Genomic DNA, 112,415 nt, shown 5'->3' with positions numbered 1-112,415 from the left:
CCGGATGAAATCGCAGAGGTCCAAGCTGCTCCACGAGGTGGCCGGCCGGCCCATGCTGTCCTGGGCGGTGGCTGCGGCCAGAGGGCTGCACCCCGACCATCTCGTCGTCGTGGTGGGTCACCTGCGCGATCAGGTCGAGGCCCATCTGGCCGAGGACGCCCCCGATGTGGCGACCGCCGTGCAGGCCGAGCAGAAGGGCACGGGCCATGCGGTGGCCCGGGGCCTGGAGGGCCTCGGCGATCTGGGCGGCGAGGTCGTGGTGACCTACGGCGATGTCCCGATGCTCACCTCCCAGACGCTGGCCGATCTGGTCCGGGCCCACCGCGACGGCGGATATCTGGCCACCGTGCTCACCGCGGACGTGCCCGATCCCACCGGCTACGGGAGGATCCTGCGGCAGGGGGAGAGGGTCACCGGGATCATCGAGCACAAGGACGCCAGCCCCACCCAGCGACTCATCTCCGAGATCAACTCGGGGATCTACGTATTCGACGCCGAGGCACTCCAGCAGGGCGTCGCCGCCCTGTCCAATGACAATGCCCAGGGCGAGTACTACCTCACCGATGTGGTGACGATGGCCGCCTCGGGGCGGCTGTCGGGAGCCGACAGGTCCCGGGGCGGAGTGGGTGCCCATCGCACCGACGACCTGTGGCAGACCGAAGGGGTCAACGACCGGGTGCAGCTGGCCCGGATCAACGCTGAGGTCAATCGGCGGATTCTCGAGGGCTGGATGCGAGCCGGCGTCACCGTCGCCGACCCGGACACCACCTGGATCCAGCCCGATGTCGATCTGGGCACCGACGTGACGATCCTTCCCGGCACTCTGCTCAACGGCGCCACCAGCGTCGGCGAAGGGGCCACGATCGGGCCTGACACCACCCTGACCGACTGCGAGGTCGGGGCCGGGGCCGTCGTCAGCCGCACCGAGGCCACCCTGGCCGTGGTGGGCGAGGGAGTGCGGGTGGGCCCGTGGGCCAACCTGAGGCCGGGAACGGTGCTCGACGCCGGGGTGCGGATCGGCGCCTTCGTCGAGACCAAGAATGCGCACCTGGGCTCGGGCACCGCGGTGCCCCGGCTCGTCTACGCCGGCGACGTCACCGTGGGACGAGACGTCACCATCGGCGCGGGGGCCATGTTCGCCAACACCGACGGGAGCACCACCAGCACCACGACGGTGGGTGACGGGGCCTTCGTCGGGTCGAATGTCGTGATCGTGGCGCCCGTCGACATCGCCGAGGGGTCCTTCCTGGCGGCCGGATCGACCATCACGCAGGACGTCCCCGCAGGAGCACTGGCCATCGCGAGGGAGCGCGGCCACATCAGCCCGGGCTGGGTGGCCCGGCATCAGGAGCATGAGGCTCCCTCACAGAGCTCGGGCCACAGGTCCGGAACACCAGGAACCACATCCAGCCCGGAGGAACATCTGTGAGCGGTGCCACGCGACCCAACTACAAACACCTGATGCTGTGTTCGGGGCGGGCATACCCCGAACTGGCCGAGGAGATCGGCCAGGAACTGGGGGTCGAGCTGGTGCCGTCGCGCCAGGTGACCTACGCCAATTCCGAGATCTACGTGCAGTTCGAGGAGTCGGTGCGCGGCTGCGACGCCTTCGTCGTCCAGTCCCACTGCGCCCCCGTCAACGAGGCCATGATGGAGCAGCTCATCATGATCGACGCCCTGAAGCGGGCCTCCGCCAAGCGGATCACCGTCGTGGCCCCCTTCTACCCCTACGCCCGCCAGGACAAGAAGCACCTGGGTCGCGAGCCCATCTCCGCCCGCCTGATGGCCGATCTGTTCACCGCCGCCGGGGCCGATCGGATCATGGCCGTGGACCTGCACGCCGCCCAGATCCAGGGCTTCTTCGACGGCCCTGTGGATCACCTGTGGGCACTGCCGGTGCTGTCGGACTACGTCAAGGACAAGTACGGCCAGGAGGACATCGTGGTCGTCTCCCCGGACGCCGGACGCGTGCGGCTGGCCGATCAGTGGACCGACAAGCTGGGCTGTCAGCTGGCCATCATCCACAAGCGCCGCGACCCCAACAAGGCCAACGAGGCCACCACCCACGAGGTGGTCGGCAAGGTCGGGGGCAAGACCTGCATCCTGGTCGACGACATGATCGACACCGCCGGCACCATCTGCCAGGCTGCCAAGGCCCTGGAGGATCACGGCGCCACGAAGGTGATCGCCGCGGCGACCCACCCGGTGCTCTCGGGCCCGGCGGCCGACCGGATCAACGCCTCCCCGATCCAGGAGCTCATCGTCACCAACACCCTTCAGGTGCCCGACGGGGTCGAGATCCCGAAGATGACGGTGCTGTCCATCGCCCCGCTCATCGCCAAGGCCATCCAGCAGGTCTTCGAGGACGGCTCGGTGGCGCAGCTGTTCCGCTGAGCTGTATACTCCGGAACGCTTGGCGAGGGACCTGCGGGTCCGTGATCGACTGGCTGCCCGGAGCCCCGGGCGTCCCCACTCGTCGAGCCTGTCCGGTTCCGAGTTGGAGGAAAGACCATGGCTGACATCATCAGCATCAAGGCCGAGAGGCGCACCGAGTTCGGCAAGGGCGCGGCCCGCCGCATCCGTCGCGAGGACAAGGTTCCCGCCGTCATGTACGGCCACGGCATTGATCCCATCCACGTGACCCTGCCGGGCCACGCGACCCTGCTGGCGCTGCGGTCGGAGAACCCGCTGCTGTCGATCGAGATCGAGGGCGAGGACGCCCAGCTCGCGCTGCCCCGCGAGGTCCAGCGCGACGTCATCCGCGGCTTCGTGCGGCACGTCGACCTGGTCACCGTGCGCCGCGGCGAGAAGGTCACCGTCTCCGTCGCCCTGCATCTGGAGGGCGAGCCCGAGCCCGGCACCGTCGCCACCGTCGACTCCAACGAGATCGAGGTCCTGGCCGATCCGCTGAACATCCCCGAGCAGCTGGTCGTCGACGTCACCGACCTGCCTGCCGGCCACAGCATCGCCCTGGGCGAGATCTCGCTGCCCGAGGGCGTTGAGCTCACCGGCGATCCCGAGGACATCGCGGTGTCCATCGTGGTGCCCGCCGCCGAGCCCGAGCCCTCCGAGGAGACCGAGGCGGATGCCGACGAGGCCGACGCCGAGGACGAGGCTGAGTGAATCGGCCCTGGCTGGTGGTCGGGCTGGGCAATCCCGGCCCGACCTATGCCGCCACACGCCACAATGTGGGCGCGATGGTGGTCGCGGAGCTGTGCCGCCGGGCCGGCGAGACACTCTCGTCGGCCCGCGGCCTGCGCGCCGAGACGGCGCGCACCCGCATCTCGGGTGCCGGCCTGGGACTCCCCTCGGCCGATGCCCTTCCCGTGGTGCTGATGCGCTCGCGCACCTATATGAACGACTCCGGCGTGGCGGTCCGCAAGGTCGCGGACTTCGACCGGATCCCGGTCGGACGCATCATCGTCATCCACGACGAGATCGATCTGGACCTGGGGCGGATCCGGATCAAGGCCGGCGGTGGCGACAACGGCCACAACGGGCTGCGATCGATGCGCTCCCATCTGCGCTCCGGCGACTTCACCCGCGTCCGCGTGGGGGTGGGACGTCCGCCGGGCCATCAGGACCCCGCCGACTACGTGCTCAAGCGGTTCACCGCCGGTGAGCGGGCCGAGGCCGATCTTCAGGTGAGCCTGGCCGCCGACGCCGTGGAATGCCTCATGACACAGGGTCTCGGCGCTGCGCAGAACCGGTTCAACAGTTGAGGGTTTTATCCATGGGTGGTTGCCAACCGGTTCTGTAGAGTTGACGAGTGCGGGGAGGATGCGGCGCCAGAGTACCTGGGCGAATTCGGCCTGGCGGTCCAGCCCCAGCCAGTAGCCGGCCGGGTCGATGCCCCGGTTCGCGACGAGGTCGGGGGTTCTGGCGACGAGTTCGGCTCAGTCATGCCATCGGGGTCGAGACAGTCCTAGTTTAGGTAATGGATCGATCGCCTTCAAATATGGTGTTTCGGCTTGGTAGCCTCACTATATTTGAAGGAGCCGAGGTTTTTTCGATCAACACGACCATGGCGCCAAAACAATCTACTGCGAATAACGCCCTTAGGTGAATATTCGCTTTGCTGGGGTCCGTAGGTAGAGGGTTTGGGGGCCGGTAGGGTTCGGGCTGAATGACGTGGTTGGGGGCCACGGGTGGCGTGGTTGGGGGCCACGGGTTCGTAGGCTCCTTCCGCTGACGTGTATAGGGCACGTTGGCGGAAGGAGTGACCAGAATGGTACGCAAGATCAAGGCGAAGCTGGTGCTTCGCTTGCACAGGGAGGGGTTGTCCGGTCGGGCGATTGCTTCCTCGCAGGGCATGTCACGCAAGAGCGTGACCGCGGTGTTGGATGCCGCCAACGGACTCGGGCTCGGGTTCGAGGACGTCGCCGAGCTCGGCGACGCGGTGGTGTATGCCCGGTTGTTCCCAGGCCGGGGCGAACACGAGTCTGTGTTCGCCCAACCCGACTGGACTTGGGTGCACAAGGAGTTGACCCGCGTCGGGGTGACGTTGAAGCTCCTGCATCAGGAGTACCTCGACGCGTGTGCCACGGCTGGGGACCCGGCGATGGGCTATGACCGGTTCTGCAAGACGTATCAGCGCCACGTCCTTGTCACTGGAGCCGCCTCGAGGGTGGGCCACAAGGCCGGGCAGAGCGTGGAAGTCGACTGGTCGGGCCCGACGATGGAGCTGATCGACCCGGTGACCGGGGCGGTGTCCACGGTGTACCTGTTCGTCGGGTGCCTGCCGTTTTCAAGGTATGCGTTCTGCTACCCGAGCCTGGACATGGCTCAGGTGTCCTGGCTGGGCGCGCACGTGGCCATGTTTGAGTTCTTCGGCGGCTCGGTACCCAGGATCGTGCCGGATAACCTCAAGACCGGCGTGATCAAACACCCCCGCGAAGGAGAGATCGTCCTCAATGACGCCTACCGGGAGATGGCAGCCCACTACTCGGCAGCAGTACTGCCAGGCAGAGTGCGGAAACCGAAGGACAAGGCCAGTGTCGAGAACACGGTCGGGCACGTGGCCACGTGGGTGATCGCCTCGCTGCGGGAGAGCGTGTTCACGTCCCTACCCGAGCTCAAGGACGCCATCGCCGAGCAGATGGACGCCTACAACGCCCAGCCCTTCCAGAAACGCGACGGCTCCAGGGCCAGCGTGTTCGCCGCCGAGGAGAAGGCGCTACTGACGCCGTTGCCAGCCGTGGCCTATGAGATCGCATCCTGGGTGTATGCCCGCAGTGTGGCCCGCAACGGGCACGTCACCTTCGAAGGGAACTTCTACTCCGTGCCATACGCCCTGATCGGGTCCAAGCTCGACCTGAGGATCACGGCAACGATGTTGGAGGCCTACCAGGGCAGCCAGCGGGTCAGCAGCCACCTACTGGCCCCGGTCGGTACGAAGAACACCTACGTCACCCGGGCCTCGGATCAGCCCCACGGCGGCTACCAGCCCTGGGACGCCGAACGGGTGCTGGCCTGGGCTGAGCGGATCGGGCCGGCCGCGGTGATCGTCATGCAACGGATCTTCGAATCCGTGCCCGTCGCGGAGCAGGGTTTGGATCCAGCCTTGGCCGTGCTACGCCTGTCCCGCCGCTACTCCGGGGACCGGGTGGAAGCAGCCTGCGCGCTGGCGTTGAAGGGCAGGATTCGTTCACCCCGCTACGCCCACGTTCATCCGATCCTGGCCACCGGGCAGGACAAGATCCCTGCTAGCCCGCCGCCAACACCGCCGACTGAGTCCGGTGGGTTCGTCCGCGGCGGGGACTACTACACCGGGGGTACACGATGAGCACCCTCAACATCGAAACGAAACGGAAGCTACGGGAGATGGGAGCAGCAGCGCTCCTGGAGGCCATCGAAGCACAAGACGACGCCCTGGCCATGCACCTACCCTTCGAAGACCGCCTCCAGATCCTCGTGGATGAGGCCCATTCCTCCTTCGCCAATTCCAAGGTCGAGGGCCTGATCCGGCGTGCCGGGCTGCGCTACCCGAATGCGGACCTACGTCGGCTCGACCTCGTCACCGAGCGGGGACTGGACCAGACGGTCATCAACCAGTTCGCCACGTGCTCCTTCATCACCCGGAACCAGAACGTCGTGTTCCAAGGCTTCACCGGGTCCGGGAAGTCCTACCTCGGGTGCGCGCTGGCGAAGCAGGCCTGCCAACATCGGCTCAGAGCCCACTACATCCGCATGCCCGACCTCGCCGAGGCCTGGGTCCTGGCGCAGGACAAGCCCCAAGGGGTCGCGAAGTTCCTGCGCAAGTACACCTCCTACAGCCTCCTCGTCCTGGACGAATGGCTGCTGGACGAACCTGATGAGGCCATGCGCTCGATGCTGCTGGAACTGCTCGAACGACGCTACGACGCGGGATCCACGGTCTTCTGCACCCAGTACGCGAAAAAGGACTGGCACCACCGGCTCGGATCAGGAGTCCACGCCGACGCGATCATGGACCGCATCGTGCACAACACCATCTGGTTCGACACCGGCAATCACAATATGCGCGAGCACACCGCACCCACGCCCACGCCCGTGAGCTGAGCCGCCGGGCTGACCCCAGGTAGCTGAGCCTGCCGTTGAGGGCCAGTGGCCCCCACCCCTGGAGGTCACTGGCCCCCAACGGCAATACCCCTGGCCCCCAAACCCAATAACACCCGGCCCCCAAACCTCCGAATACTCACTTAGGCTCTACTGTTTAAGACCATCTCCATTTGACATAATCAGGAAATCCCTCTCCCTCGCCGCGTCGACCAGTGGTTTGGCGACGGTATCTCCAACTGCTCCTCGTATCGTCTCGACTAGTTCCCGCACACGGGAACTCACCATGTAGTCCGAGCCGGCCGTATTCCGGACCCGCTCGGCAAAGAAAGCAACTAGCTCATGACTATAGGCGGCGAGGATTCCATCCGGAAATTCCCGATTGAAGAACCGCTCGCCGAGACCGATGCTGTGCCCGCCAAAAAGCGTCGCTGCGGCAGGGGCGAATTCACCGACGACAGGAACGACGTCTGCCCATTGTTCAAGCTCTTCGGTAGATGCGACCCGGGGCTGACCGTCGAGGCGGCGTTCTAGATGCTTGCCGAGCCAGCGGCGCCACACTTCAGCCCCGTCGACGCCGTCTTCAAGAAGGAGTCGGACGACCGCCGCAGCGAAATCGGCGGCATGCAAACCGTCTGACGCGAGCACTGTCTGATCAAGCAGGCGCCTACGGTCGGTACTCGTGATGCCCGCGAATGACACCACCGAGGCCATGAACTCTAGGAAGATGTGATGCAGGGTTTGGCCTGGCAATGTGTCGAGACGGCTGAGCTCGGCGACCATGCTGTCGAACAGGCCAGCTGCGAGGATCCGGTCATTCCACCTGGGGTGGTGCAGGAATGGGTCCCAGGCAAAATCGTGGCGCAGCGGGTCGTTGAAGAGCGGAAGCAGGTGTGTCGCTGCAAAGTCAGCGTCTGCGGCGAAGTAGAAGAACAGCTCTCCGGCAAGCGCGGGCTGAGTAGCGTCCAGTACATCCTTGTTGCCGTTCAGCAGCGCGATGAGCGCTTCCGACTCCTCGCTGCAGAGTCCAGTCCAGTCCTCACGCGAGTGTCGCCAGTGACGATCGACCTCACTGCCCCAATACTGCGCCAGGAACCCCGGCCACGAGTTCAGGTATAGCGGCGCGAACGACAGGGAGGCCGAATCTTCTCGGTGCGTGAATCCTGTGCCTTGCTCGCGCCAGAGTGATCCCGCCAGCGCGCGCATGGATGCGAACACTGGCGATTCATCTGCGTCGATCTGCTGTCGAATCTGATCGAGCAGGAAACGCCCGACCGCGTAGGCGGAGTCCTTGTCCGGCAACAGTGCGTTGAGGCGCTGGATGGCTCCGAGACCCGAAGCTCCCAGGACGGCTTTTCCCCATCCTTCAGCGATCGCGCGCCATAGGTCGACCTGCTTGCCGCCAAGGTGGTCGCGACCAAGGATGGTGTCCCAAAGCTGCACACCAAGGTCCGGGCGTCGCTCAGCGGCCTGCTGCACGAGCCCGAGTGCATCTCGCCAGTCGGGCTGGTCGAAGTGACGGTCGGAGTAGTCGTGGGACAGCAGGTCATCGAGTGCAGCGCTCACGTTCCGGGCCAGTGCCTGAATGAACTCCTCGATGTCCATCGGCGGCTTCCCACCCCAAGTTCCGCTTGTCATCCAGCTGTCGAAGTCAGGGTGCTTCCGCACCGCGAAGCCGGGATTCTCGGCTTGGGCCGCATCGAACGTGGTTTGCACCTCCGCCCAGCCAGGGTCGGCCTGCGTTAGCCACGCGAGCAAGTTGTACTTCGCGTACGCGAAGTGGCGGTCACGATCGGGAATCTCTTCGGGATAGTCGGGTCCGACAGTGACAGCGTCCAGGACCCGCTTTTTGAGCGACGGTGATGCAGGCACGACTGCGGCGGCGAGCACCCGGTAGGTCTCGTGCTTCAGGTTGTCTGTATAGAGTCCAGTGCGATCGAGGAGCCACGATAGCTTGTCGTCCGCGCTTCGTGCCGGGTCGCTGGATACCAGATGCAGAGCAAGCCGTCGCATGAGTGCTCGGCCGAGGTTCCACCACCGGTCCGGTAGGTCCGGCCAGACGGGCAGCGCCTTTATCCCGTAGTCCCGGATCCCGTCTATGACGGCATCAAGTGGCTCCCGGAATTCGTCCTGAGTGTGCGGCTCAATCGCGGATCGGTGATACGCGAGCGGGTCCCAGCCTCGCTCGTCGTGATACGCGTCGAGCAGGTCGTACGCCGAGACGATGGCGTCCTCTAGGACACCGCCGAGGGAGCGATCGCCGGGATCGGATGCCTGCACCACGCGCAGGACGTACTGAGTCAGGACGCACTCCTTTGAGTTCCAGGTGACCTTCGCATCGGGATGGATCGTGCGTTCCGTGGACTTGTCGACAAACAAGCGCCGTTTCAGCTCGAGGAAGGGCCGCAGCGCAGCCCGCAGTACCGCCATGCTGGGCGCCGTTGAATCGAGTAGGAACGGCATGAGGAAGTCGTCTCCGAGTGGCGCCGACTGTCCATAGATCGAGGTGGCGAGGAGTGCCTGATATCGCTTTCCAGCAACTGTATCCTGCTTGCTCAGGAGGTTAGTGATCAAGGTGGCAGTTCGATACAATGAGCTGGTCATCGACTGCCCAAGGCGTTGTACGGTCTGGAGTCCTGCACCGTTCAGTGTCGTCGACTCAATGAAGGTTCTTGCGAACCAGTTGCCCAGGATCGCCGTCGTATCCGACACATCCGAAGGTGAGAACAGGGTCTTGAACTCAGGGAAGTCCTCCAGCCACGTCAGCCACTCGAGTTTGAGTTCGTCGGGCAGTGAGTCGGTCGCAATCGCAAAGTCGCGGGCGCCGTTTGTAGTCCGGAGACGAGCAAGGAGGTAGTCGCGGTCCGGCAGTGGTAGCGCGGTACCGCCGGCGACGATCGCCTGCACGCGTGACTGGTGGTCGGTCTGCCCCATCTTGGCGCGGTCAGCCCATGCGGTGAGAGCCGCCAAGAGCGCTTGATGATCGCGTTCGAATACCGGGTAGGCGATCGGCTGGATCCCTAGGTAGCCCCACTTGCTGTTCGACGGATCGTCCGTGAACGCGAATCGTTTAGAGGCCGTGGCGTTGCCGCTCGACGGTAGCCCAAGCGCGAGGTAGCGCATGATCACGTCGTCGTGGCTATAGCCGATGAACACCACGGTGAATCGCTCGAACATGGAGAGGAGGAACCGTGCTGCCCACGCATCAGTGATGTACGCGTGGCCGAAGTCACGGTCAGTGAGGATCATCTCCTCCTTCGGGCGCCGTACCGATCCGTGCAGGTGGACGAGCCCTGTGAAGTCACGCCCGAGTGGCAACGCCGGGGCGTACCAGCTGTCTGGGACGTTTATCGAGCCGCTGCGGGCAGCAGAAGCAAGGTGGTCGTCGTAGTTGGTCGTCACTACGCGGAACGCTCCTCCAATTCCCGCGAGGTCAACAATCGCCTTGTGAAGCGGATTGAATCTCGACTTCGGATTGGAAATCAGCGTGTGGACATGGTGATGCGCATCGAATCCCTGTGGCAATGACTCCAGTTGCCCAATGAAGAAGTCCAGTCCGCCGCTCGTTGAGAACGGGGGCGACGCTAGTAACGCCAGCTTCTTGGCGAGGTCGTCAAATAGGGGAAGGTTCGAAGGCTCACCCACCGAAGCCCCTGCACCGACGAAGAATACGAGTTCGCCGCGCTCGTGGGCGTCGAGAATCTCGTCGGGTAGCTCAACGTCGCCGGTAATCCACATCAGGCCACGACCTCAGTGTCACCCGTCCGTATGCCTACCGATGCGCCTCGAGGGTGCCGCGGAGGGTCTCGAAATAACTCGCCGAGGAAAGCATGGCCTATGCGCCCTGCAGCAGTCCGCAACTCCGCCACTTCGTCTCCTCGCCCCACGGTCTGAGCGCCCTCATGTCGTTCACTCATGATGAGTATCTCTCAGTCGGCGACGGCACGCGAGCTCATGAGTGGGGCAACTGGGCAGTCAGTCGTCGCGCGTCGCGGCCTGATTCGAACGTAGGTGAGCCTGCACTGGAAGGGATGGTCGACAGGCGTTCACAATGCGTGTGGACGGAGGGGATCGGAGGAAAGTCCGGCTCGGTCGTACTGTCGTCCCCGGTCCGTGTGCCAGAACTCAGACTCGATCAAGATCCTGCAATCGGTCAAGTGTCGGTGCTGGCGCTGTCTATGTGTGTCCATGTGGATGTTGGAGAGTAACCGAAGACCATTCGATCGCCACTGTTTCGGGTTGAATGGCTGGGGTAAGGCCGGTCACGGATCAGGATTACGCGTTCGCGCTGGGTGAGGCCCGTGGTGAGCGGGGCAGGGGCAACGTAGGCTGTCCCGGTGAGTCTTGGCGGTCTGGTGTCCCTTCTGTCCCGTGAGCCCGTTCTCACCCGAGTGATCCGTGACGGTCTGACCGGCCGTACACCCACCCTCGACCTGGGTGCCGCCCAGCCCTCCCGGCCGGCCGTCGCCGCCGCGATCGTTCGCGGACTGGAGGGTTCCGGGCGCGGACTGCCGATGCTGCTGATCACCTCGACCTTCCGGGAGGCCGAGGAGGTCACCGCCCATCTGGAGTCCTGGCTGGGAACCGATGAGGTCTGCTACTACCCCTCCTGGGAGACCCTTCCGCACGAGCGCCTGAGCCCCCGCTCCGACACGGTCGGGCGACGCCTCTCCGTGCTGCGCCGGCTGATGGGCACCGACGGGCTCACCCCGCCGGCCGTCGTCGTCGCCCCCATTCGCGCCGCCCTTCAGCCCCAGGTCGCCGATCTCGGGGCGATCTCCCCGGTGCGCATCGCGGTCGGTCAGGAGTACGACCTCACAGAACTGGCCTCCGAGCTCGTCCGCGCCGCCTACGTGCGCGTCGACATGGTGACCCGACGCGGCGAGTTCGCGGTGCGCGGCGGCATCCTCGACGTCTTCCCCCCGGTGCTCGATCACCCGGTGCGCATCGATTTCTTCGGCGACGAGGTGGAGGAGATCCGATCCTTCGCGGTGGCCGACCAGCGCTCCACCGAAGACACCCATGACGACGTCGTCGCCGCCCCCTGCCGCGAACTCATCCTCACCCCCGAGGTGCGCGCCCGCGCCCGTGCCCTGCTGCCCGACCACCCCGAGCTGGCCGACATGCTGGAGAAGATCGGCCAGGGGCAGGCCGTCGAGGGCATGGAGGCCCTCATCCCGGCTCTGGTCGACCGGATCGAACTGCTCTCGGACGTGCTTCCCCCCAACTCCCTGGTGATGCTCTCGGATCCCGAGCTGATCCGCTCGCGCGCCGCGGAACTCGTGCAGACCTCCGAGGAGTTCCTCCATGCCGGCTGGGCAGCCGCAGCCGGAGGAGGGCAGGCCCCGATCGATCTGGCGGCCTCGGGCTACCGCACCCTCGCCGAGGTGCGTTCGCGCTGCCTGGACCGCGGCATGTCGTGGTGGTCCATGTCCTCGTTCTCCCTGGACGCCCCCATCGGCGCCTCCCAGGCCACCGACGAGGATCTCGGCAGCGCACCGGAGACCCTCAACCTGCACCTCGATGCCGTCGAGCCCTGGCACGGCGACGTGGAGTCCGCGGTCGCCTCCATGAGGACGCGTCTGGAGGAGGGCTGGACAGTCATCCTCACCGTCGAGGGTGAGGGCCTTGGTCGCCGGATGGTCGAGGTATTGAGCGAGCACGGCGTCGCGGCCCGCCTGGAGCCCGACATCGACGCCGGGGCCACCGATCCGGTGGTCCATATCGTGCGGGCCCACCAGCGTCAGGGCTTCTCCAGCGAACGCCTCAAACTCGTGGTGCACGGCTCGGCCGATCTCACCGGCGAGGCCCCCGGCGCCGACCGCGCCGCCAAGAAGATGCCCGCCCGGCGCCGCAACCAGATCCAGCCCATGGACCTCAAGGCCGGGGACCTGGTGGTTCACGAGCAGCACGGCGTCGGCCGTTATGTCGAGATGATCCAGCGCACCGTCGCCGGGGCCACCCGTGAATATCTCGTCATCGAGTACGCGCCCGCCAGGAAGGGCCAGCCCGGTGACCGGCTCTTCGTCCCGATGGACTCCCTGGACGAGGTGACCCGCTACGTCGGTGGAGACGCCCCCGCCCTGGACAAGATGGGCGGGGCCGACTGGAAGAAGCGCAAGGCACGGGCGCGGAAGGCCGTCAAGCAGATCGCCGCCGGCCTCATCAAGCTCTACGCCGCCCGGCAGGCCACCAAGGGTCACGCCTTCGGCCCCGACACCACCTGGCAGCACGAACTCGAGGACGCCTTCGCCTACGTCGAGACCCCCGACCAGCTCACCACCATCGCCGACGTCAAGCGAGACATGGAACAGGTGGTGCCGATGGACCGCCTGGTGTGCGGCGACGTCGGCTACGGCAAGACCGAGATCGCGGTGCGCGCCGCCTTCAAGGCCGTCCAGGACGGCAAACAGGTCGCCGTGCTGGTGCCCACCACGCTGCTGGTGCAGCAGCACACCCAGACCTTCGCCGAGCGCTACGCCGGATTCCCCGTCAACGTCGCATCCCTGTCGCGCTTCCAGACCGACGCCGAGGCGCGGAAGGTCAAGGAGGGCATCGAGCGCGGCACCATCGACGTCGTCGTCGGCACCCATCGGCTGCTCTCCGACCAGATCCACTTCAAGGATCTCGGCCTGGTGGTCATCGACGAGGAGCAGCGCTTCGGGGTCGCGCACAAGGAGTCCCTCAAGAAACTGCGGGTCAACGTCGACGTGCTGTCGATGAGCGCCACCCCCATCCCGCGCACCCTCGAGATGGCCGTCACCGGCATCCGGGAGATGAGCACCATCGCCACCCCGCCCGAGGAGCGTCACCCCGTGCTCACCTTCGCCGGACCCTACGACCAGGGCCAGGTGGTCGCGGCGATCCGCCGCGAGCTCGCCCGCGAGGGGCAGGTCTTCTTCATCCACAACAGGGTGCAGGACATCGAGAAGACCGCCGCCCGGATCCGCGAGCTGGTGCCCGAGGCCCGCGTGGTCACCGCCCACGGCCAGATGAATGAGAAGCAGCTCGAACAGATCATGGTGGACTTCTGGGAGCGGCGCGCCGACGTGCTGGTGTGCACCACCATCGTCGAGTCCGGCCTGGACATCTCCACCGCCAACACGCTGATCGTCGACCGCGCCGACCGGATGGGCCTGTCTCAGCTGCACCAGCTGCGCGGCCGGGTGGGACGCTCCCGCGAGCGCGGCTACGCCTACTTCCTCTACCCGGCCGACAAGCCGCTGACCGAGACCGCCCACGACCGGCTGGCCACCATGGCCCAGCACACCGACCTGGGGGCCGGCATGTCGATCGCCATGAAGGATCTGGAGATCCGTGGGGCCGGCAACATGCTCGGTGGGGAGCAGTCCGGCCACATCGCCGACGTCGGCTTCGACCTGTACATCCGGCTGGTGGGCGACGCCGTCGCCAGCTTCCGCGGCGAGGACGCCGAGGAGGAGCCCGGGATGCGCATCGAGCTGCCCGTCGACGCCAGCCTGCCCACCGACTACGTCGAGTCCGAGCGGCTGCGCCTGGAGATGTACCGCAGGCTGGCGGAGGTGCGCTCCGAGGAGGATGTCGACGCCATCCGGGAGGAGCTGCTGGACCGCTACGGACCCTTGCCCGAGACCGTCGAGGCGCTGCTGGGAGTGGCGCGATTCAGGCTGCTGTGCCGCTCCCGCGGGATCCGGGACGTGGCGCCCGCCGGCAATTCCATCCGCTTCTCCCCGGCCCACCTGCCCGAGTCGCGGGTGATGCGGCTCAAGCGCCTGTATCCGGGCTCGGTGGTCAAGGACAATGCCGGACTGGTGATGGTGCCCAGGCCGAGAACCGCCCGGATCGGCGGTCGTCCGCTGGGCGGGGCCGAACTGCTGGAGTGGGCCAGCGGGGTCGTCGCCGATGTCCTCACCGTCGCTGCGCCAGCCCGCGAGGCCGACCCCCAGCCGGCCCAGGCGTAGGATCGCAGGCGTTCTGGCCGCGGCCACCCCGATGCGCACCGACAAGGAGAGACAGGCATGACGACGTCGTCACCCCAGCGAAACTCGACAGGACGCCGGCGCGGTCTGCGGCTGGCCGCAGCGGCGGCCGCCGTGGCGGCGCTGGCCACGGCGGGCTGCGCCCCGTCGGGCAGCACCGCCGTGCGGGCGGGCGAGCAGACGGTGTCGATGACGACGTTCGAGAAGGACGTGTCGAACTGCTCGGACCTGGCCAGCTCGCAGACCATGACGCCGCGCCAGGTGATCGCCAGCACGGAGGTCCAGGCCGCCATCGGCGAGGAGCTGCTGGCCCGCTCCGGGAAGACGCTGACCGATGCCCAGCGCGACGTGATCATGGCTCAGAACCAGCTGAGTGCCCTGGCCACCCACCCGGTGTGCCGTGACATGGGACGCCGGCTCGCCTCCCTCTACGCGGTCGCCGGCAACACCCCCGACGCCCGGACGCTGGTCGCAGACGTCAAGAAACTCGGCGTCCAGGTGAACCCGAGGCTGGGTCACTGGTACCCCGATCAGCTCGCGGTGGCCGGCTCCGGCTCCTTGTCGAGCCTCTGGGCGGGCACCAGGTCGTGACCCTCCAGCGGCCCTCTGCTGATCGGCCTCGTGCCGAGCTCGACGATCTGGTCGAGCTCATGGAGGTGCTGCGCGATCGCTGCCCCTGGGACGCCCGCCAGACTCAACTCAGCCTCCTCACCTACCTCGTCGAGGAGACCGGCGAGGTGGTCGACGCCGTGGAGGCCGGCACCGACGACGACCAGGTGGAGGAGCTGGGCGATCTGCTCCTCCAGGTGGTCTTCCACGCCCGGATCGCCGAGCAGCAGGGGCGATTCGACATCCATGACGTCGCCGGCGGGATCGTCGACAAGCTGCGACGGCGTCACCCCCATGTCTTCGCCGACGCCGCCGTCCCTGACGACATGGATCGCACCTGGGAGGCCCGCAAGGCCGCCGAGAAGGGCCGCACGTCGTCTCTGGAGGGCATCGCCGAATCCCTGTCATCGGTGGCCAGGGCCGTGAAGGTGGTGGCCCGGGCCCGAAAGCACGAGGTGCCGGTCGGACTGCCCGATGAGCCGATCGGAGCCGAGGAGGTCGGCGATCAGATCCTGGCGCTGGTGGCGCGGGCGCATGCCCACGGGATCGACGCCGACCAGGAGACCCGCCGTGCCGTCCGGAGGCTTGAGAGCCGAGTGCGGACCGCCGAGCTGGGCGGCGAGGATGTGGACGGATGCGCGGCCGAGGGCCGCGACGCCTGATCAGGGGATCTGTTGTGCCCATCGCGCGGGCGTGTCTCAGGGCCCTCGGTTAGGCTGGCAGGTGGAAAGTCCATCCATTGTGAAAGGTTGGCCCATGGCAACCATCGAATTCATCGACGCTCGCCAGATTCTCGACTCCCGCGGCAACCCGACCGTCGAGGTCGAGGTTGTGCTCGACGACGGCACCGAGGCGCGTGCCGCTGTTCCCTCCGGCGCCTCCACCGGCGCCTTCGAGGCCGTGGAGCTGCGTGACGGCGATGAGAAGCAGTATGGCGGCAAGGGCGTCCTCAAGGCAGTTGAGAACGTCAAGGAGAAGCTCGCCGAGGAGGTTCTCGGCTTCGACGCCTCCGAGCAGCGGGCCATCGACTCGGCCATGCTCGAGCTGGATGGGACCGACAACAAGGGCAAGCTGGGCGCCAACGCCATCCTCGGCGTCTCCCTGGCCGCCGCCCGCGCTGCCGCAGCATCCGCCGATCTGCCGCTCTACCAGTACCTGGGCGGCCCCAACGCCCACGTCCTGCCGGTGCCGATGATGAACATCCTCAACGGCGGAGCCCACGCCGATTCCGACGTCGACATCCAGGAGTTCATGATCGCCCCGATCGGCGCGGGCTCCTTCTCCGAGGCCTACGAGATGGGCGCCGCCGTCTACCACGCCCTCAAGAAGGTCCTCAAGGACAAGGGTCTCAACACCGGGCTGGGTGACGAGGGCGGCTTCGCCCCCGACCTGCCGAGCAATGCTGCCGCCCTCGACCTCATCGAGGACGCCATCAAGGCCGCCGGCTACGAGCCCGGGAAGGACGTCGCCCTGGCTCTGGACGTCGCCTCCTCCGAGTTCTACGAGGACGGCAAGTACAAGTTCGAGGGCGAGCTGAAGTCCTCGGCCGAGATGATCGAGTACTACGAGAAGCTCGTCGCCAACTACCCGCTGGTCTCCATCGAGGATCCCCTCGACGAGGAGGACTGGGACGGCTGGCAGGCCTTCACCGAGCGTCTGGGCGACAAGATCCAGATCGTCGGCGATGACCTCTTCGTCACCAACCCGAAGCGCCTCCAGAAGGGCATCGACCTCAAGGCCGCCAACGCCCTGCTGGTCAAGGTGAACCAGATCGGCTCCCTGTCGGAGACCATCGACGCCGTCGAGCTGGCCCACCGCAACGGCTTCCGCTGCATGATGTCGCACCGTTCCGGTGAGACCGAGGACACCACCATCGCCGATCTGGCCGTGGCACTCGGCACCGGCCAGATCAAGTCGGGGGCCCCGGCCCGTGGTGAGCGGATCGCCAAGTACAACCAGCTGCTGAGGATCGAGGAGGAGCTCGACGACGAGGCCGTGTACGCCGGCGCGTCGGCCTTCCCCCGCTTCAAGGCCTGATCACCGGTCTGATCTGAACGATTCAGATCTGCACGGCCCCGGATCCTCACGGATCCGGGGCCGTGTCATTTCTCCGGTTCCGGCGCAGCGTGAGTCATGATGGATTCCGATGCCCAGCTCACCGAGAAGCCCGTCAGAACGCACCTCGCGCAGACCTCGCGACGGCGGCCGCCGCGGTCCCACGCGCCCGAGGGCCGGCCGGACCACCCGGACCTCCTCGGTGCGGGGCAAGGAGGCGCCGAGGAAGGCGACCGCGGGTCGCAGGCCGTCGGCCCGTCGCACCGGGTGGCCGTTCTCCCGCCAGAACAGGTTCGGGCTCACCAGCCGCGCACTCATCCTCGCCGCGGCGGTGGCCGTGGTCTTCGTGATGATCACCCCGAGCCTCGGCGTCTACTTCAACCAGAAGGCCGAGCTGTCGCGGCTGACCGACCAGGAGGCCCAGCAGAAGAAATCCATTGCAGGCCTCCAGGACGAGCTGGAACGCTGGAATGATCCGAACTACGTCCGGGCCCAGGCGCGCTCCCAGCTGGGCTGGGTGGTGCCCGGGGAGACCGGCTACCGGGTGATCGGCAAGGACGGGAGAGTGCTGGGGGGCGGGGTGTCTCTGGAGTCCTCCCAGGACGCCGCGACCGCCGGCCAGCAGGACTCCTGGTGGCGCAAGATGATCGGGAGCATCAAGACCGCGGACTCGCCGCAGCGCGTGGTGCCCTCCCAGACACCCCGTTGAGCCGCCCGGTCCGTCAGCCACCCGGTCCGTCAGCCACCCGGGTTGTCAGCACCTCGGGTTGTCAGCACCTCGGGTTGTCAGCAGAGTCCCGGGGCGACATGATGACCGGGTGATCACCCTGCAACCCTTCACCGACGCCGACCGGGAGGCCGTCGCCGCCCAGCTGGAGCGCGAACCCCGCGGGGTGGTGGGCGTCGCGTGGCGCTGTCCCTGCGGCGACCCGGGAGTGATCGTGACGCTGCCGCGGCTGCCGGGAGGCTCCCCCTTCCCGACCACCTACTACCTCACCTGCCCGGTGGTGGCCTCACGCATCGGCACCCTGGAGGCATCGGGGGAGATGGCGGCGATGACGGCCAGGCTCGCCGAGGATGCGGAGCTGGCGGCGCGCTACCGGGTAGCGCACGAGTCCTATCTGGACGACCGCGCACGCTACGGCGCGCAGGCCGGCCTGGAACCGGTCACCGAGATCGACGGGGTCTCGGCCGGTGGCATGCCGACCCGGGTGAAGTGTCTTCACGCCCTGGCGGCCCATTCCCTGGCCGTGGGGCCGGGAGTCAATCCGTTCGGTGACGAGGTGGTCGAGAAGCTGGGCCTGTCGTGGTCCGGCGGGACGGGTGGGACCGGGACGAGGGGGGAGGAGAAGTGATGGCTGTACCGACGAAGGTCGCCGCGATCGACTGCGGCACCAACTCCATCCGTCTGCTGATCGCCTCCCGTGCGGCCGACGGGTCGCTCGTCGATCATGACCGCAGGCTCGAGCTGGTGAGGCTGGGGGAGGGGGTCGACGCCACCGGCCGGTTCAGCCCGGCCGCCCTGGAGCGCACCTTCGCCGCCTGCGACCAGTACGCCGCGGTGATCCGGGATCTGGGGGCCGAGCGCGTCCGGTTCGTCGCGACGTCGGCCGCCCGCGATGTCTTGAACCGCGACGAGTTCACCGCCGGGGTGCGTGCCCGCCTGGGAGCCGATCCGGAGGTGATCCCCGGCACCGAGGAGGCCTCGCTGTCCTTCTCAGGCGCGATGTCGGGCGTTCAGGTGTCCGCCGAACCGGCCATGGTGATCGACTGCGGAGGCGGATCCACTGAACTGGTGCTCGGACGCCAGGGGAGCGGCGGACCGGTCATCGAGTCCTCAGACAGCCTCGACGTGGGATCGGTACGGCTTCGGGAGCGGTTCCTGCACGACGATCCGCCCACGGCCGAGCAGATCCGGGGCGCCCGGGCGCTCGTGCGCGAGATGCTCGACGGCAGCGCCGTCGACCCGTCGCAGGCCGCCACCGTGATCGGGGTGGCGGGGACATTGACCAGCCTGTCGGCGATCCACCAGGGCCTCAAGGTCTACGACCGGGAGAAGGTGCACGCCTCGAGGCTGACCACCGATGAGATCCGCGGCGTGGCGGAGGTGCTGCTGGCCTCGACCGTCGACCAGGTCGAGGCGATGGGGCCGTTGAAGCGGCGTCGCGCCGAGGTGATCTGCGCCGGCGCGCTCATCGTCGAGGAGATCGCCGCCCGGATGGGCGCGGATGAGATCATCATCTCCGAGAGCGACATCCTGGACGGCATCGCCGCCCAGATGTTGGACGGCTGATCGGTTCTCATGGCCCTCGTAGCCCAACGGCAGAGGCAGGCGGCTTAAACCCGCCGAAGTGCGGGTTCGAATCCCGCCGGGGGCACAACCTGACGCACAAGGCTCCGTGGACCTTGACCCGATGGATCATTGGGCCGGGCCCGGGCCTTGTCCGCGTTCGCCGCTCAGGTGAGGCGGTGGGACGCGATTGATGCGAGAGTGGCGGTGGAAGGGTTCTTCGAGGATCAGGGGTGTCGTCAGATGGGCCGGGCATTCAGGGTGGTCGTCAGAACGTTGTTCGCGATCGTGTTCATCGCTGGTGGGATCGTCCATTTCGTGTTCGGACGCTCACGGCCCGATACATATGCCGCCTTCGCCAGCACGGCGGCCTTTCCCTGGCTGCAGACCCTGTGGCGTTCGTTCGTGATGCCGAACATCGGATGGCTGACCGTCGTGCTCGGCCTCTATGAACTTGCCTGCGGTCTCGGCATGCTGCACAGGCGCACGGTCCCCGTCGCAGCGTGGGGCATGACTGCATTCCTTCTTCTCATCCTCGTCCTCGGCTATGGATTTCCTGCGCAGTCCTGGATGGAGGACCTTCTCAGGAATCGTGCGGGCACGGTCGCCATGATCCTGCTGCTCCTGCCGCTCGGTGTCAGAAGGGCCGGGTGAGGACGCCTGATCCCATCACCGGCGGACACATTGTTCCTGTAGTACGAGACGCCGCCTCGAGTGTTCTCAGCGGTGAGTCCTGTGCGTGCCCTGCGATGCCGACCGGGACGAGGCCGCCGGGAAGTACCCCGGCCCGGTATGAGATCGTGAATGATGGTCTCTGCGGAACGGCTCGAGCCCGGCGACTCGAAGGCGCCCGGCGTCGCGACTCCCGATCTTGCATCGGGACTGTGCTCATCCTCGGTGAGATGGCTCCGCGAGCGGCTGGCGTCGGGCGACGCCGGCGCGGCTGCCGCTGCGGCGCACCGGATCGAACCGTCCCTCACCCCGCAGAAGCTGGCGACAGGTCCTGACCTGTCGACGGCGGCGGGTGCCGCGTTGGCACTGGCCGAGGCCCATCTGCTGGCAGGAAGCCTGCGCGACAGCATGCCGATGAGTCGGCTCGCCCTCCTCGCGGGCCAGCAGACCGGAGACCCGGTGGTCGCCGCCCAGGCGGCAGGTCTAAGGGCCGTCGCCACCGCCATCAACGGGGAGCGCGAGGATGCGCGGTGGTGGCTCCGCTACGCGCGTGAGGAGATCGATCCGGCCGAGGCCGTGAGCACCCGCGGCGGGTTGTGGAGTCTGCTCCTGGCAGAGGCGTTTCTGCGCTTCACCGACGGCGATGACGCCGGCCTCGCCGATCTGCGGCGCCGGGCGGCGGCCTCGGAGCGGCTGCGCCCCGACCTCGGGTGGATTCTGGCCTGGATCGGCGGTTTCATCGCCATCCTCCGTGCGGACCTGGCGAAGGATCCCCAGGCGCTCCTGGCATCATCCCGCACGTTCCGGACGTCGGACCGGCGGCCGCCCTGTCCCCCGCTCCTGTCGGGGATGGCACTGAACCGGGAGGCGCGGTCGCTGGTGCACCTGGGCCGTCCCGGCCGGGCCCTGGAGATCGAGAACGACCTGCCGGACCATCTGGGCGACGCGGTCTGCTTCGCGACCGACCGGGCGACGGCCCATCTGGCGAGGGGCCGACCGGAGCTGACGTTGGAGCGGACCGAGGAGTGCCCGCGTGCGGGGACGCGACACGCGCTGTACCAGCTGGGACCGATCCGGCTCCGGCGTGCGGTGGCGTTGGAACGCCTCGACCGTCCCGCGGCCGCCTCGCGCGAATTCTCCCTGGCGTGGCACCTGATCCACGAGATCGCGGTGCTTCCGATCATGGGGATCCGGGCGGAGGACATGACCGACCTGTTCCTCCGGCTTCGTCGCAGCGAGCCCGACTTCTACGGGCGGCTCGTGTCGGATCCGCGGGCGCCGACCGAGGTGGCGGCCGCCGTGGGGCCGGTCTTCGATCTGTCGGTGCTGAGCGAGCGTGAACTCGAGGTGGCGGGCCACCTGGTCACGGGGGCGACGCTCACCCAGATCGCCGATCTCATGACCGTGTCGCGCAACACCGTGAAGACCCAGGTGCGGGCCATCTACCGGAAGCTGGGCGTGAGGTCGCGGGCCCAGGCCATCGAGACACTGAGGAGGCTCGGGCACCGACCCGACTCCGGTCCCTCCGCCGTGGCCCCGGGGAATGCGAGCGGCTCTTGACCGGCCACCCCCCTCCGACGCGGCGTGCCGCGATCACCGAGGTCTGCGCCAGCCTGCGTCCCGGTGAACCACTGCCCTCCGTGGTGGCGATGGGCGTCGTCCTCGCGCGGGGCTCGGAGCACCGATCGGAGGATCCGGTGGGCTGGCCGGCCCGCGCGGTCGCCAGGATCTGGGCACTGATCAACGTCGGGGAGTGCGGTGAGGCGTCGGCCGTCGCGCAGCGCCTACGGTCGGATCTCGACGACGGCCTCGGCCCCGATCTGTCCCGCATCGCACGTCAGGCGGTCTCTCTGGTGTGCGCCGAGGCATTCCTCCGTGACGGTCGTCCAGGTGATGCGCTGCCGCACGCTCGCACAGCCGCGAGGCGGGCGTGGCAGGCGGGCGCCCGACGCGAGACGATCCATGCCCTCGGGTTGCTCGCCGCCGCTCTGGTGATCGACGGGCGGACCGCCGAGGCGGATGCCCGGTGCCGGGCTGCCCGTCATCTCCTGTCGGGTGCGGACCTTCGCACGGACTCGGGTCGTGCACTCACCCATCTGGATGTCTGGAGTCTGGTCCTGGCCGAGGCCTTCGTGGTGTTCCGCGGCAGGGATCGGGCCGGACTCGACATGCTCGCGACCGAACTGGCCAGTAGAGGTTCCGGTACCGGGTTGAGATGGATGATCCCACTGGTCGGCGTGCTTCGCAGCACCCTCGACAAGGATTTCGGCACGGCGGCAGCGCTTGCGCAGAAAGTCCGGGGCTCGGTGATCCTTCCCGGCTGCCCACCGCTGATCTCCCAGTACATGGCCGACCGTCAGGGCTCGGCCCTCATCCAGCTGGGCAGTCCCGGGGAGGCCCTGGAACTCCTTGACGGCATGACGTCCTCCAGCGGGCACGCGGTGTGCTTCCCGAAGGTCCGCGCCGGCGCGCACCTTCAGCTGGGACGGCCCCGATCGGCCCTCGCCTGCACCCAGGAGTGCGTCGACGACGCCGAGGGCCACTCGCGTCTGGCCCTGGCCGCCGTGCTGGTGCGCCGGGCCGCGGCCTTCGAGGCGGTCGGCAGGCCTCATGAGGCGGACAGGGCGTTCGTGGAGTGCCTCCGGATCCTGGAGGGTCTGGGCGGCTTCGTCCCCGAGATCGGGGTGCCGATCCCCGCGCTGACCGTGATCGCACGCCGGGTCACCAGACTCGAACCCGATCTGGTCCGGCGCGTGCTCGATGCCATCGTCCCGTCGGACGCGATGCTGGGCGTCCTCGGGGAACGGCTCCCCGACGACAGGCTGAGCGACCGTGAGCGCGAGGTGGCGCGTCTGCTGGTTCTCGGCCTGTCGAGAAGGCGGATCGCCGATGAGCTCGCAGTCTCCGCGAACACCGTGAAGACGCAGGTGAGATCGCTGTACCGGAAGCTGGGCGTGGGTTCGCGGCGCGAGGCCGTGGCGCGTCTGGACGCCGAGGGCTTCGGGGAGCCGTCCGGGCCCCCGCCCCGGTGACGCCGCCTCAGACCAGCGCCACCGCGGCGTCGGCCTGGTGCACCCGGAAGGTGAAGGACTCCTCCAGGTACAGGGTGACGGTCTGCGCGTCGTGGTCGAGGTAGCCGATCGAGACGTCGCGGCCCAGATACAGGCAGGCGTCGCCGCCCCGCTGGGAGACCACGAGGGCGCACCGGGCGGCCGGCGCCCAGAGCACTTCGCCGCCCGACAGCAGCTGGGTGAGATGGTCGATGACCGGGACGCCGTGATCGGTGGTCTCGGCGACCTGGGTGTACAGCTGCTGCGGCAGCACAAGGTCGTAGGGGCCTTCGACATCGGCCAGCCGCAGCACATTGCAGGCGCCCGCGACCGCGTCGTCGATCTGCTCCAGCTCGGCCGGCATCTGAACCGGCTGATGCACCGACGCCTCGGTGAGTCCGGTGATCCCGGCCTCGTCCCAACCGTGCAGGATCGCGGTGTCCTCGGTGTCGACGAGCTTGGTGACGGCGTCATCGACCTCGTCCCAGGTGAGGTCGAGCGCTCCCCGCTCGGCGTCGTCGATGTCGGCGCGCGAGACGGTGAAGGGCACCCTGACCCGCACGAGCGGCTGGACCCGATGGAGCCGCGACTGCACCCCGTCGGTCTCGGAGGTGGGCCCGAGATGGCCCAGGCTGATGGACCCCAGGGTCGGCCCGTCGGCATCGGGGACGTCGACGACCCGCCTCCCGGCGGCGCGCAGCGAGAAGGTGTCACGGGCCTCGGCGTCGATCTGGGTCCAGGCCTCCTGCGAGATCGGGGCCAGTTCGCGATGCAGATTGTTCATTTCAGGGTCCTTCCGGTGTTCGGGATCGCTCCGAGTTGAGGGGTTCCGCGCAGGCCGCCGACCCCCAGACTCGGGTCTGTCGGGGTGGTGGTTCGCGGCCGGTCGACCGCGGCGTCGAGCAGGTCCGGGTCGTCGAGGGCGTCCTGGCTCGGCACGAAGAACAGTGAACCGGTCCGGGCCGTCGAGAAGTCGAGGATCCGGTCGGTGTTGCCGGGCGGGTCACCGATGAACATCCTCTCCAGCATCGTCTCGGTGGTGGTCACGTCGGCGGAGTAGCCGATGAAGAAGGTGCCGTAGACACCCTCGGCGACATTGCCGAAGGGCATGTTGTCGCGCAGGATCTGGCGCTCGTTCCCCTCGGCGTCCTCGACGACGTTGAGCGTGATGTGGGCGTTGGCCGGTTTGGCGTCGTCGGGATACTCGATGTCGGACAACTTCGTGCGGCCCATGGCATTCTCCTGCTGCTCCACGCTCAGCCTGTCCCAGCCGTCCATGTCATGGGTGTACTTCTGCACGATCAGATAGCTGGAGGCGGGAAAATCGGAGTCGGGTCCGGTGATCGCCACCTCCTCGGCGAGCGGCCCGGCGGGGTTCTCGGTGCCGTCGACGAATCCCAGCAGGTCGCGGGTGTCCCAGTACCGGAAGCCGTGCACCTCGTCGATGATCCGGGCGATGCCCATGAAGGCCAGGCCCAGCCGGTGGGCCAGTTCGAAGCAGATGTCCATACTGACGGCGCGGATGTGGAAGAAGAGGTCCCCGCCGGTCGACGGCGCCCGATGGGTTCCGCCGTCCAGGGCGATGAACGGGTGGAGGCCTGACGGGCGGGCGGAGGCGAATGCCCGGTCCCAGAACTCGGCGCCGATCCCGGTGACGCAGGTCAGCCCGCCCTCCTGGGCCCGGAACCCCACGCTGCGGACGAGCCCGGACACCTCGGCCAGTCCGAGGCGGGCCTCGGCCTCGCGGCCGGGTGCGACCGTCAGGGTCAGGAAGACGGCCGCCGGCGTCAGCGGAGCGACGATGGTCTGGGGGACGGGTTGTGCCATGGGGCCAGCCTATTCCCGGGCACGATCCGGCCGGCCCCATGCGCAGGATCGGGACTGGCCGGACATGACGACGGCCGGGTCCTCAAGGACCCGGCCGTCGTGCGTCGCTGTTGCGACCCCGATGGGACTCGAACCCACGACCTCCGCCGTGACAGGGCGGCGCGCTAACCAACTGCGCTACGGGGCCTGGAGAGCATCACGACGTCTGACGACGTCATCACACTCCTGGTGGGCGATGCCAGGATCGAACTGGCGACCTCTTCCGTGTCAGGGAAGCGCGCTACCGCTGCGCCAACCGCCCCAGGCTTCGAGCGGACGACGGGACTCGAACCCGCGACCCTCACCTTGGCAAGGTGATGCTCTACCAACTGAGCCACGTCCGCCTGATCGTCCGGATCTCGCCGCCGACCAGCGGGTATGAACACTAGCGCCACCGCTGACGGGATGGCAACTCCAGAGCCGTCCCGTCGGCGGTGGGGAGGGCGGGCGTTCAGTCGGCGAGCTGGCGCAGCCGCACCGACAGGCAGGTGACGCAGCCCTCCAGCTTCTCGAACTCGGTGATCTCCACCGTCGTGACGCTGTAGCCGAGCCCCTCCAGCAGGGCGGTGGTCCGCGGCGCCGACGCCGACATCAGCAGGTGCGAGTCGGACAGGCGGACCACCGCCGTGCCGTGCTCCTCGGGAACCGGCAGGAAGCGTTCGAAGATGGCCGGGTCGTCGACGAAGTCCGGGTAGCCGATGACGGTGCCGTCGGGCAGCGCGGTGACCGCCGTCTTGAGGTGCAGCACCTTGGTGACCGGCACGGCCACCACCGTGGCGCCCAGCGGGGTGAGGATGGCGCGCAGCTGCGCGATGCCCCGGGGGTTGGTGCGTCCGCCCTGGCCGACGTAGACGGTGTCGCCCACCTTGAGGACGTCGCCGCCGTCGAGGGTGCCCGGATCCTTGATGCCGTTGAGCGAGCAGCCCAGCTCCTCGACGACCTCCCTGGTCCCGGAGACCTCGTCGCGGCGGGCGAGCGCGCCGGGGCGGGTGGAGACCGCGACATTGCGGAACATCACCACGGAGTCCTCGACGAAGACGGCGTCGGGGCAGTCATCGGCCGGGGTCACCTCGCGGGTCCGCCAGCCCGCCGCCTCCAGCGCATCGACATAGCCCCGCCACTGGCGCAGTGCGAGGGGGACGTCGACGGGCACGCGCTCAATGTGGTCGACGATGCCCTCGTCGAGGCGGGGGCCGGGCTTACGGACGAGAGCGATCCTGGACATGGAGCGTCATCCCTTTCTGACGGTGCGGTTTCGGATGCATGCCAAGGCTAGGGGAGATCGTCGATCCCGCGGTCGAGCCGGGAGAGTTCCGCCAGCTGGGAGTGCCGGCGACCCCAGGAGAAGTAGAAGGACAGCGCCACCGAGATCCAGATGACGAAGGCGATCAGGGTCACCACGTGCAGGCCGGTGATGACGTAGATGCAGGCAGCGATCGACAGCACGGGGGTCACCGGGTATCCGGGCACCTTGAACCCCCGCGGCAGGTCGGGTGCGGTCCGGCGCAGCACGATCACGCCGAGGGAGACCAGTCCGAAGGCGGTGAGGGTGCCGATGCTGGTGAGGTCGGCGAGGATGCCCAGTGGCAGCAGGCCCGCCAGCACGGCCACCGCGAGGCAGACGACCCAGGTGTTGAGGGCCGGCACGTGGGTTCTGCGATCGACCCTGGACAGCGCCGACGGCACCAGTCCGTCGCGGCTCATCGAGTAGAGGATGCGGGTCTGGCCGTAGAGGCAGATGAGGGTCACCGAGAAGATCGAGATCACCGCCCCTACCGCCAGCAGGGTGCCGGGCCAGGTGGAGCCCACGACGCTCTGGACGATGTTGGCCAGGCTGGCGGTCTGGTCGTCGAACCGGTCGGCCCGCTGCGCGCCCAGCGCGGCCACCGCGACCAGCAGGTAGATGACGGTGACGATGGCCAGCGCGGCGATGAGGGCGCGGGGGATGGCCTTGCGCGGGTTGCGGACCTCGCCGCCGGTGGTGGCGATGGCGTCCAGACCGATGTAGGAGAAGAACAGCGACCCGGTGGCCATCGAGATGCCGCGTACCCCGGCCGGGGCGAAGTCGGCGAAGTGGTCGGCGTGGAATCCGGTGAAGGCGATGGCTGCGAAGACCACCAGCACGGCGAGCTTGACCATCACCATGACGGCGTTGGCCCGGGCCGATTCGGAGGCGCCGCGCAGCAGGAGCAGCAGGCACAGGCCGACCAGGATGACGGCGGGCAGATTTATGAGGCCGCCGGCATCGGGGGCGGCCGACAGGGCGGCGGGGAAGCTGAATCCGAGGGTGTTGTGGAGCAGCAGGTTGAGGTACTCCGACCAGCCGACGGCCACCGCGGCCCCGGAGACGCCGTACTCGAGGATGAGGCATGCCCCCACGATGAAGGCCATCAGTTCGCCCATGGTGGCGTAGGTGAAGGAGTAGGAGGAGCCCGACGACGGCATCGTGGACGCCAGCTCGGCGTAGCAGACCACCGTCAGCCCGGCGACCACGGCCGCCAGCACGAAGGACACCAGGACCGCGGGGCCGGCCTCGGGCACCGCCTGGGAGAGGATGAAGAAGATTCCGGTGCCCACCGTCCCGCCCACCCCGATCATGGTGAGTTGGAGGGTCGTCATGGACCGCCTGAGCTCCGGACGGTCATCGCTCGGCGCGGCGGTCTGGGTGATCGAGTCGGGACACTGCTCGTGGACGACGCCGGCGGGCAGCCTGCGCCTGAACAGCTGCTGGGCAATGGGTGAGTCCATGGGTGACCTCCGGCGAACGAATGAGTATGCACAATACCGCACAGTTATTCATCGGTGGTCGATGTCTCTGTGCTGTCGCCGGGACGCGGGGGAACCGGAGCAACGGTCCGTGCGTCCCACCGGGAGATGATCACCCCAGTGCGACCCGAACGGTCCTCGGACGGTCTACACAGGACAGGATGCATGGGACAGTTCGTACGGTGACGGCTTGTACAGTGGGAGCACGGCGACAACCAGGAGGTTCATGATGGGTAATCCCGTCTTCGCAAGGGCTGGCGCCTTCCAGCCTCAACCCGCCCAACAGGCCTACGGCCAGCAGTACGCGACCCAGGGCGGCTACTACCAGACCGGATACGGGCAGCCGCAGCCGGCGCCCGCAGGGTTCGGCCCGCAGGGGTTCCAGCAGCCCGAGCAGGCCCGCCAGGTTCGGGTGATGACCTTCGACGACGTCGTCGGCAAGACCGGCCTGGTCCTGCTGCTCATCGCCGCCGTCGGGGCGCTGACCTTCATCGGGGTCGGGAACAATCTCGCTCTTATCGGCGGGGCCGCGATCCTGTCGAGTCTGGTCGGCTTCGTCACCGTGCTGATCGTCAGCACTCGCGCGAAGGTGCCGGCGGCCGGGGTGATCGCCTACAGCGTCATCGAGGGCGTCTTCCTCGGCGCCTTCTCCAAGCTCTTCGAGTCGATGTGGGACGGCATCGTCGTTCAGGCGGTGGTCGGTACGTTCTGCGCCGCGGGTGTGACTCTGGCGGCCTATAAATTCTTCAACATCCGGGTGACCCCGAAGTTCCGGAGGATCGTCCTGATCTCCACGATCGGGTTCGCGGCGGCGATGCTGTTCAACCTGCTCGCCTCCTTCGTCATCCCCGGCGGCCTCGGACTGGCCACGGTCGGGGCGGGTGCCGGATGGATCGCGATCGCGGCCTCGGCGTTGGGTGTCGTGCTGGCCGCCATGAACCTCGTGGTCGATTTCGACTACGCCGAGCAGGGGGTGCGCAACCAGGCACCGGCCAGCGAGTCCTGGCGGGCGGCCTTCGGTATCGCGGTGACGATGGTGTGGCTCTACACCGAGATCCTCCGGATCCTGAGCTACATCAGGATGTTCAGCGACTGAGTCTCGCGAGCCTCCTGGCTGATCACGACCCCCGGCCCCGCGGCCGGGGGTCGTGGCGTCTGCGGGGTCATTCGGCCGGGACGTCGTGGATGTGATGCTCCAGGCAGGCTCGGGTCGCGGCTCCCCATGACAGCCTGCGCCAGTGCCACAGTGGCACCCAGCGGGCGCGCTCCGTGGTGCCGCCGATGTCGAGCACCACGGGCTCGCTCGGATCCAGGGAGGTGGCGCTGTAGATGATGCGCAGCGCGTGGAAGTCCTCGAGTCCACCGGAGGGGGAGCGACCGATCCAGTGGTCGGACTGGAGATCGAGAATGCGGTTGAGCCGGACCCTCTGACCCGACTCCTCCATCACCTCGCGGGTGACCGCCTGGGCCGGTGACTCTCCGCGTTCGATGCCGCCACCGGGAAGCGCCCACAGTCCGGGCACAGCGGTGAGGGTGGAGCACTCGGTGGCCAGCAGGCCCCGCTCGGATCTGACCACCGCGTAGGCGGCGACCCGCTGATAGGGACGCACCGATTCGTCGGGCCGGGCGTCCTCGGCGAGGTTCGGGACGCCGGTACGGGTCCGCGGAGGCCTCGAGTGCGTCGTACGGGAGGAGACGTGGACGGTGACGACGACATCGTCGTCCACCAGATCGGCGGACAGGTACTCCTTGACCACCAGGCCCCGCCGCCACAGCTCCACATGGGGATTCATGCCGTGGCGCACGGGGAATGCCAGGGGCCGGCCGCTCCCTGGAGCTCCGACAGCGGTGATCAGCATGCCTTCATTGAACCACCCGGCCATCATCCCCATGGTGGGTGGCCGACGGGGCACGTCATCTCACCTGGGCGGTGATGTCCTTGCCCTCGAGGTCGGTCACCATCGTGGTGGTCCCCAGTGTGAAGTGGATGGTGGGCAGGGAGCGATTGTCTGACATGTCGATGGTGAAGGAGAGTTTGGAGGCCTCACCCGGCTTGGACATGGCTGTGGGAACTCTGGTCATGAGATCGGCGAGAACCGAGGGGGAGATGTCAGAGGGACTGAACAGTGTGGCCGAGGTGTCGCCGCGCCGCTCCACGGCCCAGGCGGGCAGATCGGTCGAACGGGTGCGACGAAGGACGATCCCGTCGGTACCGGTGCGGGTGTCGACCATCAGTCCCTTGCCCGGCTGATAGGCCATGGCCAGAACCTGCGTGTCGTCGCCGACGGCGTCCCTGAGAGCTTCGGTCATGCCGGCCGTCGAGGCGAAGTCCACGGTCGTCACCGGGCTGGCGTCGGCTCGGAAGAAGACGGGGCGTGTCTCGGGGCGGGTGGAGACCGACATGAGGACGACGCCCTGGTTGTACTCGAGGATCTGCAGTTCCTGGTTCTTGCTGGAGCCGACGGCTCTGGCGGCGATCTCGAGAATCCGGTCGAGCTCGTCGAGGGCGAAATCATCTGGGTTGAAGGGTCTGGATACGGTCTGCGCACTCTGCTGGGAGGACGTCGTGATCCGGCCGCGTTGCCAGGTCCAGACCTGAGGAGAGGATCCGGAACGCACTGTGATGCTCACCGAACGGGCGGTGATGTCGACCTTGGTCACCGGACTGTTGCCCGACGCCGTGACGAGTTCACCCACGACCGCCTTGGCCGTACGACCCTTCAGCAGCGACGCGGAAGCGGATACCGTCGACGACGGGGTCATGCTCGCCAGAGAGGGGTCGGGGGTGTCCGGGGTGGCGGAGCCGCGGCAGCCGGCGGCGAGAGTGCAGACGGCCACGATGAGGGCCAGGCGCCGCAGCCAGGAACCACCGAGGCGGATCGAGCTGGTCACCCCACGAGTCTAGGGCCAGGGGCGGGGCCCGCCACTCCGACTTGCACGCCGGGATGCAGTGGTGCATAGTTATCTCTCGGCCCGGCCCTCCGGGGTTGCGGCCAGGGAACACAACGACGACAGTTCGGTAACAGTCCGTACAGTCAAGTTGAACGAAGCTCCGGAAGGTGCTAAAGTTCCCGAGGCGCTTGTGAGAGCGGGTGCCGAGATCCAAAGGGTGATGAGCCCGGAAGATCTGACCGAACGAACGTCGCTCGCCCGGGTTTGACACCGGGAGGAACGATTACTAAGTTTGGTGGGGTTGCCTCATGATGTTGGCTGGGTTTCTGGTCGGGGTTGTGGTGTGTGTGTGATGCTTGAGAACTCAACAGTGTGTCTTTTTTGTAGTCAATAGGATTTTGTTTGATGCACGCTTGATTGTGTGTGTCGGATTTGTTTATTGATTCCTTTGATTTGATTCTGATGGATCGGATGATTTTTTTGTCAGGTTTGTTGGGGTCAGTGTTTTGGATTCTTTGATGTGTGTCACTGGTGCCGTGTCTTCTGCTTTCGGGTGGGGGGTGTGGTGGTGATATTTTTTCATTGGAGAGTTTGATCCTGGCTCAGGACGAACGCTGGCGGCGTGCTTAACACATGCAAGTCGAACGGTAAGGCCTCTTCGGGGGTACACGAGTGGCGAACGGGTGAGTAACACGTGAGTAACCTGCCCTTCACTTCGGGATAACGCTAGGAAACTGGTGCTAATACCGGATATGAGCTCTCATCGCATGGTGGGGGTTGGAAAATTGTGGTGGTGGTGGATGGACTCGCGGCCTATCAGCTTGTTGGTGAGGTAGTGGCTCACCAAGGCGGTGACGGGTAGCCGGCCTGAGAGGGTGACCGGCCACATTGGGACTGAGATACGGCCCAGACTCCTACGGGAGGCAGCAGTGGGGAATATTGCACAATGGGCGGAAGCCTGATGCAGCAACGCCGCGTGCGGGATGACGGCCTTCGGGTTGTAAACCGCTTTCACCAGGGACGAAGGTGCCTTTCGGGGTGTTGACGGTACCTGGAGAAGAAGCACCGGCTAACTACGTGCCAGCAGCCGCGGTGATACGTAGGGTGCGAGCGTTGTCCGGATTTATTGGGCGTAAAGGGCTCGTAGGCGGTTGATCACGTCGGAAGTGAAAACTTGGGGCTTAACCCTGAGCGTGCTTTCGATACGGGTTGACTTGAGGAAGGTAGGGGAGAATGGAATTCCTGGTGGAGCGGTGGAATGCGCAGATATCAGGAGGAACACCAGTGGCGAAGGCGGTTCTCTGGACCTTTCCTGACGCTGAGGAGCGAAAGCGTGGGGAGCAAACAGGCTTAGATACCCTGGTAGTCCACGCTGTAAACGGTGGGTACTAGGTGTGGGGTCCATTCCACGGATTCCGTGCCGTAGCTAACGCATTAAGTACCCCGCTTGGGGAGTACGGCCGCAAGGCTAAAACTCAAAGGAATTGACGGGGCCCCGCACAAGCGGCGGAGCATGCGGATTAATTCGATGCAACGCGAAGAACCTTACCTGGGTTTGACATGGATTGGTAACGGTCAGAGATGGCCGCCCCCCTTGTGGGCCGGTTCACAGGTGGTGCATGGCTGTCGTCAGCTCGTGTCGTGAGATGTTGGGTTAAGTCCCGCAACGAGCGCAACCCTCGTCCACTGTTGCCAGCATTTGGTTGGGGACTCAGTGGAGACCGCCGGGGTCAACTCGGAGGAAGGTGGGGATGACGTCAAGTCATCATGCCCCTTATGTCCAGGGCTTCACGCATGCTACAATGGCCGGTACAAAGAGTGGCGACATCGTGAGGTGGAGCGAATCTCAAAAAGCCGGTCTCAGTTCGGATTGGGGTCTGCAACTCGACCCCATGAAGTCGGAGTCGCTAGTAATCGCAGATCAGCAACGCTGCGGTGAATACGTTCCCGGGGCTTGTACACACCGCCCGTCAAGTCATGAAAGTCGGTAACACCCGAAGCCGGTGGCCCAACACGTGAGTGGGGGAGTCGTCGAAGGTGGGACTGGTAATTAGGACTAAGTCGTAACAAGGTAGCCGTACCGGAAGGTGCGGCTGGATCACCTCCTTTCTAAGGAGCTTTCTGGAGGCCTCCAGGTCGGCCCGTGCGGGTCGGGTGGGGGTTCAGGCTGTCGGCCCTTCGGGGTTGGTGGTGCTTCTGAGTGGAATGTTGACTGCCTGCCCGGTGTCGCCGGGTGGTCCTGCACGGTGGTGCGGGTGGGGAGGGCACGCTGTTGGGGTTCTGGGGTATCACCTGTAGGTGGTGGCCTGGTGTGGCGGACATCGCTGTTGCATTGATCCTGTCGGGGTTGGTGTGGTGGGTGTCTCGTGTGGTGGTTGAGAACTGTACAGTGGATATGAGCATCTTTGTAGATTTTTTGTAATGTGTTGTGTTGCAAGCTACTAAGTGCGGTCGGTGGATGCCTTGGCACCAAGAGCCGATGAAGGACGTTGTAACCTGCGATAAGCCCCGGGGAGTTGGTAGACGAACTGTGATCCGGGGGTCTCCGAATAGGGAAACCTTGAATTGCCGGAGTCATGTCCGGTGACCCTGCCCTGAATGTATAGGGGTGTGGGAGGGAACGTGGGGAAGTGAAACATCTCAGTACCCACAGGAAGAGAAAACAAATAGTGATTCCGTGAGTAGTGGCGAGCGAAAGCGGATGAGGCCAAACCGTGTGTGTGTTCAAGCCGGCAGGCGTTGCATGCGCGGGGTTGTGGGGTCGGTCCGGGTCAACTGCCGTTGGCTGGTCCAGTGATAAATGGTGTGTGAAGTCGAAGCGTCTGGGAAGGCGTACCGGAGTGGGTGAGAGTCCCGTAGACGTGAGCATGCCACTGGTGATCGATACCCCAAGTAGCGCGGAACTCGTGAAATTCCGCGTGAATCCGGCGGGACCACCCGTCAAGCCTGAATACTCCTTGGTGACCGATAGTGAATAGTACCGTGAGGGAATGGTGAAAAGTACCCCGGGAGGGGAGTGAAAGAGTTCCTGAAACCGGCCGCATACAATCCGTCGGAGCCTGCCCGTGTGGTGGGTGACGGCGTGCCTATTGAAGAATGAGCCTGCGAGTTAGTGGCATGTGGCGAGGTTAACCCGTGTGGGGGAGTCGTAGCGAAAGCGAGTCCGATAAGGGCGTGAGTCGCGTGTTCTAGACCCGAAGCGGTGTGATCTATCCATGGCCAGGATGAAGCGACGGTAAGACGTCGTGGAGGTCCGCACCCACTTCAGTTGAAAATGGAGGGGATGAGCTGTGGATAGGGGTGAAAGGCCAATCAAACACTGTGATAGCTGGTTCTCCCCGAAATGCATTTAGGTGCAGCGTCGCGTGGTCCTTGTTGGAGGTAGAGCACTGGATGATCTAGGGGGCCTATCAGCTTACCGAAATCAGCCAAACTCCGAATGCCGGCAAGTGTAGCGTGGCAGTGAGACGGCGGGGGATAAGCTTCGTCGTCGAGAGGGAAACAGCCCAGATCATCAGCTAAGGCCCCTAAGCGGTGGCTAAGTGGAAAAGGATGTGGAGTTGCGGTGACAACCAGGAGGTTGGCTTGGAAGCAGCCATCCTTGAAAGAGTGCGTAATAGCTCACTGGTCAAGTGATTCCGCGCCGACAATGTAGCGGGGCTCAAGCCGTCCGCCGAAGCTGTGGCAACCAGGTTTCCTGGTTGGGTAGGGGAGCGTCGTGTTCTCGGTGAAGCGGTCTGGTGACGGATCGTGGAGGGGATGCGAGTGAGAATGCAGGCATGAGTAGCGAATGACGGGTGAGAAACCCGTCCGCCGAATATCCAAGGGTTCCAGGGTCAAGCTAATCTGCCCTGGGTGAGTCGGGACCTAAGGCGAGGCCGACAGGCGTAGTCGATGGACGACCAGTTGATATTCTGGTACCGGTGTAGCACCGTCCGTGTCGAGGCGTGTGATGCTAAGCATGCGAGTCCCTGTTCTGCAGGCCTTTGGTCTGTGGGGTGGGTGGTGAGTGTGTGAACCGATCATGTAGTAGGCAAGCTGCGGAGGGACGCAGGGAGGTAGCTCAACCCCAGCGATGGTTGTCTGGGGCTAAACGTGTGGACCGTCCGGTAGGTAAATCCGCCGGGCATGATGGTTGAGGCGTGATGGCGAGCCCACTGTGTGGGTGAGTGAGTGATCCTGTACTGCCGAGAAAAGCTTCGTGAGCGAGGTGTGAGCCGCCCGTACCCTAAACCGACACTGGTGGATTGGTAGAGTATACCGAGGCGATCGAGAGAATCATGGTGAAGGAACTCGGCAAAATGACCCCGTAACTTCGGGATAAGGGGTGCCCGAGCCGTCCGGCCTGTACTGGCTGGTGGCGGTGAGGGTCGCAGAGTCCAGGGGGAAACGACTGTTTACTAAAAACACAGGTCCGTGCGAAGTCGTAAGACGATGTATACGGACTGACTCCTGCCCGGTGCTGGAAGGTTAAGGGGAACTGTCAGGGCCTTCGGGTTCGAAGCGGTGAACTTAAGCCCCAGTAAACGGCGGTGGTAACTATAACCATCCTAAGGTAGCGAAATTCCTTGTCGGGTAAGTTCCGACCTGCACGAATGGAGTAACGATTTCCCTACTGTCTCCACCATGAACTCGGTGAAATTGCATTACGAGTAAAGATGCTCGTTACGCGCAGCAGGACGGAAAGACCCCGGGACCTTTACTATAGTTTGGTATTGGTGATCGGTGCGACTTGTGTAGGATAGGTGGGAGACGGTGAAGCGGCCACGCCAGTGGTTGTGGAGTCATTGTTGAAATACCACTCTGGTCGTTCTGGTTACCTCACCTCGGACCGTGATCCGGTTCAGGGACAGTGCCTGATGGGTAGTTTGACTGGGGCGGTCGCCTCCTAAAAGGTAACGGAGGCGCCCAAAGGTTCCCTCAGCCTGGTTGGTAATCAGGTGTCGAGTGCAAGTGCACAAGGGAGCTTGACTGTGAGACAGGCATGTCGAGCAGGGACGAGAGTCGGGACTAGTGATCTGACGGTGGCTTGTGGAAGTGCCGTCACTCAACGGATAAAAGGTACCCCGGGGATAACAGGCTGATCTTGCCCGAGCGCTCACAGCGACGGCATGGTTTGGCACCTCGATGTCGGCTCGTCGCATCCTGGGGCTGGAGTCGGTCCCAAGGGTTGGGCTGTTCGCCCATTAAAGCGGCACGCGAGCTGGGTTTAGAACGTCGTGAGACAGTTCGGTCCCTATCCGCTGCGCGCACAGGAATCTTGAGAAGAGCTGTCTCTAGTACGAGAGGACCGAGACGGACTGACCTCTGGTGTGCCAGTTGTTCCGCCAGGAGCATGGCTGGTTGGCTACGTCGGGTCGTGATAACCGCTGAAAGCATCTAAGCGGGAAGCACGCTTCAAGATGAGGGTTCCCACAGATGAATCTGGTAAGGCCCCCGGTAGACCACCGGGTTGATAGGCCGGACGTGGACACACTGCAAGGTGTGGAGCTGACCGGTACTAATAGGCCGAGGGCTTGCCCTCAACACGTTCATCACTGATCTGCAACGCTTGTATCCACTGTACGGCTCCCGGCCACCACACCCCCTTGGGGGTGTGCGGCACCGAGAGTGAGAGTGTGTGTGTCACAATTCGATACTGTGTCACAATTCGATATAGTTCCATGAACCGAACACCATGATTCTGGTGTTCCGGTGGCCATGGCTGGAGGGAAACACCCGGACCCCATTCCGAACCCGGAAGTTAAGCCTCCACACGCCGATGGTACTGCCCACGCCAGTGGGTGGGAGAGTAGGACGCCGCCGGAACACCACCCACACTCCCACAAGACAAGAAGAGGGGGGTCCCGCACCGAACCGGTGCAGGACCCCCCTCTTCTTGCACCGCCACACACCCCACACACCCGCCACAACCCACACCACCTCAGGCGACAACCCACGGGATCTCTCCTGATTGGCGATGCTTGTGGGGGTGGCGTAGAATGACGTCGAGGATCGACCCGGAAGGGTCTTCCGTGGAAGAGGAGGCCTGACCTCCCACCTGAGTGGACGAGAGTTCTCCAGGTCAGCATGTCACCGAGGTGACCGGTCGCAGGGTTCGTCCCGTGCGGCCATGCTCTGTCAGGCCCCCGTGCGTCCACGGGGGCCTTTTCGTCGTCGTTCGAAGAATTTCAGATTTCCGGGAGGACCCATCAGTACTGAACCCCGCATCAACGAGCGGATCCGAGTTCCCGAGGTGCGCCTTGTCGGCCCCAACGGTGAACAGGTCGGCATCGTGAGGGTCGAGCAGGCCATGCAGCTTGCCCGCGAGCACGATCTCGACGTCGTGGAGGTCGCCCCGAACGCCAGGCCGCCCGTCGTCAAGCTGATGGACTACGGCAAGTTCAAGTACGAGGCCGCTCAGAAGGCTCGGGAGTCGCGCCGCAACCAGTCGAACACGGTGATCAAGGAGATGAAGCTCCGGCCGAAGATCGACGATCACGACTACGAGACCAAGAAGGGTCACGTCGTGCGGTTCCTGCGCGGCGGGGACAAGGTGAAGATCACCATCATGTTCCGAGGCCGCGAGCAGTCGCGCCCGGAGCTCGGCGTCAATCTGCTGCGCCGGCTGGCCGAGGACGTGGAGGAGTACGCCTCTGTCGAGTCGCCTCCGAAGCAGGAGGGTCGCAACATGTTGATGATTCTCGCCCCGACCCGCAAGAAGACCGAGGCGCGTGCGGACCAGAAGGTCGAGCGGGATCGGAAGGCCGCGCAGCGGGCCGCCGACGCCGAGGCCGACAGGGTCTACGAGGCCGAGCAGCGCGCTCAGTCGCAGCAGCACTCGAAGAAGAAGAAGGGACCGGCCGACAACATGGATCCCGACATCGATCTGTGACCGTGCCGGTCCTGGTCGAACCACAATCCTGGGCCGCGCCCCGCGCGGGCGCGCCCCGATGAACCGCGACGTCGGTTCACCCCGGGACCCCGTGGGTTCCGGGCCGAGTATGAACGAATGGAGCCACCCCATGCCGAAGATGAAGAGTCACTCCGGGGCCAAGAAGCGTTTCAAGGTGACCGGGTCGGGCAAGATCGTCCACGCCCGTGCCGGCAAGCGGCACCTCAACGAGCACAAGTCCTCGCGTCGGACCCGCCGTCTGACCGGTGAGGCGGTGCTTGCGACTGGTGATGCCAAGAAGGTCACCAAGCTGCTCGCCGGGCATTCCGGTCGCTGAGTATCCGCATTCCCCACGGCGTGCTCTGCGCGCCCTTTTCGCGGTGAACCCGGCGATCCACCGAGCACCGCACATCAGACCAGGACAGTACAAGGAGAACAACCATGGCACGCGTGAAGCGTTCGGTGAACGCCAAGAAGAAGCGCCGGTCCATCCTCGAGCAGGCGTCGGGCTACCGGGGGCAGCGTTCGCGCCTCTACAGGAAGGCCCGCGAGCAGGTGCTGCACACCGGCACCTACTCCTTCCGCGACCGTCGCGCCAAGAAGGGCGACTTCCGCTCGCTGTGGATCCAGCGGATCAACGCCGCGGCCCGCGCCGAGGGCATCACCTACAACCGCTTCATGTTCGGGCTGAAGCAGGCCGGCGTCGAGGTCGACCGTAAGATTCTCGCCGAACTCGCGGTGAAGGACAGCTCCGCCTTCAACGAGCTGGTCGCCGTCGCCAAGGCGAACCAGTCCGCCGACGCGGCAGCCTGAGATTCCCAGGGCAGTGCCCGACGGGCCGAACGCACCGGCGCCCATCTCGAGGAGCGCCCTGCGATCGGCCCGTCGTCTTCTTTCGCGGCGAGGACGCGAGGATGCCGGCGCGTTCCTGGTGGAGGGCTCCCAGGCCGTCCGCGAGGCTCTTGGGTGGCAGGGCCGGATGGTCCTGCTGGCGACCTCCGATCCCGATCGCGACGAGTCATTCGTCCGCGACGCGCAGGAGCGCGGTGTCCGGGTGGCCGGCCTGAGCCCGGCCGACGTGTCGGCACTTTCTGAGACCGTCACCAGCCAGGGGCTGTTCGCGGTGTGCTCATTGGTGGCCGGCAGCGAGTTGCCTGCTCTTGACGCCCCCGAGCTGGTCGTCATCTGCGCCCAGGTCCGGGACCCGGGAAACGCGGGGACGGTGATCCGCTGCGCCGACGCCTTCGGGGCGGCCGCCGTCGTTCTCACCAAGGGATCGGTCGACCCCCACAACTCGAAGACGGTCAGGGCATCGGTGGGTTCGGTCTTCCACCTGCCGGTCATCACAGGGGTCGGTCTCGAGGAGGCCGTCGGGTGGGCGCGCGACTGCGGCCTCCAGGTCCTGGCCGCCGACGGTGGCGGGCACAGTCTCGACGAGTTGGCGAGGCAGGGACGTCTCTCGGCCCCCACCGCATGGTTGATGGGCAATGAGGCATGGGGCCTTCCCGAGGAGCAGCGAGCTCTGGCGGACGAGGTGGTCGGAGTTCCCATGTGGGGTGCGGCGGAATCGCTGAACCTGTCGACCGCTGCTGCCGTCTGCCTGTACACCACGGCCAGCGCCCAGCGCGGAGGCGAGGACTGAGGCACCGGCCTCCGATAGCCTTGTGAGATGACAGGCGACCGGTCCCGCCCAGCCACCCCCGACGACGTCCTGGACGCTATCGAGGCTCTCACCCGCAGCAATGAGCAGCTGCGTGCGCAGGTGTCCCGGTTGGAGTCCGTCGTCCGGGGTCGGCCACCCCGGCAGGTGCCCGCTCCGGTGATGCGGCCTCCGCACACCGCTCCTCCACGTACTGCTGCTCCGCCCTACACTGCACGGCCGGTCTTCCCGGCCCCCGGTGCTCCGGCTCCTCCCGCCGGCCCGGGCCCCTACCGGCCCGGCTGGCCGTCGCCCCAGATGCCGCAGCCCGCAGCGCCCATCCAGCAGTCCGGGGGTGCCCGTCCACGACGTCCGATCACCGGGCCGACGGTGATCGCGGTGGCAGGGGTCGTGGTCCTGCTGGCCGGCGTCGTGATGCTGCTGGTGCTGGCTGCCCAGCACGGCTACTTCGGGCCTTCGGCCCGTGTGATCGGATGCGCGCTCCTGGCCGTGGGGCTGATCGCCGTCGCCGCGGTCGTTCACCGGCGCCAACCCGACAACTCCGGTGCTCTGGCGCTGGCGGGAGCCGGTCTGGCGGCGGGCTATCTCGATGTCACCGCAATGACCTGGCTGCTCGACGTGCCTGTCCGCCCTGCGATGGTGGTCGCAGGACTGGTGGCGGTGGCTGGTCTGGTCCTCGCACGTTGGTGGAACTCCCAGATCGTCGCGGTGATCGCCGCAGTCGGGGCGCTGGTGCTCGTGCCGGCCGTATCGGGAGGGGACCTACTCACCGCGGCGGCATTCCTGGTGCTGCTCACGCTCGTCACGGCGCCGGCCTCATGGCGCGACGGCTGGTACGTACTGCTGGGATGCCGGATCCTCCCGACCGTCCTCACCCTCGTGGTCCTCGTGACAGTGGCGGGAGACGGCGACCCCCGTGCGCCGAAGCTCAGGCTCGCCGCCGCTCTGCTCGCGGCTCTGGGCTTCATCGACCACTGGGCCCTGCCGCCGATGTGCCGGGCGCTCGGCCGCGCCCGCGGACGCTCCGGGACGGCCGCCGACCGCGACTCCTCACCAACGGCGTCCACCCTGAACGCTCATGCGCTCACCATCTCCGTACTGGCTCTCCCGCTGTGGGCGGCCGCTCTGGTGGCGCCGACTGCATGGGCTGCGATCCTGGGCCTGCCGCTGGCTCTTGTCGCCGCGGTCCACTGGAGGCTGGCGAGGACGCCGACGATGGTCGCATGTTGCACCGTGATCACAGCGATGGGGTCGTCGGCGGTGCCTGTGGCCGCTCTGGACGGGCCGACGAGGATGTTGTCGCTGGCCCTGCTGGGTATCGTGTTCGCGGTCCTTCACCGGCTCGCCGGCCAGCTGCCCGCACTCGTGATCGCGGCAGCCCTGGCTGTCATCGGCCTGCTGAGCGCTGTCTTGCATCTCGGTGGGCCCGACGTCGGACTGACGGTGGGTACCGCCGTGACATATTGCGTGACGGGGCTGGCCCAGCTGAGCCTGGTGGTCCTGGTGCTGTTGCTGCTGGGTGGTGCGCTGGCCGGGCGCGAGGGGGTCCTGGACCCGGACGCGATGAGGTCGGGGTGGGTCGTCGCCGCGGTCGCGGCGGGTTGCCTCCTGCTCCAGTACCCGGTCATGTCCGCCTGTCTCGCACTGTCGGAGGCGACGGAGTTCCCGAGTGATGGCGAGGTGGCCGGCCGGGGCGTGACCACCCTGCTGCTGGCCCTGGTGGTCACTGTCCTGCTGCTGCGCTCGCGCGGCTCCGACCGGGCCTCGGCGGTGCGGCGCACCAGCGGCTACGTCCTGATGGGCATCATCCTGGTCAAACTGTGTCTCTACGATCTGGTGGTGCTCCACGGTGTGATCCGCGTGGTGGCCTTCATCGGCGTGGGCCTGCTGATGCTCGGTCTGGCCACGGCCTACTCGCGCAGTCTGCGGCCCGGCCCGGATCGCGACCGTTGAATGGGCGTGCGCAAGGCACACGCCGCAACTCACTAGACTGTCGCGATGGGGCGGGTCAGGTGTCCGCCCGGCAAATTGTCGACAGCATCGAGGGGGAAGGCCCATGAGCGGCCCCAACACGAACTACGACCCGGTGCAGGTCAGCGCTCTCGATGCCGAGCAGATCGAGGCGAGGGTCGCTGAAGCCCTGGCCGCGATCGCGGGTGCCTCGAGCACGGCAGAACTGAAGCAGGTCCGAATCGCCCACACCGGTGATCACTCGCCACTGGCCTTGGCCAACCGGGAGATCGGAGCGCTGCCCCCCGCGGCGCGCAAGGACGCCGGAAGGCGCGTCGGCGCCGCCCGCGGCACCGTCAACAGGGCACTGGCAGCCCGCACCGAGGAGATCGCCGAGTCGGAGCTGCAGGCCGCGCTGGCGGCCGAGACCGTCGACGTCACCCTGCCTGTCGACGAGCACCCGGCAGGGGCCCTGCACCCGGTCACGGCGCTGATCGACATGGTCTCCGACATCTTCACCTCGATGGGGTGGGAGGTCGCCGAGGGGCCCGAGTGCGAGTCAGAGTGGTTCAACTTCGACGCCCTGAACCTGGGCACCGATCACCCGGCCCGCGCCCTCCAGGACACCCTGTGGGTCGACCCGGTCTCCGACGGCAAGTGCCTGCGGACCGCCACCAGCCCGGTCCAGATCCACACCCTGCTCTCGCGCGGCGCGCCGGTGCGCATCATCAGCCCCGGCAAGGTCTTCCGCGCCGACGAGTACGACGCCACCCACCTGCCGGTCTTCCATCAGGTCGAGGGACTGTGCGTCGACGAGGGCATCTCGATGGCCCATCTACGAGGCACGCTCAACCACTTCGCGCGCGCCGTCTTCGGTGACGTGCGGACCCGCTTCCGCCCCCACTACTTCCCCTTCACCGAGCCCAGCGCCGAGGTCGACGTCGAGTGCTTCGTCTGCCACGGGGAGTCCGTCGGCCACCCCGAGCGCCCCTGCCGGACCTGCCGGTCCGAGGGCTGGATCGAATGGGGGGGCTGCGGTGTGGTCAATCCCCGGGTGCTCGCCGCCTGCGGGATCGACACCGACGTCTACTCCGGATTCGCCTTCGGCATGGGCCTGGACCGCACCGTGATGGTGCGCAACAACGCCCCCGACCTGCGCGAGTTCGTCGAGGGCGACGTCCGATTCAGCCGTTCGCTGCTGGGAGGAGCACGATGAGGGTTCCAATGTCATGGCTGAAGGCCATGATCGATCTTCCCGAGGGCACCGCGACCTCCGACGTCGCGGCCCTCATCACCGAACACACGGCCGCCGTCGAGCGGATCGAGGTCATCGGGGGAGAGGTGAGCGGGCCCGTCGTGGTCGGCCGCGTCGTCTCCGCCGAGCCGCAGCCGCAGAAGAACGGCAAGACCATCATGTGGTGCCGTGTCGACGTGGGAGCCGAGCTCAACGCGCAGGGTCACGCCAAGAATGCCGACGGCGCCGATGCCGGCCGCGGTATCGTCTGCGGGGCCCACAACTTCGCTGTCGGCGATCTCGTCGTGGTCGCCCTGCCCGGAGCCGAACTGCCCGGAGGATTCGCCATCAGCGCGCGCAAGACCTATGGGCACATGTCCGACGGGATGATCTGCGCCTCCGACGAGCTCGGTACCGGCACCGATCACACCGGCATCATCGTGCTGCCCGAGTCCATCGACGGACGGCCGCTGGACCCCGGAGAGGACGCCCGCCAGATCCTCGGGATCCCCGAGGACGTCCTCGAGATCGACGTCACCCCCGACATCGGCTACTGCATGTCGATCCGCGGCATCGCCCGCGAGCTCGCCCAGGTGATGGGCATCCATTTCAGCGATCCTTATCGCGAGGCTCCGGTCGGGCCTGTCGAGGGGCCCGTACAGGTGAGGATCGACGATCCCGCCTGCTCGCAGTTCGTGGCGCTGCCGGTCACCGGTCTCGATCCTCGCGCCACGACGCCGTCCTACATCGCCGATCGTGTCGCCCGCGCCGGGATGCGACCGATCAACCTCGCGGTCGACGTCACCAACTACGTCATGATCGAGTCGGGGCAACCCCTCCACGCCTACGACCAGGACAAGGTCAGCGGCGCCATCGTGGTACGCCGGGCCGCCGAGGGCGAGCATCTGGTGACCCTCGACGACACGGACCGGACGCTGGACCCCGACGATCTGCTGATCACCGACGACTCGGGCCCGATCGGTCTGGCGGGGGTGATGGGCGGTGCCGCCACCGAGATGACGGGTGAGTCCACGAGCATCATCCTCGAGGGAGCCCACTTCGAGGGCACCGCCGTCGCCCGCAGCTACCGTCGCCACAGACTGGGCTCGGAGGCTTCCCGGCGCTTCGAGCGGGGCGTCGACCCGGTGTGCGCCCACACCGCCGTCATCCGTGCCGCCGAACTGCTCAAGCTTCACGGCGGCGCGCGGATCGGCACCCCGACGATCGTGGGGGAGGTGGCCGCGATGCCGCAGTGCCACATCTCGTCCGACCTGCCGGGCAGGATTCTCGGCATCCCGGTCACCAGGGAGAAGGTCATCGAGATCCTCTCGGCCTCCCGGGTGCAGGTCACCGCGCTCGGAGACACCCTCTCCCTCGTCCCGCCGACCTGGCGACCCGACCTGGTGGACCCCTACGACTACGTCGAGGAGGTGGGCCGCAAACTCGGATTCGACCAGATCGAGCCGGCCGAACCCCCGGTGACCGCCGGGACCGGGCTCACTGCCGCGCAGCGAGGACGACGCGCCGCACTGGCGGCGGTGGCCGGAGCCGGATTCGTCGAGGTCATCTCGCTGCCCTTCATCGGGGACGCCGAACTCGACGCCATGGGCCTGCCGCCCGACGACGACCGCCGCCGGACCGTGGCCCTGGCGAACCCGCTGGACGACACCCGCCGGTACCTGAGGACCAGCCTGCTGCCCGGACTGTTCCAGGCCGTCACCCGGAACCTCTCGCGATCCCAGGACGACCTGGCCCTCTTCGAGTGCGGCACGATCTTCCTGAGTACCGGATCGGCGCCCGCTCCCAGGCCGTCTGTCGAGCACCGGCCCAGCGACGAGGAGCTGGACGCGATCAGTGCGTCCCTTCCCGACCAGCCCAGGATGCTGGCCGGGGTGCTCACCGGTGACTGGCGTCCCCAGGGCTGGCGAGGCGAGGCGCGCGCCGCCGACTGGACCCACGCGGTGATGTTGGCGACCGAGGCAGCGGCAGCGGTCGGGCTGAGGCTGGAGAGACGCTCCGAGCAGCGCGCGCCCTGGCATCCCGGACGCTGCGCCGGGCTGGTGGTCGAAGGGGAGCTCATCGGGTGCGCCGGGGAGCTGCACCCTCAGGTGTGCAAGGCCGCAGGGCTTCCGGCGCGCTCCTGTGCCGTGGAGCTCGATCTCGATGCGCTGCTGGCAGCCGCCCCGCACACCGGAGAGATCTCGCAGCTGTCGGGCTTCCCGGTGGCCAAGGAGGACGTCGCTCTGGTGGTCGAGGAATCGGTGCCCTCGGAGTCCGTGCGGCAGGCCCTCATCCTGGGTGCCGGCCCACTGCTGGAGTCTGTGGAGCTGTTCGACGTCTACACCGGGTCCCAGGTGGGCCAAGGACACAAGTCTCTGGCCTTCAACCTGCGGCTTCGGGCCCTGGACCGAACCCTCACCGACGCCGATGCCGCCCGGGCGCGGGATGCCGCGGTCGGAGAGGCGACCCGCCAGTTCGGGGCCGAGCTGCGGTCCTGATCCCGACGAGATGGGCATGACGACGGGCCCCGGGGACATCCCCGGGGCCCGTCGGCGTCCGGCTCCGGAACCTCAGGCGTTGACCGGGAGCCGGCTTCCGATCCCCCGGTGGCGGATCGGCACAGAGTCGTCGTCGGGATCGGCCGCGGGCGGTTCCGCGGACGCCGACGACGGTGAGCCCTCGAGGACGAATCCGGCGTCGTGGATCATCTCCAGGTCCGCGGCTCCGGCGGCGCCCTCGCTGGTGAGGTAGTCGCCCAGGAAGATGGAGTTGGCGACCTCCAGGGCCAGCGGCTGGAGGGTCCGCAGATGCATCTCCCGGCCGGCGGCCGCACGCACCTCGGCGTCGGGATGGATGAACCGCACCATCGACAGGATCCGAAGGCATCGTAATGGTGTCAGTTCACGTCCGTGGCCGGCCAGCGGAGTGCCCTCGAATGGCAGCAGGAAGTTCACCGGGACCGAGTCGACCCCGCGGCACCGCAGATCGGTGATGACCTCGACGAGTTCCTCGTCGGACTCGCCCATTCCCGCGATCACCCCGGAGCACGGTGACAGGCCATTGCGCTTCAGCACATCGAGGGTGTCCATCCGGTCCTGGTACGAATGGGTGGAGCAGATGCTCCCGTAATGGCTGCGGGCCGTATTGGCGTTGTGGTTGTAGGCGTCGGCGCCGGCACGGTGGAGGGCGGACGCCTTCTCGTCATCGAGGAATCCCAGGCAGACGCAGACCTCGACGTCGGGATGCTCGGCCTTGATATCGGCGACCGTCGCACCGACCCGGTCCACGTCGCGCCGACCGGGCCCATGTCCCGAGGCGACCAGGCAGACCCGGCGCGCTCCGCCGGAGATGCCGGCCTCCACGGCGTCACGGACCACCTGGGCGTCCGCCCAGGAGTACTTCATGATGTCGGCCCGGGAGCCGAGGCGCTGGGAGCAGTAGGAGCAGTCCTCGGGGCACAGGCCGCTCTTGAGATTCACCAGATAGTTCAGCCTCACACGGTTCCCGAAGTAGTGGCGGCGCAGTCTTCCGGCGGCCGCGACGATCGGCATCGTCTGTGCGTCGGGGGCGCGCAGCAGCTGCAGCGCCTGATCGGGGGTCGCGGAGGATCCCTCCAGACCCGCACGCACCATCTCGGATAGATTCATGAATGGCTCCTGAATTGTCATGGGGCGGTCAACAGCGTGATTGAACGGTGTTCAGCCTGAACGCTGTTCAACATATCCCATCGGGATCCGGCCGGATCATCGGGTGGGGCGACGGGAAGGCTCAGATGTCTCTGAATCGGCAGGAGGTCGTGCGGGCGGCGGTCGAGGTGCTGGATCAGTACGGCCTGGAGGATCTGACGATGCGCCGGCTCGCCGGACTCCTCGGGGTCAAGGCCGGAGCGCTCTACTGGCATGTGGAGAACAAGCAGACTCTGCTGGCCCTGGTGAGCGACGAGATCCTCGCCTCGCCGACGGGGAACACTCCCGATCGCGATGTCGCGGATCGGAATCAGGGCCTGGCGGAGGGAATCCGTGCGTGGGCAGGCTCTTTCCGCACCGCCCTGCTGCGACACCGGGACGGTGCGGAGCTGGTCTCCTCGACCCTGCCTGTCAGGCTGGGGAGCGTGGACCCGGGCGAGCCGGTTCGCGAGCTCCTGGGGCGTTGCGGGCTGTCGGGTCAGCAGCGCTACTGCTCGAGAGCCCTGGTCCACTTCGTGCTGGGGCACGTGACCGAGGAGCAGACGCGCTCCCAGTTGCATGAGCTGGGAGTGGTCGGGGAGTTTGACGCCCGAGGTGAGGAGGAGGACTTCGATCGGGGGCTGGAACTGCTGGTGACCGGGGTCTGCGCACTGGTGCGGTAGCGCGACCGTCCATCCGCAGGAGTTGAGAATGTCGAACCCCGACTGCATACTTATGCTGAACGATGCATGGAATTCGGGGCCGAGGGTCTTCGAGGATGGAGCCGGGATGACTGAGGGTAGCAGCGGGGCGCCGGCGTCGCGAACCGCTCGCCAGGCCAGGATCCGTGAACTGGTGTCCTCCGGCCACGTGTCCTCCCAGTCGGAGCTCGGGGCGAGTCTGGCGGCCGAGGGGATGGCTGTCTCCCAGGGGACGCTCTCGCGGGACCTGGTGGAGATCGGGGCGGTGCGCGCTCGCGATATGAACGGCAACCCCTGCTACACGATTCCGGAGGGGGACCATCCCTCTGATGTGACGACCGGATCCCCGGCCTGGAGCAGGTTGGCGCGGCTGACCCGGGAGCTGTGTACCGGGGTCCAGCACAATGACACGCTGGTGGTGCTGAAGACGCCGCCGGGGGCCGCACAGTACTTCGGCTCGGCGATCGACCGTTCAGGGTCCCGGGCGATCCTGGGGACGATCGCCGGGGATGACACCATCGCCCTCATCTGCGCCGCAGAGGTCAGTGCCGATGCCCTGGCGGATGCGTTCACCCAGATGGCAGAGACCGGGCTACCGGCCCTCCTGCTGTCAGAGGGGAGCTGACCGTCGGCGGAGCCGAGATCGCACCACCGGTAGGGTGAGGGCGTTGTTCATCACCGAATCCAGAGGAGGACAGAACGGTGACAGACCTGCTGGAGGAGCTCGAGTGGCGGGGCATGGTTGCCGCTTCGACCGACCGTGAGGCCCTTGCGGCCCATCTTGCCCAGGGGCCTGTGACCTTCTATGTGGGCTTCGATCCGACCGCGGCGAGCCTGCACATCGGCCATCTCGTCCAGCTCATGCTGGTACGGGCACTCCAGGAGCGCGGGCATCACCCGTTGCTGCTGGTGGGCGGCGCGACCGGACTCATCGGCGATCCCAAGATGACCGGGGAGCGCAAGATGAATGACGAGAGGGTCGTCGCCGGTTGGGTGGAGTCGATCAAGGAGCAGGTCGGCAGGTACGTCGATCTCGACGGCCCCAATCCTGCCCGGATCGTCAACAACTACGACTGGACGAGCCGGTACAACGCCGTCGAGTTCCTGCGCGACGTCGGCAAGTACTTCTCCGTGAACAGGATGCTCGCCAGAGACGTCGTCGCCCGACGGCTCGACAGCGGGATCTCCTACACCGAGTTCAGCTACGTCCTGCTCCAGTCGCTGGATTACGCGGAGCTGCACAAGCAGTACGGCTGCACCCTCCAGACCGGCGCCCAGGACCAGTGGGGCAACATCACCGCCGGCGCCGAGTTCATCAGGCGCACGAGCGGGGATGTGGTGCACGGCCTGGTGACACCTCTGCTCACGAAGGCCGACGGGACGAAGTACGGCAAGACCGAGTCGGGGACGGTGTGGGTGGATCCGGATCTCACGAGTGCCTATGCCTTCCACCAGTTCTTCCTGAACGCGGAGGACTCGAAGGTCATCGACTACCTCAAGATCTTCAGCCCGAGGAGCCACGAGGAGATCGACGAGCTGGACCGCCAGACCAGGGAGGAGCCGTGGCGCAGAGCTGCCCAGCACGCACTGGCCGACGACATCACCGACCTTGTCCACGGGAGTGACCAGCGGCGCGCCGCGGTGGAAGCGGGGAAGGCGCTCTTCGGTCGCGGAGAGCTCGCGGATCTGGACGTGACGACCGTGGGGGCCGTTGCGAATGAGATCGGGGCGATCTCCATCGAGGGCGCGGAGATGCCCACGGTGCCTGAGGCCATGGCTATGGCCGGCGTCGTCGAGTCGAAGTCGGCGGGGCGACGTGCGGTCGCCGAGGGCGGAGCCTACCTCAACAACATCAAGGTGACTGATGCCGAGCGACGGCTGGAGCCGGCAGACTTCCTCCAGGGCCGTCTGGCGCTGCTGCGCCGGGGCAAGAAGACGGTCGGCGGGCTGACCCCCTTGAGATCTGCGTCAGGACCTGCCCGCTGACGGTATCCGGATGTCCTCTCGGCCCCCCGGTTTGCACACCGGGGGGCCGACGTGTAACGTTCAGCGGGCCTCGGGCGAGCCGATGGTTCGGGACATCCCGGATCAAGGCCGTCATGAGGACGACTTTCTTCTTCCACTCTCATATGACCAAGGACACGGTGTGCCTGCAGACGCAGCCACCAAAGTCCGGGTCGAGGGCGAAAGAGCCGGCCGCGCCACCTCGGTTTGACCCGAAGTGACGTGACAGGTAAAGTAAGCCGAGCTGCCGCAGGGTGGCCAGGATTAATGAATGACCGACTTTCCGTCAAGGGATTGACGTTGTTCAGGACCTCTGGTTGGAATTCTTCGAGTTTGACTTCGGGGGATTGCAACAGTAGAGTTTTCCAGGCCGCTTAAGGGTGGTTGGGGATGCTGGGATTGTTTTCTGGTGTTTCTGTGTCTGGTGGGTGGTCCGGGTTTGTGTTCGGGTTGTTTATCGGGTAGGTTGGTGTGGTCGCTTTCGGGCGGAACTGCTGGGATTCTTCGGGGTTCTGGTGGGTTGTGGATGGCGGGTTTCCGGGTTTGTGTTTCCGGGGGTTCGGGGTCTATGATGGTGGGGTTGCCTCATGATGTTGGCTGGGTTTCTGGTCGGGGTTGTGGTGTGTGTGTGATGCTTGAGAACTCAACAGTGTGTCTTTTTTGTAGTCAATAGGATTTTGTTTGATGCACGCTTGATTGTGTGTGTCGGATTTGTTTATTGATTCCTTTGATTTGATTCTGATGGATCGGATGATTTTTTTGTCAGGTTTGTTGGGGTCAGTGTTTTGGATTCTTTGATGTGTGTCACTGGTGCCGTGTCTTCTGCTTTCGGGTGGGGGGTGTGGTGGTGATATTTTTTCATTGGAGAGTTTGATCCTGGCTCAGGACGAACGCTGGCGGCGTGCTTAACACATGCAAGTCGAACGGTAAGGCCTCTTCGGGGGTACACGAGTGGCGAACGGGTGAGTAACACGTGAGTAACCTGCCCTTCACTTCGGGATAACGCTAGGAAACTGGTGCTAATACCGGATATGAGCTCTCATCGCATGGTGGGGGTTGGAAAATTGTGGTGGTGGTGGATGGACTCGCGGCCTATCAGCTTGTTGGTGAGGTAGTGGCTCACCAAGGCGGTGACGGGTAGCCGGCCTGAGAGGGTGACCGGCCACATTGGGACTGAGATACGGCCCAGACTCCTACGGGAGGCAGCAGTGGGGAATATTGCACAATGGGCGGAAGCCTGATGCAGCAACGCCGCGTGCGGGATGACGGCCTTCGGGTTGTAAACCGCTTTCACCAGGGACGAAGGTGCCTTTCGGGGTGTTGACGGTACCTGGAGAAGAAGCACCGGCTAACTACGTGCCAGCAGCCGCGGTGATACGTAGGGTGCGAGCGTTGTCCGGATTTATTGGGCGTAAAGGGCTCGTAGGCGGTTGATCACGTCGGAAGTGAAAACTTGGGGCTTAACCCTGAGCGTGCTTTCGATACGGGTTGACTTGAGGAAGGTAGGGGAGAATGGAATTCCTGGTGGAGCGGTGGAATGCGCAGATATCAGGAGGAACACCAGTGGCGAAGGCGGTTCTCTGGACCTTTCCTGACGCTGAGGAGCGAAAGCGTGGGGAGCAAACAGGCTTAGATACCCTGGTAGTCCACGCTGTAAACGGTGGGTACTAGGTGTGGGGTCCATTCCACGGATTCCGTGCCGTAGCTAACGCATTAAGTACCCCGCCTGGGGAGTACGGCCGCAAGGCTAAAACTCAAAGGAATTGACGGGGCCCCGCACAAGCGGCGGAGCATGCGGATTAATTCGATGCAACGCGAAGAACCTTACCTGGGTTTGACATGGATTGGTAACGGTCAGAGATGGCCGCCCCCCTTGTGGGCCGGTTCACAGGTGGTGCATGGCTGTCGTCAGCTCGTGTCGTGAGATGTTGGGTTAAGTCCCGCAACGAGCGCAACCCTCGTCCACTGTTGCCAGCATTTGGTTGGGGACTCAGTGGAGACCGCCGGGGTCAACTCGGAGGAAGGTGGGGATGACGTCAAGTCATCATGCCCCTTATGTCCAGGGCTTCACGCATGCTACAATGGCCGGTACAAAGAGTGGCGACATCGTGAGGTGGAGCGAATCTCAAAAAGCCGGTCTCAGTTCGGATTGGGGTCTGCAACTCGACCCCATGAAGTCGGAGTCGCTAGTAATCGCAGATCAGCAACGCTGCGGTGAATACGTTCCCGGGGCTTGTACACACCGCCCGTCAAGTCATGAAAGTCGGTAACACCCGAAGCCGGTGGCCCAACACGTGAGTGGGGGAGTCGTCGAAGGTGGGACTGGTAATTAGGACTAAGTCGTAACAAGGTAGCCGTACCGGAAGGTGCGGCTGGATCACCTCCTTTCTAAGGAGCTTTCTGGAGGCCTCCAGGTCGGCCCGTGCGGGTCGGGTGGGGGTTCAGGCTGTCGGCCCTTCGGGGTTGGTGGTGCTTCTGAGTGGAATGTTGACTGCCTGCCCGGTGTCGCCGGGTGGTCCTGCACGGTGGTGCGGGTGGGGAGGGCACGCTGTTGGGGTTCTGGGGTATCACCTGTAGGTGGTGGCCTGGTGTGGCGGACATCGCTGTTGCATTGATCCTGTCGGGGTTGGTGTGGTGGGTGTCTCGTGTGGTGGTTGAGAACTGTACAGTGGATATGAGCATCTTTGTAGATTTTTTGTAATGTGTTGTGTTGCAAGCTACTAAGTGCGGTCGGTGGATGCCTTGGCACCAAGAGCCGATGAAGGACGTTGTAACCTGCGATAAGCCCCGGGGAGTTGGTAGACGAACTGTGATCCGGGGGTCTCCGAATAGGGAAACCTTGAATTGCCGGAGTCATGTCCGGTGACCCTGCCCTGAATGTATAGGGGTGTGGGAGGGAACGTGGGGAAGTGAAACATCTCAGTACCCACAGGAAGAGAAAACAAATAGTGATTCCGTGAGTAGTGGCGAGCGAAAGCGGATGAGGCCAAACCGTGTGTGTGTTCAAGCCGGCAGGCGTTGCATGCGCGGGGTTGTGGGGTCGGTCCGGGTCAACTGCCGTTGGCTGGTCCAGTGATAAATGGTGTGTGAAGTCGAAGCGTCTGGGAAGGCGTACCGGAGTGGGTGAGAGTCCCGTAGACGTGAGCATGCCACTGGTGATCGATACCCCAAGTAGCGCGGAACTCGTGAAATTCCGCGTGAATCCGGCGGGACCACCCGTCAAGCCTGAATACTCCTTGGTGACCGATAGTGAATAGTACCGTGAGGGAATGGTGAAAAGTACCCCGGGAGGGGAGTGAAAGAGTTCCTGAAACCGGCCGCATACAATCCGTCGGAGCCTGCCCGTGTGGTGGGTGACGGCGTGCCTATTGAAGAATGAGCCTGCGAGTTAGTGGCATGTGGCGAGGTTAACCCGTGTGGGGGAGTCGTAGCGAAAGCGAGTCCGATAAGGGCGTGAGTCGCGTGTTCTAGACCCGAAGCGGTGTGATCTATCCATGGCCAGGATGAAGCGACGGTAAGACGTCGTGGAGGTCCGCACCCACTTCAGTTGAAAATGGAGGGGATGAGCTGTGGATAGGGGTGAAAGGCCAATCAAACACTGTGATAGCTGGTTCTCCCCGAAATGCATTTAGGTGCAGCGTCGCGTGGTCCTTGTTGGAGGTAGAGCACTGGATGATCTAGGGGGCCTATCAGCTTACCGAAATCAGCCAAACTCCGAATGCCGGCAAGTGTAGCGTGGCAGTGAGACGGCGGGGGATAAGCTTCGTCGTCGAGAGGGAAACAGCCCAGATCATCAGCTAAGGCCCCTAAGCGGTGGCTAAGTGGAAAAGGATGTGGAGTTGCGGTGACAACCAGGAGGTTGGCTTGGAAGCAGCCATCCTTGAAAGAGTGCGTAATAGCTCACTGGTCAAGTGATTCCGCGCCGACAATGTAGCGGGGCTCAAGCCGTCCGCCGAAGCTGTGGCAACCAGGTTTCCTGGTTGGGTAGGGGAGCGTCGTGTTCTCGGTGAAGCGGTCTGGTGACGGATCGTGGAGGGGATGCGAGTGAGAATGCAGGCATGAGTAGCGAATGACGGGTGAGAAACCCGTCCGCCGAATATCCAAGGGTTCCAGGGTCAAGCTAATCTGCCCTGGGTGAGTCGGGACCTAAGGCGAGGCCGACAGGCGTAGTCGATGGACGACCAGTTGATATTCTGGTACCGGTGTAGCACCGTCCGTGTCGAGGCGTGTGATGCTAAGCATGCGAGTCCCTGTTCTGCAGGCCTTTGGTCTGTGGGGTGGGTGGTGAGTGTGTGAACCGATCATGTAGTAGGCAAGCTGCGGAGGGACGCAGGGAGGTAGCTCAACCCCAGCGATGGTTGTCTGGGGCTAAACGTGTGGACCGTCCGGTAGGTAAATCCGCCGGGCATGATGGTTGAGGCGTGATGGCGAGCCCACTGTGTGGGTGAGTGAGTGATCCTGTACTGCCGAGAAAAGCTTCGTGAGCGAGGTGTGAGCCGCCCGTACCCTAAACCGACACTGGTGGATTGGTAGAGTATACCGAGGCGATCGAGAGAATCATGGTGAAGGAACTCGGCAAAATGACCCCGTAACTTCGGGATAAGGGGTGCCCGAGCCGTCCGGCCTGTACTGGCTGGTGGCGGTGAGGGTCGCAGAGTCCAGGGGGAAACGACTGTTTACTAAAAACACAGGTCCGTGCGAAGTCGTAAGACGATGTATACGGACTGACTCCTGCCCGGTGCTGGAAGGTTAAGGGGAACTGTCAGGGCCTTCGGGTTCGAAGCGGTGAACTTAAGCCCCAGTAAACGGCGGTGGTAACTATAACCATCCTAAGGTAGCGAAATTCCTTGTCGGGTAAGTTCCGACCTGCACGAATGGAGTAACGATTTCCCTACTGTCTCCACCATGAACTCGGTGAAATTGCATTACGAGTAAAGATGCTCGTTACGCGCAGCAGGACGGAAAGACCCCGGGACCTTTACTATAGTTTGGTATTGGTGATCGGTGCGACTTGTGTAGGATAGGTGGGAGACGGTGAAGCGGCCACGCCAGTGGTTGTGGAGTCATTGTTGAAATACCACTCTGGTCGTTCTGGTTACCTCACCTCGGACCGTGATCCGGTTCAGGGACAGTGCCTGATGGGTAGTTTGACTGGGGCGGTCGCCTCCTAAAAGGTAACGGAGGCGCCCAAAGGTTCCCTCAGCCTGGTTGGTAATCAGGTGTCGAGTGCAAGTGCACAAGGGAGCTTGACTGTGAGACAGGCATGTCGAGCAGGGACGAGAGTCGGGACTAGTGATCTGACGGTGGCTTGTGGAAGTGCCGTCACTCAACGGATAAAAGGTACCCCGGGGATAACAGGCTGATCTTGCCCGAGCGCTCACAGCGACGGCATGGTTTGGCACCTCGATGTCGGCTCGTCGCATCCTGGGGCTGGAGTCGGTCCCAAGGGTTGGGCTGTTCGCCCATTAAAGCGGCACGCGAGCTGGGTTTAGAACGTCGTGAGACAGTTCGGTCCCTATCCGCTGCGCGCACAGGAATCTTGAGAAGAGCTGTCTCTAGTACGAGAGGACCGAGACGGACTGACCTCTGGTGTGCCAGTTGTTCCGCCAGGAGCATGGCTGGTTGGCTACGTCGGGTCGTGATAACCGCTGAAAGCATCTAAGCGGGAAGCACGCTTCAAGATGAGGGTTCCCACAGATGAATCTGGTAAGGCCCCCGGTAGACCACCGGGTTGATAGGCCGGACGTGGACACACTGCAAGGTGTGGAGCTGACCGGTACTAATAGGCCGAGGGCTTGCCCTCAACACGTTCATCACTGATCTGCAACGCTTGTATCCACTGTACGGCTCCCGGCCACCACACCCCCTTGGGGGTGTGCGGCACCGAGAGTGAGAGTGTGTGTGTCACAATTCGATATAGTTCCATGAACCGAACACCATGATTCTGGTGTTCCGGTGGCCATGGCTGGAGGGAAACACCCGGACCCATTCCGAACCCGGAAGTTAAGCCTCCACACGCCGATGGTACTGCCCACGCCAGTGGGTGGGAGAGTAGGACGCCGCCGGAACACCACCCACACTCCCACAAGACAAGAAGAGGGGGGTCCCGCACCGAACCGGTGCAGGACCCCCCTCTTCTTGCCCCGCCACACACCACACACACCCGCCACAACCCACACCACCTCAGGCGACGCGAAGCATGATGGTGCGATCGCCGTTGTGCCCGACGGCGGTGAATCCGGCGTTCTGGAAGAGGGCGGCGGTGCGGAGGTCCTCGGCGTCGACGGCAAGACTGACCGAACGGACGCCTGCGGCGTCGGCTGCTTGAAGAGTGCTGGCGAGCAGGAAGCTGCCGTGCCCCTGCTCCCGGGCATCCGGTGCGATACCGATGATGAGTTCCGGAATACCGGGCGCGACGTAGCCCAGACCCGGATCCTCGGCCGGGCGCAAGGTGAGCCAGCAGGCGCCCACGGGCCGCCCCTCGGCCGAGCAGATGAGGCCGATCTGAGACGGCGTCCACAGGTCGAGGTAGTGGGCCAGGACGGGATCGTCGTGGCATTCCTGTACAGAGAGTGGTCCGGAGGGGCCGCCGACGGCCAGGCACAGCACGTGCACCATGAATCTGAGGTCTGCGGAGGTCGCTGTGCGTGTGGTGGCCATGACCCCCCAGCCTAGGACACATTCTCGTCCCGCTGCTCGCCCGGTGGGTGCTTCCCGCACTAGGATCGTGGCGTGATGAAGGCAGTGAAGTGGGTTCTCGTCGTTGTGGGTGCGGTGTGCCTGGGGATCGGCCTGTACATGGTTGTCAGGCTGTCGATGGACATGCGGACCATCATGGGGGCCGCCAACGCCGGTAAGAGCGTCGACGTCCTGCAGAATCCGATGAAGACCGTCTGGATCGTCGGTGCCGTCGCGCTGATCGCGGGCGTGCTGCTGGGCCTGGGCATCGGCCTGCCCCGGCGGACCATCGGCTCGGTGCGACGCCGGACCCTGGAGGGTGCGGCGGCTCAGCGTGAGAACGCGATCCGTGAGAATGCCCTGCGGCGCTCCGGTAGGGCGCAGGTCGACGAGGGTGCGTCCGAGGATGCTGCGGAACTGCCGGCCGAGAGTTCGCGACCCGAACTGGGGACCGCTGAGGGGGGCGAGGATCAGCGATGAGTCTGCGCACTGCCGAGCACATGCTTGTCACCTCGTATGACGACGAGGGGCGCGCCCGGACGAGCCTGGAGCAGCTGGTGCCGGTGGCCGACGGTCAGGTCGGTTACTGGCTTGCCGACGACCGCGGGGTGCGCGAGCGATTTCCGGATGACTGCGTGGTCAGCGTGCGGGCGGCGACGTCGCGGGGGAAACCGGTCATTGAGGAGCCGGTCGTGGAGGGCCGGGCGTCAGTCCTGTCAGAGGGCCCGGTCTACGAGCAGATCAAGGCCGCTGTAGGGGACAAGTACCCGAGCCGATCATGGCTGAGCTCGGCGGTCGACAAGACGAAGGAGATCTTCGGAGGTCGGACGCCGGAGTGTGCCGTGCTGATCCACCTGCTGGGTTGAGGTGCCGCTCACCGGGCCAGGCAGACCCCTGTGGCATGGATCGGGCAGTAGCCGAAGGGATTGGCTTCCAGGTACTGCTGGTGCTCGGCCTCGGCCAGATGGAAGGGATGACCCTCGGCCATCTCGACGGTCGTCGTGATCTGCCCGTACCCCTCGTCGAGGAGGGCCGTCTGGTACTGGCCCCGGACCGCCGCGGCGGTGACGTACTGGTCGCTGAGAGTGCACCAGATCGCCGATCGGTACTGGGTGCCGACGTCGTTGCCCTGGCGCATGCCCTGGGTGGGGTCGTGGTTCTCGAAGAAGAGGCGCAGCACCTCCTCGGTCGGCAGCACCGAGGGATCATAGGTCACCCTGACGGTCTCGGCGTGGCCGGTGCGCCCGGTGCAGACCTCCTGATAGGTGGGATTGGGCGTGACGCCGCCCATGTACCCGACCGCCGTCATGAGGACGCCGTCGGTCTGCCAGTACAGCTTCTCCGCGCCCCAGAAGCATCCCAGGGCCAGGTAGATCACCTGCGCGTTGTCGAAGTGGTGGTCCAGGGGCGCGCCGAGAACACGATGCCGGAAGGGCATCGCGAGGACCGGTTCGGAGCGGCCCGGCAGAGCACGGGCCGGATCGATGGTCTCGTCGCCGTTCATGAGTCCTCCTCAGTTCCCCGCCGCCGGGGTACCGCTCGAGTTGATGACTGCTGCGTCAACGGCTGCGACCCGGCAACCTATTCCCGCAGGTCCAGTCGCCAGTCGACGGGCTCGGCGCCCTGCTTCTCGAGGAGTTCATTGGTGCGGCTGAACGGCCGGGATCCGAAGAATCCGTACCGGGCCGACATGGGCGAGGGGTGGGGCGACTTCACCACGGGCACGTCGCCGAGCACCGGTTCCAGTGTCTGGGCGTCGCGGCCCCACAGAATGGCGACGAGTGGGCCTCCGCGCGCCACCAGCGATTCGATCGCGAGCTGGGTGACCTGCTCCCACCCCTTGTTGCGGTGGGAGGCGGGCTTGCCGGGACGCACCGTCAAGCACCTGTTGAGCAGCAGGACGCCCTGCTCGAACCATCCGGTCAGATCGCCGTGGGGGCACGGAGGGATCCCCAGATCGGACTGCAGCTCGGCATAGATGTTCTGCAGGGAGCGAGGCAGGGGACGCACATCGCGTTCCACCGCGAAGCTCAGGCCGACCGGGTGGCCGGGAGTCGGATACGGATCCTGGCCGACGATGAGCACCTTGACCTGAGACATCGGCAGGGTGAAGGCGCGCAGCACCCGATCGCCGGCGGGCAGGTAGCCGTGGCCCTCCGCCAACTCGGACCTCAGGAAGTCGCCCATCGAGTGGATGACCGGTTCGACGGGTGCCAGGGCCTCGGCCCAGTCCTCGGCGACGAGCCGGTTCAGGGGTTGGGCAGTCATGGACACCTCCGTGAATCCGCGGCTGGCCAGCAGATGTCGCTGACCACTGACCGGAATAACGCTACCGTTCAGATCGTCGGGCCGAACGCGGCCCCGGGGAGAGGACGGCCATGACAGCTCGGGACGCCAGCGACAGGTCGCGCCGCGAGGCTCGCGATTACGGCGCCGACACCACGCCCGACGGGCCGGAAGATCCCATTCCCCAAGGACTGCGCACCGCGGCCGGATGGTCGTGGCGGGTCATCGTCATCGGGGTTCTCGTCTACGTCGTCGCAACGGTGCTGGCGAAGATCTCGGAGGTCACGATCCCGGTCGCCGTGGCTCTCCTGCTCACCGCGGCGCTGTGGCCGCTGGCGAACCTGCTCACCCGTCACCGGGTACCCCGCGGACTGGCCTCAGGCCTGTGTCTGCTGGTCCTGGTGGTGGTCGTCGGCGGCATCTTCACCCTGGTCGGCGCCCAGATCGCCAGTCAGTGGCCGGTGCTCTCGGAGCAGTCCGTGGCCAGCTTCAAGCAGGTGACGCAGTGGCTGGACAAGGGACCACTGCACATCGGCAGCGACCAGATCAACGAGTACATCGCCAAGGTCGAGGCCTGGGCGAAGGGTTCCCAGGGCCGCATCGCCAGCTGGGCCGCAGCCGCCGGATCGGGTGTCGGCCGCTTCCTCGCAGGTCTGGTGATGGCTCTGTTCGCCATGTTCTTCTTCATCTTCCAGGGCAGTTCGATCTCCAGAAGCGTCTCCGTCCTCATTCCCCGTGGCAGTCGCCCTCGTATCCTGGAGGCCGCGACCAAGGGATGGGTCGCTCTGGTCGGCTATGTGCGGGCCGCAGTCGTCGTGGCCTTCGTCGATGGCCTGGGAGCCGGCATCGGAGCGGCCGTCATCGGATCAGGCGTGGCCGTGGCCATCGGCGCCCTCACCTTCGTGCTGGCCTTCGTGCCGATCGCCGGAGCGCTCATCGCCGGCGTCATCTCTGTGGCAGTGGTGCTGGTGACCCTCGGCTTCGTCAAGGCCGTCATCATGCTCATCATCTTCGTGGGCGTCATGGAGCTGGAGGGCCACGTCCTCCAGCCCTTCCTGCTCGGCAAGGCCGTCTCCATCCACCCTCTGGCGATTCTGCTGGGCATAGCCGTCGGCAGTGTCCTGGCGGGTATCGTCGGCGCCCTCTTCGCGATCCCGCTGGTCGCCTTCGGCGTGGCCTTCGCCAGAGCCATGGCCCACGTCGATGACGAGGAGGAAGAGGCCGAGGATGAGGAAGACGTCGACGAGGAGGACGCCGACGAAGGGCCCGGAACTCCGGACGAGGAGAACGCGGCGACCCCGTAGAATGTTGCGATATGAGCGCAACTCCTGAACTTTCCGGGATCCTCGCGGATCTCGCCGCCGGGCGTATCGATGCGGCCGAGGCCTCAAGACGTATCGAGGCCGTCAACCAGCAGGCCGATGAGGATCGCGCCGAGCAGGACGCGACGTCGGAACCGGCGTCGGCGCCGACCCCCGATCAGGGGGCCGGCGAAGAGGACACCGCCGGTGAGGGAATGGGGGCCGGGGCAGGGGACACTCCATCTGGAGCGCAGGCGGGCTCACGAGGCTTCTTCGACGAGTCCTGGAATCGGGTCCCCCCGGAAGCGCGGGAGGGGCTCAGGTCCGCCTGGAAACGGGTCACGGGGGTGGCGGAGTCGGTGGTCGACGCCGCCGGGGGCGCGACCGGCTCGCCCAGGCCCGGGCAGCGCGGCCCAGGAGGCACGGACGAGGCCTCCCATGACACCGTCACCCGGCTCTCCGTGCGTTGCGTGGGTCGCCGGGTCACCATCATCGGCGACCCCGCGACACCGGGCGTACAGGTGGAGGGCAAGCACAACCGGCGCAGGATCGGCGACATCGTCGAGATCACCTCGGAGGGACGCATCGCCCCGGACCTGTCAGGACTTCTCAGACTCAGGTTCCCCAAGGACTCCGAGGGGCTCAAGGACCTGGGTCTCGGCCCCGAACTCGTCATCCGGATGCATCCGGACCTGGCCCTTGACGTGGAGCTGGCCGGAGGCGCACTGCGCCTCTCAGGAGTGCCCGACGTCGATTCCGTTCGCGTCACCGCCGCAGTGGCAGACATCGCCGATATCCGGCACATCGGAGAGGCACTGTTCCAGGCCGGGGGCTCCACCCTCGTCGGACCGATCGACACGGGGCGCTCCCGGATCCGCGTCGAATCGGGCAACCTCACCGTCAAGCTTGCCGCCGGATCGAATGTCGCCGTCAGGGCGGATGCCCGGCCCGGACTCATCTCCTGGCCGGACGGCGGATCCTCGGTCGACGAGTACATCGTCGGCAACGGCTCGGCCCGGATGGACATGTCGACGGTGATGGGACGGATCGCGGTCAGGACCGTGTAGCCGGCAACCCTCGAGCGGGCCGGATCCCCTGTGAGGGAGATCTCGGAGATCAGTCAGTGACGTCGAGGACGGTGACCTCGATGGTCTTGCCGTTCGGGGCGTTGTAGGACGCCGTGGCGCCGACCTCCAGATCAAGTACGGCCGCCCCGAGGGGGGACTGCGGGGAATAGACGGGAGTGTCGACAGAGTCGTCGAGGCCCACCATCTCACGGGAACCGAGCAGGAATGTCTCCGTGTCGGACCTGTCGCCGAAGTAGCAGACTGTGACCTTCGATCCCGGCACCACCTTGTGGGAACCGGCAGGCTTCTCGCCGACCTGCGCATTGCGCAACATGTGGTCGAGCTGAATGATCCTGGCCTCGGCCTGACCCTGCTCCTCGCGAGCGGCATGGTAGCCGCCGTTCTCGGAGAGGTCGCCCTCGGAACGGGCCTCGGCAATCTTCTTGGAAATCTCGGTGCGGCCCTCACCCTTGAGGTAAGCGAGCTCCTTGGTGAGCTTGTCGAACGCCTCTTGGGTAAGCCACACGGTGTCTTGGGACTCAGGCATCCCCCTAGCCTACAGCTGCGGCACGGGGAGCCCCTATTCGCCCCGCGCCACCGGCTGTGCCGCGCAGGCTGTCATCGGGAGGCCTGGCAGTTCTCCAGCTGGGCGGTGACGGCCTTCGAGAACGTCTTCACGTGCGCCGTGATCCGCACGTCCTCGCTGGAGGCAGGGACGATCCGCAGCGGTGTCTCTCCGACCCGCTGGTTGTCCTGGGACAGGGCGTAGACGGTGCATGAGCCCGAGACGGAAGGATCGGAGCGGTGTACGTCGAGGGTCACCTCGACCGAGGAGTCACCGACCACCTGATAGCCGAACAGCTGGACCTGCATCGGCTCGTCGGAGTGATGCAGTCCCGACCACACCGTCCAGGCGACCAGCAGGGCGCCCGCCAGGCAGACGAGCGGAATCCACAGGCGGGGTCGGCGCCTGGGATAGCGCTGCGAGATCCGCTCACGCTCCTCGGGGCTGAGCCGTCCGCCAGTCTGAGCCGCACCGTCCGTCACGGGTGACATTCTGTCATTCGGGCTGGATCGGCGCCTCGTGGCTCGATACTGTCGAGGCATGCCAGTGGAGATGATCGGCCCGGGATTCCAGAACCTCATCGTGTTCCTCGCGCTGGCCGCATTCGGAGTGATCGCCTGGTTCAGCATCCGGCGCAACATCCGAGGCATCGACTTCGAGGAGGTGCCCTCGGGGCCAGAGCTCAAGCGGCCCGCATCCGAGGATCCGGCCGGGGATGCGGCAGGCGGCTCGGAGAAGTGATGTAGCGACGTCCGGAGCGGGGCCGCCAGCAGGTCGTGGGAACGTGTTAGCTTTCGGCTGACTGTCCCAGCATGTTGCAGATCTGTGAGCGCCCGTCAACTCGCGGCACTGGTCGACGTCGCTCCGACGACGGTGACGCGGATCGAGGCCGGAGCGGTCAGTCCTTCGTTTGACCTTGCGCAGGAGATCCTGGCGGTATTGGGAGCGCCGATCGGTGTCACGGGGGCTGCCGACGTCGGTGCGATAGCTGCCGCGCGACTGGCGCTCGATCCGAAGCTTGGCCTCGCGGTGACGCCGGGCGTCGAGGCGTGGTTACAGCGCTGGGCTCGGATCGGGCTCATCGACGTGAAAGGTCGTGCGATCAACGGCAAGGAAGCCGATTTGCTGTTTCGGGTTGGCAGGGTTGCCCGTCTCACTCGTCGTCCGGGTGCTGTCGACTTCAAGGCAGGTCCGACGGCTTACGACATTGCGGAGGCACTCGATACCGCAAGTATCGAGTATGCCGTGACCGGTGACGCTGGTGCGAACCTCTATCGCTCCAGCGCAGGGGAGGCGTGGCCGGTTCTCTACGTCGACGAAGTTGAGCGAGCGGCTGGAGTTGCCGGCCTTGTTCGCAAAGAGCGGGGCTCGTTCGGGATGCGGGTGACGCTGATCCCGTTCGACGGTGTCAGTGAGCTCGGGCGGACCAGGATCGACGGCATCACCGTCGTCGCGCGCGATCAGGCCGTCGTCGCGCGCGATCAGGCCGTCATCGACGCCTACGGCGGCATTGACCGCATGGTTGAACAGGCCGACGTCCTCGTGGGGCGGCGAGTCGCATGACGGAGTTCAAGGCACCACGCACTGAGATCGAGTGGAGTCGCCGAGCGATCATCAACGTGGTCGAGGTGTTGGCAGCTCACGGCGAGTCACTGACGTTGGTCGGCGCGCACGCCGTCTTGTTGTGGACGATGGATCTCGACGTGCCGAGGATCCGGTGCCCCCGGCGAACAGGCTCGCAAGCTTCGGGCAAGGCGCCGCGGTCGAACCCCTGGCGGTGATGTAGCGACGTCCGGAGCGGGGCCGTAGGCTGTCCGGCGTGCCGAATCACCTAGCCGACGCCACGAGCCCGTACCTGCTGTCCCACGCTGCAAACCCCGTCGACTGGTTCGGATGGGGCCCCGAGGCGTTCGACGAGGCCCGGGTCAGGAACCTTCCCCTGCTCGTCAGCGTCGGGTACTCATCGTGCCACTGGTGCCATGTGATGGCTCTGGAGTCATTCTCCGACCCGGCGGTCGCCGAGGTGGTCAACCAGTACTTCGTCGCGATCAAGGTGGACCGCGAGGAGAATCCCGACGTGGACGCCTCACTCATGCAGGCGACGCTGGCCCTCACCGGATCCGGCGGCTGGCCGAACACGGTGTTCTGCACTCCCGACGGTCGGCCCTTCTTCGCCGGGACCTACTTCCCACCCGAGCCCCGTGGCGGACAGCCCGCATTCGTCGACGTCGTCCGGGCACTCGGGCAGGCCTGGCAGGAGCGTCGCGACGAAGTGGTCCAGCAGGCGGGGGAGATCACCGGGCAGCTGCGCGCGATGGCGTCCGCGCAGCAGCCGGACGAGGCGGGCCACGAGGATGCCGCGGTGCGGATGCCGACCGCCCAGGAACTCCTCGACGCGGTCGGCTCCGACTACGACATCGTCAACGGCGGATTCGGCGGTCCCACCAAGTTCCCGACCCCCACCCTCATCGACGCCCTTCTGGTCAAGGGCGATCCGACCAGCCTGGACATGGCTCAGAACACCTGCGAACACCTGGTCCGCGGCGGGGTGTTCGATCAGGTGGGAGGCGGTTTCCATCGCTACAGCACTGACTCTCAGTGGACCGTGCCGCACTTCGAGAAGATGCTCAATGACAACGGTCTGCTGCTGGGCACGATGGCCCGATGCTGGCGGCGCACCGCAGACCACGACCCCGACCGGCGCGCCCTCTACGATCACGCGGTACGCCGGACTGTCGGCTGGTTGAGGCGCGAGATGACGACCGAGGAGGGCCTGCTGGCCGCATCCCTGGACGCCGACTCCGACGACCTGGCCGGCCACACCCACGAGGGCATCTTCTACCTCTGGAATCCCCAGCTGCTGGTCGACGCCTTGGGCGCCGACGAGGCGGAGTGGCTTCGCCCGTTGCTGCACCTGGGCGATGAGGGGAACGTCGAGGGCGACCTCTCGACCCTGCAGATGCGGGGACGGCTGGACTGGGAGAGGATCAACGCCGATCTCGACCGGATGCTCGAGTACCGTGCGCTGCGCTCGCGGCCGGCTCGCGACGAGAAGGTGATCACGGCTTGGAACGCGATGGTCATCGACTCCCTGGTGGAGGCCGGGATGATTCTGCGCGAATGGTCCTGGGTGGAATGGGCCTGCGAGCTCGCAGAGAATCTGTGGAACGCCCATTGGCGTGACGGCCGTCTGCTGCGGACCTCGCTCCACGGCCGTCCCGGGACATCGGCCGTCACCGAGGACCACGCCCATCTGGGGCTGGCCCTGGCCGGCCTCGCGGGAGCGACCGGGCGCCAGGTCTGGCTGGAGCGCGCCGTTCAGGTACTCGACGTCGCGGTCGACCGGTTCTCGGAGGCGGGCGGGGCGTTCGCCGACGCGTCCGGCTCGGACCTGGTGGTGGCGCCGGCACGGGCCCTCACCGACGACGCGAACCCCTCGGCCACCTCCGCGATGGTCAAGGCGCTTCGCCGGGTGGGCCTGATGGCCGGGCGCGACGACCTGGTGGAGCGCGCCGAGCAGGCGTCGCGGCGTCTGGCGCCGGTGGTCGCCGAGGCTCCCCGATACGCGGGGTGGGCGCTGGCCGACCACCTGATCGCCGACGACGCACGACGGGGGCTGCGTCCGGCAGCCGTCGTTGTGGTCGAGGAGGACGGAGCCCCCGGGGAACTCGCGGCTGCCGCCTGGCGGATGGCGCCGTCAGGATCTGCACTGATGAGGGGCGCTGCCGGCACCGAAGGATTCGACGGGTGGTTCGATGAGCGAGGGGACGAGCAGGGGCCCACGGCCTACGTGTGCCGGGGCACCGTCTGCTTCGAACCCGTGACCGACTATCTGGAGCTCAAGGATCCCCTCTGGCGCAGAGTCTGAGCCTCTCGCGGACCTGGCCCGCTCGGGAAAGGCAGCGAACGCCTGCGGGAGCGTGGAGGGGTCGTCTCCTCCTCTGCTCATCTGCCGTAGCGGCGCTCTCGCTGGGTGAAGGAGCGCAGCGCCCGGAAGAAGTCGACCTTGCGGAAATCCGGCCACAGGGCCTCGCAGAAGTAGAATTCGGAGTGCGCGCTCTGCCACATGAGGAAACCCGACAGGCGCTGCTCCCCGGACGTGCGGATGATGAGGTCGGGGTCGGGCTGGCCCTTCGTGTAGAGGTGCTCTGCGATCTGGTCGATCTCCAGTGATCGGGACAGCTCCTCCAGGGAGGCGCCTCTGGAGGCCTCCTCGGCGAGCAGCGACCGCACGGCGTCGCGCAGCTCGTGGCGGCCTCCGTAGGCGATCGCGACATTGATGTGCATGCCCTGGTGGCCGGCCGAGCTCTCCTTGGCCTGGGCGAGGGATGCTGCCATCTCGGTGGGGAGCAGCCCCATGTCGCCGACGGCCTGGACCCGCCATCTGGGGTTGTGCGAGAGCGTCGTGACGAGCGACTCGATGACCTTCAGCAGTGGGCCCAGCTCACCGGTCTCGGCGCGCTGCAGGTTGTCGGTGGAGAGCACCCACAGGGTCACGACCGGGATACCGACCCCGTCGCACCAGTGGCAGAACGCCTGGAGCTTGTCGGAGCCGGCCTGGTAGCCGGCCACCAGAGGCTGCCCGGGAGCGTTCAGCCTGGCCCAGCGCCGATTGCCGTCGGCGAGCACGGCGACATGCTGCGGCAGGCGTGTGCGGTCGAGTTGGTCCAGCAGCCGGGCCTCGTACGTGTTGTACAGGAGGCCCGAGGGGTGAAGGCGGTCCAGCAGCTCGCCCGCCTTCGCGATGTAGTGCTCGGCAGGGTGCATGGTCTCAAGCCTAGAGCCTCCCCCGGGCGCCGTGGCGACCCATTGGCACCGCCGCGGTCTGAGAGTACCGTTGGCGCCAACCTACGGTTCGGTAGGTTGTGGTGAGGATCAGGGGAGCGCGATGGAGACAGTAGTTCGTGGACGCGACCGCCTGCTGGCCGTTCCTGGGGAGTTGGAACCTGTCCCGCGGCTGCGGGGCTGGATCCACACCGTGATGGCGCCTCTGGTCCTGGTCTCGGGCCTGGGACTCATCGTCGCGGGCGGATCGTGGGGCAACCGGTTCGCCGTCGCGGTATGGATCTGCACCGGCATCGTCCTGTTCGGCAACTCCGCCGTCTACCACCGGATTCCGTGGGCCCCCCGGATCAAGCGCATGCTGCGGCGGATCGACCACGCCAATATTGCCGTGTTCATCGCAGGTACCTACACCCCGCTGGCGGTGTCCATGCTCACCGGGGCCTCCCGGGTCGTGCTGCTGTCGGTCATCTGGGGGTGTGCGGTGGCCGGGGTGCTGTTCCGGGTGCGGTGGACAGATGCCCCCAGGGGGCTCTACACCGGTCTGTACATTGTGATGGGTTGGACCGCCCTGTGGTGGCTGCCCCAGTTCTGGCGCTCCGGGGGAGCGGCCGTCGTCATCCTCATCCTGGCCGGCGGAGTGTGCTACACCCTCGGCGCGGTGGCATATGCGCGTCGCAGGCCCGATCCCTGGCCGGCATGGTTCGGATTCCACGAGATCTTCCACGCGGGCACCGCTCTGGGGGCGGCCTGCCATGCAGTGGCGATCGGACTCGCGGTGATCTGATGAGGATCGCGATTCCCACCCCTGACAAGGGGCGTCGAACCTATGTCGTGGACACCTCGGTGCTCCTTTCCGATCCGAGAGCGCTGCTGAACTTCGCTGAGCACCATGTGGTGCTGCCGATCGTCGTGATCGCTGAACTGGAGGCCAAGAGGGCCCACCCCGAACTGGGATATTTCGCCCGGGCCGCCCTGCGGATCCTCGACCGGTTGAGGATCGAGAACGGCGGCCTCGAGCGGCCTGTCCCGCTCAATGACGAGGGCGGGACGCTCAACGTCGAGCTCGACCACTCAGATCCCGGCTGTCTGCCCGACGGCCTTCGGCTGGGGGACAATGACACCCGCATCCTGGCGGTCGCCGCCAATTACCGGCAGGCCGGCCACCGGGTGGTGCTGGTGACCAAGGACATGCCGCTGAGAATCAAGGCGTCCGCCATCGGCCTGGAGGCCGAGGAGTACCGTCACGAGCTGGCCCGCGACACCGGCTGGACCGGGATGATGGAACTGGAGGTCCCCGACGAGATCGTCGGCAGGCTCTACCGAGACGGCTCCCTGCCCCTGGACGGCGCCGACGGGGTGCCCCAGGCCGATGACGCGACGGTGAACTCGGGACTGATCCTGAAGGGTCCCTCCGGCACGGCGCTGGCTCGCAGGATGCCCGACGGCACGGCGAGGCTGGTGAACTCCGACCAGGAGGCCTTCGGCATCCACGGTCGCTCCGCGGAGCAGCGCGTGGCACTGGACCTGCTGCTGGATCCGGAGGTCGGTATCGTCTCGCTGGGCGGTCGGGCCGGCACCGGGAAATCCGCCCTGGCGCTGTGCGCGGGCCTGGACGCCGTGCTGGAGCGCCAGATCTATCAGAAGGTCCTGGTCTTCCGGCCCCTCTACGCGGTGGGCGGCCAGGACCTCGGATTCCTGCCCGGCACCGAGGGCGAGAAGATGGCCCCGTGGGGTCAGGCCGTGATGGACACCCTCACCTCGGTGACGAACTCATATGTCATCGACGAGGTGCTGGAGCGGGGGATGCTGGAGGTGCTGCCCCTGACCCACATCAGGGGCCGTTCCCTGCACGACGCCTTCGTCATCGTCGACGAGGCCCAGTCCCTGGAGCGCAATGTGCTGCTCACGGTGCTGTCGCGGATCGGCCAGAACTCGCGCGTCGTCCTCACCCATGACGTCGCCCAGCGCGACAATCTGCGGGTGGGACGCGATGACGGGGTCGCCGCGGTGGTCGAGCGGTTGCGCGGCAACCCCTTGTTCGGCCATGTGACCCTGACACGCTCGGAGCGCTCGCCGATCGCGGCGCTGGTCACCCGCATGCTCGAGGACCTCGTGTGAGAATGGCCTGGTGGCACATGGCGACACCCGAACGACCGGCAGGGACATGCTCCTGTCCCTGGCCGTCATCCTCATCCCGATCCTGCTGATCGTCTGGGCATTCACCCGGACTCCCGATGAACCGGAGGTGGATCGGGTGGACTGGAAGCCGGCGGTCGCCGAGGCGCGGTCGGGCGCCGGATACCCGGTGCTCGCCCCGGTCGAGATTCCGGCCGACTGGAAGCCGGTGAAGGCCCGCTACGCCGAACGCGGCGGGCGATGGGTCGGCCAGACGCAGGCGGCGGGTAACCGCCTGGAACTCGGGTTCGTGAGCGGCGACGACGTCTACATCGCGGTCAACCAGTCCGATGAGCCCGACAAGGCGGCCTATATCGCCTCGGTCACCAGATCCTCGGCCACCGATGGGAGCGCGATGGTCGGCGATCAGACCTGGCAGCGTCGGGTCTCCGAGGACGGGCGGACCAGATCCCTGGTACGCGCGGTCGGCGGATCCACCGCGATCGTGGTGGGAGACGCCGGGTACACGGCCCTGGAGAGTTTCGCCCGGACGCTGAAGGCCTCCTGACCTGCGATCAGGCCTGCCTGTCGGTGTTGTCATTGATGTTCTCCGAGGCTGCCCGGGCGTCCTCGATGCGCCGCCGCGCACCGTCGAGCCAGGTCTGGCAGATCGCCGCCAGCTTCTCGCCGCGCTCCCACAAGGTCATGGTCTCGGCCAGCGAGGTACCGCCCGATTCGAGTCGGCGCACCACCTCGACGAGTTCATCGCGGGCCTGCTCGTAGCCGATCTCGGGCTCTCCGGCCACCTGATCCTGCGCGGTCTCCTGATTCTGATCTGTCATGACGTCGTGCTGCCTTTCTGCGGGGTTGCGACGGGGGTTGACGGGCCGCCGGGCCTGACGGAATCGACGGTGACGCCCAGGGTGCCGTCGGACAGGTAGACATCCAGGCGGGCGCCGTCACGGGTCGCCTCCACCGAGCCCACCGATGCGCCGCCGGCGTCTGCGAGCACGGCGTAGCCGCGGTCCAGGGTGGCCTTCGGCGACATCGCCCGGACGCTACGGAGCTGATGGTCGATCTCGCGGGACTCGGTCTCCAGGGCACGATCGGTGGCCAGCCGCAGCCGGGCCAGAGTGGCTTCGAGGCGCTCGGATGCGATGTCGAGCGTGGCGGTCGGATCCACCATCACAGGCCGGGATCGCATCGAGTCCAGCCATGACTGCTCCGTGGTGATGCGGGCGGTGACCGACTGGCGGATCCGGGAGGTGGCCTCGTGCAGCCCGGCCAGTTCCTCGGCGACGTCCGGCACGATCCGTTTGCCGGCGTCGGTGGGGGTCGAGGCCCGCAGGTCGGCGACCAGATCGAGGATCGGGTTGTCGGCCTCGTGGCCGATGGCCGAGACCACCGGGGTGCGCGCGGCATGCACGGCCCTGATCAGGGCCTCGTCGGAGAAGGGCAGCAGATCTTCCAGGGACCCTCCGCCGCGGGCGATGACGATGACGTCGACGCTCGGGTCGGCGTCCAGGTCGGCCAGAGCCGGCAGGATCTGCTCGACGGCGTGCGCTCCCTGGACCAGGGTGTTGCGCACCACGAACCGGACCGCCGGCCATCTGAGAGTGGCGTTGCGGATGACGTCGCGCTCGGCGTCCGAGTGCGCACCGGTGATCAGCCCGATCCCCTTCGGCAGCAGTGGCAGAGGCCTGTGAAGCCCGGAGTCGAAGAGCCCCTCGGCCTCCAGCAGCCTGCGACGTCTCTCCAGCTGGGCCAGCAGCTGCCCCTCACCGCTCGGCCGGATCTCGGAGCACTCGAAGGACAGCCGTCCGGTCCGCGACCAGACGGTGGGCCGCAGCAGGGCGGTGACCGTCATCCCCGACTCGACCGGCCCGGCGGCGTCCAGCACCCTGCGGTGACAGGTGGCGGTCACCGAGATCTCCTCGTCGACGTCGCGCAGGGTGAGGAACTGGGTGGGGCCCGAACGCCTGTTGAGCTCGATGACCTGCGCCTCGACCCAGACCTTCCCGCATCGCTCGACCCAGTCCTTGACGGCTCGGACCACCCAGGCCAGGGAGCGGGTCTGCTCGGGAGAACTGCTGGACGCCATGTCGGTAACCCTAGCCAGTGGCACCGACAGTGCGATTGCGTAGACCTTTAGAATCGGGGGCATGCCGGATGCTCCCAGGAAACTCGTGCTCGCCGCCCCGCGCGGATACTGCGCCGGGGTCGATCGGGCCGTCATCACGGTGGAGAAGGCGCTGGAGAGCTACGGCGCACCGGTCTACGTGCGCAAGCAGATCGTCCACAACCGGCATGTCGTCGCGACTCTGGAGGAGCGCGGCGCGGTCTTCGTCGACGAGCTGGACGAGGTGCCCGAGGGCGCCCTGGTGGTGTTCTCGGCCCACGGCGTCTCCCCACAGGTCAAGGACGAGGCGAGGAGGCGCGGCCTGCGGACCATCGACGCCACCTGCCCTCTGGTGACCAAGGTGCACAACGAGGCGAGACGGTTCGCCAAGGACGGTGCCCAGATCCTGCTCATCGGCCATGCCGGACACGAGGAGGTCGAGGGGACCACCGGCGAGGCGCCCGCCGACATCACGCTGGTTTCGCGGCCCGCCGACGTCGACGGCCTGGAACTGGATCCCGACCGCCCGGTGGCCTGGCTGAGCCAGACCACCCTGAGCATCGACGAGACCGCCGAGACGGTGCAACGACTGCGGGCGAGCCACCCCGAACTGGTGGATCCGCCCTCCGACGACATCTGCTACGCCACCACCAACCGGCAGCAGGCCGTCAAGCAGATCGCGGCGCACTGCGATCTGGTGATCGTGGTGGGCTCGAAGAACTCCTCCAACACGCTGCGCCTGGTCGACGTCGCCCTGGAGGCGGGAGCCGGCGCGGCCCGCCGCGTCGACGACGCCGACGAGATCCAGGACGCGTGGCTCGACGGAGTCACCGAGATCGGCGTCACCAGCGGGGCATCGGTGCCCGAGCGCCTCGTCCGGGGCGTGGTCGACCTGCTGCGGGCCAAGGGATGGCCGGCGCCGGTGGAGGAGGACCTCATCGAGGAGTCGCTGTCGTTCGCCCTTCCCCCTCAGCTGCGATCTCGTCGGACGAGGTCAGCTCGGGAGCGGTGAGCGGGCGGGTGGCGTCGTCGACGGGCCGCGGGGAGTCGAGGTCGGCGGTGGTGACGCCGGTCTCCTTGAACCTGCGGGCGCTCACCAGCACGCGGGTCTCCAGCGACCCGACCGCCGAGTTGTAACTCTTGACCGCACCGGTCAGCGAACGGCCCAGCCTGTCCAGATGGGTCGACAGGGTGCCGAGCCGCTCGTGCAGGTCGCGGCCCAGCGCCGCCACCTCCGCGGCCGAACGGGCCACGTCCTCCTGACGCCAGGCCAGGGCGATCACGCGCAGCATCGGGATGAGGATCGACGGGTCGGCCAGCACGATGTCGTGGCGCGAGGCGTAGTCGTGCAGATCGGGCATCTGCTCCAGGGCGGCCTGCAGGAAGGCGTCGCTGGGCAGGAAGAGCACCACGAACTCAGGGGAGTCCACCTCGGTGCGCCAGTACCCCTTCGAGGACAGATCGTCGACATGGCCGCGCACGTTCCGGGCGAAGTGGGCCATGTGGGCGGCCCGCTGGTCGGGATCCTCGGTGGCCGCGGCGTCCAGGAAGGCCGCCAGGGGGGTCTTGGCGTCGACGTGGACGCAGCGCCCCCCGGCCATCCGCACCGTCATGTCGGGCCGCAGCGCCTGCCCGGTGGCGGTGGTGGTCGACTGCACCTCGAAGTCGCAGTGCTCCACCATGCCTGCCAGCTCCACCACGCGGCGCAGCTGCACCTCCCCCCAGGCGCCGCGCACCTGAGGTTTGCGCAGCGCCGTCACCAGCGAGGCCGTCTCCCTGCGCAGCCCCTCGCCCGCGGCATTGACCATCTCCACCTGCTGGCCCAGCCTCGCCGTCATGGTCGTGCGCTCCCGCTCCACCTCGCCCAGCCTGTGCTCGAGCTTCTCCAGAGCTTGCGAGACCGGTGCCAGCAGCCGCTGGGCGTCGGTGACGGTGCGCTCCGCGGCGCGGTCGGCGCGCAGCTGCTGGGTGTTGAGGGCCTCGGCCGACAGGGCCCGGAATCGATCGGCGAGACCGTCGCGGTCGCCCGCGGTGAGCTCGGCACGCTCCTCGGCGGCCTGTCGTTGCGCCTCGGCCACATCGGCCCGCGAGATCGCGGCCGCGAGACCTGAGCGGCCCCGTAGCTCGGCCAGCAACCAGCCGATGACAAGGCCGATCGCCAGCCCGATGAACAACACGACGAAGTGCGAGGTGGTCATGGGGACAGACTGCCAGCTCCCGGAGACAGTTTCCTCGACGGAGGAGTGTGCGCATTTCACTCGCTGGAGGCCTCTTCCGGTGAGGATTGTGTCGAAAGGCGGCCTTCAGCGAGTGAAATGCGCACGGGATCCCGGGCTCGCTCGTCCTACGCCGGGCAGGGCGGCGGTGGTTGAATGACGGCCATGGCTGAATCTGTCGCTCCGCCGGCCGGGCACGCGGACCACGTCGACGACGTCATCTCCTTCGTCGAGGCCTCTCCGACCTCCTACCATGCCGCCGCCGAACTGGCCCGGCGGCTGGAGCAGGCGGGGTTCGAGCGGCTCGACGAGACCGCGGAATGGTCGGGCGCCGGCGACGTCGAGGGGAAGCGGTACGTGGTGCGCGACGGCGCGGTGATCGCCTGGGCGACGCCGGAGTCGATCGGCCCCGGGGCGGGATTCCGGATCGTCGGCTCCCACACCGACTCGCCGTCCTTCAAGCTCAAGCCGCACGCCACCGTCACCCACTTGGGCTGGCAGCAGGTCGGCATGGAGGTCTACGGCGGGGGACTGCTCAACTCCTGGCTGGATCGCGACCTCGGGCTGGCCGGCCGACTGGTCACCGTGGACGGGCAGGTCCGTCTGGTACGGACCGGGCCGGTGCTGCGGATCAGCCAGCTCGCCCCGCACCTGGACCGCAGCGTCAACCAGGACCTGACCCTGGACCGGCAGCGCCATCTCATGCCGATCCTGTCGGTGGGCCGTCCGGACCTGGACGTGGAGGACCTGCTGTGCCAGGCGGCGGGGATCGAGCGCTCCCGGCTGGGGTTCCATGACATTCTCGCCTACCCGACCGAGGCGCCGGCGGCGATCGGGCCGGGCGCGGAGTTCCTGGCGAGCTCGAGAATGGACAACCTGTCCTCGGTGCACTCGTCGGTGGCGGCCATCGTCGACGCCGAACCGCAGAGCGACATCGCGGTGATGGCCTGCTTCGACCACGAGGAGGTGGGGTCGTCGACCAGGTCGGGGGCCTGCGGGCCCTTCCTGGAGGACGTCCTGGTGCGCATCGCGGCCGGGCTCGGTCGCGACGGCGACGCCTACCGGGCGATGATCGCGCGCTCGGTGTGCGTCTCCTCCGACGCCGGCCACGGCGTCCACCCCAACTATCCGGAGAAGTTCGACCCGGCGAACCACCCGCTGCTGAACCAGGGGCCGCTGCTCAAGATCAACGCGAACCAGCGCTACGCCACCGACGGGGTGGGAGGGGCGCTGTGGCAGCGAGTGTGCCGGGCAGCCGGGGTGCCCACGCAGACCTTCGTGTCAAACAATTCGGTGCCCTGCGGATCGACCATCGGGCCGCTGACCGCGACTCGGCTGGGCATGCTCACCGTCGACGTCGGGCTACCGCTGATGTCGATGCACTCGACCCGCGAGCTCGCCGGGGTGGCGGACCTGGGCTACCTGAGCACTGCACTGGGAGCCTTCTGGGCCGGGGCCTAGAAGTCCTTGGTGGCCAGCCAGGTGAGCATCCTGGACTCGCGCTGCTGAGCCTCGTCGGGGTTCCAGGGCCCCTGCTCGACGGAGTCGACGATCCGCCCGTCACGCAGATAGACCAGCCTCTCGGCGCGCGCCGCGCAGACCGGGTCGTGGGTCACCATGACAATGGTGACGCCGGTGGCGTGCGCCTCGACGAGGGCATCCAGCACGTCGATGGTCGCCGTGCTGTTGAGGGCGCCGGTCGGCTCGTCGGCGAACAGGATCGCGGGTTCGCAGACCAGGGCACGGCACAGCGAGGCGCGCTGGAGCTGGCCCCCGGACGCCTCGGTGACGCCGTGGCCCCCGATGGCGGCGATGCCGAACCGGCCCAGCAGCAGGTCGACCCGCTGATCGGCATCACGGATCCCGGCCTTGAGGGCGGGCAGCAGGATGTTGTCACGGATGCTGAGGTTGCCCAGGAAATGCGGCTGCTGGAAGACGAAACCCATCCGGGTCAGGCGGATCCGGCTCATCCGGGTGTCGTCGAGGGACTGCATCGGTTCACCCTCCAGCTCGACCGTCCCCGACGTCGGGCGATCCATGGCGCTGAGGGTGTACAGCAATGTCGATTTGCCGGCACCGGAGGCGCCCATCACCGCCAGGAACTCTCCGTCCGCCACGTCGAGATCTATCCCGTGGAGGACCCGCGTGGGGGGATCGGTGGAGGGAAACTCCTTGGTGAGCCCCCTGGCCCGCAGCAGGGGCTGTCGGTCGGCGTTGTGCGCCGTCGTGTCGAGCATCGTCGGATTCTCCTTCGTCATGACAGCCACCTGCTGCGGTCCTCGTCGCGGACCGCCCGGGCGGTGATCCAGGTGGCGAGCGCGCCGGCCGCCAGAAGCAGCAGCGGATACGTCAGGTAGCTGATCCAGGGGTTCGGAAGCAGGGACAGTCGGGTGATCCCGGTGCCCAGACCCGACATGAGTGCCGAGACCGCGGGCTCGGCCAGCGTCGCCGAGATGAGGGAACCCGCCGCGACGCCGATCGCGACGGCCACGGCGGCCTTGAGCCACAGCTGTGCCCGAAGCTCTCTCAGCGAGAACCCGATCGCCGACAGCGCCCCGAGACGCGTGCGGCTCCTGGCCAGACGCAGCCTCAGGAACAGCGCGGTGATGAGCACGGAGGCCCCGAGCCCCAGCCCCAGGGTGACCAGGGATGCGGTGCGCAGCGCGTCGGTGGCGTAGGAGAAGGTCTGCGTGACGTACTCGCGCATCGGGATCACCGAGGCGGACGGCACGGCGGCGTCGTACTGCCGGGCCAGGGCGACGGGATCGGTCCCCGGGAGGGCGTCGATGTAGACGGTCCAGCGGTCGGCCCCCGAGGAGACGCCGCCCTGCATCTTCGCGGTGTATCCGCCGCTGGTGACGTCCTGGTAGATCCCGCTGACCGTCAGCGACCGGGACCGGTCGTCCCTCCGGAGCGGGATCGTGTCGCCGGGGGACAGGCCGTACTTGTCCGCGTTGAGCGTCGACAGGGCGATCTGACCGGGGCCCGGAGCCGTTCCCGACAGGAACACCATCGTCGTGGCCGAGTAGTCGCCGACCTCGATGCGGATCGTCTCCCAACCCTCCTCGCCGGGAGTCTGGTAGAGCAGCTGGGCGTAGCTCCGCGTGGCCGAGACCCGGCTGTCGGCCGACAGCCGGGAGACCAGCGCGGCGTGCGCGGAGTCGGCCGACTGTCCGGACTGCGAACTGCCCTCTGACCCCGTGGACCCGATGTCGGCCCGCACATCGGAGGCGGGAGCCCCCATGTAGGTGACGAAGCGCGGGCTCTGGAAGGTGGCGAGCACGTTGACAGGAACAGTCACCAGAACGGTGGTGAGCAGGAAGACCACTGGCAGCAGCACCCACTGGCCCCGCTCGTCGCGCAGATCGGCCAGCGCCAGGCGGGCCCACAGGTGTGCTGGCCGGGCATCGGACAGCCGGGAAGCGCGGACGCCGCGACGGCGTCGCGAGCGGGAGCCGGTGCCGCCGTGCACCAGCGCCTCGACGACGTCGATCCGCCGCACTGCGCGCAGCGTCGCGCGGCACATCGAGATGACGATGCCGAAGACCAGCGCCAGCGCAACCAGCGGGGCCGCCACCGAGACCCAGGTGAGCGGAGGATCGGCGAAGGTCGCTCGCATCGACACTGCCATGGCGTCGACGGCGGGCACGGCCAGTGCGCCGCCGACGAGGCAGGCGACCAGCGTCATGATCGTGTAGCGCAACAGGTAAAGGCTCGAGATGTCCCGGGCGGGCAGGCCGATGGCCCGCATCGTGGCGATCTCATGAATCTCGTCCTCGAGGGTGGCCCGGATGAGGAATCGCACGTTCAGCATGGCGATCACGATGAGGAGCAGGCTGGCGAAGACGAAGGCCATCGCCACCAGCCCGTCGCTGACCATGTTGACCAGCCGGATCATCACCAGGGTGACCGCCTGGCCGTTCTTCGGCAGGTTGAGATCGGCCTCGTAGGCACGCTGGAGGGCGCTGATGCCGGACGTGTCACGCAGCCGGTACTCCACGATCGACTCGGGAATCCCGCCTCCGGAGGCGGTCAGGCGCCGGAAGTCGGCTGCGGAGACGAGGAAACGGGTGGCCGAGGCCATCGACGAGGCCATCTGGGCGTCCCGCACGAATCCGGTGATCGTGAATGACGTCGTCGCCGGGCCCGTCCTCACCTGGAGGCGGTCGCCGGTGCGCAGGCCGAACTGCCGCTGATAGGCCACCGGCGCCTGGATCTCGCCCGCCGCGGGGTGGGGGATTGCGTCGTCGTCGGCGTTGAGCAGGTGGTCGAACTGCTTGTTCTGGGTGACGAAGAGGTTGTCGATGAGGCTGGCGGACAGGTCGCCGCCGGCGTCGCTGCCGGGACGCTGCCAGGTGATCTGCTGGCCGTCGAAACCGATCATCTCGGAGACCTGCCAGGCCTCGATCTCGGGATGGTCGGCGTAGAAGGCGTACAGCGCCGGCCTGTTGAGCGAGCCCTGGTGCATCTGCAGGAAGTGCGGGGGCTTGGCGACCTTGAACATCTGCCCGACCGAACCGGTGAGGCGCTCCATCATGATCGCGCCGCCGGCCATCAGGAAGGCGCTGAGGGTCAGCACCGCCACCAGGCAGAGCGTGACGATCCGGTTGCGGTGAAGGTCATTGCGGATATATCGGAGATAGAGGCGGTGGAGCATGGACGGCTCCTCAGTGATCTGCAATCACAGGTCGGCGATGATGATCTTCTTCATTGTCAACAGCCGACGGTAGGCCCGCGGATCGATGGCGGGATCGGGGGCATCTTTCGGGGTGATCTGCCAGCTCACCCCGAAGCGGTCCTTGCACCAGCCGCAGGCCTCCGCCTCGGGGACCGACGACAGCGCGTCCCACAGTCGGTCGACCTGGGTCTGGTCGTCGCACTCGACGATGAGGGAGACGCCCTCGGTGAAGGTGAAGTCCTGAGGGAAGCCGGAGTCCATGGCGGCGAACCACTGCCCGGCCAGGGTTAAGTCGGAGTAGGCGAGCATGCCTTCGGGCAGGTTCGCGGTCGAGGGGTCCCCGAGGGCCGAGTAGGGAGCACGGCTCCCGACGGCAGATTCTCCGAAAAGGCTGCTGAACAGTCCGGTGTACAGATCGGCGGCCTGCGAGGCGCAGGTGTCGCCGAAGGGGAACATGAGTTCCGGGGTGATGAAGGGGCGGGGTTCGCCGGTCGGATCGGTGACCATGAGCTGCCAGTTGACGCCGTAGCGGTCCTCCACCCAGCCGTAGTGCGGCGAGAAGGGATACTCTCCCAGCTCCATCCGGACCTCGCCGCCCTCTGCGAGGATCTTCCACAGCTCGTCGAGACGGGACCCGGCGGCGTCGTCGCGCGACGGGTCGAAGTTGAGGATGAAGGAGATCGACGGGTTGGGGTGGAACTCGGAGCCGGCGTTGATGGCGGAGAACTCGAGATCTCCGAGACGGAAGCGGATCTCCAGGACGTCCCCGGCGAATCCGGTCTGGAAGTCGGGAAGACCCGCAGTGGGGTAGCGGGAGACGCTGAGCTCATGGCTGTCGGCGAAGGCGGACAGGTAGAAGTCGACAGCCTCACGGGCTGCGTGATCGAACCAGAGACTGGGGACGATTCTCGGTGACATGGGCGGACGCTACCGGGCGAAGGGGCCAGTTGCCGGGGCCGTCGGTAGAATGACTCGACGTGGCACTCACCATCGGAATCGTCGGTCTTCCCAACGCCGGCAAGTCAACCCTGTTCAACGCTCTGACCCGCAACGAGGTGCTCGCGGCGAACTATCCGTTCGCCACCATCGAGCCCAATGTGGGGGTGGTGGGGGTGCCGGACCCGCGGCTGGACGTGCTGACGACGATGTACAGCTCGGCCAAGACGATCCAGGCGACCGTCTCCTTCGTCGACATCGCCGGCATCGTCAAGGGCGCCAGCAAGGGCGAGGGGATGGGCAACGAGTTCCTCTCCAACATCCGCGAGGCCGACGCCATCTGCCAGGTGACGCGCTGCTTCGACGACGATGACGTCACCCACGTCGACGGCAAGGTCGATCCGGCCTCCGACATCGAGACCATCACCACCGAACTGGTGCTGGCCGACCTGCAGACCCTGGAGAAGCAGCTGCCCAAGCTGGAGAAGGAGGCGGCGATCCGCAAGGAGTCGCGTCCGAAGGCCGAGGCCTGGCGCGAGGCCCAGAAAGTGCTGGAGGAGGGCCGGACGATCTATTCCGCCGGCCTGGACCCCGAGCCGCTGCACGACTTGTTCCTGCTCACCACCAAGCCTTTCATCTACGTCTTCAACTGCGACCAGGATCAGCTGGCCGACGCCGATCTCCAGAAACGGATGGCCGAGGTGGTCGCCCCGGCCGAGGCGATCTTCCTGGACGCCGAGTTCGAGGCCGAGCTGGCCGAGATGGAGCCCGAGGATGCCGAGATGTTCCTGGCCGACGCCGGGATCACCGAGCCCGGACTGGACAAACTGGCCCGGGTGGGATTCGACACCCTGGGCCTGCAGACCTTCCTCACCGCCGGTGAGAAGGAGTCGCGGGCCTGGACGATCCACAAGGGCTGGACGGCACCGCAGGCGGCCGGCGTGATCCACACCGACTTCCAGAAGGGATTCATCAAGGCCCAGGTGGTGTCCTTCGAGGACCTCGTCGAGTACGGCGGGGAGAAGGAGGCCCAGGCGGCCGGGAAGCTGCGCCTGGAGGGTAAGGACTACGTCATGCAGGACGGTGACGTGGTGGAGTTCAGGTTCAACGTCTGAGGGTCTGCTCCAGCGGGGCCATGCCCACCGGATTCCTTTCGCAGCGGCAGAGATGCGGTACCCGGGTTGGCGTTGAGCGCTGAGGAACGCCGGTCCCTGCAGTGATCTCAGCTCATGTGAGAGCGGGGTTCTGGCTCCACCGACGTCACCCCGGTCGTGGCACGGCAACAAGACCGAGATAGTACGCGAGTGCGTGTTCGACCCGCGCCATCTCCTCGCGGGAGAGATAATCCACCGGCTCACCCACGAGGTAGTCGGTGTCGATGGACCTGATCTGGTCGATGAGCAGGAATGTCGCCCGTCCGGCGATGTCGAGTTCGGGGCGATGGATCGACGGCTGCGCCGCCGTCGAGGTCGGAATCACCGTCACGACCGACAGTGCCAGATCCGACGGTGAGATGACGAGTCCCAGACGCTTGCCCCGCTGCTCGTGTCCCCGTGCCTGGCCGAGGTCGATCCGGTAGACGGCTCCGCGGATCACCACGCCTCCGGCTCCGCGTTGATGTCCTCGTCCTGGATGCGCTCAGCATCGATCCTGAGCTGTTCGAGCCAGTGTTCATGATCGAGCAGACGCAATGCTCGGCGGAGAGTGTCTGACGTGCTCTCTCCTGGACGTGCGGACTCCCGGAGGATGCGCTCATCCTCTGCTGTGGGCCGGAAACCAATCGATGTCATGGACTCATCGTAGCGGCGTGTACAACATTTGTTCTACAGCTCTGCGGCAGCATGTATCGACCGGGTATCCTGCCCTGGTACTGGGGCCGGACCCGACCCGTGGACCGCACGTCAGTGCCAGTCGTCAAGCCTCGATAACGGATCGCGTTATACGCTGTGCTCGTGATCAGATCGTTCGGGAGCAAGGACACCGAGCGCATCTGGCATGAGTAGTACGTGAAGCGCGTTGACCGCGCCGTGCAACGGGCCACCCTGCAGAAGCTCGAGTTGATCCACGCGGCGAAGGATGTCGAGGATCTGCGGATCCCGCCGAGGAACCGTCTGGAGCGACTCGTCGGCGACCGCCGTGGGCAGTACAGCGTCCGGGTCAACGCGCAATGGCGACTCTGCTTCGTCTGGAGAGAGGGAGGTGCAGAAGATGTCGAACTCGTCGACTACCACTGAAACTGACCTGATCGAGCCCATCCATCCGGGAGAGATCCTCATGGAGGACTTCATCAAGGGCTTCGGGATCACACAGAACAAGCTGGCCGTGGCCATTGGCGTGCCGCCACGGCGGATCAACGAGATCGTGCACGGGAAGCGGGGCATCTCGGCCGATACGGCGATCCGTCTGGCTCGTTACTTCGGAACCTCCGAGGAGTTCTGGATGAACCTCCAGTCGAACTACGAGTTGCGGATCGAATGGCGAGCGCTGCGGGACAAGGTCGCTGCGATCACGCCGCTCCGGGTCGCGTGACCGGTTGGCCTCAGATGGTCTCCATACGCCGGATTGTGATGGAGTTCAGATTTAACGTCTGACGTTATTGACGCAATGCGTCATGTTGGCACGTTTGATGCGTGATCAGATCGTTCGCTGACCGTGGCACCGAGCGGGTGTGGCGGCGTGAGTCGGCGAAGCGACTCGATCCGCGCATCCACAAGGTCGCCGACAGGAAGCTGCATCTGTTGGACACAGCGACAGTGCTGGACGCGCAGCGCGTGCCGCCCGGCAACCGTCTGGTACTGCTCAAGGGTGACAGAGCCGAGCAGCACAGCATTCGCATCAACGATCAATGGCGGATCTGCTTTTGCTGGACTGACGCCGGTCCCGAAGATGTGCAGATCGTCGACTACCACTGAGGAGGGACGATGTCCGAGAAGCTCTATCCGCCGATCCACCCGGGCGAGGTCCTCATGGAGGACTTCATCGAGGGGTTCGGCATCACGCAGCACAAGCTCGCCGTGGCGATCGGGGTGCCGCCGCGCCGGATCAACGAGATCGTCCATGGCAAGCGAGCGATCACCGCGGACACTGCGTTGCGCCTGGGGCGCTACTTCGGGATGGATCCCCAGTTCTGGCTCAACCTTCAGACGCGGTACGAGTTGGAGATCGCCGAGGATCGCGTCGCCGATCAGGTCGCGGCGATCACGCCGCTCCGGGTCGCGTGATGGCCGGCGGCGACTACGTGCCCAATGAGTTGCTGTCTCGTCTTGTCGGGGACCGGATGTACTCGGTGGAGTTCGTGCTGAACGACTACGTCCAGCTCAGATTCGACGGTGAACCGGGCAGCGCGGAGCCTGTGACCCTGTCCTGCTACGTCTGGCCGAGAGTTGACGTCGGTGGGCGTGTCTGGACCAAGGATGATCCGGAATACGCGGATGCGCTGGTGAGACTGGCCCCCGGGACGGTGAGGTCGACCTCGGAGCGGACGGGCTCTGGAATCGGCATCTCGCTGGACACAGGCGCGCTGATCGTCCATCCGGAACACGATGAGGTTCACGTCGAGATCGCCGAGATCACGGGCTTCAGCGATCGCGCATGGATGATCTGGCGCCCGGGTGAGGACAGTTTCGAGGATCTGATTCGACCGGTGCGTTGAGGGCGCCGAGGAATGTCTGAGTCTCCGATCGGCCCGGCGCCCAGTCCCATGCACCGGGATGTGTGGCGGATCCTTTGGTGACTACGCACGAGGATTCGCCACAAATCCCGTCTGATCATCCGGTGCTCCGACCGAGATGGACGAAGGCGTTGAGTCTGGGGGCCATGTCATGCACCTCGGTGAACCCCATCGTCTCGTAGAACAGGCGCTGTCCCGGTTCGTCGTCGGTCAGCAGGACCTTCTGGCGCACCTCGGAGTACGGCTCGAACACCCGACGCAGCAGCTGGCGGCCGATGCCCAGACGTTGGTGGGAGTGGGCCACCAGAATGTCCTGGAGGTAGACGATCGTCAGTCCGTCGCCCACCACTCTGACCAGGCCGACGAGCTCGCCATCAAGGCGTGCGGTCACCACCGACAGAGACGCCGCCAGGGCGTCGGTCAGGAGTTCGGGGTTCCGGGTGTAGGCGGACCAGCCGACCGAGTCGTACAGGCGGACGGTCTCCTCCTGCGAGGGGATCGCTCCTGTCGTGTACACGGTTTCCACTGCGACTCCTCTCTGGTAGGGACCGGGCCCGGCCGGCAGCGCAGTTGATCCGCGTGGCGGTGGGGGCGATAGTTGCGTGGTGATTCTGGACAGGGCGGGACTCCTCGCAGCCTATGACGATCAGCTGCGCACCGATGCCGAGACGCCCGGCGCGATCAGTGTGGAGCGTCTCGGACCGCTGAGACTGGTGGTATTCGCCGGCGGACGGGGCTTCGTCACTTATCGGGACCTCGGCGGTGCCGACCGCGCAGGGATTCGGGCGCTGGTGGCCGGAGCACTCGACCACTACTCGGTCCGGCCGGACATCAGCCGCGTGGAGTGGAAGACCCGCGGGCATGACGCCGCACCGGGCCTGCACGATGCCCTGGTCGAGGCCGGTTTCGTGCCGGAGGAGACGGAGTCGATCATGATCGGCGAGGCGCGCCTGCTGGCCGTCGATGTTCCGCTGCCCGACGGCGTCACGCTGCGACGCGTCACCGACGAGCACGATGTACGGGCGATGAGTGCGATGGCCGACGAGGCCTTCGGGGATCCGGTCTCCCGGCAGAGGGCCGACGACATCCTGGCCAGGCTGGCCCGCCGTGACGGCATGGAGCTGTGGGTGGCCGAGGACGCCGGTCGGATGGTCAGCGCCGGGCGTCTGGAGCCCGTCGCGGGTAGCGACTTCGCCGGGGTCTGGGGCGGCGCGACGCTGGAGCCGTGGCGGGGGAGAGGGATCTACCGTGCCCTGACCGCGGCACGGGCGCGATCAGCGCTGGCCCTCGGGAAGACGCTGATCCACAGCGACTCGACCGAGTTCTCGCGCCCGATCCTGGAACGATCCGGCCTCACAAAGGTGTCGACCACCACCCCCTACATCTGGAAGCGGCCCACAAGGCAGTCGTAGACCGAGGGCTTCACGGCTCAGGCCGACGGATCGTAGAGGTCGGCGACGTAGTGGCGCATGGATCGCTGGTAGCGGGGAAGGGTGTCGATCTGCGCCTCGATCGCCACCTGCAGGGCCTCGTCCTTGCGCCCGGCTCTGTGCAGTGCCAGAGCCAGCATGAGGCGGGGCGCGGCGCCCGTCGACTCGTGGGTCGGGGCGGACCGCAGGACGGCGATCGCCTCATCGAGGCGGCCGAGATTGCGCAGCGTCGAGCCGTACTGGACGGCGAGCCGGGCGTGACGCGCCTCGTCGAGCCCGAGCTCGAGAGCCTTCTCATACTGTGCACCGGCCTCGGCCTCGAAGCCCAGCGAGTCGTACATCCCCGCCAGCTCGAACGCTGCTCTCCCGTCGGGTGCCGGGCAGCTTGCTGCGAGGTCGCGCATCGCCGTCACCCCGGTATCGCGGTCCAGGGTCTCGAAGCGCTCCCAGAGGCTCGCTACCGATGCCTCCCATCGTTCTAATGTGTCAGGCATGGATCCGATCCTCGCATGTTGTGACGAATGGCATGGTGCTCGCACTCTGGCCGGATTCCGTGCATGAGACTGGGCGACGTCCTGCTGGACAGACCAACCCTCGACGACATCGCCGCCGTTCACGCGATCTACTCCGATCCACAAGTGTGGACGCACCTGCCCTCGGGCCGTAACAACACTGTTGGGACGACCGAGGACATGGTGCGCGGCTGGATCCGGGGCTGGGAGTGCGACGGGCTCTCGTCGTGGATCGTTCGCGATGCCAGGTCCGGCGAGGTGCTGGGGAATGCCGGCTGCTCAGTGCGGCGAGGCGTGTTCTGGAACCTCGGATACCGGCTCGATCACAAGGCCCATGGCCGTGGAATCGCGACGGCGGTGGCGGTTCAGGCTGTCGAGCGGGCGCATGAGACCAGACCCGACGTGCCGGTGGTCGCCTACCTCCTGGAGCACAACCTGGCGTCGGCGCGGGTGGCGCAGAAGACCGGGCTGACACTCCGGCATCGTGGGCCGGACGCCGGCAATCCGAATCCCGACGCGATCCGACTGATCTACGCGGACCGGCCGCTCACGTCGGAGGAGCTCCGGGCCGTGCTGGCCTGAGGGGATGCAGAGCGGGGTGTCGCACGGGTGCTACGCTTGAGTCATGAGTTCGCCCCTGCCCGAGGTGGAAAGTCTGTCCCAGCGCGAGTTGCGCAACGAGTCCGGCCGTGTGCTCCGCGCCGTGAGCGAGGGCCGCTCCTTCGTGCTGACCAACAGTGGGGTGCCTGTCGGGCGACTCGTGCCGCTCGGTGCCCCGGACCCCGGTCTCGCGATCACCCGGCCCGCCAGGCGGAGCGGCGGCTGGGCGGAGCTGGGTATCGAGCGCAGGTCCGTGGATCAGAGCGTTACAGAGGTTCTCGACGAGATGCGCGAGGACAGGCTGTGACGTCGCGTCCCGTCGTCTACGTCGACACATCGGCCCTGGGAGCCCTGCTGATCGACCGGCCCGAGAGCGAGGCTCTTCTCGCATGGCTGGATCTGGATGCCGCCACCCTGGTGTCCAGCGACCTTCTCGAGGCTGAGCTGCGCCGCCTGGCGATCCGTGAGGGGCTCGACCAGGCCGACGTGACCGCGCTGCTCGACGGCGTGTCCCTCGCTGCGCTGGATCGGGCCGTCTTCCGCAATGCCGGACTGCTCCCGATGCCGTATCTCCGGGCGCTGGACGCCCTTCATCTGGAGGCCGCGATCCGCCTCGACGCCGACGCGGTCCTCACCTATGACCGTCGTCTCGGCGAGGCGGCCGACGCTGCCGGACTCGGCGTCATCGCTCCCGGAACGGCTCGCCATCGCCCCGCATGACACTCAGTCGTGGGGCACTGCGTAGCGCAGCAGAACGCCCCCGGTGTCAGTCGGCCGCGACTCGAGGAGCTCCAGCGGACGCGGTGACGACGCGGGCTTGAAGAAGGGGTGGCCCGCGCCGAGCAGTACCGGAGCGACGCCGATGAGGAGCTCGTCGACCAGACCCGCCTGCAGGAGGGAGTCGGTGAGCGCCGCACTGCCGAAGACGTAGATCGGGCGGTCCAGGGTCGCCTTGCGCCGTGTCAGCTCCCCGACGATGTCGGCTGTCACCTCAGAGTTCTGCCAAGTCGCCTCGGTGAGAGTGCGCGACGCCACGAGCTTCGGCGCGGCGTTCATGTACGCCGTGATGTCGCCCTCATCGGTCGCGTTCGGCCAGTACGCTGCCATGCCCTCGTAGGTGATTCGGCCGAACACGAGCAGGCCGAGTTCCTCGCCGAAACTCAGGCTCAACTGTTCAAGGTCCTTGCCCCAGATGTACTCGTGCAGGTCGAGGTCCCACTGCTGTGTGCCCTCGAAGTAGCCGTCCAAAGAGATGATGTCCCACACGATGAGCTTGGCCATGGCTGCTCCTCCGGAGATTCCGTCAGCGGTGTACTGAGCATCATGCCCCATGGTCGGCGCATCATGACCCATGGGAACTTTGAGCTACACCGCCACCATCTCCGTCGACGGCTACGCGGCCGACGCCGACGGCGACTTCCAGTGGTCGGCCCCGGACGGTGAGGTCTTCGACTTCCACGTCGAACGCATGGCGAAGGTCTCCACCGAGATCCTGGGACGCAAGGCCTACCTGCTGATGAGGTACTGGGAGCAGGAGCCTGCCGACGAGCAGTGGACCGAGGCCGAGCACGAGTTCGCCCGCCGATGGCAGGGTCTCGACATCATCGCGGCATCCTCGACGCTGACGGCTGCCGAGCTGGCTCCCGCCCACAGACTGGTGCCGCACCTCGACCTGGACGAGATCAGGCGAATCGTGGAGGACGCCGACGGTGAGGTCGAGATCTTCGGCCCCACCGTCGCGGCCGACGCGATCCGTGCCGGCATGGTGCAGGACTTCGGGATCTTCGTCGTGCCGAAGGTCGTCGGCGGAGGTCTACGGGCCCTGCCGGACGACGTCCGGCTGGACCTCGAGCTTGCCGAGCACCGGGTATTCGGCAACGGAACGGCCTATCTTCACTACACCGCCGCCGGGACACGGTGATCAGGCACGACAGGAGATGCCGGCGCGGCGGATGATGAGGAGCTGACCGATCTCCGAAGCATTCTTGGTGAGTTCGACGTTGAACCAGGCGGCCATGTCGGCCACCGTCCTCCCCGAGCCGGGCTCCCACGGATAGGTCGCCTCGGCGTCCAGCCGCTGTGCCCCGGCCAGGGCGACCCGCCACGCATTGTGAATCGCCTGCAGCCAGTCCACGATCGCGGACGCCCTGGCGCCGGGCCACCCGGCCTGCTCCGGTGACGGCGCTGCGGTCTGCTGCAGATGCGCGGTGGCGCTCTGCGACCACCAGCCCATGTGCCACGTCAACCAGGCGATGGTCGGAACCGGTACGGGGTCAGGTTCGGTCTCGGCCAGGTCGGGTCGCCATCGGCCGCCGACGTCATGCATGGTCCACCGATGCGCCGACGGGGACCAGAACAGGTCCTCGTCGGTCAGGGCCGCCATGTGGTACTCGAACAGCGACCGTGCGATGTCGTACTGCCCGAGCAGCACGTCTCTGACATCAGGCACAATGACTCCTCACCAGAACGCTGGGGCACTCCCCTTCTCCAGTTTCTCAGCGCCGCGGAGAGGGTGCGCCCACGACGCATACGGTGGAGCCATGACCGCCACCGACATCGAGGTCAGGCGCGCAACCGAGTTCGAGGACGTCGCGACCCTCGTCGGCCCCAAGAAGCCGACGTCCAATGTGTGCTTCTGCCTCAGCTACCGGCTGTCCAACAAGGAGCACCTCTCGCTTCACGGAACCCAGCGCGCCGATCGGATGAGACAGCTGTGCGCCGAGGAGCCTCCGCCCGGAGTCGTGGCCTACCAGGGCGACGAGCCCGTCGGGTGGGCGGCGGTGCATCCCCGCGCCGACACCAGTTTCGCCCGGAACCGCCGGATCCCGCACGTAGACGACCTGGACGTGTGGTCCCTGTGGTGCTTCCGGGTCCGCCCCGGGCACCGCAAACAGGGCATCATGCACTCCCTCATGGACGGGGCGGTCGCCTTCGCCCGGGAGAGCGGCGCGCCGGCGATCGAGGGATATCCCGTCGACAACAAGGGGGAGAAGGTGGATCTCACGATGGCCTATGTCGGGACGCGTCGGCTCTTCGAGCAGGCGGGATTCTCGATGGCCTCCGAGACAGAATCGGTGCTCGCCGGTTTCCCGAGAGTCCTCATGCGCCTGGACCTGCGGTGACGGGCTGGCGCAGCAGGGTGCGCAGCTTCTCGGGAGCCGTGCGGCGCGGATCGGCGAGGTAGATCTCGTGATGGGTTCCCGCCATCCGCAGACCATTGGCGGGAATGAACTCGTGATGCATCCGCTTCAGGACAGGCCCCTCATCGTCGAAGGATCCGACGTGCAGGATCTGGACGCACAGCCCTTCGTCGAGGGCCTCCAGCCGGACGTCCCCCAGCCGGTCCGGCGCCTTCCCGGCGGCCACCGTCGCGACGGCGGCGTCGACGTCGTCAGGGCCGATCCAGTCGGGGGTCAGGAGCATCATCGTCCAGTCCCATTGAGACTTGTCCCGCCCCGAGGTGAACGCGTCCATGTCGTCGGCCCACCAGAGCCCCTCCAGCGGCGGCACCACGTAGTCGCGCCCGGCCGCCTTGCCGGCGAACTTGATCCGGTAGGCCACCGGGTAGAGGGCTTCCAGGGCCTGACTGTAGGCCGGTGAGGTGTTCGGATCCCCGTGCCCGTCGACCATGAGGTACTGCATCGGCGGCACCTCGACGAAGCGGAACTGGCCGGCGCGGGCACGGTAGGAGTCCAACGTCTTCTTGAAGTCGACCTTGCCGGTCACATCGACTCCCGCCCCAGCCCCGCGGCGATCGCCAGACCCAGCCCGACCAGATCCTTCGCATCCATTCCCGGCCAGCCGTGCACCTGCTCCGCCAGCCCGCCCGGGATCCGCGACGCCCCGCATGCCGCGCCGAGCAGGCCGCCCGCGATGGCCGCCACCGTGTCGGTGTCGTTGCCGATGGAGATCGCCAGCTGCAGCGCCGCCATCACCCGATCATCGGCGTCCCGGGTGGCATGGATGGACGCCCAGGCGGCCTGGAAGGCGGTGACGGTGTAGCCGTTCGGGGTGAAATCCGATGGCGGCCGGGTCTCGGCCTCCTCGATCCGCGCCGTCCACCAGTCGCGGCGCTCTGCAGATAGATGGCCGAGCCCGCAGCGGACGTCGGCCTCGCCGGTCAGCACCGCGTGCCGGACCGCCAGGGACCACAGCACCGACGACTCCACGCAGCGCTGCTCGGCATGGGTGAGGCTGCACACCAGCCGCGCCGCCTCCGCGGTGCGATCTGCCGAGCCCAGGGCGACCAGCCCGACCACCGACGTCCGCATGAGTCCGCCGTTCCCGGCGCTGCCGCCGCCCGCCAGATCGGTGGCGATCGCGGTCATCCGCTCCCAGAGACGGGTGCCGTCGTCGTGGCGGGCCCGGCCGAGCACGGTGGCGGTCTGGTTGCCGATGTCGGAGGCCCCGTGGAGCCGCCAGTCGATGAAGGCGGCGGCCACCTCGTCCAGCGCGGCGGGCCCGGTGAGATCGCCGGTCGCCGCGACCCGGGCGATGCACAGCGCCATCTGGGTGTCGTCGGACCACTCGCCGGGCTCATAGGGCCCCAGACCGCCGCCGATCATCTCGGCCTCGCCGGGCCTGATCGGCGCCGCGAACTCGTAGGGGACGCCGAGCGCGTCGCCGGTCGCCTGACCCAGCAGCACGCCGGCCGCACGGTCCTTCACCTCATCGGTCAGTTCCACGGACCCATCCTGCACTGTGGGCCGATCGATTGGCCGGGGAGGACCTGGAAGACGCATGGTATGGGCTTCGGGGGTAGCGTAGGATGACCGCAAAAGGTAGCGTAGAAGATCGGTAAATGGTAGTGTAGTGGCTCTGCCGAAGGGAGTCTTCAGCGATGGAGTACTTGCAGCGCACGGTCGATCATGAACTCGACGAACTGTTGCCCCTCGCACCCGCGATTGCGATCGACGGCCCCAAGGGAGTAGGGAAGACCGACACCGCGCGGCGCCGAGCGCGCACCATCTGGTACCTGGATGATCCTGCTCAACGAGAGGTCGGCCGGGCAGATTTCAGCCTGGCATCTCCCCCTGAGGGCACGCTCCTGCTCGACGAATGGCAGAGGCTGCCACAGGTGTGGGACTCCGTCCGGCGACAGGTCGACGCCGGAGCCCCCCCAGGACGCTTTCTGCTCACCGGGTCCGCGACGCCGATCGACACTGCGGACACCCATAGTGGCGCCGGTCGCATCCTCTCGTTGCGTATGCGTCCGATGGGGCTTCATGAGCGTGGAGTCGCCAATCCGACGGTGTCCCTCACGGCGATGCTGGAGGGCAGTCGGGGCCGTATCGAGGGCAACACCGGGTTCTCCGTGAGGGACTACGCCGACGCCATCGTCGGTAGCGGATTCCCGGGGATCATGGGCCTGGTGCCGCGACTGAGGAGACAGCTCCTGGATGCCTACCTGCAGCGGATCATCGACCGGGATCTCCCCAATCAGGGTTACGCGGTGAGGCGCCCAGAGACACTTCGTCGATGGCTGTCGGCTTACGCCGCTGCGTCGTCGACGACGACCGCCTATGCGAGGCTGCTGGATGCGACCACGGGCGGAGACGGCGGCCAGCCCGCGAAGACGACCACGATCGCCTATCGTGACCACCTCAGCCAGATCTGGCTGCTGGATCCGGTGCCTGGGTGGACCCCGGCGAACAACCATCTGCGGCGTCTCCAACAGGCGCCGAAACACCAGCTGGCCGACCCGGCCCTTGCGGTGCGCCTGCTCAATCTGTCGGCCGGGTCTCTTCTGAACTCGGCCGGCGCGCACATGGCAGGGCCGCTGTTCGAATCTCTTGTGACCCTCGGCGTGCGGGTGATGGCGCAGGCCGCAGAGGCTACGGTCAGTCACCTGCGCACATCCGGTGGTGACCGGGAGATCGACCTCATCGTCGAGGGTACCGACGGGCAGGTGCTCGGCATCGAGGTCAAGCTGGCTCCAGAGATCACTGGGCACGATGTGCGACATCTCAACTGGTTGAGAGAGCAGTTGCCCGATCGGGTAGCCGATCTCGCCGTCGTCACGACGGGCCGGACGGCTTTTCGGAGGGCCGACGGCATTGCGGTGGTGCCACTCGCTCTTCTCGGACCGTAAGGGCGTCCCGGCGCATGATCGGGCCTGGACGGTGGAGGACAATGTCCGGGTGCCCAGTGCCGTGATCCTCTCCTTCCCCGACATCGACGCCGTCATCGGGGACATCCGTGACCATTTGGACCCGTCGGCGTCATGGGGCATCCCGGCCCATGTGAGCCTGATCTACCCCTTCGCCCGGGCCCACCGGATCACACCGGAACTCCTCGAGACCGTGAGAGCGGTCGCGGCCGGGACGCAACCCTTCGAGGTCCGGTTCGACCGTACGGGCTGGTTCGGCGACGAGACGGTGTGGCTGGGCCCTGCACCGCAGCCCGCCCTCGATGACGTCGTCGCCCGGTGCCTGGCGGCCTTCCCGCAGTACCCGCCCTACGGCGGGGAGTTCGACGAGTTCGTCGCGCACCTCACCCTCGTCACCGGACATTCCGCGCAGGAGGCGAAGGACGCCGAGCGCGCAGTGCTCCCCGAGCTGCCGATCAGCACCACCGCTGGCGGTCTGACGGTGGTGGCCGGGGCTCCTGAGCCGGGCGGGTTCGACGTCGTGGGCGAGTATCCGTTCGCGGCGCGTGAGGGCTCATCGACATGAGCGAGCAGAACCCTGAGAAGGTCCGTGCACTGGCCGGTTCATGTGCGTATCGCGGGTTGTGGGATGCTCCCTGATCCCAGGCGGAGCCTCAGGGCGCCTCGACGTCTCTGTGCTTCTCCTGCGCCGGGGCGACCACGCGAATACCCGCGTGCTGCGCGGCCCGGGCGAGGTCGGCGTCATAGGTGAGGATCTCGTCCGCTCCGAGGCGCAGTGCCGTGACGAGATGGATCGCATCGTTGGAGCGCAACGGGGAGTGGGTGCCCGCAGCGAGTAGATCACCCCGGGTGATATCGACGAGGATGACCGTGTCGAGCACCGTCGTGACGAGGGCCGTCGGGATCTGTGCCGGATTCCGCCCTGCGGCGCAGTGCAACTCGGTGTGCAGGAGCCATGATGCGACGAGCCGCCGCGACGGCAGGGTCTCCAACTCGTCGACCAGCGCTGTGGACTCATCCTCCTCGATGACCAGCTTCATCGCGGCCGATGTGTCGAGGTAGGTCGTCGTCACCATCGGCCGCGGGCGTCCTCGATGATCTGGGCTGTGCCTGTCGCCGACCTGACACGAGGGATCGAGCGAAGGGTCCCAAGGCCCGCGCGTGCCGGCCGGGCTCCGCCGTCGATGATCGCGGCGGCGACGGCATCATGGGGGACCGGCACTATGAGTGCGGCTGGACGGCCGTTGTTGCTCACCTGGAGGGACTCGCCGGCCTCGACGCGGCGCAGCACCTCGGCGCTGCGGTTCCGCATCTCGCGATGAGTGATGATCTCCATGTAGCACAGCGTAGCATGGAGCGTGGAACGGGCCTTTTCTTCTTCAGGGACGCGACCGCAAGGTGTGCAGCGCCACAGCCACCCGGCACGACGTCACGACCACGATCAGGGCGACTGCGGCATACAGGAGGGCGGTGACGTCCGGGGCCCACAACCAGGCCTGGCGTCCTGTGACCCCGAAGAGAACCGGCAGGGCGAGCAGGCCCCCGACCAGCAGCAGCCCGGAGGTCGCCCATAGAATCAGACCTCTGATCGCGCGCCGTCGCGACCCCCGTGCAGGTGGTCGTCTCAACCGGCGCAGCGAGCCGAGCAGCACAGACGCCAGCCCCAGACACGTCCCGCTCAGGGTCACCAGGAGCACGGCATAGAGCGGCTCCACCCCGTGGGGTTGCGGCTGTGCGCCGGACAGCAGCGAGGCCAGCCCCCAGGAGGTGTCGAGGAGCTGAGACTCCTGGAAGGATCCGTAGGCGTTCTGGAGGACGACGATCGCACGGTCCCGGGAGGGCAGCAGCACGATCGCGGTCTGGAAGCCGGGTACGGCTCCGGCATGCCACACCATCGGCTCACGACCGCCCATCACCTGCCAGGTGCGCCACCCGAGGCCGTAGCTCCGGCGCTCCCCGGTGGCCACCTCCGGGGCGAAGAGCCGGGCGCGCTGGTCGTCGGTCAGGACAGTGCTGGTGCTGAGGTTCGCGCGTGCGAAGGCGACCAGATCCTTCAGGGAGCCGCCGAGATAGCCCGAGGCGACCTCGGCGGATGCGAACCCGGTCCGGAACGGCCGGGTCCGGCCGAAGACGTATCGATGTCCTGGCGGGATTCGGGCGGAGGCCTGATCGGCGCTGGTGACGGCGGTGTCCATGCCCGCGGGTGCGAGCAGGCGACGGCGCAGCACGTCGGTGTAGCTCTGACCGCTGGCCGATTCCACGATCGCCGCCAGCAGGACGTAGTTGATACTGGAATAGTGATGCGCGCCGCCGACCGGACCGGCGAGGTGGACGTCCTTGAGTTCTGCGACGACGTCGCTTGGCCGCCGGTGGGCGTCGTAGCGATCGGTGAGATCCAGACGTTCCGGAATGCCACTGGTCTGGCTGAGCAGCTGGCGTACTGTGATGGCCCGTGCCGATCCGTCGGCCATCGTGAAGCGTGGGAGATATCTGGTCACCGGCGCATCCAGATCGAGCAGCGCCTCCCCGGCCAGCTTCACCACGAGGCTCGCGGTCACCGGCTTGGCCACCGACCCCCACAGGAAGGGCGTGCTGGAGGTGACCGGTTCCCGGTCGCCGTCGACCCCGAAGGCCCGCTGGTGCTCGATCCCGTGGGGACCTACCACTGCATAGGCGGTCCCGGGGACGTCGGCGCGCTCCATCTGCGCGCTCACGAAGGCGTCGAGACGGTCGGAGGACGGGGGACCGCTCCGTACGGGCGGAGTCGCCGCAGCAGGTGCGGCGACCGGGGCGAGGACGGCGCACGAGAGCAGGAGCATCAGGAGCCGCACGACGGCTCGCGCGCGCCTCATCGCGTCGTCCTGGTCGGGCCCCTGGCGCCCAGGCGGTCCAGGAAGGCGTCGATACCATCGATGGTGGCGGCGGTGCGCCAGGAGGACAGCGCGTCGAAGCCGTGCTGAGCCCCCGGCAACTCCACATACCAGGCGTCATTCTCCGGTCGGGAGGCCAGATGCCGGTGCAGGGCTCGCGCATCCTCGACAGGGGCGTAGGAGTCGTGGTCTCCATGGACGACGAAGAACGGCGGCGCATGGCCCGGATCAAGCGACATGGGCGTGGAGACCGGCGACTCGTCGGGGTCACGGCCGTAGTACCGGCCGTAATACCCGTACAGGCACAGCGCGGCGTCGACACACGGTCGCTCCGGATCGGCGGCGGGATCCTGTGTGAGGGCGCACAGCGAGGTGAGGTGCGCTCCGGCCGAGCTGCCCGCCATCACGAGCAGCCGCGGGTCTCCGCCGTAGGATTCCGCGTGCTCGTGCGCCCATCGCAGTGCGGCCCTGGCATCGTCCAGATGGTCGGTGAAGCCGGCCTCGGGCCGCAGACGGTAGGTGGCGCTGATGCAGATCCATCCCCTGGACGCGAGATGGTGCAGCAGCCCGCGCCCCTCCCGGCGATTGCTGCCGGAGAAGTAGCCGCCGCCATGGAAGTACACCAGCACCGGCCCGGGTGCCGACGGATGCTTCGGCCGATACACATCCAAGCGCTGCCGCTTGTGCTCCCCGTAGCTCAGCGGGCCGATCCTTGTCACCGAGCGCGGTCGCCACGGGAAGGGGAAGAGAAGCGGGCGCAGCAGGCGGCGCACGCGATCGCGCCGAGGAATTCCGCCGTGCTCCCGGGTCACGGCGTCAGTGGTGGGGGCGGCGTGCAGACCGCGCCGGGTCAGCACGGCCAGGCCGAGGAGCACGATCCCAGCCATGGAGGTCAGGATGAGCCCGGACGGGCCGGCGAGGTCGCCCTGCGACCAGGCCAGTGCGGTGGACAACAGGAGGAGCAGGGCGGCGACGTGCGGAATCTCGTTGATCACGACCGCGAGGAAGTACCGCTTGATGCTTATTCGCCGGGGGCGGGGGAGTGCGGCCAGACAGCAGGCGCCGAACAGCAGCACAGTGACGAGGTATCCGACAGGCATGGGGCCTCCTCGGTCGGGGCTCGGCGTGTCACCGCGCGAGAGGGATCTCCCCAGCGCCGGGTGACGCCTCCTTGTCGTACCAGGTGATGCTGGACCCGTTGGCGAAGGACCGGTGGTCGGTCCGGGTGAACAGGGCGGGGTTGAAGTCGCCGTCCACCAGGGCCGGGCCCGCTCCGGCGATCACCGGGTAGCGCTTGAGGATCAGCTGGTCGATCTCGGGGAGCAGGGATCCGGCCAGCCGGCCGCCGCCGCACAGCCAGATATCCAGCCCGTCCTCGTCCTTGAGCTGCCGGACGAGCGCGGAGGCGTCGCGCACCAGTGTGACCGCGGGGTCGTCGATCCGGGCCATTGCGCTGGAGACCACGTACTGGCGCAGGTGTGCGTAAGGGCTGGTGACCCCTTGATCAAGGCCGAGCTGATAGGTGTTGCGCCCCATCACGACGGTGTCGAATCGCCTGTTGGGCAGGCCCTCCAGTCCGACCGCAGAACGGTACTGGGTGGGCACCGTCTCGGGGTAGCGCTCGTTGACCCAGTTCATGTACGCGGCGGCGTCCTCGCCCTGCCCGACCGGGAAGAAGTCCGCCTCTCCCCGCGGCCCCGCGATGCGGCCGTCGATGGATGCGGCGATGTAGTAGACGAGCTTGCGCATCATGGCCCCTCTCAGACAACTACAGATGAAGTGGTTCGTACGAGGCTACTACGGATGGAGTGGTTTCCAATCGTCGCTCATGAGGTGGCCGTCATGAGCTCCCCCGGGATGGTACTGGCGGTTCCTGCCGATCCATATCATCTGAACCATGAGCTATCCGGGGACGGGTCCAGCGGTCGGCGGCTTCAGGAGACGGGTCGACGAGCGGGCCCAACGCGCGCTCAATGCCGAGGCGCCGACGATCGAGAACCTCGGGCCACGGGCGCTGGCCCTGTTCGCGCCCTATCGGATCAGGATCGTGGTGACGTGCATCCTGGTGATGGTCTCCGCGGCCCTGGGCGTCATTCCTCCGCTGCTGGTCAAGCGGGTCTTCGACCAGGCGCTCTTCCCCGCTCACGGCGGTCCGTCCATGCCTCTGCTGGCCGTCCTGGTCGCTGCCATGGTGGGCCTGTACCTGGTGTCGGCCGGGCTCAATGTGCTGCAGACCTGGCTCACCTCGACCGTCGGCAACTCGGTCACCGGAGACCTGCGGGTGAAGCTCTTCGAACATCTCCAGGCCATGGAGCTGGCCTTCTTCACCCGGACGAAGACCGGCGTCATCCAGTCGAGACTGCAGAACGACGTCGGAGGGGTGTCCAGTGTCCTCACCTCCACCCTCACGGCGATCCTCGGCAACTCGGTCACCGTCATCGCATCCCTGGTGGCGATGGTCCTGATCGACTGGCGGCTGACCATCGTGGCCGTCATCATCATGCCGATCCTGGTGATCGTGCAGAGGAGGGTCGGCCAGATCAGGGCCCGGATCGCAGGGCAGACCCAGGAGTCCCTGTCGGAGCTGACCTCCATCACCCAGGAGACCCTCTCGGTGTCGGGGGTCCTGCTCGCGAAATCCTTCAACCGGCAGGCCGCCGAGGCTTCTCGCTATCGTGCCGAGAACGTCAATCAGATCCACCTTCAGGTGCGCCGGGCCATGAGCGGGCAGGGATTCTTCGCGATCGTCCAGGTGCTCATGTCCTCGGTGCCCGCTGTGATCTACCTCATCGCAGGATGGCTCATCGTCGGAGGCCATGCGGGGTTGACGGCCGGCTCAATCGTCGCCTTCACCACCGTCCAGGCACGCCTGCTGGGCCCGCTGGTCAGCCTCATGAGGGTGGCTCTGGACATCCAGACCTCCCAGGCCCTGTTCGCCCGGATCTTCGAGTACCTCGACATGGAACCCGCGGTCCAGGACGCCACCGAACCGGTCGACGTGAGCGAGGCGCCCGGCCCACGCGGCAGCGTCGAGTTCGACCAGGTCACCTTCCGCTACCCGGATGCCGCCCCTGATTCCCGACCCACCCTCGATCGGGTGAGCTTCTCCGTCGGGCCGGGCCGTCACGTGGCCCTCGTCGGTCCCTCGGGATCGGGCAAGTCCACCATCATCTACCTCGCCCCACGGCTCTATCAGGCCTCCTCCGGCGAGGTCCGGTTCGCGGGCGCCGACGTCCGGGGCCTGCGCGGTTCGTCGATCATCGACGACATCGGCATCGTCTCCCAGGAGACCTATCTCTTCCATGCCACCATCGCGGAGAATCTGCGCTACGCCAAGCCGGACGCCACCGATGAGGAACTCGTGGAGGCCTGTACGGCGGCGAACATCCACCACATCATCGCCGGTTTCGAGGACGGCTACGACACCGTCGTGGGGGAACGCGGCTACCGCCTGTCCGGCGGGGAGAAGCAGCGCATCGCCATCGCACGGGTGTTGCTCAAGGACCCTCCCGTCCTGCTGCTGGACGAGGCCACCTCGGCCTTGGACACCGTTTCGGAGCGCGTCGTGGAGCAGGCGATCGACGAGGTCGCCGCCGGGCGGACCACCATCACCGTCGCGCACCGCCTCTCGACCATCGTCGACTCCGACATGATCTACGTCGTCGATGCCGGGCGGATCGTCGAACAGGGGACCCACGCTCAGCTCATCGGAGCCGGAGGCCTCTACGCCGAGCTGGCCGCACAGCAGATGTCCTCCGCCAGGGTGGACGGTGCGAGCTCGGGAGCCCGGGCGCCGCATCCCGATCGGCGCGCCGACAGGTGCCCGCAGGCCGATCCCGCCGAACCGGCGACCAGGAGCGAGTTGGCTGCCGGACTCCCCGCACCCGGCGGCGAATCGCTATTGTGAGGGTGCTTGAGCCGGGTCATCGACCGATCCCGGGACCTGACTCGCAGAGGGGTGGGAGAGGCCATGTCTGACGGCGCAACCGATCCGAACGGACGGCTCGTACTCATCCGCCATGGCGAGACGCCGTGGAGCCGGGTCGGCCGCCACACCGGCGTGACCGATCTGACGCTCACCGACCGGGGCGAACAGCAGGCACGCGACCAGGGCTCGATGCTGCGGGGCCACCGCTTCGCGATGGTGCTGTGCAGCCCGCGGCTGCGTGCCAGACGGACCTCGGAGCTGGCGGGCTATCCGAATCCGGCGATCGATGACGAGGCCGTCGAATGGGATTACGGCGGCTATGAGGGCATCACCACCGAGCAGATCATCGAGATGCGCGGCGGACAGCCCTGGGACGTCTGGCACAACGGCGTCATTCCTGGGGCGACCCCGGGGGAGAGCCCCGAACAGGTGCAGGCCCGCGCTCAACGTGTCATCGACAAGTGCACCGACTGCCTGCGCCAGGGCGAGGACGTCCTGCTGGTCGCGCACGGCCATTTCCTTCGGATGCTGGCGCTCACCTGGGCCGGCCTGCCGATCGAGGCGGGCGCCATCCTCCGTCTGGAGACGGGCAGTGTCTGCGAGCTCGGCTACGAGCACGACAACCAGGCCATCCTGCGCTGGAACTGCCCGCCCGACCCGCGCGTCGACTTCAGCTGAGCGCTGACGAGAGGATGCCTATCCGATATGGATCGCCATCCCCTCGCCGCGCTCCACGCGTCGGCGGACGAATTCCTGGGTCTCGCGGAGCAGTTCGAGAATCCACTCCCCCTCCTCTTTCTTGAAATGATATTTCGACGATTCGACGAGGGCATCGACCTCCGCCGGACCGACAGAATTAAGGTCCTGAGCTATTGGGCGGAGTTCGTCCGGCCCGATGAACTGCTCCCACGGAATCCAGCCGATGTCCACCGTGGTGGCATTCCCCTTGAACAGCTCGTAGGCCGGTCGGTCCGGCTCGCACCAGTCGGTGGCGAAGAGATGCCCGACCCAGGACCAGACCTTGTCCAGGTACAGGTCGTCGTAGGGGTCGTTGGACGGGGTCGCGCTCAAGCCGTCCTCGAATCGCGGCATGAATGAGGTCATGAACGGGTCGTACGGGATGGCGGTCGCGGGGTCGATCAATGCCGCTGGGATGCGCTCGAGAGGGACGGGGTATGCGTAGTATCTGATGCCCATGTAGACAGTGTTCGCGAGTGTCGCATAGTACGGAAGAGGGATCCGAAATCTGTGGACAACGATCCCGGGCCGAGGTCCCACCCTGTGGACAACTCCAGATCGGCCGTGGACTTCCCGCCTCCGATGACGCAGCATGGGCGCCGATGGCTTCTGAACTTGTGTGGTACGTCAGCTACGGATCGAACATGAACGCGGCCCGACTGGCCTGTTACCTGGAGGGCGGGCGTCCGCCAGGGGCACGAGTGAGCTATGTCGGGGCCCGAGATCACACCCCTCCCCGTGAAGACTTCGCGGTCATGCTGCCCGGTTGCCTCTACTTCGGCACGGTGTCGCGGGTCTGGGGAGGCGGTATCGCCTTCTACGATCATGATGCGGACGGACCGGCCGCCGCCCGTGCCTACCTCATCACTGCCGAGCAGTTCGTCGATGTCGCCGCCCAGGAGATGCACCGGCGACCGGCCGCCGACGACCCCCTTGAGTCGGTCGTGCTCGGTGGCCTGCCCGAGGGCCGTCACCAGGCCGGGCCGGGGATCTACGAGACGCTGCTGCGGGTCGGGGAGCGCGACGGTTACCCGATGCTCACCTTCACCGCACCCGCCCGCTCGGTCGAGGTGGCATTCAACCAGCCGGTCCAGGCCTATCTCGACATGCTCGGCGCCGGACTGCTCCAGGCCCACGGATGGGACGCCGCCCGCTGCCGCCAGTACTTCAGCGCCTGCGGCGTTCTGGAAGAGGCTGCCTGAGCCCTCCCGGATTCCACAACGGGGGAGCTGCCGCGCGAGTTCGTCGCGCTGGGCACAGGTCTGGAGGGACCTCACATTCTTCCGTTGTGGCGCGTCTACTGTGTATGACCATGAAAAAGCCCTTCGAGCGGGCCGTGGAGCAGCACGGGGCCACCGTGCTGCGGGTCTGCCGGGCCGCGCTGGGCTCCGGACCGGACGCCGACGACGCCTGGTCGGAGACCTTCCTGTCCGCCCTTCGGGCATGGTCCGGGCTCGACGAGAGCGCCAACGTCGAGGCGTGGCTCGTACGCATCGCGCAGCGCAAGACCATCGACGTCCTCCGGGCGCGCTCCCGGCGGCCGACCCCGGTCGCCGACCCGCCCCCGCGCGCCTCCCGGCACGGCCAGCCCGGCGAGCAAGACATCTGGTCACTGGTCGGCGAGCTGCCGGAGCGGCAGCGACTGGCCATCGCCTACCACTATCTCGGAGGACTGCCGCACACCGAGACCGCCCAACTCATCGGTGGCAGCGCGGACGCCGTCCGGCGAGCCGCATCGGACGGACTGAAGAATTTGAGGAGCCGGCTCGAACCCGGCCCGGGGGAAGGACAGCACCCATGACCACCACAGACATGTTCCCCGCATCCGACGTCGATCTGGCCAGATTGCGCGATCACCTGGCCGTCGATGCTGAGGCGGCCGGCCTGCTCGACGTCTCCTACCGGACCCTCGACACCCCGATCGGCTCCATGCTCATCGCCGCAACTCGTCACGGGCTGGTTCGCGTGGCCTTCGAGGCCGAGGGATTCGACGCAGTGCTCGACAGCCTCTCCGAGCAGGTCAGTCCACGGGTTCTCGGGGCCGGGGGCCGCCTCGACGTCGTGGCATTCCAGTTCGACGAGTACTTCCGCGGGTCCCGCCGGTCCTTCGATCTCCCACTGGACAGGAGGTTGTCGCGGGGTTTCCGGAGCGAGGTGCAGGCCTGGCTGCCACACATCGGTTACGGCCAGACGCTCAGCTACAAGGAGGTCGCCGAGAAGGTCGGCCGCCCGCGTGCGGTCAGGGCGGTCGGGAGCGCGTGTGCCACCAACCCGCTGCCGGTCGTGGTGCCGTGCCACCGTGTGCTGCGCAGTGACGGCAGTCTGGGTGGGTATCTGGGCGGGTTGGAGGCCAAGCGGGCGCTGCTGGCTCTGGAGGCCTCCTGAGCGCGCTCGTCGGTCGGGAGGCGAGGGCTCCTGCCAGTCTGAGCTTCCTGTCCGCATTCCTGATCTCCATCGTCCTGGGAGCGATCAGGGGACACTTCTTCCAACTGTGGGGGCTCGGGTTCTGCTGGGAGTGGCGGAGAGTGCGCCAGCTGCTCAGCGGGAAAACGACGATGTTCCGCGATGCGCAACGTGCCAATGGCACCAAGAACGACCGGTAGAACAAGCAGATCCTCGCTGCCTTCGGGCCGGCCGAACGCGACGACGGTGCGGATCGTGCTGACCAGGTGGCCATCCGGCCAGGAAAACGTGTGAAAAGTCTGGCCATAAGTTGCTGTTGCGCGAGCCTTGACGCGGGTTTTATAGAACGTGTCAAGGCCGAACGGGCACTACGGCCGATGATGATCACCGGTGTGGCGATGGCGAGAACCGCACCGATGCGACTGCCGCGAACAGTCGCAGATCATCTGACAGGGGTCTGGGGGGACTGGGTCGCCCGGCCGGAACGCCAGGACGTTCCGGCCGGGCTGGTCACTCCAGCAGACGTTGGCCCGGTCGCGAAACCCTCCACGGACGCGACCGGGCCAAGTCGTCCCATTGCTCATTCCACCTATGCGACTCCCACCTACGCGACGCTGTTGCCGCGCCCGGTCGGGATCCTCAACTCAATCGTCCAGTCGTAGCCGGCATCATCGCTCGACCGACCACTGGCAAGTTCGCAGCCATGCCGTTCGGCCTCCTCCCTGAGTCCGCGAAGGCCGAGTCCCGTGGACTCGGCGGGGGGGACGGAGGCACCGATGGTGTTGGCGATGGCGATCGTGACCGCCTTGTCGACCGAGTCGGCACGGATGAGCACGGCGGCTCCCAGACCGCCGTGCTTGACGGCATTGGTGACGCCCTCGGTGAGGAATCTCCTGGCCATCTCGAGGTCCGCGGTACCCAACGCCAGTCCGGCTCCACCGTTGACGGACAGCGTGACACGGTCGCCGACGACACGCAGGTCCCGGGCGGCCCCCTCGATGAGATCTGGCAGGGACGCGGTGTTGGTGGGGCCCGGGGGGAAGGGGGAGGAGGGCACGGGCAGTTCATCCTCCACCGTGTCGTCCTCGGTGTCGAGGACCCTCAGTGCGTGGCGGAGCTCCTCGAGGGCCCGGCGGTTGGATCTCTCAACGGCCTCGAGGATCTCCCTGTCGGCGTCGGAGCGGCGCTCGACCGCGGTGATGTCGAACTGGGTCGCGGCCAGGGCCGCCACCGAGACGGTGAGCTCATGGGCGACGTAGTCATGCATCTCATGGGCCAGGCGCAGCCGTTCCTCACGGCGCGCCCGTTCGGCCTGCTCCCGGACCTGTCTGATGGTCTCCTCCTGATGCTGGCGCTCCGCGGAGCCGCGCAGTACCGCTCGAATCACGAGACCCAGGGCGATCGAGACCGCGAGGAGCACGATGCCCGCCCAAAAGAGCGCTTCTGGAATTGTTGGCCAGCGGAATGCAATAGCAATGACGGCGACCAACATCACTCCGGCATTGACACAGAGGAACGTGACGGCAGTGGTGGCTGTCACAACTGTGCATACGACCACGCCCACGATCGGCAGCAAACCGACCGTATAGACCGTCAGCGTGACTGGGATTGACAACCATAGCAGTACGGCCGAAGCGCGGGGGAACCAGCAGGACAGCGCCATCGCCAACGCGCACAGTACGATACGGGTGAGATCTACAGCAGATGTCAGGTCTCGAAGGTCGCTGATCGCTCTGACGAGGTCATCGGAGACGAAGAATGCGGCCAGACAGGACACAACGACGGCGATCACGCGAGGGATCGCCGTCGCGCCTGAGTCACTCGGTGACCGTACTCGGGTCGCTCCTCTCACAAGAGTGATCGGTCCGGGCTACCTGCAGATGCGAGGGAAGAAATAGCACATCATCTGGTCGATGCCCTGCGTGCTGACGGTGCCGCCGGAGGTCCCACCGACGACTGGGGCCGCATTCGCGGCGGGCGCGGACAGTGCGCCGAAGGAGGAGGCCGTGATCAGCAGAGCGACCAGGGCTGAGGCGAGACGGTGCTTCTTGTTCATTGTTGTACTCCGATCAAATTGGTGCCAGGACATGATCCGTGAGCGCTAATCGAACGGTAGCACCGATATACGGCGGGTCTCACCCTGACGCCGCAATCTGTAGGCTGCGGCCATGGGGAGATTGAGGATTCTGGTGGTCGACGACGACCAGGTGCTGCGCGACGGCCTGTCAGCGCTGATCGGCTTCGACAGCAGCCTGGGCGACAAGACGATGAGCACGGCCCGCGACGGTCAGGAGGCGTTGGTCCGGTGCATCGCCAGCCCGCCCGACCTGGTCGTGATGGACATCCGGATGCCGCGGCTGAACGGGATCGAGGCCACGCGCCGGATCGTCCGGGAACACCCCGGCGTCAAGGTGCTGGCCCTCACCACCCTCACCACCCAGGAGTACGTGGCGCCGATGCTGGCCGCCGGAGCCTCCGGCTACCTCGTCAAGGACCGCACCGATGAGCTCATCCCGGCCATCCACGCTGTGCTGGCCGACGAGTTCTACATCTCCCCGCGGGTTTCCGACGTGCTGGTGAGGATGGCCCTGGACGCGCAGGACGCCGAGAAGGCCCGTGATGAGGCCGTGGCGCCGGCACCCCGCGAGGAGAACACCTATCCGAAACTCGGACCCCAGGAACTGGCCGCCGTCCGCTGGCTGGCGCACGGCTACTCCAATGCGGAGATCGCCGATGCGATGGGCATCTCGGTGGGATCGGTGAAGTCCTACCTGGCCAAGGCCGGGGAGAAGCTCGCCACCCGCGACCGGGTCCAGCTGCTCATCCGGGCCACCGAGCTCGGCCTGGTGCATCCGGCCATCGACGGGTCAGCGCGCTGACGCCGCACTGAACCGACCGCCTCGGATCAACGGACTCGCGGCGGCGCCGTGGTCGAACGGACCGTCAGGCTGGTGGGCTTCACGATCCCGGCGGCGGGCAGGTCGCCGCCACCGGGGCCGACCCGCAGCATGACCCGCTCGGCCGCTGCGCGGGCCAGGGCGATCGGGTCCTGACGCACCGACGTCATCCGGATCATCGACCGCGCAGCGACCTCGGAGTCGTCGAAGCCCACCACCGAGACCTCATCGGGAACTCTCACGCCGCGTCTGATCAGGGTGTCGATGACGCCCAGGGCGCAGCGGTCGTTGAAGCCGACGATCGCCGTGGGAAGCCGGCCTGCGTCGAGGAGCCGCAGGGTGGCCGCCGAACCGGCGTCCTCGGTGCGTCCGGCCCCGACGGCCCGGGCCGAGTCCCGGATGCCGGCCGCCAGAACGGCGTCATGGAACCCCTCGAGTCTTTCCGGGCCTCCGGCCGATCCGGTGTCCGAGAGGTAGACGATGTCGCGGTGGCCGAGCTCGACCAGGTGATCGACCGCCAGCCGGATGCCGCCCCGCTCGTCGGAGGCCACCCAGTCGACGCGCGGGGCGTCGACCGTGCGCGCGATCGACACCACCGGCAGGTCGTCGGCGATCCGGGCCAGCCGATCGGCCGGCAGCCGCGAGGAGAGCACGATGACCGCGCCGCAGCGGTTGGCGATGAGGTCGGACAGGGCCTCCTCCTCGTCGCGGGTTTCCGAGGTCGGCGAGGTGACGATCGGGTGGGCGGCCAGGTTGACGGCGTCGTAGACACCGGCCACCACCGCTGCCTGGAAGGGCTGGTCGAGTCGGAAGGTGATGCCGATCGAGTCCCGTTGGAGGGAGCGCAGGCCTCGGGCCCGCTCGTCGCGGACGTATCCGAGGCTCCTGGCGGTCGCGAAGACCTTCTCCCGGGTCCGGGGGGAGGCCCCCGCGGCCTCCCGGAAGACGATCGAGACCAGTGCGGGGGAGACTCCCGCGGCCCGGGCCACGTCCCGCATCGTCGGCCGCCTGCTGCTGGACGGACTCTCGGACATGCCATTGCCTTCCGGTGACCGGTTCGAAACTGCTGTGCCACCTGACCGCGGTGGTCGCCCAACCCCGCACACTACGGACTAGAACGATATAGTGTCTGAGATACGGCTGGACCGCTCACCGGAGAGTCCCGTCTCGATTCAAGGAGGAATCCATGTCAGAACAGGTCCGTGTCGGCGTCATCGGCACCGGCATGATGGGCGGAGATCACGCCCGCAACCTCGCTGACGGCATTCGCGGGGCCAGGCTCACCGCCCTCGCCGACGCCGATGAGCAGCGGGCCCGGCGGCTGGCCGGCGAGGTCGGCGTCGCCGACATCTACCCGGACGGCCGACAGCTCATCGACTCGGGAGCCGTCGACGCCGTCATCGTCGCCGCCCCCGATCCTGCCCACGCCGCGTTGGTCGCCGCCTGCCTGGACGCGCGGCTGCCAGTGCTGTGCGAGAAGCCGCTGGCGCCCAACGCCGAGGCGGCTCGGGCTCTTGTCGCGCGCCAGGACGCGCTCGGCGCCGATCTCGTCACGGTCGGCTTCATGCGACGCTTCGACCCCGGCTACCAGGCGCTCAAGCAGCGCCTGGTCGAAGGCCGCGAAGGCGCCCTGCTGATGACCCACTCGGTGCATCGCAATGTCGAGGCCTACCCCGGTCAGGACAGCTCCGCCACGATCACCAACTCCGGCATCCACGAGATCGACGTCCTGCCCTGGCTGTCGGGCAGCCCGGTAGTCGGGGTCCAGTGGGCCGCCGGGAGGGCGAGTTCGCTCATCTCGGAGCGTCACGACCCCCAGTTCATGCTGCTGCGCGACGCCGCCGGGGCCCTGCACACCGTCGAGCTGGGCGTCCACCTCCAGTACGGCTACGACGTGCGCTGCGAGGCCGTCTGCGAGCGGGCCACCGTCGAGCTGCCCGCGGTGCCCGCGCTGGTGGAGCAGACGCCGGTGGTGCTCAACGCCGGCCTGGCCCGTCAGACCTTCTATCCCGAGGACTCCCGCGCCCGTTTCGCGGCGGCCTACCGGTCCGAGCTGGCCGCATGGATCGACGGGATTCGCACCGGGCGCCGTCATCCCGACGCCGCGACCGCCCGCGACGGGCTGCGGGCCAGCGCGGTGGCCGAGGCCCTGGTGGCTTCGATGAATCAGGGCGGCTCGCCCGTCGCGGTGGAGGAGGACTGACATGCGGATCTCCATGGTCACCGACTCCCTCGCCCATCTCGGATTCGAGGAACTCCTGGACACGGCCGCGGGACTGGGCATCACCCAGCTCGAGTTCCCCACCGGTGGCTGGTCCTCAGCCCCGCATCTGGATCTCGACCGGCTTCTCGCCGATGCCGGGGCCCGCAACGCGTTCTCCGACGCGCTGGAGCGGCGCGGCATCACGATCAGCGCCCTCAACGCCAACGGCAACCAGCTCCATCCGGTCATCGGGCCTCAGGTGGACAGGGTGCTGCACCGCACGGTCGACCTGGCGAGCCTGCTCGGCATCGGCACGGTGGTGTGCATGTCCGGCCTGCCGGCCGGTGCGCCGGGGGACCGCACCCCCAACTGGGTCACGACGTCCTGGCCGCCCGAGACCCAGGAGATTCTGAACCACCAGTGGAACGAAGTGGCGATCCCGTACTGGAAGGACCTCGCCGGGTACGGACGTGACAAGGGGGTGCGCTTCGCCGTCGAGATGCACGGCGATCAGCTCGTCTACAACGCGGCCACCCTGCTGCGGCTGCGCGAGGCGGTCGGAGAGACCGTCGGAGCGAACCTGGACCCCTCCCATCCGATGTGGATGGGGGCCGACCCGCTGGCGATGATCCGGGCCCTTCGGGGAGCGGTGTTCAACGTCCATGCCAAGGACTCCCGGCGTCAGCCGCAGGTCGCCGACGTCAACGGGATGCTGGACACCCAGCCTCCCGAGAGGTCCTACGACCGGTCCTGGAACTATGTCACCCTGGGCCTGGGGCACCCGGGCGGTCAGCAGTTCTGGGGACGGTTCTGCGCTGACCTGCGCGCCGGCGGGTACGACGGGCCCCTGGCCATCGAGCACGAGGACGTCGCGATGGACGCGGTGGAAGGGGTGGCGCAGACCGTGCGGCTACTCAGCGAGGTGCTGCTGGTCGGCCCGCCGAGCTGGAAGCCCCAGGCCATCTGAGTTCAGGCTCAGTCGGCGATCCTCGCGACGATCTTGCCCGCCACGTGACGACCCTCCAGGTCGTGCAGTGCGGCCGGAATCTCGTCGAGGGTCACGGTGCGCGTCACCATCGGGTCGAGGCGGCCCGCGGCCACCAGGTCCAGCAGTGCGGCCAGATCGGTCGACAGGCGCCGGTGGGCCGCGGCGTCGCCCCACTGGTAAGCGGCCCCGAGGGCCACCTCGTGGACCGAGGGGGCGATCGTCAACTCGGGCACGGTGGTGAGGTCGGGGCGTCCGTCGATGGTCACGATCCCGCCGCCGTGCACCAGTAGCTGGAGGTTCGCTGTCGCCGAGTCGCCGCCCACCGTATCGAGGATGCCGTCCACCCCGCGACCGTCAGTGAGACGTCGCACCTCCCGGACCACGTCGGTGGACCGGTAGTCGATCGGCTCGGCGCCGAGCGCGCGCAGCCTCTCGGCATTGCCGGCCGACGCCGTCGCCAGGACCCGGGCCCCGGCGATCCGTGCGAGCTGGATCGCGTAGCCGCCCACCCCGCCGGCGCCGGCCGTCACCAGGACGGTCTGCCCGGGCTCGACGTGAAGGCGATGCACGATCGCCTGGTAGGCGGTCATACCGGCGCAGGGCAGGGCCGCTGCGGAGATGTCGTCGACCCCCTCGGGGACTCTGGCGATCACCTCGGCATCGTCGGCGACGTACTCGGCGAAGGAGCCCTGCCGCCCCAGATCTCCATGACAGGCGACCCGGTCCCCGACCCGGAACTCCGAGACCCCCTCGCCGAGTTCGGCGATCACCCCTGCGCAGTCCTGGCCGAGAATGTGCGGCCAGTGCCAGGTGGGGACGCCTCCGCCTCTGGCCACCTTGTACTCGACCGGATTGAGGCCGACCGCATGGACGGCGATGAGAACCTGGCCCGCACCGGGCCGAGGCCGGGGAGCCTGCCCGACCTCAAGGGAATCGAAGCCGCCTGCGGTGGGCAGCAGCAGTGCTCTCATGGATCGTCTCCTTCTCGCGACGAGGTTCCATCCATGTCTACCGTCGACGGTCAAGCATGAGGCCCGCGGACCGGGCCGAGCTCACGGGTCTTTGTCCGAGGAAGGGTACGACCATGTATCCTCGGATTGTTCGAGTACCAGCACGTACCGGTGAACTCCAGGGGTCAGGCGTGGCCCTCGTGAGTATCGGCGCTGGTTGTACACCTCCACGAGCGGTGGCAGTGCGAGGGGGATTCACGCCATTTGCCACCGGTCGGGCCTTGATCGCCCGGGTTGATGCCGATGCCGGATCCTCGGCTGTCTTCCCGTGGTGCTGGCCGCGCCCACGCACACGTCGTGGCGACGGTCATCGTCCGACCTCTGTTGTCGATTTGTGAGGAAGACATGGTTGACCGCCCGGACACGACAGACGTGCACAGGACGAGGAAGCGCTCCCGGCGACGGTTGGAGGTGGACGACGTCACCGTCGTCGAGCCCAGGACCCTCAAGACGGCCATCGCGGGAGCCGCCGTCGGAAATCTGATGGAGTGGTACGACATCGGCGTCTACGCCTATGTCGCGGTGATCATCGGACGGATGTTCCTCGCCGACGGGTCGGACTCCGCGCGCAGCCTGTTCTCTCTGGGCGTCTTCGCGGTGACCTTCATCGCCAGACCCGTGGGCGGGATCGTGCTGGGCCAGCTCGGGGACCGGCTGGGCCGCCAGCGGGTGCTGGCATTCACCCTGACGATGATGGCATCGGCCACCTTCCTCATCGGCGTGCTGCCCGACTACTCGAAGATCGGCTTCTGGGCACCGCTGCTGCTCATCGTGCTCAAGCTGATGCAGGGCTTCTCCACCGGCGGGGAGTACGCGGGGGCGAGCACCTTCGTCACCGAGTACGCCCCCGACCGGCATCGCGCCCTGTACGCCTCGGTGCTGGACGCCGGCTCCAATCTCGGTGCGGCCATCGGTGCCCTGTTCGTCTCGCTGCTCCAGCTCAACCTCTCCGAGCAGTTCATGAACGGATGGGGCTGGCGCATCCCCTTCATGGCGGCCCTGCCCTTCGGTGCGGTGGCCATGTACTTCCGCCTCAAGGTGGAGGACACCCCGGCCTTCCAGGCCGCACAGGAGGCTCAGCGCAACGCGGACGAGGAGGCCATCCAGGCGGTCGGCGCCCCGAAGGGGGTCATCGCTCTCATCCGCGCGTACTGGCGTCAGCTGCTCACCGGGATCGTGCTGGTCGCGGCCGCCAACACCACCTTCTACGCGGTGACGACCTACATGCCGACCTACCTCACCACGACCCTGCACTACGACCCGGTGCGCGGGAACCTGCTCATCGTCCCGGTGCTGGTCATCCTGTCGGCCTGCGTGCCGTTGAGCGGCATGATGTCCGATCGGCTGGGCCGCAAGCGGGTGCTTCAGATCGCCGCATTGAGCGCGATCGTCGGATCGGTGCCCGCCTTCCTGCTGCTCATGCACGGCTCCACATGGTCCACCTTCTTCGGCCTGCTCATCCTGGCGGCGCCGGTGGCGCTCTACCTGGCCAACCTGGCCGCCTCCCTGCCGGCCCTGTTCCCGACCGAGTCGCGCTACGGCGGCATGGGGATCACCTACAACATCTCGGTCGCGCTGTTCGCGGGCACCGCGCCTTTCATCATGCAGTCCCTGGTCACGCTCACCGGCCAGCCCCTGGCCCCGGCCTTCTGGATCATGCTCACCTCGGTGGCCGGGTTGTGCGCAGCCGGCTACATGAGGGAGTCCGCGCGCCGGCCGATGCCCGGAGCGATGCCGACCGTGGCGACCCGGGAGGAGGCCAGACAGCTCGTGGCCACCCAGGACACCAACCCGGATCTGGACCTCGACGAGCTCTCGGATCTGCTCGCCGCCGGGGACCGTCAACAGCTCCAGGGCGCGTCCTGAGCTCCGGGCACCCGGTTCTCTGATTCCCGACAGGCGAGACGGGACGCAGCGTTCTCACCCGCTGATGATCTAGCCTGACCGCTTCAGAGCTGTATCCACGATTGTGATGCATGACAGGGCGGCGCGTATGGGGGCCGTCGCACCCAGAGGGGGAGGCCGCCGTCCTCGGATTCCGGCGTCCCGCACCGTGAACGGCAGGAAGCAGATCATCATGACAAGTACCAGCACAACGGGCGGGGCAGCATCCTCCGGACCTGGGAGTCCGGAGAGACGGCGGCTTCAGGTGGACGACGTCACCGTGGTGGAACCGGCCGTTCTGCGGAAGACGATCGCCGGGACGATCGTCGGGAACCTGATGGAGTGGTACGACATCGGGGTCTACGGGTATGTGGCGGTGATCATCGGCAGAATGTTCCTGCCGGGGAGCTCCGAGACAGCCCAGAACCTGTTCTCCCTGGGCGTCTTCGCGGTGACCTTCATCGCCAGGCCGCTGGGCGGCGTCGTGCTGGGCCAGTTGGGAGACCGGCTGGGGCGCCAGAAGGTGCTCGCCTTCACACTGCTGATGATGGCCTCGGCGACCTTCCTCATCGGCGTGCTGCCCGACTACCGGACCATCGGTGTCTGGGCTCCGATCCTGCTCATCGTGCTCAAGCTGGTGCAGGGCTTCTCCACCGGCGGGGAGTACGCCGGGGCCACGACCTTCGTCACCGAGTTCGCACCCGACCGGCGCCGCGGCTACCTCGCCGCGCTGCTGGACCTCGGCTCCTACCTGGGGTTCGCCGCCGGGGCCGCGATGGTCTCGGTGATGCAGCTGCTGGTAACCGACTCCTTCATGGACAGCTGGGGATGGCGCATACCGTTCATGCTGGCGCTGCCCTTCGGCGCTGTGGCGCTGTACTTCCGCTCCCGGATCGAGGAGACGCCGGCCTTCAAGGAGGCGCAGCGGTTGGAGCAGGCCGAGGTGATGGAGGGCCCGAAGGGCGTGGGGGAGCTGATCAGCGCCTACTGGCGGGAGCTCCTCGTCGCCATCATCCTGGTGGCCGCCGCCAACACGGCCGGATATGCGCTCACCAGCTACATGCCCACCTATCTCACGACGACCCTCCACTACAGCGAGACCCACGGCACCCTTCTGACCCTGCCGGTGCTGGTCATCATGTCGCTGTGCATTCCGCTGGCCGGCGCGCTCTCGGACCGGATCGGGCGTCGTGCCGTGCTGCGGATGGCATCGATCGGCGGGATCGTGCTGGCGGTCCCGGCCTTCCTGCTGATGATGCACGGGGCGGTGTGGTCGACGCTGCTGGGGCTCTTCGTGCTCTCGGTGCCGGTCGCCCTCTACGTCTCGAACCTCGCCTCGTGCCTGCCCTCGCTCTTCCCGACCTCCTCGCGCTACGGCGGGATGGGCATCTCCTACAACATCGCCGCAGCGATGTTCTCCGGCACCGCGCCGTTCATCATGGAGTCCCTGGTGGCGCTCACCAAGCAGGCTCTGGCGCCGGCCTTCTGGGTGATCTTCACCTCCATCGCCGGTTTCGTGGTGGTCTTCTTCCTGCCCGAGTCCGCCCGGAGGCCGCTCCCCGGGTCGATGCCCGCGGTCTCCAGCATCGAGGAGGCCCGGGATCTGGTGGACGGCCAGGATGACAACCCCGATCTCGACATCGAGGATCTGTTCCGCCGCGTCGAGGATGACCACGGGACCGTCAAGAGCCGTTGAGCGAGAGCCGCAGGACGGCACGGATGGGTGCAGAGCGTAGCCGCGTCGTCCGCCGCTTAATTGATTGCATAATGATGCAATAATGAAAGTGTGATGAGGATCCTCCGGCACCGCGTCTACGGATGCCTGTTCGCGGCCCAGGTGATCTCCCTGCTGGGTACCGGCCTGGCGACCGTCGCGCTCAGCCTGGTCGCCTACGACCTGGCCGGGGGCCGCGCCGGCCTGATGATGGGGGCCGTGCTGGCGGTCAAGATGGTGGCCTATGTGGTGATCGCGCCGCTGGCGTCGGCCGCACTGTCGAGGATCCCGCGGCGGTGGGTGCTCATCGGCTCAGATGCGCTGAGGATGGTGGCCGCTCTGGGGTTGCCGTTCGTCACCCGGATGTGGCAGATCTTCGTGCTGGTCTTCATCCTCCAGGCGGCGTCGGCCACCTTCACGCCGACCTTCCAGGCCGTCATCCCCGTGGTGCTTCCCGACGAGGAGGACTACACCGACGCCCTGTCCCTCTCGCGACTGGCCACCGATCTGGAGTCGATCGCCTCCCCGATGCTGGCTGCCGCCCTCCTGCTGATCGTTCCGGGCAGCGCCCTGTTCTTCGGCACCGCGATCGGCTTCGTCGGATCGACCTGCCTGGTGCTGGCCTCCGCGCTACCGACGGGTCTGGGACTGTCCCATGAGGCCGACGGGCCCGATCCGCCCTTCGGTCAGCGCGCCCGATCCGGAGTCGTCGCCTTCTTCACCAGTCCCTCACTGCGCCCGATCCTGGTGCTCAACATGGCGGTGGCGGCCGCCGTGGCCTTCGTCCTGGTGCAGACGGTGGTCGTCGTCCGCTCCGACCTCGGACTCCCCGAGTCCTGGGTGGCGGTCTTCCTGGGCATCAACGGGGCCGGTTCGATGATCACCGCACTGTGCCTGCCGCGCATCCTGCGAAGAGTTCCGGAGCGCAGCGTCATGCTGCGGGCCGGGATCCTGCTTCCGGCCGGGGTGCTGGCCGCCGGCCTGCTGCTCCCGATGGCGGGATCCGGACGGGTGAGGATCGTCCTGGCCGCCCTGTGGTTTCTCATCGGGGCGGGCTGGTCGGGAGTGGAGACCCCGATGGCCCGGATCATCCGTCGCGCCGTGCGGGCCGACCAGCTGCCGGCCGCCTTCGCCGCACAGTTCTCCCTGTCCCACGCGTGCTGGCTGATCAGTTATCCGCTCGCAGGGCTCCTGGGACAGTGGGGGCTGACGCCGGCCGCAGTCGTCCTGGCGGTCCTCGCGGCGGCGTCGTTGGTGGCCGGTAGGCTCATGTGGGGACCGGTGGACCGGCCGGTGATCGAGGAGGTCCGGGTATGACGGAGCAGGCTCGCGACGGTGAGCCGGGCAGTGACGTCGCGCATGATCGTGGCGAGATCCCCGAGGCGGCGGTCGTCGACCACGCCGTCACCGTGCTGCGGCTGCTGGCCGACCGGACCCGGTTGGCGATCCTGAGCATGCTCGACGGTACCGAGATGTCGGTGACGTCGATCGCCGAGGCACTCGGACGCCCGGTACCCGCCGTCTCCCAGCACCTGGCCCGGCTTCGCGCCGCAGGAGTGGTCACGGTGCGACGGCAGGGCACAACGGTCTTCTACGGGCAGCCCGACGAGCACCTGGCGGCCCTGGTGCGAAACACTCTTCAGCTGAGCGAGCACGCCCTCTACACGGTGCCCCCGCACCACCGCCGGTAGAATCCGGACATGACCGGGCCGGCGCGAACAGTGCAGGAATACTGGACCCGGCAGCTGGATCTCATGTGGTCTCTGCCGGCCGCCGTGATCGCGCGCGAGCCCGACTCGATCCACGACCTGCGAGCCGCCGGAAGACGTCTCCGATCGACGATCAGGGTCTTCGAACCACTGCTGCGCCGCACGCCGTCAGCGCATCTGACGGCCGAGCTCAGCTGGTACAACGGGGTCCTCGGAGCGGC

General features: G+C 66.8%; 104 protein-coding genes, 4 tRNA genes and 6 rRNA genes (2 of these 114 running past the window's edge). 73 read left to right on the top strand and 41 right to left on the bottom strand.

What is annotated here, in order from left to right:
- The 6 genes from glmU to JS278_RS11670 form a co-directional block, all read left to right on the top strand.
- On the top strand, positions 1 to 1,429 hold the 3' portion of the coding sequence (gene glmU / locus JS278_RS11695) for a bifunctional UDP-N-acetylglucosamine diphosphorylase/glucosamine-1-phosphate N-acetyltransferase GlmU (RefSeq protein ID WP_114045341.1). It extends 74 nt beyond the left edge of the window; only the last 1,429 of its 1,503 coding nucleotides appear in the window; the start codon falls outside the window, past its left edge; its stop codon occupies positions 1,427 to 1,429.
- Positions 1,430 to 1,461: 32 nt separating this feature from the next.
- On the top strand, positions 1,462 to 2,394 hold the full coding sequence (locus JS278_RS11690) for a ribose-phosphate diphosphokinase (protein WP_245935314.1): 933 nt from the start codon (positions 1,462 to 1,464) through the stop codon (positions 2,392 to 2,394).
- 117 nt (positions 2,395 to 2,511) lie between these two features.
- On the top strand, positions 2,512 to 3,123 hold the full coding sequence (locus tag JS278_RS11685; protein WP_114045339.1) for a 50S ribosomal protein L25/general stress protein Ctc: 612 nt from the start codon (positions 2,512 to 2,514) through the stop codon (positions 3,121 to 3,123).
- Entirely contained in the window at positions 3,120 to 3,722 is a 603-nt protein-coding gene (gene pth, locus JS278_RS11680; RefSeq protein ID WP_114045338.1) for an aminoacyl-tRNA hydrolase, read from the top strand. The genes JS278_RS11685 and pth overlap by 4 nt, the downstream gene beginning before the upstream one ends.
- A gap of 506 nt (positions 3,723 to 4,228) precedes the next feature.
- Positions 4,229 to 5,785 carry an IS21 family transposase gene (gene istA, locus JS278_RS11675; protein WP_114045337.1) on the top strand — a complete coding sequence of 519 codons (1,557 nt, stop codon included), beginning with the start codon at positions 4,229 to 4,231 and terminating at the stop codon, positions 5,783 to 5,785.
- Between the two features lie 38 nt (positions 5,786 to 5,823).
- The gene (locus JS278_RS11670; protein ID WP_281269168.1) at positions 5,824 to 6,540 is read left to right on the top strand and encodes an ATP-binding protein; all 717 of its coding nucleotides are present in this window, start codon (positions 5,824 to 5,826) and stop codon (positions 6,538 to 6,540) included.
- A gap of 147 nt (positions 6,541 to 6,687) precedes the next feature.
- Here JS278_RS11670 and JS278_RS11665 read toward each other — a convergent pair whose 3' ends face one another.
- Positions 6,688 to 10,275, bottom strand: coding sequence for an SIR2 family protein (locus tag JS278_RS11665; protein ID WP_114045335.1), 3,588 nt, complete (start codon positions 10,273 to 10,275; stop codon positions 6,688 to 6,690).
- A 599-nt stretch (positions 10,276 to 10,874) separates the two neighbouring features.
- Here JS278_RS11665 and mfd point away from each other — a divergent pair.
- The 11 genes from mfd (at position 10,875) to JS278_RS11610 (ending at position 23,153) form a co-directional block, all read left to right on the top strand.
- A complete protein-coding gene (gene mfd / locus JS278_RS11660) occupies positions 10,875 to 14,477 on the top strand; it encodes a transcription-repair coupling factor (protein WP_114045334.1) in 3,603 nt (1,200 codons plus the stop codon).
- 57 nt (positions 14,478 to 14,534) lie between these two features.
- Positions 14,535 to 15,086, top strand: a complete 552-nt coding sequence (locus JS278_RS11655) for a hypothetical protein (protein WP_114045333.1) — start codon at positions 14,535 to 14,537, stop codon at positions 15,084 to 15,086.
- A gap of 59 nt (positions 15,087 to 15,145) precedes the next feature.
- On the top strand, positions 15,146 to 15,766 hold the full coding sequence (locus JS278_RS11650; RefSeq protein WP_114046298.1) for a nucleoside triphosphate pyrophosphohydrolase: 621 nt from the start codon (positions 15,146 to 15,148) through the stop codon (positions 15,764 to 15,766).
- Between the two features lie 94 nt (positions 15,767 to 15,860).
- The gene (gene eno / locus JS278_RS11645; RefSeq protein WP_114045332.1) at positions 15,861 to 17,141 is read left to right on the top strand and encodes a phosphopyruvate hydratase; all 1,281 of its coding nucleotides are present in this window, start codon (positions 15,861 to 15,863) and stop codon (positions 17,139 to 17,141) included.
- Positions 17,142 to 17,250: 109 nt separating this feature from the next.
- Complete coding sequence (locus tag JS278_RS11640) at positions 17,251 to 17,868, top strand: FtsB family cell division protein (RefSeq protein ID WP_114045331.1); 618 nt, start codon at positions 17,251 to 17,253, stop codon at positions 17,866 to 17,868.
- 109 nt (positions 17,869 to 17,977) lie between these two features.
- The gene (locus JS278_RS11635; protein WP_114045330.1) at positions 17,978 to 18,514 is read left to right on the top strand and encodes a DUF501 domain-containing protein; all 537 of its coding nucleotides are present in this window, start codon (positions 17,978 to 17,980) and stop codon (positions 18,512 to 18,514) included.
- On the top strand, positions 18,514 to 19,452 hold the full coding sequence (locus JS278_RS11630) for a Ppx/GppA phosphatase family protein (protein WP_114045329.1): 939 nt from the start codon (positions 18,514 to 18,516) through the stop codon (positions 19,450 to 19,452). Before JS278_RS11635 ends, JS278_RS11630 begins: the two co-directional genes overlap by 1 nt.
- Before the next feature lie 12 nt (positions 19,453 to 19,464).
- A tRNA-Leu gene (locus tag JS278_RS11625) sits at positions 19,465 to 19,537 on the top strand.
- A gap of 113 nt (positions 19,538 to 19,650) precedes the next feature.
- Positions 19,651 to 20,103, top strand: a complete 453-nt coding sequence (locus JS278_RS11620; protein WP_220149963.1) for a hypothetical protein — start codon at positions 19,651 to 19,653, stop codon at positions 20,101 to 20,103.
- Positions 20,104 to 20,253: 150 nt separating this feature from the next.
- The gene (locus JS278_RS11615; protein ID WP_114045328.1) at positions 20,254 to 21,681 is read left to right on the top strand and encodes a helix-turn-helix transcriptional regulator; all 1,428 of its coding nucleotides are present in this window, start codon (positions 20,254 to 20,256) and stop codon (positions 21,679 to 21,681) included.
- Positions 21,678 to 23,153, top strand: a complete 1,476-nt coding sequence (locus JS278_RS11610) for a response regulator transcription factor (protein ID WP_114045327.1) — start codon at positions 21,678 to 21,680, stop codon at positions 23,151 to 23,153. Before JS278_RS11615 ends, JS278_RS11610 begins: the two co-directional genes overlap by 4 nt.
- Positions 23,154 to 23,160: 7 nt before the next feature.
- Here the strand turns inward: JS278_RS11610 and JS278_RS11605 are convergent, their stop codons facing one another.
- The 7 genes from JS278_RS11605 to JS278_RS11575 form a co-directional block, all read right to left on the bottom strand.
- Complete coding sequence (locus JS278_RS11605) at positions 23,161 to 23,955, bottom strand: family 1 encapsulin nanocompartment shell protein (RefSeq protein ID WP_114045326.1); 795 nt, start codon at positions 23,953 to 23,955, stop codon at positions 23,161 to 23,163.
- Positions 23,952 to 24,998: a Dyp-type peroxidase gene (locus JS278_RS11600; protein WP_114045325.1), complete on the bottom strand. Its 1,047-nt coding sequence runs from the start codon at positions 24,996 to 24,998 to the stop codon at positions 23,952 to 23,954. Before JS278_RS11600 ends, JS278_RS11605 begins: the two co-directional genes overlap by 4 nt.
- Before the next feature lie 113 nt (positions 24,999 to 25,111).
- Positions 25,112 to 25,185 (bottom strand) — tRNA-Asp (locus tag JS278_RS11595).
- Positions 25,186 to 25,224: 39 nt separating this feature from the next.
- Positions 25,225 to 25,299 (bottom strand) — tRNA-Val (locus JS278_RS11590).
- 9 nt (positions 25,300 to 25,308) lie between these two features.
- Positions 25,309 to 25,381: transfer RNA gene (locus JS278_RS11585), tRNA-Gly, on the bottom strand.
- Positions 25,382 to 25,488: 107 nt separating this feature from the next.
- Positions 25,489 to 26,262, bottom strand: coding sequence for a dimethylargininase (gene ddaH / locus JS278_RS11580; protein ID WP_114045324.1), 774 nt, complete (start codon positions 26,260 to 26,262; stop codon positions 25,489 to 25,491).
- Positions 26,263 to 26,309: 47 nt separating this feature from the next.
- Positions 26,310 to 27,785 carry an amino acid permease gene (locus JS278_RS11575; protein ID WP_114045323.1) on the bottom strand — a complete coding sequence of 492 codons (1,476 nt, stop codon included), beginning with the start codon at positions 27,783 to 27,785 and terminating at the stop codon, positions 26,310 to 26,312.
- A 247-nt stretch (positions 27,786 to 28,032) separates the two neighbouring features.
- Between JS278_RS11575 and JS278_RS11570 the strand changes: the two genes are divergently transcribed.
- Positions 28,033 to 28,899 carry a Bax inhibitor-1/YccA family protein gene (locus JS278_RS11570; RefSeq protein ID WP_114046296.1) on the top strand — a complete coding sequence of 289 codons (867 nt, stop codon included), beginning with the start codon at positions 28,033 to 28,035 and terminating at the stop codon, positions 28,897 to 28,899.
- A gap of 67 nt (positions 28,900 to 28,966) precedes the next feature.
- On the opposite strand, the gene JS278_RS11565 is transcribed toward JS278_RS11570, so the two are convergent.
- Together JS278_RS11565 and JS278_RS11560 are read right to left on the bottom strand one after the other, a co-directional pair.
- Positions 28,967 to 29,596: an NUDIX hydrolase gene (locus tag JS278_RS11565; RefSeq protein WP_181833904.1), complete on the bottom strand. Its 630-nt coding sequence runs from the start codon at positions 29,594 to 29,596 to the stop codon at positions 28,967 to 28,969.
- 121 nt (positions 29,597 to 29,717) lie between these two features.
- Positions 29,718 to 30,566: a hypothetical protein gene (locus JS278_RS11560; RefSeq protein ID WP_425451508.1), complete on the bottom strand. Its 849-nt coding sequence runs from the start codon at positions 30,564 to 30,566 to the stop codon at positions 29,718 to 29,720.
- A gap of 708 nt (positions 30,567 to 31,274) precedes the next feature.
- On the opposite strand from JS278_RS11560, the gene JS278_RS11555 reads away from it, so the two are divergent.
- The 10 genes from JS278_RS11555 to pheT all read left to right on the top strand — a co-directional run bounded on the left by JS278_RS11555 (position 31,275) and on the right by pheT (position 44,911).
- Positions 31,275 to 32,804, top strand: a 16S ribosomal RNA gene (locus JS278_RS11555).
- Between the two features lie 322 nt (positions 32,805 to 33,126).
- Positions 33,127 to 36,219 (top strand): 23S ribosomal RNA (locus JS278_RS11550).
- Positions 36,220 to 36,385: 166 nt separating this feature from the next.
- Positions 36,386 to 36,503: ribosomal RNA gene (gene rrf / locus JS278_RS11545) — 5S ribosomal RNA — on the top strand.
- Together the 16S, 23S and 5S rRNA genes form the textbook arrangement of a ribosomal RNA operon.
- A gap of 427 nt (positions 36,504 to 36,930) precedes the next feature.
- Positions 36,931 to 37,569, top strand: coding sequence for a translation initiation factor IF-3 (gene infC / locus JS278_RS11540; protein ID WP_245935100.1), 639 nt, complete (start codon positions 36,931 to 36,933; stop codon positions 37,567 to 37,569).
- A gap of 130 nt (positions 37,570 to 37,699) precedes the next feature.
- Complete coding sequence (gene rpmI / locus JS278_RS11535; protein ID WP_114045320.1) at positions 37,700 to 37,906, top strand: 50S ribosomal protein L35; 207 nt, start codon at positions 37,700 to 37,702, stop codon at positions 37,904 to 37,906.
- A gap of 104 nt (positions 37,907 to 38,010) precedes the next feature.
- A complete protein-coding gene (rplT, locus tag JS278_RS11530) occupies positions 38,011 to 38,382 on the top strand; it encodes a 50S ribosomal protein L20 (protein ID WP_114045319.1) in 372 nt (123 codons plus the stop codon).
- A 13-nt stretch (positions 38,383 to 38,395) separates the two neighbouring features.
- Positions 38,396 to 39,211 carry a TrmH family RNA methyltransferase gene (locus tag JS278_RS11525; protein WP_114045318.1) on the top strand — a complete coding sequence of 272 codons (816 nt, stop codon included), beginning with the start codon at positions 38,396 to 38,398 and terminating at the stop codon, positions 39,209 to 39,211.
- 27 nt (positions 39,212 to 39,238) lie between these two features.
- Entirely contained in the window at positions 39,239 to 41,182 is a 1,944-nt protein-coding gene (locus JS278_RS11520) for a DUF2339 domain-containing protein (RefSeq protein WP_114045317.1), read from the top strand.
- A gap of 103 nt (positions 41,183 to 41,285) precedes the next feature.
- Positions 41,286 to 42,395 (top strand): phenylalanine--tRNA ligase subunit alpha, encoded by a 1,110-nt coding sequence (gene pheS / locus JS278_RS11515; RefSeq protein ID WP_114045316.1) that lies wholly within the window; start codon positions 41,286 to 41,288, stop codon positions 42,393 to 42,395.
- Positions 42,392 to 44,911, top strand: a complete 2,520-nt coding sequence (pheT, locus tag JS278_RS11510; RefSeq protein WP_114045315.1) for a phenylalanine--tRNA ligase subunit beta — start codon at positions 42,392 to 42,394, stop codon at positions 44,909 to 44,911. Before pheS ends, pheT begins: the two co-directional genes overlap by 4 nt.
- Before the next feature lie 72 nt (positions 44,912 to 44,983).
- Here pheT and bioB read toward each other — a convergent pair whose 3' ends face one another.
- Positions 44,984 to 46,060 carry a biotin synthase BioB gene (gene bioB, locus JS278_RS11505; protein ID WP_114045314.1) on the bottom strand — a complete coding sequence of 359 codons (1,077 nt, stop codon included), beginning with the start codon at positions 46,058 to 46,060 and terminating at the stop codon, positions 44,984 to 44,986.
- 125 nt (positions 46,061 to 46,185) lie between these two features.
- Between bioB and JS278_RS11500 the strand changes: the two genes are divergently transcribed.
- From JS278_RS11500 to rrf (JS278_RS11475), 6 genes are all read left to right on the top strand, one after another.
- On the top strand, positions 46,186 to 46,761 hold the full coding sequence (locus JS278_RS11500) for a TetR/AcrR family transcriptional regulator C-terminal domain-containing protein (RefSeq protein ID WP_114046294.1): 576 nt from the start codon (positions 46,186 to 46,188) through the stop codon (positions 46,759 to 46,761).
- A 106-nt stretch (positions 46,762 to 46,867) separates the two neighbouring features.
- Entirely contained in the window at positions 46,868 to 47,404 is a 537-nt protein-coding gene (argR, locus tag JS278_RS11495) for an arginine repressor (protein ID WP_114046293.1), read from the top strand.
- Between the two features lie 77 nt (positions 47,405 to 47,481).
- Positions 47,482 to 48,765 (top strand): tyrosine--tRNA ligase, encoded by a 1,284-nt coding sequence (gene tyrS / locus JS278_RS11490; RefSeq protein WP_114045313.1) that lies wholly within the window; start codon positions 47,482 to 47,484, stop codon positions 48,763 to 48,765.
- 876 nt (positions 48,766 to 49,641) lie between these two features.
- A 16S ribosomal RNA gene (locus tag JS278_RS11485) occupies positions 49,642 to 51,171 on the top strand.
- Positions 51,172 to 51,493: 322 nt separating this feature from the next.
- A 23S ribosomal RNA gene (locus JS278_RS11480) occupies positions 51,494 to 54,586 on the top strand.
- Between the two features lie 148 nt (positions 54,587 to 54,734).
- Positions 54,735 to 54,851: ribosomal RNA gene (gene rrf / locus JS278_RS11475) — 5S ribosomal RNA — on the top strand.
- A gap of 115 nt (positions 54,852 to 54,966) precedes the next feature.
- On the opposite strand, the gene JS278_RS11470 is transcribed toward rrf (JS278_RS11475), so the two are convergent.
- On the bottom strand, positions 54,967 to 55,443 hold the full coding sequence (locus tag JS278_RS11470) for a GNAT family N-acetyltransferase (RefSeq protein ID WP_114045312.1): 477 nt from the start codon (positions 55,441 to 55,443) through the stop codon (positions 54,967 to 54,969).
- Between the two features lie 72 nt (positions 55,444 to 55,515).
- On the opposite strand from JS278_RS11470, the gene JS278_RS11465 reads away from it, so the two are divergent.
- Entirely contained in the window at positions 55,516 to 55,941 is a 426-nt protein-coding gene (locus JS278_RS11465) for a hypothetical protein (protein ID WP_147243197.1), read from the top strand.
- Positions 55,938 to 56,327, top strand: coding sequence for a hypothetical protein (locus tag JS278_RS11460; RefSeq protein WP_114045310.1), 390 nt, complete (start codon positions 55,938 to 55,940; stop codon positions 56,325 to 56,327). Before JS278_RS11465 ends, JS278_RS11460 begins: the two co-directional genes overlap by 4 nt.
- Before the next feature lie 8 nt (positions 56,328 to 56,335).
- Here JS278_RS11460 and msrA read toward each other — a convergent pair whose 3' ends face one another.
- Both msrA and JS278_RS11450 read right to left on the bottom strand, forming a co-directional pair.
- Positions 56,336 to 56,965, bottom strand: coding sequence for a peptide-methionine (S)-S-oxide reductase MsrA (gene msrA, locus JS278_RS11455; RefSeq protein WP_114045309.1), 630 nt, complete (start codon positions 56,963 to 56,965; stop codon positions 56,336 to 56,338).
- 77 nt (positions 56,966 to 57,042) lie between these two features.
- Positions 57,043 to 57,729, bottom strand: coding sequence for a uracil-DNA glycosylase (locus tag JS278_RS11450; protein WP_114045308.1), 687 nt, complete (start codon positions 57,727 to 57,729; stop codon positions 57,043 to 57,045).
- 110 nt (positions 57,730 to 57,839) lie between these two features.
- Here JS278_RS11450 and JS278_RS11445 point away from each other — a divergent pair, with 110 nt between their 5' ends.
- Both JS278_RS11445 and JS278_RS11440 read left to right on the top strand, forming a co-directional pair.
- Positions 57,840 to 59,051, top strand: a complete 1,212-nt coding sequence (locus tag JS278_RS11445) for an AI-2E family transporter (RefSeq protein ID WP_114045307.1) — start codon at positions 57,840 to 57,842, stop codon at positions 59,049 to 59,051.
- 11 nt (positions 59,052 to 59,062) lie between these two features.
- Complete coding sequence (locus JS278_RS11440) at positions 59,063 to 60,115, top strand: hypothetical protein (protein ID WP_114045306.1); 1,053 nt, start codon at positions 59,063 to 59,065, stop codon at positions 60,113 to 60,115.
- Positions 60,116 to 60,164: 49 nt separating this feature from the next.
- On the opposite strand, the gene greA is transcribed toward JS278_RS11440, so the two are convergent.
- Together greA and JS278_RS11430 are read right to left on the bottom strand one after the other, a co-directional pair.
- Complete coding sequence (gene greA, locus JS278_RS11435) at positions 60,165 to 60,662, bottom strand: transcription elongation factor GreA (protein WP_114045305.1); 498 nt, start codon at positions 60,660 to 60,662, stop codon at positions 60,165 to 60,167.
- 71 nt (positions 60,663 to 60,733) lie between these two features.
- Positions 60,734 to 61,171 carry a DUF4307 domain-containing protein gene (locus tag JS278_RS11430; RefSeq protein ID WP_114045304.1) on the bottom strand — a complete coding sequence of 146 codons (438 nt, stop codon included), beginning with the start codon at positions 61,169 to 61,171 and terminating at the stop codon, positions 60,734 to 60,736.
- A 49-nt stretch (positions 61,172 to 61,220) separates the two neighbouring features.
- Here JS278_RS11430 and JS278_RS11425 point away from each other — a divergent pair, with 49 nt between their 5' ends.
- The 3 genes from JS278_RS11425 to JS278_RS11410 all read left to right on the top strand — a co-directional run bounded on the left by JS278_RS11425 (position 61,221) and on the right by JS278_RS11410 (position 64,548).
- Entirely contained in the window at positions 61,221 to 61,421 is a 201-nt protein-coding gene (locus JS278_RS11425) for a GNAT family acetyltransferase (protein ID WP_114045303.1), read from the top strand.
- An 84-nt stretch (positions 61,422 to 61,505) separates the two neighbouring features.
- Positions 61,506 to 62,243, top strand: coding sequence for a helix-turn-helix transcriptional regulator (locus tag JS278_RS11420; RefSeq protein ID WP_181833710.1), 738 nt, complete (start codon positions 61,506 to 61,508; stop codon positions 62,241 to 62,243).
- A gap of 256 nt (positions 62,244 to 62,499) precedes the next feature.
- Positions 62,500 to 64,548, top strand: a complete 2,049-nt coding sequence (locus JS278_RS11410) for a thioredoxin domain-containing protein (protein ID WP_114045300.1) — start codon at positions 62,500 to 62,502, stop codon at positions 64,546 to 64,548.
- A gap of 77 nt (positions 64,549 to 64,625) precedes the next feature.
- On the opposite strand, the gene uppS is transcribed toward JS278_RS11410, so the two are convergent.
- Positions 64,626 to 65,447 (bottom strand): polyprenyl diphosphate synthase, encoded by an 822-nt coding sequence (gene uppS / locus JS278_RS11405; protein ID WP_114045299.1) that lies wholly within the window; start codon positions 65,445 to 65,447, stop codon positions 64,626 to 64,628.
- 121 nt (positions 65,448 to 65,568) lie between these two features.
- Here uppS and trhA point away from each other — a divergent pair, with 121 nt between their 5' ends.
- The 3 genes from trhA to JS278_RS11390 are packed head-to-tail and all read left to right on the top strand — an operon-like array spanning position 65,569 to position 68,148.
- Positions 65,569 to 66,249 carry a PAQR family membrane homeostasis protein TrhA gene (gene trhA, locus JS278_RS11400; RefSeq protein WP_114045298.1) on the top strand — a complete coding sequence of 227 codons (681 nt, stop codon included), beginning with the start codon at positions 65,569 to 65,571 and terminating at the stop codon, positions 66,247 to 66,249.
- Entirely contained in the window at positions 66,249 to 67,583 is a 1,335-nt protein-coding gene (gene phoH2 / locus JS278_RS11395) for an RNA 5'-3' helicase PhoH2 (protein ID WP_114045297.1), read from the top strand. The genes trhA and phoH2 overlap by 1 nt, the downstream gene beginning before the upstream one ends.
- Positions 67,584 to 67,629: 46 nt before the next feature.
- Positions 67,630 to 68,148: a DUF4245 domain-containing protein gene (locus tag JS278_RS11390; RefSeq protein WP_114045296.1), complete on the top strand. Its 519-nt coding sequence runs from the start codon at positions 67,630 to 67,632 to the stop codon at positions 68,146 to 68,148.
- Between the two features lie 7 nt (positions 68,149 to 68,155).
- Here the strand turns inward: JS278_RS11390 and JS278_RS11385 are convergent, their stop codons facing one another.
- Positions 68,156 to 68,422, bottom strand: coding sequence for an exodeoxyribonuclease VII small subunit (locus JS278_RS11385; RefSeq protein ID WP_114045295.1), 267 nt, complete (start codon positions 68,420 to 68,422; stop codon positions 68,156 to 68,158).
- Positions 68,419 to 69,681 carry an exodeoxyribonuclease VII large subunit gene (gene xseA / locus JS278_RS11380; RefSeq protein WP_114045294.1) on the bottom strand — a complete coding sequence of 421 codons (1,263 nt, stop codon included), beginning with the start codon at positions 69,679 to 69,681 and terminating at the stop codon, positions 68,419 to 68,421. Before xseA ends, JS278_RS11385 begins: the two co-directional genes overlap by 4 nt.
- Before the next feature lie 61 nt (positions 69,682 to 69,742).
- Here xseA and JS278_RS11375 point away from each other — a divergent pair, with 61 nt between their 5' ends.
- Positions 69,743 to 70,711, top strand: a complete 969-nt coding sequence (locus tag JS278_RS11375) for a 4-hydroxy-3-methylbut-2-enyl diphosphate reductase (protein WP_114045293.1) — start codon at positions 69,743 to 69,745, stop codon at positions 70,709 to 70,711.
- Here JS278_RS11375 and JS278_RS11370 read toward each other — a convergent pair.
- Complete coding sequence (locus JS278_RS11370; protein WP_114045292.1) at positions 70,635 to 71,897, bottom strand: DNA recombination protein RmuC; 1,263 nt, start codon at positions 71,895 to 71,897, stop codon at positions 70,635 to 70,637. The two genes, JS278_RS11375 and JS278_RS11370, sit on opposite strands and share 77 nt — an antisense overlap.
- A gap of 174 nt (positions 71,898 to 72,071) precedes the next feature.
- Here JS278_RS11370 and JS278_RS11365 point away from each other — a divergent pair, with 174 nt between their 5' ends.
- Positions 72,072 to 73,376 carry a M18 family aminopeptidase gene (locus JS278_RS11365; RefSeq protein ID WP_114045291.1) on the top strand — a complete coding sequence of 435 codons (1,305 nt, stop codon included), beginning with the start codon at positions 72,072 to 72,074 and terminating at the stop codon, positions 73,374 to 73,376.
- Here JS278_RS11365 and JS278_RS11360 read toward each other — a convergent pair.
- From JS278_RS11360 to JS278_RS11350, 3 genes are read right to left on the bottom strand one after another with little or no spacing between them, the layout of a single operon-like run.
- Positions 73,373 to 74,173, bottom strand: a complete 801-nt coding sequence (locus tag JS278_RS11360; protein WP_245935099.1) for an ABC transporter ATP-binding protein — start codon at positions 74,171 to 74,173, stop codon at positions 73,373 to 73,375. The genes JS278_RS11365 and JS278_RS11360 overlap by 4 nt on opposite strands.
- Positions 74,170 to 76,572 (bottom strand): ABC transporter permease, encoded by a 2,403-nt coding sequence (locus JS278_RS11355; RefSeq protein WP_114046291.1) that lies wholly within the window; start codon positions 76,570 to 76,572, stop codon positions 74,170 to 74,172. Before JS278_RS11355 ends, JS278_RS11360 begins: the two co-directional genes overlap by 4 nt.
- 24 nt (positions 76,573 to 76,596) lie before the next feature.
- Positions 76,597 to 77,511 carry a VOC family protein gene (locus JS278_RS11350; protein ID WP_114045290.1) on the bottom strand — a complete coding sequence of 305 codons (915 nt, stop codon included), beginning with the start codon at positions 77,509 to 77,511 and terminating at the stop codon, positions 76,597 to 76,599.
- Between the two features lie 59 nt (positions 77,512 to 77,570).
- Between JS278_RS11350 and ychF the strand changes: the two genes are divergently transcribed.
- Positions 77,571 to 78,644 carry a redox-regulated ATPase YchF gene (ychF, locus tag JS278_RS11345; RefSeq protein ID WP_114045289.1) on the top strand — a complete coding sequence of 358 codons (1,074 nt, stop codon included), beginning with the start codon at positions 77,571 to 77,573 and terminating at the stop codon, positions 78,642 to 78,644.
- A gap of 145 nt (positions 78,645 to 78,789) precedes the next feature.
- On the opposite strand, the gene JS278_RS11340 is transcribed toward ychF, so the two are convergent.
- Both JS278_RS11340 and JS278_RS11335 read right to left on the bottom strand, forming a co-directional pair.
- Positions 78,790 to 79,128 carry a type II toxin-antitoxin system PemK/MazF family toxin gene (locus JS278_RS11340; RefSeq protein WP_220149962.1) on the bottom strand — a complete coding sequence of 113 codons (339 nt, stop codon included), beginning with the start codon at positions 79,126 to 79,128 and terminating at the stop codon, positions 78,790 to 78,792.
- Positions 79,122 to 79,319: a hypothetical protein gene (locus JS278_RS11335; protein WP_114045288.1), complete on the bottom strand. Its 198-nt coding sequence runs from the start codon at positions 79,317 to 79,319 to the stop codon at positions 79,122 to 79,124. Before JS278_RS11335 ends, JS278_RS11340 begins: the two co-directional genes overlap by 7 nt.
- Positions 79,320 to 79,535: 216 nt before the next feature.
- Here JS278_RS11335 and JS278_RS11330 point away from each other — a divergent pair, with 216 nt between their 5' ends.
- The 5 genes from JS278_RS11330 (at position 79,536) to JS278_RS11310 (ending at position 81,181) form a co-directional block, all read left to right on the top strand.
- Positions 79,536 to 79,763, top strand: a complete 228-nt coding sequence (locus tag JS278_RS11330; protein ID WP_245935098.1) for a type II toxin-antitoxin system RelE/ParE family toxin — start codon at positions 79,536 to 79,538, stop codon at positions 79,761 to 79,763.
- Positions 79,738 to 80,058 carry a HigA family addiction module antitoxin gene (locus JS278_RS11325; RefSeq protein ID WP_114045287.1) on the top strand — a complete coding sequence of 107 codons (321 nt, stop codon included), beginning with the start codon at positions 79,738 to 79,740 and terminating at the stop codon, positions 80,056 to 80,058. The genes JS278_RS11330 and JS278_RS11325 overlap by 26 nt, the downstream gene beginning before the upstream one ends.
- A gap of 101 nt (positions 80,059 to 80,159) precedes the next feature.
- Complete coding sequence (locus JS278_RS11320) at positions 80,160 to 80,441, top strand: type II toxin-antitoxin system RelE/ParE family toxin (protein ID WP_114045286.1); 282 nt, start codon at positions 80,160 to 80,162, stop codon at positions 80,439 to 80,441.
- Between the two features lie 9 nt (positions 80,442 to 80,450).
- Positions 80,451 to 80,750, top strand: coding sequence for a HigA family addiction module antitoxin (locus tag JS278_RS11315; RefSeq protein ID WP_114045285.1), 300 nt, complete (start codon positions 80,451 to 80,453; stop codon positions 80,748 to 80,750).
- Complete coding sequence (locus JS278_RS11310) at positions 80,750 to 81,181, top strand: hypothetical protein (protein WP_245935097.1); 432 nt, start codon at positions 80,750 to 80,752, stop codon at positions 81,179 to 81,181. The genes JS278_RS11315 and JS278_RS11310 overlap by 1 nt, the downstream gene beginning before the upstream one ends.
- A gap of 115 nt (positions 81,182 to 81,296) precedes the next feature.
- On the opposite strand, the gene JS278_RS11305 is transcribed toward JS278_RS11310, so the two are convergent.
- The gene (locus JS278_RS11305) at positions 81,297 to 81,725 is read right to left on the bottom strand and encodes a GNAT family N-acetyltransferase (protein WP_114045283.1); all 429 of its coding nucleotides are present in this window, start codon (positions 81,723 to 81,725) and stop codon (positions 81,297 to 81,299) included.
- Between the two features lie 79 nt (positions 81,726 to 81,804).
- Here JS278_RS11305 and JS278_RS11300 point away from each other — a divergent pair, with 79 nt between their 5' ends.
- Entirely contained in the window at positions 81,805 to 82,611 is an 807-nt protein-coding gene (locus JS278_RS11300) for a GNAT family N-acetyltransferase (protein ID WP_245935096.1), read from the top strand.
- A 17-nt stretch (positions 82,612 to 82,628) separates the two neighbouring features.
- On the opposite strand, the gene JS278_RS11295 is transcribed toward JS278_RS11300, so the two are convergent.
- Complete coding sequence (locus tag JS278_RS11295) at positions 82,629 to 83,123, bottom strand: tetratricopeptide repeat protein (protein WP_114045281.1); 495 nt, start codon at positions 83,121 to 83,123, stop codon at positions 82,629 to 82,631.
- A gap of 63 nt (positions 83,124 to 83,186) precedes the next feature.
- Here JS278_RS11295 and JS278_RS11290 point away from each other — a divergent pair, with 63 nt between their 5' ends.
- Genes JS278_RS11290 through JS278_RS11280 form a run of 3 tightly spaced genes read left to right on the top strand, consistent with a single transcriptional unit; the run spans position 83,187 to position 84,461 of the window.
- Positions 83,187 to 83,723 carry a GNAT family N-acetyltransferase gene (locus JS278_RS11290; protein ID WP_114045280.1) on the top strand — a complete coding sequence of 179 codons (537 nt, stop codon included), beginning with the start codon at positions 83,187 to 83,189 and terminating at the stop codon, positions 83,721 to 83,723.
- Between the two features lie 43 nt (positions 83,724 to 83,766).
- Positions 83,767 to 84,048 carry a type II toxin-antitoxin system Phd/YefM family antitoxin gene (locus JS278_RS11285; RefSeq protein ID WP_114045279.1) on the top strand — a complete coding sequence of 94 codons (282 nt, stop codon included), beginning with the start codon at positions 83,767 to 83,769 and terminating at the stop codon, positions 84,046 to 84,048.
- Positions 84,045 to 84,461: a type II toxin-antitoxin system VapC family toxin gene (locus JS278_RS11280; RefSeq protein ID WP_114045278.1), complete on the top strand. Its 417-nt coding sequence runs from the start codon at positions 84,045 to 84,047 to the stop codon at positions 84,459 to 84,461. Before JS278_RS11285 ends, JS278_RS11280 begins: the two co-directional genes overlap by 4 nt.
- A gap of 3 nt (positions 84,462 to 84,464) precedes the next feature.
- Here the strand turns inward: JS278_RS11280 and JS278_RS11275 are convergent, their stop codons facing one another.
- Complete coding sequence (locus JS278_RS11275; protein ID WP_114045277.1) at positions 84,465 to 85,022, bottom strand: dihydrofolate reductase family protein; 558 nt, start codon at positions 85,020 to 85,022, stop codon at positions 84,465 to 84,467.
- Between the two features lie 70 nt (positions 85,023 to 85,092).
- Here JS278_RS11275 and JS278_RS11270 point away from each other — a divergent pair, with 70 nt between their 5' ends.
- Complete coding sequence (locus JS278_RS11270; RefSeq protein WP_114045276.1) at positions 85,093 to 85,662, top strand: dihydrofolate reductase family protein; 570 nt, start codon at positions 85,093 to 85,095, stop codon at positions 85,660 to 85,662.
- Here the strand turns inward: JS278_RS11270 and JS278_RS11265 are convergent, their stop codons facing one another.
- A complete protein-coding gene (locus JS278_RS11265) occupies positions 85,663 to 86,190 on the bottom strand; it encodes a DinB family protein (RefSeq protein ID WP_114045275.1) in 528 nt (175 codons plus the stop codon).
- A gap of 91 nt (positions 86,191 to 86,281) precedes the next feature.
- Here JS278_RS11265 and JS278_RS11260 point away from each other — a divergent pair, with 91 nt between their 5' ends.
- Positions 86,282 to 86,863: a GNAT family N-acetyltransferase gene (locus tag JS278_RS11260; protein WP_220149961.1), complete on the top strand. Its 582-nt coding sequence runs from the start codon at positions 86,282 to 86,284 to the stop codon at positions 86,861 to 86,863.
- Here the strand turns inward: JS278_RS11260 and JS278_RS11255 are convergent.
- Positions 86,841 to 87,467: a GyrI-like domain-containing protein gene (locus JS278_RS11255; protein ID WP_114045273.1), complete on the bottom strand. Its 627-nt coding sequence runs from the start codon at positions 87,465 to 87,467 to the stop codon at positions 86,841 to 86,843. The genes JS278_RS11260 and JS278_RS11255 overlap by 23 nt on opposite strands.
- Entirely contained in the window at positions 87,464 to 88,426 is a 963-nt protein-coding gene (locus JS278_RS11250) for an ADP-ribosylglycohydrolase family protein (protein WP_114045272.1), read from the bottom strand. The genes JS278_RS11255 and JS278_RS11250 overlap by 4 nt, the downstream gene beginning before the upstream one ends.
- Positions 88,427 to 88,581: 155 nt before the next feature.
- On the opposite strand from JS278_RS11250, the gene JS278_RS11245 reads away from it, so the two are divergent.
- Positions 88,582 to 89,832 carry an ATP-binding protein gene (locus JS278_RS11245; RefSeq protein ID WP_114045271.1) on the top strand — a complete coding sequence of 417 codons (1,251 nt, stop codon included), beginning with the start codon at positions 88,582 to 88,584 and terminating at the stop codon, positions 89,830 to 89,832.
- Positions 89,833 to 89,881: 49 nt separating this feature from the next.
- Positions 89,882 to 90,415, top strand: a complete 534-nt coding sequence (locus JS278_RS11240) for a 2'-5' RNA ligase family protein (protein ID WP_181833709.1) — start codon at positions 89,882 to 89,884, stop codon at positions 90,413 to 90,415.
- Positions 90,416 to 90,503: 88 nt separating this feature from the next.
- Here JS278_RS11240 and JS278_RS11235 read toward each other — a convergent pair whose 3' ends face one another.
- Genes JS278_RS11235 through JS278_RS11215 form a run of 5 tightly spaced genes read right to left on the bottom strand, consistent with a single transcriptional unit; the run spans position 90,504 to position 94,472 of the window.
- Positions 90,504 to 90,926, bottom strand: coding sequence for a type II toxin-antitoxin system VapC family toxin (locus tag JS278_RS11235; RefSeq protein WP_114045269.1), 423 nt, complete (start codon positions 90,924 to 90,926; stop codon positions 90,504 to 90,506).
- Positions 90,920 to 91,186: a type II toxin-antitoxin system Phd/YefM family antitoxin gene (locus JS278_RS11230; RefSeq protein WP_114045268.1), complete on the bottom strand. Its 267-nt coding sequence runs from the start codon at positions 91,184 to 91,186 to the stop codon at positions 90,920 to 90,922. The genes JS278_RS11235 and JS278_RS11230 overlap by 7 nt, the downstream gene beginning before the upstream one ends.
- Before the next feature lie 43 nt (positions 91,187 to 91,229).
- A complete protein-coding gene (locus tag JS278_RS11225) occupies positions 91,230 to 92,702 on the bottom strand; it encodes a serine hydrolase domain-containing protein (RefSeq protein WP_114045267.1) in 1,473 nt (490 codons plus the stop codon).
- The gene (locus JS278_RS11220) at positions 92,699 to 93,820 is read right to left on the bottom strand and encodes an alpha/beta hydrolase (RefSeq protein ID WP_114045266.1); all 1,122 of its coding nucleotides are present in this window, start codon (positions 93,818 to 93,820) and stop codon (positions 92,699 to 92,701) included. Before JS278_RS11220 ends, JS278_RS11225 begins: the two co-directional genes overlap by 4 nt.
- A 28-nt stretch (positions 93,821 to 93,848) precedes the next feature.
- Complete coding sequence (locus JS278_RS11215) at positions 93,849 to 94,472, bottom strand: dihydrofolate reductase family protein (protein ID WP_245935095.1); 624 nt, start codon at positions 94,470 to 94,472, stop codon at positions 93,849 to 93,851.
- 145 nt (positions 94,473 to 94,617) lie between these two features.
- Here JS278_RS11215 and JS278_RS11210 point away from each other — a divergent pair, with 145 nt between their 5' ends.
- Together JS278_RS11210 and JS278_RS11205 are read left to right on the top strand one after the other, a co-directional pair.
- Positions 94,618 to 96,627 carry an ABC transporter ATP-binding protein gene (locus tag JS278_RS11210; RefSeq protein ID WP_114045265.1) on the top strand — a complete coding sequence of 670 codons (2,010 nt, stop codon included), beginning with the start codon at positions 94,618 to 94,620 and terminating at the stop codon, positions 96,625 to 96,627.
- A 63-nt stretch (positions 96,628 to 96,690) separates the two neighbouring features.
- Positions 96,691 to 97,326: a histidine phosphatase family protein gene (locus tag JS278_RS11205; protein WP_114046288.1), complete on the top strand. Its 636-nt coding sequence runs from the start codon at positions 96,691 to 96,693 to the stop codon at positions 97,324 to 97,326.
- Positions 97,327 to 97,344: 18 nt separating this feature from the next.
- Here JS278_RS11205 and JS278_RS11200 read toward each other — a convergent pair whose 3' ends face one another.
- Complete coding sequence (locus JS278_RS11200; protein WP_114045264.1) at positions 97,345 to 97,845, bottom strand: hypothetical protein; 501 nt, start codon at positions 97,843 to 97,845, stop codon at positions 97,345 to 97,347.
- A 143-nt stretch (positions 97,846 to 97,988) separates the two neighbouring features.
- Here JS278_RS11200 and JS278_RS11195 point away from each other — a divergent pair, with 143 nt between their 5' ends.
- The 3 genes from JS278_RS11195 (at position 97,989) to JS278_RS11185 (ending at position 99,771) form a co-directional block, all read left to right on the top strand.
- The gene (locus JS278_RS11195; protein ID WP_114045263.1) at positions 97,989 to 98,588 is read left to right on the top strand and encodes a histone deacetylase; all 600 of its coding nucleotides are present in this window, start codon (positions 97,989 to 97,991) and stop codon (positions 98,586 to 98,588) included.
- 110 nt (positions 98,589 to 98,698) lie between these two features.
- Positions 98,699 to 99,187, top strand: a complete 489-nt coding sequence (locus tag JS278_RS11190) for an RNA polymerase sigma factor (protein ID WP_245935094.1) — start codon at positions 98,699 to 98,701, stop codon at positions 99,185 to 99,187.
- Positions 99,184 to 99,771 carry a methylated-DNA--[protein]-cysteine S-methyltransferase gene (locus JS278_RS11185; RefSeq protein WP_114045261.1) on the top strand — a complete coding sequence of 196 codons (588 nt, stop codon included), beginning with the start codon at positions 99,184 to 99,186 and terminating at the stop codon, positions 99,769 to 99,771. Before JS278_RS11190 ends, JS278_RS11185 begins: the two co-directional genes overlap by 4 nt.
- A gap of 622 nt (positions 99,772 to 100,393) precedes the next feature.
- Here the strand turns inward: JS278_RS11185 and JS278_RS11180 are convergent.
- Positions 100,394 to 101,209, bottom strand: a complete 816-nt coding sequence (locus JS278_RS11180) for a sensor histidine kinase (protein WP_181833708.1) — start codon at positions 101,207 to 101,209, stop codon at positions 100,394 to 100,396.
- Positions 101,210 to 101,659: 450 nt separating this feature from the next.
- Complete coding sequence (locus JS278_RS11175) at positions 101,660 to 101,845, bottom strand: hypothetical protein (protein ID WP_114045259.1); 186 nt, start codon at positions 101,843 to 101,845, stop codon at positions 101,660 to 101,662.
- Between the two features lie 112 nt (positions 101,846 to 101,957).
- Here JS278_RS11175 and JS278_RS11170 point away from each other — a divergent pair, with 112 nt between their 5' ends.
- Positions 101,958 to 102,668 (top strand): response regulator transcription factor, encoded by a 711-nt coding sequence (locus JS278_RS11170; RefSeq protein WP_114045258.1) that lies wholly within the window; start codon positions 101,958 to 101,960, stop codon positions 102,666 to 102,668.
- A gap of 26 nt (positions 102,669 to 102,694) precedes the next feature.
- On the opposite strand, the gene JS278_RS11165 is transcribed toward JS278_RS11170, so the two are convergent.
- Positions 102,695 to 103,720: a LacI family DNA-binding transcriptional regulator gene (locus JS278_RS11165; protein ID WP_114045257.1), complete on the bottom strand. Its 1,026-nt coding sequence runs from the start codon at positions 103,718 to 103,720 to the stop codon at positions 102,695 to 102,697.
- A gap of 152 nt (positions 103,721 to 103,872) precedes the next feature.
- On the opposite strand from JS278_RS11165, the gene JS278_RS11160 reads away from it, so the two are divergent.
- Positions 103,873 to 104,889 (top strand): Gfo/Idh/MocA family protein, encoded by a 1,017-nt coding sequence (locus JS278_RS11160; protein ID WP_114045256.1) that lies wholly within the window; start codon positions 103,873 to 103,875, stop codon positions 104,887 to 104,889.
- 1 nt (position 104,890) lies between these two features.
- The gene (locus JS278_RS11155; RefSeq protein WP_114045255.1) at positions 104,891 to 105,856 is read left to right on the top strand and encodes a sugar phosphate isomerase/epimerase family protein; all 966 of its coding nucleotides are present in this window, start codon (positions 104,891 to 104,893) and stop codon (positions 105,854 to 105,856) included.
- An 8-nt stretch (positions 105,857 to 105,864) separates the two neighbouring features.
- Here JS278_RS11155 and JS278_RS11150 read toward each other — a convergent pair whose 3' ends face one another.
- The gene (locus JS278_RS11150) at positions 105,865 to 106,848 is read right to left on the bottom strand and encodes a zinc-binding dehydrogenase (RefSeq protein WP_114045254.1); all 984 of its coding nucleotides are present in this window, start codon (positions 106,846 to 106,848) and stop codon (positions 105,865 to 105,867) included.
- Positions 106,849 to 107,259: 411 nt separating this feature from the next.
- Here JS278_RS11150 and JS278_RS11145 point away from each other — a divergent pair, with 411 nt between their 5' ends.
- The 5 genes from JS278_RS11145 to JS278_RS11125 all read left to right on the top strand — a co-directional run.
- Positions 107,260 to 108,753, top strand: coding sequence for an MFS transporter (locus JS278_RS11145; protein ID WP_245935093.1), 1,494 nt, complete (start codon positions 107,260 to 107,262; stop codon positions 108,751 to 108,753).
- Positions 108,754 to 109,036: 283 nt separating this feature from the next.
- A complete protein-coding gene (locus JS278_RS11140) occupies positions 109,037 to 110,467 on the top strand; it encodes an MFS transporter (RefSeq protein ID WP_245935092.1) in 1,431 nt (476 codons plus the stop codon).
- Between the two features lie 93 nt (positions 110,468 to 110,560).
- Complete coding sequence (locus JS278_RS11135) at positions 110,561 to 111,802, top strand: MFS transporter (protein WP_114045252.1); 1,242 nt, start codon at positions 110,561 to 110,563, stop codon at positions 111,800 to 111,802.
- Positions 111,799 to 112,176, top strand: coding sequence for an ArsR/SmtB family transcription factor (locus JS278_RS11130; RefSeq protein WP_114045251.1), 378 nt, complete (start codon positions 111,799 to 111,801; stop codon positions 112,174 to 112,176). Before JS278_RS11135 ends, JS278_RS11130 begins: the two co-directional genes overlap by 4 nt.
- A 9-nt stretch (positions 112,177 to 112,185) precedes the next feature.
- Positions 112,186 to 112,415 carry the 5' end (the start) of a CHAD domain-containing protein gene (locus JS278_RS11125; RefSeq protein WP_114045250.1) on the top strand. The gene runs 568 nt beyond the window's last position, so only the first 230 of its 798 coding nucleotides appear in the window; its start codon is at positions 112,186 to 112,188; the stop codon falls past the right edge of the window.

The organism is Acidipropionibacterium virtanenii (genome assembly GCF_003325455.1).
Lineage (GTDB): Bacteria > Actinomycetota > Actinomycetes > Propionibacteriales > Propionibacteriaceae > Acidipropionibacterium > Acidipropionibacterium virtanenii.
This window is presented reverse-complemented; position numbering and strand designations above follow the sequence as displayed.

Excerpts from the sequence above, each read along its gene's own strand:
- JS278_RS11690 (WP_245935314.1), top strand. The coding sequence starts at position 1,462 with ATGCTGTGTTCGGGGCGGGCATACCCCGAACTGGCCGAGGAGATCGGC.
- JS278_RS11685 (WP_114045339.1), top strand. The coding sequence starts at position 2,512 with ATGGCTGACATCATCAGCATCAAGGCCGAGAGGCGCACCGAGTTCGGC.
- istA (WP_114045337.1), top strand. The coding sequence starts at position 4,229 with ATGGTACGCAAGATCAAGGCGAAGCTGGTGCTTCGCTTGCACAGGGAG.
- JS278_RS11670 (WP_281269168.1), top strand. The coding sequence starts at position 5,824 with ATGGGAGCAGCAGCGCTCCTGGAGGCCATCGAAGCACAAGACGACGCC.
- JS278_RS11665 (WP_114045335.1), bottom strand. The coding sequence starts at position 10,275 with ATGTGGATTACCGGCGACGTTGAGCTACCCGACGAGATTCTCGACGCC.
- JS278_RS11655 (WP_114045333.1), top strand. The coding sequence starts at position 14,535 with ATGACGACGTCGTCACCCCAGCGAAACTCGACAGGACGCCGGCGCGGT.
- JS278_RS11650 (WP_114046298.1), top strand. The coding sequence starts at position 15,146 with ATGGAGGTGCTGCGCGATCGCTGCCCCTGGGACGCCCGCCAGACTCAA.
- eno (WP_114045332.1), top strand. The coding sequence starts at position 15,861 with ATGGCAACCATCGAATTCATCGACGCTCGCCAGATTCTCGACTCCCGC.
- JS278_RS11640 (WP_114045331.1), top strand. The coding sequence starts at position 17,251 with ATGCCCAGCTCACCGAGAAGCCCGTCAGAACGCACCTCGCGCAGACCT.
- JS278_RS11630 (WP_114045329.1), top strand. The coding sequence starts at position 18,514 with ATGGCTGTACCGACGAAGGTCGCCGCGATCGACTGCGGCACCAACTCC.
- JS278_RS11615 (WP_114045328.1), top strand. The coding sequence starts at position 20,254 with ATGATGGTCTCTGCGGAACGGCTCGAGCCCGGCGACTCGAAGGCGCCC.
- JS278_RS11605 (WP_114045326.1), bottom strand. The coding sequence starts at position 23,955 with ATGAACAATCTGCATCGCGAACTGGCCCCGATCTCGCAGGAGGCCTGG.
- JS278_RS11600 (WP_114045325.1), bottom strand. The coding sequence starts at position 24,998 with ATGGCACAACCCGTCCCCCAGACCATCGTCGCTCCGCTGACGCCGGCG.
- ddaH (WP_114045324.1), bottom strand. The coding sequence starts at position 26,262 with ATGTCCAGGATCGCTCTCGTCCGTAAGCCCGGCCCCCGCCTCGACGAG.
- JS278_RS11575 (WP_114045323.1), bottom strand. The coding sequence starts at position 27,785 with ATGGACTCACCCATTGCCCAGCAGCTGTTCAGGCGCAGGCTGCCCGCC.
- JS278_RS11570 (WP_114046296.1), top strand. The coding sequence starts at position 28,033 with ATGGGTAATCCCGTCTTCGCAAGGGCTGGCGCCTTCCAGCCTCAACCC.
- JS278_RS11565 (WP_181833904.1), bottom strand. The coding sequence starts at position 29,596 with ATGAATCCCCATGTGGAGCTGTGGCGGCGGGGCCTGGTGGTCAAGGAG.
- JS278_RS11560 (WP_425451508.1), bottom strand. The coding sequence starts at position 30,566 with ATGACCCCGTCGTCGACGGTATCCGCTTCCGCGTCGCTGCTGAAGGGT.
- rpmI (WP_114045320.1), top strand. The coding sequence starts at position 37,700 with ATGCCGAAGATGAAGAGTCACTCCGGGGCCAAGAAGCGTTTCAAGGTG.
- rplT (WP_114045319.1), top strand. The coding sequence starts at position 38,011 with ATGGCACGCGTGAAGCGTTCGGTGAACGCCAAGAAGAAGCGCCGGTCC.
- JS278_RS11520 (WP_114045317.1), top strand. The coding sequence starts at position 39,239 with ATGACAGGCGACCGGTCCCGCCCAGCCACCCCCGACGACGTCCTGGAC.
- pheS (WP_114045316.1), top strand. The coding sequence starts at position 41,286 with ATGAGCGGCCCCAACACGAACTACGACCCGGTGCAGGTCAGCGCTCTC.
- pheT (WP_114045315.1), top strand. The coding sequence starts at position 42,392 with ATGAGGGTTCCAATGTCATGGCTGAAGGCCATGATCGATCTTCCCGAG.
- bioB (WP_114045314.1), bottom strand. The coding sequence starts at position 46,060 with ATGAATCTATCCGAGATGGTGCGTGCGGGTCTGGAGGGATCCTCCGCG.
- JS278_RS11500 (WP_114046294.1), top strand. The coding sequence starts at position 46,186 with ATGTCTCTGAATCGGCAGGAGGTCGTGCGGGCGGCGGTCGAGGTGCTG.
- argR (WP_114046293.1), top strand. The coding sequence starts at position 46,868 with ATGACTGAGGGTAGCAGCGGGGCGCCGGCGTCGCGAACCGCTCGCCAG.
- JS278_RS11470 (WP_114045312.1), bottom strand. The coding sequence starts at position 55,443 with ATGGCCACCACACGCACAGCGACCTCCGCAGACCTCAGATTCATGGTG.
- JS278_RS11460 (WP_114045310.1), top strand. The coding sequence starts at position 55,938 with ATGAGTCTGCGCACTGCCGAGCACATGCTTGTCACCTCGTATGACGAC.
- msrA (WP_114045309.1), bottom strand. The coding sequence starts at position 56,965 with ATGAACGGCGACGAGACCATCGATCCGGCCCGTGCTCTGCCGGGCCGC.
- JS278_RS11450 (WP_114045308.1), bottom strand. The coding sequence starts at position 57,729 with ATGACTGCCCAACCCCTGAACCGGCTCGTCGCCGAGGACTGGGCCGAG.
- JS278_RS11445 (WP_114045307.1), top strand. The coding sequence starts at position 57,840 with ATGACAGCTCGGGACGCCAGCGACAGGTCGCGCCGCGAGGCTCGCGAT.
- JS278_RS11440 (WP_114045306.1), top strand. The coding sequence starts at position 59,063 with ATGAGCGCAACTCCTGAACTTTCCGGGATCCTCGCGGATCTCGCCGCC.
- greA (WP_114045305.1), bottom strand. The coding sequence starts at position 60,662 with ATGCCTGAGTCCCAAGACACCGTGTGGCTTACCCAAGAGGCGTTCGAC.
- JS278_RS11430 (WP_114045304.1), bottom strand. The coding sequence starts at position 61,171 with ATGTCACCCGTGACGGACGGTGCGGCTCAGACTGGCGGACGGCTCAGC.
- JS278_RS11425 (WP_114045303.1), top strand. The coding sequence starts at position 61,221 with ATGCCAGTGGAGATGATCGGCCCGGGATTCCAGAACCTCATCGTGTTC.
- uppS (WP_114045299.1), bottom strand. The coding sequence starts at position 65,447 with ATGCACCCTGCCGAGCACTACATCGCGAAGGCGGGCGAGCTGCTGGAC.
- trhA (WP_114045298.1), top strand. The coding sequence starts at position 65,569 with ATGGAGACAGTAGTTCGTGGACGCGACCGCCTGCTGGCCGTTCCTGGG.
- phoH2 (WP_114045297.1), top strand. The coding sequence starts at position 66,249 with ATGAGGATCGCGATTCCCACCCCTGACAAGGGGCGTCGAACCTATGTC.
- JS278_RS11390 (WP_114045296.1), top strand. The coding sequence starts at position 67,630 with ATGCTCCTGTCCCTGGCCGTCATCCTCATCCCGATCCTGCTGATCGTC.
- JS278_RS11385 (WP_114045295.1), bottom strand. The coding sequence starts at position 68,422 with ATGACAGATCAGAATCAGGAGACCGCGCAGGATCAGGTGGCCGGAGAG.
- xseA (WP_114045294.1), bottom strand. The coding sequence starts at position 69,681 with ATGGCGTCCAGCAGTTCTCCCGAGCAGACCCGCTCCCTGGCCTGGGTG.
- JS278_RS11375 (WP_114045293.1), top strand. The coding sequence starts at position 69,743 with ATGCCGGATGCTCCCAGGAAACTCGTGCTCGCCGCCCCGCGCGGATAC.
- JS278_RS11370 (WP_114045292.1), bottom strand. The coding sequence starts at position 71,897 with ATGACCACCTCGCACTTCGTCGTGTTGTTCATCGGGCTGGCGATCGGC.
- JS278_RS11365 (WP_114045291.1), top strand. The coding sequence starts at position 72,072 with ATGACGGCCATGGCTGAATCTGTCGCTCCGCCGGCCGGGCACGCGGAC.
- JS278_RS11360 (WP_245935099.1), bottom strand. The coding sequence starts at position 74,173 with ATGACGAAGGAGAATCCGACGATGCTCGACACGACGGCGCACAACGCC.
- JS278_RS11355 (WP_114046291.1), bottom strand. The coding sequence starts at position 76,572 with ATGCTCCACCGCCTCTATCTCCGATATATCCGCAATGACCTTCACCGC.
- JS278_RS11350 (WP_114045290.1), bottom strand. The coding sequence starts at position 77,511 with ATGTCACCGAGAATCGTCCCCAGTCTCTGGTTCGATCACGCAGCCCGT.
- JS278_RS11335 (WP_114045288.1), bottom strand. The coding sequence starts at position 79,319 with ATGACATCGATTGGTTTCCGGCCCACAGCAGAGGATGAGCGCATCCTC.
- JS278_RS11325 (WP_114045287.1), top strand. The coding sequence starts at position 79,738 with ATGTCGAACTCGTCGACTACCACTGAAACTGACCTGATCGAGCCCATC.
- JS278_RS11315 (WP_114045285.1), top strand. The coding sequence starts at position 80,451 with ATGTCCGAGAAGCTCTATCCGCCGATCCACCCGGGCGAGGTCCTCATG.
- JS278_RS11310 (WP_245935097.1), top strand. The coding sequence starts at position 80,750 with ATGGCCGGCGGCGACTACGTGCCCAATGAGTTGCTGTCTCGTCTTGTC.
- JS278_RS11295 (WP_114045281.1), bottom strand. The coding sequence starts at position 83,123 with ATGCCTGACACATTAGAACGATGGGAGGCATCGGTAGCGAGCCTCTGG.
- JS278_RS11290 (WP_114045280.1), top strand. The coding sequence starts at position 83,187 with ATGAGACTGGGCGACGTCCTGCTGGACAGACCAACCCTCGACGACATC.
- JS278_RS11285 (WP_114045279.1), top strand. The coding sequence starts at position 83,767 with ATGAGTTCGCCCCTGCCCGAGGTGGAAAGTCTGTCCCAGCGCGAGTTG.
- JS278_RS11275 (WP_114045277.1), bottom strand. The coding sequence starts at position 85,022 with ATGGCCAAGCTCATCGTGTGGGACATCATCTCTTTGGACGGCTACTTC.
- JS278_RS11270 (WP_114045276.1), top strand. The coding sequence starts at position 85,093 with ATGGGAACTTTGAGCTACACCGCCACCATCTCCGTCGACGGCTACGCG.
- JS278_RS11260 (WP_220149961.1), top strand. The coding sequence starts at position 86,282 with ATGACCGCCACCGACATCGAGGTCAGGCGCGCAACCGAGTTCGAGGAC.
- JS278_RS11245 (WP_114045271.1), top strand. The coding sequence starts at position 88,582 with ATGGAGTACTTGCAGCGCACGGTCGATCATGAACTCGACGAACTGTTG.
- JS278_RS11235 (WP_114045269.1), bottom strand. The coding sequence starts at position 90,926 with ATGGTGACGACGACCTACCTCGACACATCGGCCGCGATGAAGCTGGTC.
- JS278_RS11230 (WP_114045268.1), bottom strand. The coding sequence starts at position 91,186 with ATGGAGATCATCACTCATCGCGAGATGCGGAACCGCAGCGCCGAGGTG.
- JS278_RS11225 (WP_114045267.1), bottom strand. The coding sequence starts at position 92,702 with ATGAGGCGCGCGCGAGCCGTCGTGCGGCTCCTGATGCTCCTGCTCTCG.
- JS278_RS11220 (WP_114045266.1), bottom strand. The coding sequence starts at position 93,820 with ATGCCTGTCGGATACCTCGTCACTGTGCTGCTGTTCGGCGCCTGCTGT.
- JS278_RS11215 (WP_245935095.1), bottom strand. The coding sequence starts at position 94,472 with ATGATGCGCAAGCTCGTCTACTACATCGCCGCATCCATCGACGGCCGC.
- JS278_RS11210 (WP_114045265.1), top strand. The coding sequence starts at position 94,618 with ATGAGCTATCCGGGGACGGGTCCAGCGGTCGGCGGCTTCAGGAGACGG.
- JS278_RS11205 (WP_114046288.1), top strand. The coding sequence starts at position 96,691 with ATGTCTGACGGCGCAACCGATCCGAACGGACGGCTCGTACTCATCCGC.
- JS278_RS11200 (WP_114045264.1), bottom strand. The coding sequence starts at position 97,845 with ATGGGCATCAGATACTACGCATACCCCGTCCCTCTCGAGCGCATCCCA.
- JS278_RS11195 (WP_114045263.1), top strand. The coding sequence starts at position 97,989 with ATGGCTTCTGAACTTGTGTGGTACGTCAGCTACGGATCGAACATGAAC.
- JS278_RS11190 (WP_245935094.1), top strand. The coding sequence starts at position 98,699 with ATGAAAAAGCCCTTCGAGCGGGCCGTGGAGCAGCACGGGGCCACCGTG.
- JS278_RS11185 (WP_114045261.1), top strand. The coding sequence starts at position 99,184 with ATGACCACCACAGACATGTTCCCCGCATCCGACGTCGATCTGGCCAGA.
- JS278_RS11175 (WP_114045259.1), bottom strand. The coding sequence starts at position 101,845 with ATGAACAAGAAGCACCGTCTCGCCTCAGCCCTGGTCGCTCTGCTGATC.
- JS278_RS11170 (WP_114045258.1), top strand. The coding sequence starts at position 101,958 with ATGGGGAGATTGAGGATTCTGGTGGTCGACGACGACCAGGTGCTGCGC.
- JS278_RS11165 (WP_114045257.1), bottom strand. The coding sequence starts at position 103,720 with ATGTCCGAGAGTCCGTCCAGCAGCAGGCGGCCGACGATGCGGGACGTG.
- JS278_RS11160 (WP_114045256.1), top strand. The coding sequence starts at position 103,873 with ATGTCAGAACAGGTCCGTGTCGGCGTCATCGGCACCGGCATGATGGGC.
- JS278_RS11155 (WP_114045255.1), top strand. The coding sequence starts at position 104,891 with ATGCGGATCTCCATGGTCACCGACTCCCTCGCCCATCTCGGATTCGAG.
- JS278_RS11150 (WP_114045254.1), bottom strand. The coding sequence starts at position 106,848 with ATGAGAGCACTGCTGCTGCCCACCGCAGGCGGCTTCGATTCCCTTGAG.
- JS278_RS11135 (WP_114045252.1), top strand. The coding sequence starts at position 110,561 with ATGAGGATCCTCCGGCACCGCGTCTACGGATGCCTGTTCGCGGCCCAG.
- JS278_RS11130 (WP_114045251.1), top strand. The coding sequence starts at position 111,799 with ATGACGGAGCAGGCTCGCGACGGTGAGCCGGGCAGTGACGTCGCGCAT.